We start from the raw sequence: 115343 nt of genomic DNA on the forward strand, positions 1-115343 counted from the left end.
GCCGTAAACAGCCATTTTGCTCTGGTCCCGGGCGTGGTTGATACTGTGAATATTGTTTCACGCTATGAGGATGACATGGTGTGTAACTACTGGTTTGGTAAAGCAGCGTTAGGTTACCGAAATGGATTGAAAATTCGCGTGTTTGGCGAAAAAGGAAGTGCTGAATGGCTGCAAATGGATCCGGAAATTTTGCGATTCAATAATGTGTATGGTGAAAATATACTCATTGACAGAACAGCCGCAAATAATTTAGTCGCATCAGAATCGCGTTATTGCCGATTCAAAGCTGGGCATCCTGCCGGTTTTATTGAAGCATTTGCCAACTATTATGCAGATATCGCGGCAAGTCTTAATAATGAGAAAACACCATTCACTATTGGTGCTGATGCGGCAATAAGAGGGTTACATTTTTTAACTCAGGCTCAACGCAGCGCTACTCATAATAGTAAAGTAGATGTCTGATTTTCCATTATGCATTGAATGAAAAAGGCACGTCATGAATTTTCTTGATTTGATTACAGAAAGAAACAATTACTTTATCGACACAGTTGAAAGAATGAAAAAAAATGGCAAGCCTCTGGTCTTGATTGGCGCAGGCTGCCTTGGGGAAATGACGTGGGATTTTTTACAGCGTCAGCATACTGATATTGATTTGGTCGGGTTAAATGAGAAATACATTACGCCAGATTTTTCATTTCATCATGCCCCTGTTATTTCTGTTGAGGAGCTAATAGAAAGGTCAGCACACTATAACTATATCATCGCACTCCAAATAGTTGATGATGAGATGCTTAAATTATTAAAGGGAACTGCGAAGGAGATACTGGTATTCGACCCCGCCTTTATTGGTGTGAATACCACAAAATACTATACGGCCGATTTTTGCTTGGCCCATGCACAGCCCTTGAGCACTCTGTATAATGAATTATCGGATGATAAATCCCGGGCGACAATGGTAGCATTTATCAATCAGCGTATCTGTGCAGAACGCAGCTACTGCCATACCGTTTATGAAGCGCAACATTATTTTCCTCAGGACGTGGTTCAATTAAAGGATAATGAGATTTTCATCGACTGCGGAGCCTACAATGGTGACAGTATTGAAGCCTTTATGGCTGAAATTACCCGACAGAATAGAATGTTACCCCAGCGTATTATCGCCTTTGAGCCTGATGATAAAAGTTTTTCTCAGCTAGTAGAAAATACACGCTTAATGGATTTTTGCGAGTGTATTAATAAAGGTGTTTGGGATAAAGAGTCTGTTCTGTACTTCCATTCAGGAAAAGAGCTCTCTTCACATATTAATAGTGATGCCAGCACAGGAAATTCTATTATCGTGGGTAGCATTGATGCGACTTTACAGGGCAATGCAGCTACTTTCATCAAGATGGATGTCGAAGGTTCTGAACTCAAAGCCCTGCATGGTGCCGCTGATACCATTAAATCGTATCAACCTGTTCTGGCAATCAGCGTCTACCATAAGCCAGAGGATCTGGTTACGATCCCGCAATTTATTAAATCTCTTTCACCAAACTACAGGTTTTATTTACGAGCCCATCATCCAGAGTTGTCCTTTGAATTAGTGCTTTATGCAATTCCTGTTGATCGTGTAGTCGTTTAACTTTTTAAAAAACCCGTTCTGAAGAGGGGGTATGATGGCTAACGCAAGCAGATGATTTCACCAACTCGCTGATCATCACAACATCATCATGGGTTAAATCAGGATAGATGGGCAAGCAAAGAACTTCATCTGCCACTGCGTTGGCAATCGGCAAATTTCTTGCTGTGGCACCCGAGCAATCACTATACATCGGCAAATTCGATATTAATGGATAAAAATAGCGTCTTGTGTGCACTCCCGCCTCTTTCAGTTTGTCGTATAATGCGTCTCGCGTCAGAGGATATTCAGTGCTAACAAAAATAGGGAAATAACTGTAATTATGGGTCGCAGAATCCCATGGTTCAGGATTCCTGATCCCTGAAACTCCATTTAAAAGCTCGCGATATAAGCTATCAATGGATTTACGTTTGGAAATCGCCTCATCAATATAATCCAACTGCAGTAAGCCAAACGCCGCCTGAAGTTCATTCATCTTTCCATTAATACCTGATGCGACAATTTTAGTTTCATTAGCGAAACCAAAATTCTTTAAATAATCAATGCGCTTTTTCATATTAATGTCGTTACAAACGATTGCACCGCCCTCGAATGTATTGAACACTTTAGTTGCATGAAAACTCAGTACAGAAAGATCGCCATGCCTTAAAATTGAACCGCCTTCATCTGTAACCCCAAAGGCGTGAGCAGCGTCATAAATACAGCGCAAACCATAATTATTGGCAATTTCGCCAATTAACGTGGTGTTACAGCTGCGGCCATAAACATGGACTGGCATGATTAAACTGGTTTTAGGTGTAATAGCCTGCTCAATTTTATGGGGGTCCATGCAGCAACTGTTTTTATCGATATCAACAAATACCGGTGTAAGATGATTCCAGATGACACTGTGTGCGGTGGCAACAAATGAGTAGGGCGTCGTGATCACTTCCCCCTGAATTCTTAGCGCTTGCATTGCTACAATAAGCGCTAATGTTGCATTGTTAAATAAGCAGACATAAGGCACGCCTAGATACTCAGCCAGAGCCGTTTCCAGTTTTTGGTGAAACGGGCCTCCATTGGTAAGGTTTTTGGACGCCCATATATCTTTCAAATACTCTAGATATTTATCTAAAGGTGGCATGAAGGGTTTTGTTACGGTTATTGCACTCATCTTTTCTGCGTCAGCTGTCTTCATTTGTTCCGCAATGCCTGTTATATGCTTTCAAAATGGATCAGTCGGAATTACCGCTATTAGCAATAGCCGTAACTCAGGACTTCATTGTTCACAATTCAGTAATAAATAATGATTAAGCAAGTCCCGTGCCATTAAATATGTTGTTTTATTTCAATGGGATGGGTAAGCGGTGGAAGGGCGTAGGAAGAGGAACTTCCGCTTATAGCGGAAAGGAAGTGGGCTTTACAGTCTCGGACTTCAATGAGGTGTTAAATGATATTTCTAAGGTAGTAAGTATTTTAGGGAGTATTCATTATTATTCAATAATGGGTAAATTTCCCATGTGACACTTATGGATACCCCAATGTAAAACCTGAAATTTGGTCATTTATCAATTGGGGTATCACTTAAGTGCCACTGAGGTGGGTATTTAATGTTTATATCACAGAGACTGATTTGACCATTAAATAGTCGTTGTAAAGGATGATTTGCCTTTCCAAGTCGCCCCATTTTCTGGTGAACCTAAGCGGTCAAATCACGGATATCCGTGGTTGGGCCGTTTTTCGTCACCGAGGCAATGCCTTTACGGGCCGAGGCTTCGGCGGTGTACATTTCGCTGACGCCGATAATCTGATGATTTTTCGCCTTGAGGACAAAATAGTGCTGACCGTCTTTTGCCGGTTTCACTTCGTACTGCTTCTCATCCGGGGAGTTAGACTGCACTGAGGCAATGCCATTCTCAGCAGAGGCTTTACTGGCGTACATTTCGCTGGTGAGAATAGTCTCGCCATTGCTCGCCTTTAAATTAAAGTGGAACTGTCCATTCTTGGCTTTCTTGAGTTCGTAGTGACCGGTAGCCATAAAAGTTTCTCCAGTGAGTGATTTCATCCAGAGATAAGTGTAGTTAATGGCTGATTTTTCACAGGCAGCACTCCGCCGCCGGATGTTTTTATAACCAAAACTGTGATCTGTTTAACAGACTCTCAGGTTCTTTACATTTATCAGCCGCCGGTAGCGGCACTCAAATGATCTGGCAGGGTTCGGCTTCCCAGCGATATCCCACGCCGTAAACCGCGCGAATAAAGGCTTTATCGCCGTCGATGGACTCCAGCTTGCGGCGCAGGTTCTTGATATGGCTGTCGATAGTTCTGTCGGTTACCACGCGGTAGTCATCGTATAAATTATTCAACAGCACTTCGCGGGTGAAGACGTAACCCGGTTTGACCGACAGGGTTTTCAGCAGGCGGAATTCTGCTGGAGTGAGATCCAACTCGTGGCCCTGATAGCTGGCCTGGAAGCAGGCTTCGTCAATATGCAGGCCGAAATCTTCGCTGACGCCCTCCACCGGGCGCACGCAGCGGCGCAAAATAACTTTGACCCGCGCCACTACTTCACGCGGGCTGTAAGGCTTGCAGATGTAGTCATCCGCGCCGATCTCCAGCCCCAGCAGGCGATCGATCTCTTCGGTTTTCGCCGTCACCATCATGATAGGAATGTCGGAGAACTGGCGAATGTCGCGGCAGATACTCAGGCCACTGATGCCAGGCAGCATTAAATCCAGCAGGATCATCGCCGGTGGGTTGGCTTTCACCAGCGGCACCACGTCGCTACCGTTGGACAACCACTGAGTGGCGTAACCTGCGGCTTCGAGGTAGTCCACCAGCAGCTGTCCTAGCTTTGGCTCATCTTCAACAATCAAAATTTTCAACGGCGCGTTGGCGGAGAGTGTGGAGTCGTTCATTCAGTTTCTCTGTCCGTGTGGGATCGAAAGCGGCAGGCAAATCGTCATACAGACGCCGCCGGAAGGTGAATGGCTAGCGCTAATCCGCCCGCCATGGGCTTCGACAATGTTCTGGCAAATCGCCAGTCCGAGGCCGGAGCCGCCGCTGGCGCGGTTGCGTGAACCTTCGGTACGGTAAAATCGCTCGAAGATGCGCTGAAGCTGCTCGTCACTGATGCCCGGCGCGCTGTCCTGGAAGCAAATATGCAGCGATTTGTCTTTTTTGCTGGCGATGATTTCCAGACCGCCACCGGGATCAGTATAGCGCAGGCTGTTTTCCAGCAAATTATTGAACAGTTGGGAAAGGCGCTGCGGATCGCCGAACAGCAGCACTTTTTCCGGCAGTTGGGTAGTCAGGGTCAACTGCTTTTGCTGGAAACGGTCACGGAAACCGGCCTCGGCCAGTTGGATCAGATGAACAATGTCGATCCCTTCTTTGCGATAGGCCAGCGCTCCCGCGTCTGATAGCGACAGCTGATGCAGATCATCCACCAGCTTGGTCAGAATCGACACCTCGGACTGGAGCGAGCCGAGTGAGTCGAGCGACATCTTGCGCACGCCGTCCTGCATCGCCTCCAGCTCGCCGCGCAGCACCGCCAGCGGAGTGCGCAGCTCGTGGGAGATATCGGCCATAAAGGCCCGGCGCATCTGCTCATTCTTCTCGAGGGTGGTCGCCAGCTGATTGAAGTCCTGCGCCAGCTTGCCCAGCTCATCCTGACTGTCCACTTTAACGCGGGTGCTGAAATTGCCCGCCGCCAGCTGGTGCGTACCCTTCACTAAACGTTTTACCGGCGCCAACATGCCGCGTGACAGCAGCCAAGTGACCGCCGCTGCCAGCAGGGCGGTGAAGCCGACGATGATCCAACTGGTGCGATTCTGCTGGCGATCAAAGTTGATGTCGGCATTGCGCGTCAGGCGTTCGGCGGGGGTCGACAGCACGGTGCCGATAGTCACGCCGTTCACCACCATCACGCGGCGCGGGCCGCGCATGTCCGGCGGGATCGGGTAGTCGGAGCCGCCAATGCGCTGGTCATGGCTGTCGAGGATCCAGAACTTGGTGCGCCAGCCCTGTGGCGGCAGGCTGCTGCCGTTACTCTGCTCAAACGAACGCATAATCTGGTAGATCAGCTTGTCGTTTTTTTGCAAAAACTCCCAGTTGCCGTGCTGCTTGTACTGGTCTTGCAGGGTGTCAGCCAACAGCTCGACGCGCTGCTCATTGCTCTGGCGGATATAGTCGATGAATCCACGTTCGAAGCTCATCCTCACGCCCCAGTTCATGGTGATTAACACCAAGCCGCAGGTGAAGAAGATGGCCATAAACAGCTTGGCGGTGATTCCTGGTCTCATGATTTTCTCATCGGATCGGGTGAGCCTGCTTGCGCGCGGCGACGGTCAATCAGGGCATTTTTTCGGTTATCGTTCGGCACGCGGGAGAAAATCCACGCCGGAATAGCGATAACCAAGGCCATGCATAAATAGCAATAAAGGAAGGCGGTGTGCATATTCTCGCTGCCCGCCTGCACCTGCTGATGGGCGAACAGGCCGAGGAAGATACCGGCGACGCTCACCCCGACGCTCATTGACAGCTGCATAATCATCGATAGCAGGCTGTTGCCGCTGCTGGCAAGGCGCGGCGGCAGGTCTTTCAGCGTCAACGTGTTCATCGACGAGAAGCGCAGCGAGTTCACCATCCCTTGGAAGAACAGCACGATAGGGATCATCCAGAACGCGCCGTAAATGGCAATCAGTGGGAAGATCAGGGTTATCAAGGCCAGCAGCAGCGTAGCGGTGACCAGCGCCCGGCGATACCCCAGTTTGTTCACCAGCCGCACCACCACGCGCTTCATGCCCATGCTGCCGAGCACCATCGGCACCATCATCAGACCGGCGTGGAAAGGCGTGAAGCCGAGGCCGAGCTGTAAAAAGACCGGCGTCATAAAGGGCAGCATGCCGCTGCCGATGCGGCCAAAAAAGCTGCCAATCAGGCCAATTTTAAAGGTGGCGGTGTGGAACAGGCGCAGGGAGAACAGGGCGGAGAGGTTGCCGCGCGCGTGCAGCCAGTAAATGCCGAGCGATGCCAAACCCACCGCCACCAGCAGCGCCAGTTGCCAGCCCGAAAGCCCCAGCCCGCGGCTACCGTCCAGCGCCAGCGTTAGCGTCGCCATGCCAATCGCCAGCATCACAAAGCCGCTGATGTCGAAGCGCCGGGTCTGCATCTGGTAATTGGGGATAATCATGATGGTGGCGATACAACCGGCGATGCCCACTGGCAGGTTAATCAGGAAGATCCAGTGCCAGCTGGCGTACTCCACCAAAAAGCCGCCGAGCGCCGGGCCAAGTAGCGGGCCGACCTGTCCGGGCAGCGTCACCATGGTCATCGCCGCCATATATTCACTGCGCGGCACGATTTTCAGCACCGTCAGCCGCCCGACCGGCACCATCATCGCGCCCCCCACGCCTTGCACCACGCGGGACATCACCAGCTCCTGTAAGCTGGAGGACTGCGCGCAGAGCAGCGAGCCGAGCGTAAATAAAACAATCGCCGAGAAGAACACCCATTTGACGCCGATACGGTCGGCCAGCCAGCCGCTGGCGGGCAGCATCACCGCTACGGTCAGCACGTAGGCCACCACCACGCTGTGCATATGCAGCGGGTTTTCACCCAGACTTACCGCCATCGACGGCAGGGCGGTATTGACGATGGTGGTGTCGAGCGCCTGCATAAAGAAGCCGAAGGCGACAATCCACAGCTGCCAGCGAACCGAGGGCGGCAAAGGTGCGGGTGGGGGTGTTTCTGTTATCTCTGTCGGTGAAGTCATAAATCCGTATCCGCCAATGGCGCAATTTTGGTTGTTGTTGAGTTAGGACTAAAGCGGCTGCGCAATCGGTCAAAGAACAGGTAAACCACCGGCGTGGTGTAAAGCGTCAGTAGCTGGCTCATCGCCAGACCGCCGACAATGGTGATACCGAGTGGCTGGCGGAGTTCTGCACCATCGCCCGAGGTGAGAACCAGCGGCAGCGCGCCAAACAGCGCCGCCAGCGTAGTCATCATGATTGGCCTAAAACGCAGCAGGCAGGCCTGAAAGATAGCTTCGCGGGCGGTGAGTTGGCCCCGCCTTTGTGCATCGAGCGCGAAATCCACCATCATAATCGCGTTTTTTTTCACGATACCAATCAATAACATAATGCCAATCAAAGCTATCAGACTAAAGGGCGCGCCAAACAGCTCCAGCGCCAGCAGCGCACCCACTCCGGCTGACGGCAGGGTAGACAATATAGTCAGCGGGTGAATGTAACTCTCATATAATATGCCCAACACAATATACACCGTCGCAATGGCGGCGATAATCAGCAAGAGCTGGGAACGCAGCGTTTCCTGAAACACTTGCGCCGTCCCGGCGAACTGGCCGTGAATGGTCGCAGGCACGCCGAGCTGGGTCATGGTGCGCTCAATGGCCGCCGAGGCGTCGGACAAACTGCCACCCTCCGGTAGGTTAAACGACACCGTCCCCGCCGCCGACATCCCCTGATGGTTGACCTGCAACGGCGCGCTGGCGGGCTGCCACTTGGCAAAATCAGACAGCGGGATCGATTTCCCCTCGCTGTTGATAATAAACATTTTGCTCAGCGAACTGACATCCTGGGTGTACTGGGGTGCGACTTCCATCACCACTTTGTACTGATTGAGCGGCTGGTAGATGGTGGAAATCTGCCGCTGGCCGAAGGCGTTATTGAGCAGAGCGTTGGCGGCCGAAATGGAGATCCCCAGCCGGGCCATGGTGGCGCGGTCATAGGTCAGCTGCATCTCGGCACCTTTATCCTGCTGGTCGGAACTGACGTCAGCCAGCTCCGGCAGATTGGTCAGCGCGTCGGTGACTTTCGGCACCCACTGGCGTAAATCCTGCAAATTGTCCGACAGCAGCGTGTATTGGTAGCTGGCGTTACCCTGCCGCCCGCCAACTCGCACGTCCTGCACCGCCGACAGGTACAGCCCCGCGCCCGGCTCTTGGGCGGCGGCCACGCGAATGCGGGCAATCACCTCTTGGGCATTGCTTTTACGCTCGGACAGCGGCTTGAGCGAAATAAACATCATACCGCTGTTAGTGCGCGACCCGCCGGTATAGCCGGTGACGTTGGCGACATCTTTGTCCTGACTGACGATGCGAATAAAGTCCGACATTTTGCCGCGCATCGCCTGAAACGAAATGCTCTGGTCGGCCTGAATAAAGCCCATCAGCCGCCCGGTATCCTGCTCGGGGAAGAAGGTTTTGGGAATCGAGATATAGAGCCAAACGTTGAGCGCGATGGTCGCCAGCAGCACCACGCCTACCCAGCGGGCGTGGTTGAGCACCCAGTTCAGCGAGCGCCCGTAGCCCTGCTGCATGCGCAGCAACAGGCTAGTCAGCCCGCGTTTCTTCGGCTGTTTTGGCAGGGAGGAGGCGCGTAGCGTCCAAGCGCACATCATCGGCGTTAAGGTCAGTGAGACGACCAGCGATATGCCGATAGCCACAGAAAGCGTCACGGCAAATTCGCGGAACAGGCGCCCCGGCAAGCCACTCATCAACAGCAGCGGGATAAACACCGCCACCAGCGACACGCTCATCGACAGCACAGTAAAGCCCACTTCCTTCACCCCTTGCAGGGCGGCGTTCATCGGTTTCATTCCCGCTTCGATATGGCGCGAAATATTCTCCAGCACCACGATAGCGTCATCCACCACAAAGCCGGTGGCGATGGTTAGCGCCATCAGCGACAGGTTATTGAGGCTAAAGCCGCACAGATACATGGCAGCGAAGGTGCCGATGAGTGAAACCGGCACCGCCACGGCGGGGATCAATGTGGCGCGGCCCGAGCGTAGGAACAGGAACACCACCAGAATCACCAGTCCGACGGCGATGGTCAGCGAGGTTTCGACCTCTTCCAGCGAGGCGCGAATGGTGGGCGAGCGATCCTGCGCCACCTGCATGTCGATAGAGGCGGGCATGGATTCGCGCAGGGCGGGAAGCTCGGCGCGGATCCTATCAATGGTGGCGATGATATTGGCGTCGGCGCTGCGGCGGATCACCAGCAAAATCGCCGGGCGCACGCTGCCGTCGGCCAGACTGGTTTGCCCGGCATTGCGCTGATCCTGCACGCCATCGGTGACAGTGGCGACGTCGCTCAGGCGCACGGTGTTGCCATTGCTGACGTGGATCACCAGCGGCGCATACTCTTTGGCGGTTTTTAGCGCGTCGTTGGTGCGGATTTGCCAGTGCGAGTTGCCATCTTCCAGCGCGCCCTGCGGCTTGCGCACGTTGGCGGCGGCGATGGTTTGACGCACGGCGTCAAGGGAGACGCCCTGATTGAACAGGGCTTCCGGGTTGAGGTCGACCCTCACCGCCGGTAAAGAACTGCCGCCGACCGTGACGTCGCCCACGCCGTCCATCTGCGAAATGGTCTGCGCCAACTGGGTGGAGGCGTAGTCGTAAAGCTGGCCCTGACTGAAGGTGTCGGAGGTCAGGGTGATGATCATGATGGGCGCATCGGACGGGTTGGCTTTGCGATAGGTCGGGCGGCTCGGCATGCCGGAAGGCAGCAGGCTCTGCGCGGCATTGATCGCCGCCTGCACGTCGCGCGCCGCGCCGTTGATGTCGCGGTCAAAGTCGAATTCGAGAGTGATGCGGGTGCTGCCGAGCGTGCTGGTGGAGGTCATTTCATTCACCCCGGCAATGGTGCCCAAGGTGCTCTCCAGCGGCGTGGCTACCGAGGCGGCCATGGTTTCCGGGTCAGCCCCCGGCAGTGACGCGGTGACCGAAATCACCGGGTAATCCACCTGCGGCAGCGGCGCGACCGGCAGCAGGCGGAAGCCCAAAATGCCCGCCAGCAGGATAGCCAGCGTCAGCAGGGTGGTGGCCACTGGCCGGTGGATGAACAGCGCGAAAACCTTCATCCGTCAGTCCGTGGGTGGCTGGTGCGAGGGCGAACGCGGCGCGCCAGTTTATCAAACAGCAGGTAAATCACCGGCGTGGTGAACAGGGTCAGCACCTGACTGACAATCAGCCCGCCGACCATGCAGATCCCCAGCGGGCGGCGCAGTTCGGCACCCACGCCGGTGCTGAGCATCAGCGGCAGCGCGCCGAGCAGCGCCGCCAGCGTGGTCATCAAAATCGGCCTAAAGCGCAGCAGGCAGGCTTGGTAAATGGCCTCGTACGGTGTCATGCCCTGATCGCGCTCGGCGGCCAGTGCGAAGTCGATCATCATGATGGCGTTCTTCTTCACGATACCAATCAGCAAAATAATGCCGATGATGGCAATCACGTCCAACTCGCTGCCCGCCAGCATCAGGGCCAGCAGCGCCCCGACCCCCGCCGTCGGCAGAGTCGAAAGGATGGTGACGGGGTGAATAAAGCTCTCATAAAGCACCCCGAGCACGATGTACATCGCCACTACTGCCGCCAAAATCAGCCACAGCGTGCTGCCGAGTGCGGCTTCAAACGCCAGCGTCGCCCCCTGGAACTGCACGCTGATATCCGCAGGCATCGCCAGATTTTGCTGGGTGTGTTTAATCGCCTCAACCGCCTCGCCGAGTGAGTAACCCGGCGCGACGTTAAACGACACGCTGGCCGACAGGAACTGGTCGAGGTGATTGACCGAAAGCGCGGTTTTTCGCTGCTCGAACTGAGCGATGGCGCTGAGCGGAATGCTGTTGCCGTTGCTGCCATTGAGGCGAATATCCTGCAACGCGCTAAAGCCCGGCGTTTGCGCCGTGTCGTGCACCAGCACCACGCGGTACTGGTTGGCTTGGGTATAAATAGTGGAAATCAACCGCTGGCCGAAGGCGTTATACAGCGCGTTATCGACGTCAGTCAGGCTGATGCCCAAACGGCTGGCGCTGTCGCGATCCACCTTGATATAGGCTTCTAGCCCCTGATCCTGCCAGTCGCTGCTGACATCCTGAAGCTGCGGCAGGGTGCGTAATTGCTCCAACAGTTGCGGCACCCAGCGGCCGAGCGAATCCGTGGTCAGGGTTTGTAAGGTGAACTGGTACTGCGTGCGGGCGACCTGCGTGTCGATGGTCAAATCCTGCACCGGCTGGAGATAAAGATCGACACCCGGCACCTTGGCGACCTCGTCGCGCAGGCGCGGAATAATGGTATCAACGCGATCGCTGCGATCGCTCAACGGCTTCAAAGCTATCTGCAAACGGCCGGTATTCAGCGTCGGGTTGGCGCCGTCCACGCCGATAAACGAGGTCAGGCTTTCGACATCCGGGTCTTGTAGCAAAATCGCCGCCACCTGCTGCTGGCGCTCTGCCATATTGCTAAAGGAAACCGACTGCGGCGCGACCAGCGTGCCTTGAATCAGGCCATTATCCTGCACCGGGAAGAACCCCTTGGGGATGAGTAAATAGAGCAGGGCGGTGAGCGCCAGCGTGCCCAGCGCCACTCCGAGCGTCAGCCACTGGTGGCGTAGCACCACGGTCAGCCCGCGACCGTAAGTAGCAATCACCCGGTCAAACATGCGTTCGGAAGCGCGGGAGAAACGGTTCTGTTTGCGCAGCGATTCGTGGCTGAGCATGCGGGCGCACATCATCGGCGTTAGGGTCAGCGACACCACCGCGGAGATCAGAATGGCTATCGCCAGCGTGACGGCGAACTCGCGGAACAGCCGTCCGACGATATCGCCCATAAACAGCAGCGGGATCAGCACCGCAATCAGCGAGAAGGTCAGGGAGATGATGGTGAAGCCGATTTCGCCAGCCCCTTTTAGCGCGGCATTGAGCGGCGTTTCGCCCTTTTCGATATAGCGCGAAATGTTTTCGATCACCACGATGGCGTCATCAACCACGAAACCGGTGGCGATGGTCAAGGCCATTAGAGTCAGGTTATTGACTGAAAAACCGAGGAAATACATTGCGGCAAAGGTGCCAATCAGCGACAGCGGCACGGCCACGCTGGGGATAAGCGTCGCCGCCATATTGCGCAAAAACAGGTACATCACCATCACCACCAGCGCGACGGAGAGCAGCAGTTCGAACTGCACGTCGCTCACCGAGTGGCGAATGGTCACGGTGCGGTCAGTCACCAGCTCGACCTTGACCGATTTCGGCAAGTTCTCTTGCAGAATCGGTAGGATGTTGCGAATGCTGTCCGCCGTGGTGATCACGTTGGCCCCCGGCTGGCGCTGAATATTGAGCACGATGGCGGGCTTTTTATCGGCCCAGGCCGCCAGTTTGTCGTTTTGCGCCCCTTGTTCAATCTCCGCGATGTCCTGCAATCTGACCGGCGCGCCGTTTTGGTAGCTGACCACCAGCGCGCGGTAGTCGGCGGCGCTTTTCATCTGATCATTGGCTGATAGCGTCACCGAGCGCTCCGGCCCGTCGAAGCTGCCTTTGGCCGAATTGACGTTGGCTGCCGCAATCGCCGTGCGCACCTCTTCGCTGGTTAAACCCAGTGCCGCCATGGCGGGCGCATTGAGTTTGACGCGCACCGCCGGGCGCTGACCGCCGGAAATACTCACCCGGCCGACGCCGCTGACCTGCGCCAGCTTTTGCAGCACGCGGGTTTCCACCAAGTCTTCTACTTCCGTCATGGCCATCGCGCTAGAGGTCACCGCCAGCGTCATGATGGGTGGGTCAGCCGGGTTAACTTTGCTATAAACCGGCGGGTTCGGCAGGTCGGTCGGCAGTAGGTTGGTGGCAGAGTTGATGGCTGCCTGCACTTCCTGTTCGGCGACGTCCAGCGACAGGTCGAGGCCAAACTGCAAGGTGATAACCGACGCGCCGCCGGAGCTTTGCGACTGCATCTGTTTCAGGCCGGACATCTGCCCAAACTGGCGCTCCAGCGGGGCGGTAATGGCGGACGTAGTGACATCGGGGCTGGCGCCGGGATAGAGCGTCACCACCTGAATGGTCGGGTAATCCACCTCCGGCAGCGCGGCGACCGGGAGGGCGCGATAGCCAATAATGCCCGCCAGCAGAATGGCGATCATCAGCAGCGTGGTGGCGACCGGGCGGAGGATAAACAGGCGGGAAGGGCCGCCCTGTGGTCTGTCTGGCATCACCTGCATTAGGAAGAAGACCTCTGGCGATGGTGTTTGCCCGCGTGTTTCTCAGCGTTTTTCTCCGCCTCGGCAGCCTGCGCGGCGGTTTGCGGCGCAATCACTTCCACGGTCGCGCCTTCCGTCAGACGGTCAATGCCGTCAGTGACCACGTTTTCCCCGGCACTCAGTCCGCCGGTTATCACCGTTTGTTGGCTGTCTTGTGTGCCGGTGGTAACAATGTGTTTGCTGACTTTCTTCTCATTGTCCACCACCCAGACGAAGTGGCCTTCGTTGCCCATCTGCACGGCGGCGGTCGGCACCACTACGGCGTTTTGCAGGGTGCCGATTTTCAACCGCGCGTTGACGAATTGGTTAGGAAACAGCGCGTTATCCTGATTGTCGAACCGCGCTTTCAGCTTGATGGTGCCGGTGGTCGGGTCGATTTGGTTATCCAGCGTCAGCAGCTGGCCCTGAGTTAAGAGGTGCTGATTGGTTCTGTCCCAAGCTTCCACCACCAGGGGGTGACCTGCGCGCTGCGCCTCAACAATGGTGCTGATGTTGGCTTCCGGCAGAGTGAAAACGGCGTCAATCGGCTGGGTTTGGGTGAGAATAACAATGCCGGTGGTATCGCCGCTGGAGATAATATTGCCGATATCCACCTGTTTAAGCCCGACGCGGCCATTGATTGGCGAGGTGATTTTGCTGTAGGTCAGTTGCAGCTTGGCGCTGTCCACCGCGCCTTTGTCCACGGCTACCGCGCCTTCGCTCTGGCGAACCAGCGACTGCTGGGTGTCCAGCTCCTGGCGCGAAACCAGATTGGTTTTCACCAGTTGCTGATAACGGGCCAAATCGCGGCGGGCGTTGTCCAGCGTGGCCTGATCTTTGTCGAGCTGGCCCTGTGCCTGCGTCAGTTGAACCTGAAACGGTCGCGGGTCGATTTCCGCTAGCAGGTCACCGGCTTTCACCTGCTGCCCTTCGGTAAAGTGCAGCGCCATCAGCTGGCCGTCCACCCGGCTGCGCACCGTCACGGTGTTGGACGCCGTTACCGTGCCTAGCCCACTGAGATATTGCGGTACCGATTTTTCCACCGCCAGCGCGGCCTGCACCGGCGGCATCGGCATATTGCGGCGACCCCCGCCGGAGCCTGAGGCGCGTTTCTGCTGGGTTGCGCCCGGCGTATTGTTGCCCGACGCTGAAGATTTATCGACATAGAAATACCATACCGCCAGCGCGGCAATGACCAATACCAGCAAAGTAATAAACAGTCTCAGAGGGCTTTTTCGCACAGTATGGGTCTTCCCTTGGTAGATAAATCTTATTAATTAAAGGGTAGCAATAATTTCCGCCGATCTACGGGCGTTTTTCGGTTCTTTTAGGGGTGATATTGTAGCCAGCAGGAGGCAGTGAAAAATGGAGGAAATAAGGAGAGATTTTCATAATTTGTGTAAATAAGGCCTTATTCTGCCTGACTTTTTTTGAACCAATGCTACTGTTATTGTTCACCTTAAAATAGTTAATAAGCGAAGCATTATTCACGTCAGAAAAAGGGAAACGTTATGAGTAAAAGAGAATTAGGTCGTTCAGGAATTCAGGTGCCGGTGCTCACTTTTGGTGGCAACGTATTTGGCTGGACGGCGGACGAATCCACATCTTTTAGCCTTCTCGACGCCTTACTTGACCATAAGCTTAATTTTATTGATACCGCCGATGTCTATTCCAGCTGGGTTGAAGGCCACAGCGGCGGCGAATCAGAAACTATTATCGGCAAATGGCTGAAAAAAACCGGCAAGCGCGACCAGATTATTTTGGCGACCAAGGTCGGCAAGCCGATGGGCGAGGGCAAAGTAGGCTTATCGCCGCGCTACATTAAACAGGCTGTTGAAGCTTCTTTGAAGCGCCTGCAAACCGACCATATTGACCTCTACCAGTCGCACGATGACGACGCCGACACGCCATTAGCCGAGTCGATGGCGGCCTTCGACGCCCTGATTAAAGAGGGTAAAGTGCGCGCCATTGGTGCTTCGAACTACAGCGCGCCGCGCCTGGCAGAAGCCTTAAAGGTGAGTAAAGAGAACGGCTTGGCGCGCTATGAAACCCTGCAACCGCTCTACAACCCTTATGACCGCAAAGTCTACGAAGAAGCGTTAGAGAAGGTGGTGACGGACAACGGCCTGGGCGTGATCAACTTCTATGGCCTTGCCGCTGGCTTCCTGACCGGGAAGTACCGCACCAAGGCAGATGCCAGCAAAAGTAAGCGCGGCGAGTCGGTGGTTGAGCGCTACCTGAATGAGCGCGGACTGAAGGTGCTGGCATCACTCGACAGCGTGGCGGAGAAACACGGCGTCAAGCCGGGGCAGGTGGCGCTGGCGTGGCAAATCGCCCGCCCAAGCATCACCTCGCCAATTGTCAGCGCGACCTCCCTCGAGCAGCTAGACGAGCTGGCAACGGCCGCCAACTTGAAACTCGATGATGCCGATATTGCGTTGATCAATGAAGGCAGCCGCTGGGAATAAGTCAGCCAGCGAGAAACAAAAAAACCGCCCTCGGGCGGTTTTTTATTGCGGCTAAATCTTAGCGGAACAGCGTTTGTGCCCAGCGCGCCAAACCGGCGGTGACAGAGCCAAAGTCGTTGCCACCGACCAGTGGAATGCCCGGCAGCTGTGCCTGCAACGCGGCGCGCAACAGCGGCGAACGGGCGCTGCCGCCAGTCAGGTAGATCACGTCCGGCTTGATGTCGCTGGTAGAGAGCGCCAGATTCACCTGCTCCTGAATACGCTCCAGCGGCTGGGCGATGGCCTCGCTCAACTGCTGCTGGCTGATGCTTTCCGCCAGACCGGCTTCGATAAACTCCAGTCCGGCGATCACGCTTTCACGCTCCGACAGCGCAATTTTGCTCTCTTCCGCGGCGCGGACCAGACGGTAGCTCAGGCGCTGCTGGTGGACTTTCAGCAGGCGCTTCACTTGGTCAGGCTGCGCGGCGTCGCGAATCAAATCGCGCAGCATGCGGCCATTGGCGACGCTGTAGAAATCAGCCTGCGCTGGCACGTCATTGGTCGCCACCGCGTTCCAATAAGGCAGCGCGGGAATGGCGATCCCCTTGGTCATTTCGCTGCCCATGCCCAGTTGCGGGGTCAGCTGTTTGAAGGCGGTCATGATATCGAGGTCGTTACCGCCAACGCGGCAGCCGCTGTGCCCCAGCAAACTCTGCTGGCGTTCGGCTTTATCACGCCACTGCGGGCCCATCAGCAACACCGAGCAGTCGGTAGTACCACCGCCGATATCCACCACCAGCACGGTTTTCTCTTCTGTCAGCGTGGCTTCGAAATCCAGCCCCGCCGCGACGGGTTCAAACTGGAAGGCGATATCACGGAAGCCCGCGCGTTCGGCAGCGCGTTGCAAAATGCCCTGCGCCTGACGGTTCGCCTCTTCGCCCCCCATCCCCTGAAAGTTGATCGGGCGACCAATCACCGTCTGCTCGATGCTCTGCTGCAAAGCAGATTCAGCCTGACGCTTGATGTGGAACATCATGGCGCAGACCAAGTCTTCGAACAGGGCAATTTGTTGCGGTTTCAAGCCATTAGCGCCCAAGAAGGATTTCGGCGAGCGCACGAAATAGACTTCTTCCGGGTCTTCCATATAAGTAGAAAGCGCGTGCAAACCGAAGTTAACGCTGTTGGCATTGACCGGAATATCTTCTTCCCGGTTAAAACTGATACTGCGGCGCAGCAGAGCTAAATTCTCATCGCTGCCCGTCGGAACCTGCCCATGACGGTTCAGCCATTCGCTGACCGCTTCACGCGTAGGCGCACAGAGCATGGAGGGTAAATAAGGATCGTTGTTTTCCAACGCCAATAAGTGGGCGTCATTGCCGCGCATCACTGCTACCGAGCAATTCGCTGTGCCGTAGTCAAATCCAATAAACATCACGGTTCCCCATGCCAAAGAAGGGGGGGGACTTTATGTGGTTTTGGTTTTAATTTCAAATTTAAGTGTGGGGTTGGAGCTTACAGTGGATGTTGCTTTGCTCCCTCCCCTTGCCTGAGGAGGAGTAACATCAGACTGGGAGTTTAAAAGCAAAAGACGCATTTGAAACTCCCGCTTTTTTCCTGTTACCTTTAATTTCCAAAAATAAATAGGCCCGCCCCGTGACTAAACCCCGCTACCTCCCTTATACGCCGCCTTACGACTGGGACTGGATGACCTCCTTCCTTGGCGCTCGCGCCTTAACGGGCGTTGAACAGATGCTGGATGGCTTCTACCAGCGCACGCTGCTAGTGCAGTCTGAAACCGGCACTATTGCGGGGTGGCTGCGTTTACGGCCATTGCCGGAAAGAAATTGCGTGGAGCTGAGCCTCTCGCCGTCGCTTGAACCTGTGGCAGAGCGCGTTGAGCGGCAGGTTAGCCTGCTGCTGGATTTAGACGCAGATCCGCACCTGATTGCCGCCGGGCTAGGGGAGTTGGCGCAAAACAACGTTGGGCTGCGGCTGCCGGGGTGTATCAATCGGTTTGAACTCACGGTGCGGGCGATCCTCGGCCAGCTGGTGAGTGTCAAAATGGCGGCGACGCTGGCGACGCGGCTGACGCAGAACTGGGGCGAAGCCATCGACACGCCTTTTGCCGGATTAACCCACCTGTTCCCGACGCCGGAACGCATTGCTCAACTGAGCGTGGATGACCTGCGCGGTATTGGCGTGCAGGCCAAACGGGCGGCCTGTTTGATTGGCGTGGCGCGGGCGGTGGCGGAGGGCAGCCTGCCGTTGGATAACATGCCGGATGTGCAACAGGGCGTGAAACAGCTGCTGGCGATGCCGGGGATTGGCGGCTGGACCGCCAGCTATATCGCCATGCGGGCCTGGTCAGCGCCGGACGTTTTTCTCGGCGGCGACTACCTGATCAAGCAGCGTTTTCCTGACACGACGCCGGGCAAAATCGCCCGCTACGCCCAGCGTTGGCAGCCGTGGCGCACTTACGCCACCTTGCATCTGTGGGCCAATAATGACTTTCTACCCGACGATGAGCCGCAGACGTAAACTGCCTGCTTAATGAATGCCAAAATAGCCGGTGTTGAGCAGCGTATTGAGCGACGTCAGCGGCGCGATAGTATCGCCTTCCACCAAATCAATGCCAATGCTGGTCAGCTTTTCCAAGGTTTCGTTTAAATCTGCCGGGCCAGCCAGCGTCTGCGCCGCCAGCCGATGAGTGTTGCCATGGAGAATCGTCACCAGCACTTCATCCATCTGGTTATAGTGTAGTTGGCTCATAAAGGTCGGGTCGATTTGCACGTAATCCACACTGCCTTCCGGCAAGGCATTAAATTCATTCAGATTTTTTCCAACGTTGCGCAGTACGATTTTACAACCACGCTGCCTCAGTTCGGCAACGTACCGCCGCAGATGCTCATATTTGAGCAACACGTCGGGTTCAATCATCAGATTCACCGAGCCCATCGGCATCAGGGTGTTATCCAGCAGGCGATTTAACTCTTGCCGCAAACTCTCTTGCAGCAGGCTTTCCGTGGCGAGCGGGATAGCCACGCAAATTCCCTTATTATTGATACCCTTAGCATGAACCTCGAGGACCTGACGCAGCATCCACAGGTCGATTTCGGGCATCATGTCGTAAAATCGTGCGGCTTCCAACAGCAATTCGGCGTGCTGAATGCCATTCACCGGCTGCACGAATTGCAGCGAAAGTTGATAGAAGCAGACGGAAAGCGGCGTTTTCGGTGGTGACGCGGCGCGGCAGTTGAGCGACAGCTGATTTTCATTCAGCACGCGGCGAATATCCTCGGGGCGGAACAGCACGGCGTGGGAGGCCAATAAGCGTTTTTGCTGCTCTTCATAGGCAAATACCTGCCCCCGGCCGCGATTTTTGGCGGTGTAGCAGGCAACATCGGCTTGGGCCATGTATTCGCTGCTGCTGAGGGAAGCGTCCGTGATGCGCGTAATGCCCGCGCTGGCGCCAATGCGGTAAATTTGATTTTCCCACATGAATTGGAATTCATTGATTTTATTGACTAATGACTTCACCACTTGCAAACCCTGCTCGTGCTGACAGTCTAACAGCAATAGGGCAAACTCATCGCCGCCGAGGCGAGCCAGCCGGTCGCTATTGCGAATATGATCCTGCATGAGATGGCTTAATTGGCGCAGCAACTCGTCTCCCGCCGCGTGCCCGGCGGTGTCATTGACCGCCTTGAAATGGTCGAGATCGATAAAGGCCAGACTGTGATGTTGCTGCTGCTCGGCAGTCAGTTTTAGCGCTTCTTTCAGGCTATCTTCAAAGCTGCCGCGATTGGCTAAATCGGTAAGCAAATCGTGGGAGGCGCTGTAGCTGAGTTGGCGCATCAGCTCACGCGATTTACTTACGTCCTGTAGCACCAAGACTAAGCCGATTGGCTCGGCATTTAGTTTACGCATTGGCGAAATCGCCAGCTGCACGTCGAACTGCCCGGTGTGATAGCCGTGCAAAATCAGCGATTGCTCGAGGGAGGAGTGCAGATACTGGCTGCTGTACATGGCCATTAGGTCGTTAATCAGCTCGCCGTCTGGCCCAATGGTCAAGTGCACCACATCGCTGACCGGCTTGCCCTGCGCCTTCTGCTGACTCCAGCCGGTCATCTTCTCCGCCACCGGATTCATAAAGGTGATGTTCATCTGCTGATCGGTGGAGATCACGGCATCATTGATGGCATTCAGCGTGATGTGCAGTAGCTCTTTCTCTTCGTGCAGAGCTTCGCTCAGCCGGTTATTGGTGATTTCGGTGTGTTTTAGCTCATTGATATCTTCAATCTGAGCGATGAGATAGACCGGATTTTGCTCATCATCGCGCACCAGTGAAACCGCCAGCAGTGCCCAAACAATCTCGCCATCACGGCGTAGATAGCGTTTTTCCATCTGGTAGTTCTGAATCTCGCCGTCGAGCAGTTGCTGGAGTAGCGTCAGGTCTTTGCTCAGGTCCTCGGCGTAAGTAATCTCCTGAAATGTCAGCGTTTTCAGGTAGCCCGCCTCATAACCCAGCAGATTGCACAGGGCTTTATTCACCTGTAGCCATTTGCCCTGTGGCGACACCAGCGCCATGCCGATGGCGGAATATTCCATCGCATTGCGAAAACGGTTTTCGCTCTGAGTAATGTGTGACTTCTCGACGCGCAGGGCGTGCATCGCCATCGCCATGGCATTGGCGGGTAGCAGAATCAGCAGCAGCGGCGTGAAAAGCAGGCCCGGCGGCACCACGGTAATGTGCGGAACGATGTCGATAATGCCGGTGGTTTGCAGCAGCGCAATCATCAGGGTCAGGCAGAGGAAAATGAAAAATGCCTCAACGCGCGGCAAGCGTATCGCCGCCCACAGCAGAGGAATGGTGATAAAGGCAAAGGGGTAAGGCAGCCATTTTAGCGCCAGAAAAGCCGCCACCATGTTGATAATTAGGGTCGCCATCAGCTCAAGCAGGCGGCCTGAGTTGTGGAAAAGTTGCTGTAGATAGCCTCTCTGGTAAATCAAACCCAGCGGAGTGAGTGCCAAAATGGCGACCGCCTCGGACATAAACCAGGTCGCGAACCTTTGCTCTGACGCCTGTGGCGCAAGGGTGTGCTGGACAAAGATCGTCATGATAATGGCGCTGAGCAGCGGACTGAACACCACGGCCACCAGCAGGAATTTTGCCCAATTCGCCAGACCAGAGAGCGGGTCCTTGGTGGGCAGAAAGCGTCGCAGCAGCAGCGCGCAGGTGCCCGCCTCTAACAAGTTAATAAATAGGTAGGGCAGGTAGCTCGTAGACCACGAGTACGCCAAAAAGTGGGAGGCGGCGATGCCCAAGCCCGCGGCGCAAAACAGCGGAAACCAGTCGCGGTAGCGATGGTGGAATAAAACCGGGATGAGCAGTGCCGTCGGCAACCATACCGACGCCAGACTGGAGGATTGCTGGATGACCTTCATGCAGGCGAGTGCCAGCAGGCAGATGCTCACGGCCAGAACCAACAGGATTTTCCAACTGATGGGTGACTGTGAATCCAGACGGGATATGTTCTTTTCCACGGCAAAACCCTTTCTTAAACCCGTCCGGCCACGAACGATAAGCTTGCTGAATTCTACAACAGTAATGAATTGATAACGAACCTTGAGTGAGAAGAAGATCAGGTTTTTATGGGTTTAATGAGCTGAAGGAGTCAGCTATGGCCTTATCAGGGAAAACGAAGAGTAAAACCTTTGCTGCGCCTTGAGAATAAGGCGCAGCAAAGGGGGAGTTAAAGCAGGAAAATTGTTGCCAATCCAAGGAAGATGAAGAAACCGCCCGTATCGGTGATAGCGGTGATCATCACGCTGGCGCCCACCGCCGGGTCGCGGCCAAGCCTTACCATGGTCAATGGAATAATCACCCCCATGCTGGCGGCAACTAATAGATTGAGCACCATCGCCAATGTCATGACCGCGCCCATCTCCCAGTCGCCATACAGCAGCCAGGTAATGATGCCCATCAGGCCACCCCACACCAGACCGTTGATCAGTGCGACGCCCAACTCCCTGAATATCAGGAATTTAAGATTGCCGAGCTGCACCTGATGCAGCGCCAGAGCACGCACAATCATCGTGATTGTCTGATTACCCGTATTACCGCCAATACCGGCAACAATCGGCATTAATGCCGCCAGCGCCACCAGTTGCGAAATCGTACCTTCAAACAGGCCGATCACCCGCGACGCGACAAACGCGGTGCAAAGATTAATGGCCAGCCACGCCCAGCGGTTTTTCACTGCCTTGCCTACAGGCGAGAACACGTCCTCTTCCGGGCTTAAGCCCCCCATGCGGCGCAGATTGGTGTCGGTATCGTTATTAACGAAATCGACAATTTCCTCGACCGTCAGGCGACCCATCAGTTTGCCCTTTTTGTCGATGACGGGCGCGGTGATTAAGTCATAACGTTCGAAGGCACTGGCCGCGTCTTCGGCTTTGTCTTCGGGTTCGAAGCAGGTTGGGTCATCGTTCATCACCTGGAAAACCTGGCGATGCGGCGAGTTAAGCAAAATGGTGGTGAGCGGCAGCTCGCCAAGTAGCATGTTGTTTCGGTCAGTGACGAACAGCTTGTCACTGGCTTCGGGAATGTCTTTACGGTAGCGCAAATAGCGCTGCACGGTGCCCAGCGTGACATCCGCGCGCACGGACAGCAGCTCGAAATCCATGATTCGCCCGACGGTATCCTTGCCGAACTTAACCACTTCGCGCACTTTTTCGCGCTGGCGCGGATCCAGCGAGGTCAGCACGCGGCCCATCAGGTCACGTGGCAGATATTCCGCCAGATAAACCTGATCATCCACGTCCAGCAGCGACATGGTTTTCAGCAGGTCTTTGTCGCTCATTTCCTCAATCAGACTGTCCCAGACGGTTTCTGAGACTTCTACTAAGGCTTTACCGCGATCTGCGGGATCGACTAAACGCCACAGCGCCAGACGTTCGCGCTCCGGCAAGGCTTCTAAAATATCGGCAAGGTCAGCCGGATGCAGCCCGTCAATCAGATTGCTGAGCTCGGCAGTCTGGTCCATTAGCAGGGACTGCGTGGCAGGGTCGATATCTTTGGATTCGCCGAGAATGCTGTCGGCAAGGTCGTCGCTGTCTAGCAGCAGGTTGAGGATGCGGGTACGTGTTTCCGCCAGCTTTTGTACGTGATAGCGATGCTTATTGGCAGACATGCTGCGTCCTTATCCTTTGAATTCCAGAACTAAAATATCAGGGTGCCGGTGTCGTCGATTGTTCTACCTGAGTCTGCTTTTGAGTTTGATGATGTGACCAGGCCCCGACGGCGGAGTAGACCAAGCGGCCGAATAAAATAATAAAGCTGATCGCTAATACGATCTTAGTCATCTTGATGTTGGCTTTTTTAGACATAGTAATTTCAGCTTATTAAACCGTAGCTCCACCAGGGTGAAATAATGATTTAAAACAGACTCATTCGCATAATCAATATATAGCACAACGCCTAACCCAGCCAGAAAAGTCTCATTCTGTAGGAGTGTTCCGTCAGGATATTCAGAATAATCTCGCACTATGGGCGCTGAATTGAATTGTGAATAAAAATATCCGGCAGGGAAACATACATGTATGAAATTTATAAGATATTTTTTCACTCTTGAGTGAATGCATTTGAGGCGATTTTTACGCTAATTAGCAAAGTCTAGGTTTATTGATCCCCATCAAATAGTTTAATATGAGCCAACTTAGAATCTGGTTTTATTTTAGTGATGCTGCGAAATCTGTTTTTACCGCTTTTTGTGGCCAGTCTTTTGACGTTTCCTTAAACCCGTTGTTTCTTTGGCGTTGTTGACCGTTCATCTGGCCTCTCAATGATTCCAGCACGCGACCTGCGTGGATCGCCTGCGGAAAAACATGGCATATCCTATGAGTAAATTTTTATCTTGGCGTGAATACAGCCGCCACTGGTGGGGCCTGCCACTGCTGTGCGCACTGGTGTTTATCAATATCTCGTCTTACTTCTCGCCCATTATTTTCTTGCCGGAAGGTCGTACTTATTTGATGTACATGCCGCTGGCGGTGTGTGTAGCGCTAATGATGGTCTTTGATTGGCGCGCCTTGCCGGGTATCGCGATAGGTATGTTCATCCGCTATGACCTGCGTATCGGCGCCGAAATGGCATCGCTACTGACGCTTATTTATCTGTTCTGCCTGAGCGTTTCTTGGGCCGGTTATCGCTGGCATGCCGGTAAACGCTGGTCTGCGACCTTTGGGTTACTGCGTCTGCCGCTCCCGCGCGTCTTCTGGCTGGTGATTTTCCTCTCCTGCCTCTACATCTTTATTTTGCAAATCGTAGTGGAGTTGGGACTGCTGCCGGGCTATCTGGGCATGGTGACCCGTGAATTTATGACGCTGCGGACCCTGATCAATCTTCAGGCGATGATGCTGGGTATCTTGCTGAGTGGGCATCTGTGGTACCTGACGTTTCGCGTTTTGCGTAAACCTCGCTATCTGCGCGTGCTGCGCCAAATCATGCTTAATCAGCGCTCGCCGGGCGTGAAGTCTGTCGAGATTGTACTGTGGTTTGCGTTGCTGAGCGTGATGGTGATTTTGCTGAGCATGGAGGGGATCAGTGAGCCGATTGCCAAAATTCTGCTCAGCGATTACACCTTAACCCTGCTGCTGCCGGTGCTGCTGTTTGGTGCGATGCGCTACGGCTATCACTTCATTACGCTCGTCTGGACGGGGGCGCTGATTGTGCTGTTTAGCAATTATCGCGGCTTCATCAACGAGAAGGACTTTGTCCATAATCTGGTATTTGTTTCAGCGCTGATGCTGGTGTTTACCCTCTGCCTGCTGCTGATGGCCTCTATCTCGTCAATGCAACGCCAGCTGATGAAAAAGACCCGACAGGCCGCCCTGCTGGACCCGGTTTTTGGTTTGCCGAACCTGCGGGCCTTCAATCGTGACTTATCGCGCTATCCGCGCTCTTTACTCTGCTTTGTTCGCGTGTCGGAAATGGACGTGCTCAGCCGCAACTACGGCATGCAGTTACGCATTCAGTTCAAACAGCAACTGGCCACTGGCCTGCGGCCTTTCTTGCAGGAAGGGGAGAGGGTGTATCACCTGCCGGGGTACGATTTGGTGTTGCGTCTCAACTGTGATGAAACGCTGGAGAAGTTGGACCGCTTGCAGCAATACGTCGATGATTTTCGCCTGATTTGGAACGGCCTGCCGCTGCATCCGAATATCGGTTTGTCCTACTGCACCGTCTTCCCGCCGGTTGAGCATCTGCACATGCTGCTGGGGGAATTGAGCGGTATTGCCGAGGTGTCGTTGACCACCGGCAAGCCGGAGTCCAACAAAAGCGACCACAGTCAGGTGCAGAAAGAGATCAAATCCAAAGTGGCGATGCTGCATAAAATCCAGCGCGCGCTGGATGAAGATCGCTTCGTGCTGATGGCGCAGCCTATCGCCGGTATTCGCGGCGACAGCTACCATGAAATCCTGCTGCGCATGCAGGATGACGAGGGCGGGTTGATGACGCCGGAAAAATTCCTGCCGGTGGTGCATGAATTTGGTCTGGCCTACCAGTTGGATATCTGGGTGCTGAAGCACACCCTCATGTTTATCAACGATAACCGTGAGAAGCTGCCGAGCGTGCGCTTCGCGGTGAACTTCTCGCCGTCGACCTTCTGTCGCCCCTCTTTTAGTAGCCAATTCAAGGCGTTGATGGCGCAGTATCAGGTCGAGCCGTTCCAAATCGTGCTGGAAGTGACGGAATCTCACCTACTGCATAATGTGAAATATGCTGATTTCTCCATGCGCGATTTACGCCACTACGGCTGCCGCATTGCGATTGATGATTTCGGCACGGGTTATGCCAGTTATGACCGCTTGAAGTTTATTCAGGCGGACATCCTGAAGATTGACGGCAGCTTCGTGCGCAACATGATGACGGACCCACTGGATGCCTATATCGTGCAGTCAATTTGTCAGGTTGCGCGGATGAAACACTTGGCGATAGTCGCTGAGTTTGTGGAAACCGAACAGCAGCGCGAAGCACTGCGGGCGCAGGGCGTGGACTATATGCAGGGATATTTGATTGGAATGCCTGAGCCACTCAGCCAGCTGGTTCAGGAGCCGATAAACTCGGCAATAAACTAAAAGCGTTACCGCGATCCTCCCCTTGTGAAAGGGCAGGATCGCGGCTAACCAAAGGCTGGCGGGTTATTTAGCAGGATCTTCCTGCTCGCCGTCCTCTTCTTCCAGAATCAGCTTCCAGCCCGTCACATCATCCCAGTAACTCTGTTCGCGTTCAAAATCCAGCTGCACCAGATTGTTCTGCGCCAAATAACCGGCGGGGAAGCGCAGCGTCCAATGATTATCATCCGTAAGCAGTCGCAGCGTCTCTGGCGTGGTGGTGGATTGACGCTGATTGTTCAGCAGTGCGCCGAGGCGCAAAAGCTGCACCAGCGGCAGGTAATGCTTTTTCTTGAACAGGTTAAGGCGTGGCAGCTCTTCCAGTTTCACCCCTTTACGGTGGAAACGCACCAGCGTAGCCAGTAGGGTTTGCTGCTCCTGATTGAAGCCCGGCAGGTTGGTATTCTGCAAGATATAGGCCGAATGGCGATGCATGCCGCTGTGGTTAATGCTTAACCCCACTTCATGCAGCATGGCAGCGAATTTCAGCAGAGATTCGAGCTGTGGTTGCACCAGTTTTGAGTTTTGCGCCAGCCACTGGGCATAGAGTAATTCGGTGGTTTCCAGCACGCGGCGCGCCTGCTCGCGGTCAATGTTGTAGTGCTCGGCCAGGCTTTTTGCAGTGCGAGTGCGGATATCCTGATGGCGGAAGCGACCTTCCATCTCATACAGCACGCCTTCGCGCAGCGCGCCGTCCGACAGTCGTAACTCTTTGATTGCCAACGCATCGAACACGCCGCACAAGATAGCCAGACCCGGCACAAATACCGACTGGCGATCTTCGGACAGGCCCGGCAGGCTCAGCGAGGAGAAGTTTTTGTAATTCATCACTTCTTCAGTGAGCATTTTCAGGCGTTCAGGGGTAATAAGGCCGTCTTTTTCGCCCATTTCCACCAGCACTTCATAAGTGGCTTTAATGGTGCCCGACGCGCCTAGCGCGTACTGCCAGCCTTGCAGACGATACTGCCAGGCCATGGTTTCCAGCTTTTGCGCGGCGGCCAGCTGGGCGCGTTTAAAGTTAGCGCGGCTGATTTCGCCCTCAGGGAAGAAGTATTGCCCAAAGCTGACGCAGCCCATGCGGCGGCTCTCTGCCAGCAGTGGCTCGAAATCTTCGCCGATCACCAGCTCCGTCGACCCGCCACCGATATCAATCACCAGCTTGCGGCCTTTTTCGGGCTGAGTGTGCTCGACGCCCATGAAAATCAGGCGCGCCTCCTCCTGCCCGGAAATGATTTCAATCGGATAGGGGATAACCTCGGCGGCGCGCTGGAGGAACTCTTCAGCATTCACCGCCTGACGCAGCGAGTGGGTGCCGACAATGGTCACGTTCTGTTCGGGAAAGCCTTGTAAACGTTCGGCAAACAGCGCCAGGCAGTCAAGACCGCGCTGGATAGCTTCTTCGCTCAATACGTTGTTGCTGTCCAGACCGTCAGCCAGATGCACACGCTGCTTCAGGCGGCCCAACACCTGTAGCGCGCCATTCACGACGCGCGCTATCACCATATGGAAGCTGTTTGACCCGAGGTCGATAGCCGCAATCTCTTGCGGTTTGGCGTTTATGGTGTTGTTCAGGGGCATAATATGTGGTGCTCCAAAGTGTCAGGCCTAATCGTGTTGCTGTTTATTATGTTCAAGCTCGAAGGCTTTGAGGTAGTCGTAGATAGCCAGCTGCGCGCGCACCTTACGACGATTTCCGCGTGGAACATAACGATTACTGAGATCTTTATCAATATATCTGGCTTTCACCGTGTCGCTGAACAGCAGGTCGAGGATGTCGAGCACGCGCTGTTTTAGCGTCGGATCCAGCAGGGCGACGGCCACTTCAATACGGTAATCGATGTTGCGCGTCATCCAGTCCGCAGAGGACAGGAAGACTTTGGTGTCGCCATTATTTTCAAACACATACACCCGGTCGTGCTCGAGATAACGGTCAACAATACTGGTGACCTGAATGTTTTCACTGACGCCCGGCAGTTCCGGTACCAGCGAGCACATGCCGCGGATCAACAGGCGGATTTTCACTCCAACGTTGGAAGCGGCGTAGAGGCGATCAATCAGGCCCTTATCCACCAGGTTGTTGATTTTCAGCGTGATCCCGCCGTTACCGCCAGCCTGCACGTTGGCAATCTCCTGATCGATCAGCTTATACAGCATATCGCGGGAGTTTTGTGGCGATACCATCAGGTGCTCGAAAGTCACCGGCCGGTATGGATTCTCAATAAAGTTAAACACCCGGCGCACTTCATTGGTGATGCGGCTGTCCGCCGTCAGCAAGGAGTAGTCGGTATAAAGGCGGGCCGTTTTCTCGTTAAAGTTGCCGGTCCCAATATGAGCATAGCGGACGATTTCATCGCCTTCCCGGCGTGAGATAAGAAATAGTTTGGCGTGAATTTTCAGGCCCGGCGCGGAGAAGATAACGTGCACCCCCGCTTCCGTCAGGCGCTTGGCCCAGTGGATGTTGGCTTCTTCGTCAAAGCGCGCCTGTAGCTCCACCACCACCGTGACTTTTTTGCCGTTATGCGCCGCGTGGATCATCGATTCGATAATGCGCGAGTCTTTGGCTACGCGGTAAATATTGATCTTGATTGACAGCACGTTGGGGTCGAAAGAGGCCTGACGCAGCAGCTCCAGCACGTGCTCAAAGGTGTAGTACGGGTAGTAAAGCAGCACGTCTTGTTGGCGAATCGCTTCAAAGCCGTTGCGGAATTTATCGAAGAACAGATGGCGCAGTCTCGGCAGCGGGCGGTTGACCAGGTTGGCTTTGCCGACATTTGGGAAGCCGATGAAGTCTTTAAAATTGTGGTAGCGGCCGCCGGGAATGACGGAATCATAATTAGAGATCCCCAGTTTACCGCGCAGCAGCTCGACCATGTCATCGGGCATATCGCGCTGATAAACAAAGCGCACCGGCTCGGCGGTCAGGCGCTGTTTCAGGCTCGAAGACATTAATTCCAGCAGGCTCGATTCCATCTCCGTCACCAAGTCGTACTCGGCATCACGGGTCATTTTCATCGAATAGGCGTTGAGCTGGTCGTAATCAAAGAAGCCTTTAAAGATGTCATCAAGGCAGTAGCGCAGGATGTTATCCAGCAAGATCATCGGCTTGCGGCGGCGCGGCGTTTCTGGCGGTAAGTTAACGAAACGCGGCACTTTGTCTGATGGAATTTCCAGCAGCGCGTAATGGATCTCTTCACCGCGAATAATTTCGACTGCCAGATAGGTGTAATCGTCTTTGAGGAACTGAACCAGATTGGTGTCGTGATTGATCAGAATAGGCGTGATGAACTGGCGCAGATGCTGTTTGAAATACTGACGCAGCCAATTTTGCTGATTTTCAGACACCTGGCGTTCGTTGATCAAGAAAATCTGGTTGCGCGCCATCTCTAGCAGCAGGTCGTTGTAAAGACTGTCAAACTCTTGGTCTATGCGCAGAACCTTGGCCTGAATCTTTTTCAGCAAATGGCGAGACGCGCCGATAAAACCTTGTTCTTCGCTGATTAAAATTCGGCGTTTTAAATCGGCAAAACGAACTTTATAGAATTCGTCCAGATTGTTGGAGTAGATGCCCAAAAAACGCATGCGTTCGATCAGAGGATTGCTTTTGTCTGCCGCTTCCTGCAAAACACGTTCATTGAAGGACAGCCAGCTCAGTTCTTTTTCTATATAAAGCTTTTCCTGACCCATTTTAACTCCATTCTTTATGGCCCAACATTCAGCGTTATCACGATGAATCACCAGGGAAAATCTCGCTATTTCCAGCTCACATCCTGTGGATGTTCGACATATCTCTAATGGAAAATATTGAGAGAGAGGGGCCTAGTGTCTACTACCAATATTGCGAAAGATTGACAGGAAAGTCCAATACAAAGCGGAGGTTAAATCAGAGGGTGGAAAGTGAGCATTAAATGGCGCAACGAGAGAGGAAAAAGCTTAGCGGTGAACAAGATATCTCATGAAGATACGCTTTAGAAAAGCAGCTTGTTCACCGCTAATAGGGCGGTTAAACCACGCCTGCGCCGATAGGATCAACGCGTTTGGATTCCGCCGGCTTGGTTTTGTACTTCGCCAAGAATTGCGGTTGGAAAATACACATACGGATGGCGCTGCGGTATTCCCCGTTAACGAAGAATTCCTGTTTCAGTTCGCCTTCTACTTCAAAGCCCAACTTGTTGTAGATATGAATCGCCTTTTTGTTCTCTTTATCGACGATTAAATACAGCTTGTAGAGGTTAAGAACGGAAAACGCATAGTCCATCGCTAACTTGACGGCATCACCGGCAAACCCTTTGCCTTGATGAGCGGGGTCGATAATGATTTGAAACTCAGCACGACGGTGTATGTGATTAATCTCGACTAACTCCACCAGACCAACAGGCCCGCTTTCATATTCAATGATAAAACGGCGTTCGCTTTGGTCATGAATATGTTTGTTGTAGAGGTCGGTCAGTTCGACAAAAGCTTCATAAGGCTCTTCGAACCAGTAACGCATGATGCTTGCGTTGTTATCGAGACGGTGAACGAACGCCAAATCGTCTTTTTCCAGTGGACGTAATCTGACGTGGGTCTTGCTAAACATAAAATTTCCCGAAATGTCGTTTATTCGGATACTTTTTAGAAACTAGGCTCTTTAAACAGTCCTGTTTTAAGAAAAGGTGAGCACACAAACGACTTTAAACGTGCACTCACGCAGTCATTATAGCGGTCAATATGTAAACGAACGTAAACAGATATAAAACAAAAAACCGGCACGTGGCCGGTTTATAGTGAAATCATCGCCTGCGGGCAGTTTAATCTGCGGCGTAACCCTGCTCTGGTAGCGGATTACCGTCGAGGTAGGCCACGCCATCTTTTAGCGATAAACGACCATCGACAAACCAACTTACCACCAGCGGATAGATGCTGTGTTCCTGCGTCTGCACGCGTTCAACCAGCTCATCTTCGCTGTCATCACTGAAAACCGGCACCTTGGCTTGCAGAATGACCGGACCGCCGTCGAGCTGTTCAGTCACGAAGTGCACGGAAGTACCGTGAACCTCATCTTGATTTTCAATTGCTTGACGATGAGTGTGCAGGCCGGGATATTTTGGCAGCAGGGAAGGGTGGATATTGAGCATCCGCCCAGCGAAACGCTGAACGAACTCAGCCGTGAGAATGCGCATGTAGCCCGCAAGCACGATCAAGTCGGGATTATAAGCCTCGATGGCATCGGCCAGCGCGACGTCAAACGCCGCGCGGTCGGCAAAGGATTTTACATCTAATGCATGGGCGGGAATACCGGCCGACTGCGCCCGTTCCAGCCCGAATGCCGAGGCTTTATTACTGAAGACGGCGCTGAGCGTCGCGTAAATACGTCCTTGCTGGCAGGCATCAATCAGCGCCTGAAGGTTACTCCCTTCGCCTGATACCAGCACCACGATCCTTTTCATCTCAACACCTGTCTGTAGTCGAATTTACTTGATGATAACGCGTTCTTCGGAATTAGAGGCTTTTACGCTACCAATTTTCCACGCTTTTTCGCCATTATCATTCAGTAAGGCCACGGCTTCATCGGCCAGCTCAGCAGGCAGAGCAACCAACATACCCACACCACAGTTGAAGGTGCGGTACATTTCGTGGCGGCTGACGTTACCGGCAGTTTGCAGCCAGTTGAACACGTCCGGCCACTGCCAGCTTGCTTCGTCAATCACCACTTGGGTGTTATCCGGCAGCACGCGTGGGATATTTTCCCAGAAGCCGCCACCGGTGAGATGCACGATGCCGTGAACTTCAACTTGCTCAATCAATTTCAGAATCGATTTCACATAGATTTTGGTCGGTGCCAGCAGATGATCTGCCAGAGACTTACCGGCCAAATCCGTGGTTTCTGGATTGGTTTTGCTCACTTCGAGGATTTTGCGCACCAGCGAATAGCCGTTGGAGTGCGGGCCGCTGGCTGCCAGAGCAATCACTGCATCGCCGTCAGCCACTTTGCTGCCATCGATGATTTCTGACTTTTCTACCACGCCCACGCAGAAGCCTGCTACGTCGTAATCTTCGCCGTGATACATGCCCGGCATCTCAGCGGTTTCGCCGCCAACTAATGCACAACCAGACTGCTTACAGCCTTCGGCAATCCCGGTGATCACGCTGGCGGCGGTGTCGACGTCCAACTTACCGGTGGCATAATAATCGAGGAAGAACAGGGGTTCAGCACCCTGAACAATCAAATCGTTGACGCACATGGCGACTAAATCAATGCCGATAGTGTCGTGGCGTTTCAAGTCCATTGCCAGACGCAGCTTGGTGCCAACGCCGTCGGTACCCGAAACCAGCACAGGTTCACGATATTTTTGCGGCAGCGCGCACAGGGCACCAAAACCACCCAATCCGCCCATCACTTCCGGACGACGAGTCTGTTTTACTACACCTTTGATGCGGTCTACTAATGCGTTACCTGCATCGATATCCACACCTGCGTCTTTATAGCTGAGAGAGGTCTTGTCGGTCACTGCGTAATCCCCAAGGCGGTTGGTAAAATAAAACGCGGCAATTCTAACAGCCAAGGCAAACGTTTGCGAGGGGCTTGTGAGGTTGAGAGTCATTCTGCTGTCTATACTGTTGATCGACATTCTATTGACCGCGATCAGGCTATTGGCAGTGGCGTTCAAAAAAAAAGGCGTTATAATCTCGCGATTTTTTTTTGCAGCACAACCACCTTAGGAGAAATAAAAATGAAGATCGTTGAGGTGAAACACCCGCTGGTGCGACATAAGCTGGGCCTGATGCGTGAGAATGACATCAGCACGAAACGTTTTCGCGAACTGGCTTCTGAGGTGGGGAGTCTGCTGACCTATGAAGCAACTTCTGATTTAGAAACTGAGAAAGTGACTATCGAAGGCTGGTGCGGCCCGGTAGAAATCGATCAGATCAAAGGTAAGAAAATCACTGTAGTGCCAATTCTGCGTGCCGGCCTGGGCATGATGGAAGGCGTACTGGAGCACGTTCCAAGCGCGCGTATCAGCGTGGTGGGCGTCTACCGTGACGAACAAACTATGCAACCTGTGCCTTATTTCCAGAAGCTGGTTTCTAATATTGAAGAGCGTCTGGCGCTGGTGGTTGACCCAATGCTGGCGACCGGCGGCTCGATGATTGCCACGATCGACTTGCTGAAAAAAGCCGGCTGCCAGAGCATTAAAGTGCTGGTACTGGTTGCTGCTCCAGAAGGGATTGCCGCGTTAGAGAAAGCGCACCCGGACATTGAGCTGTACACCGCCTCCATTGACCAGGGGTTAAATGAGCATGGTTACATCGTGCCGGGCCTCGGCGATGCGGGCGACAAGATATTTGGTACTAAATAAGCATTCGTTACAAAGCAGCCGACTGAGAAGTCGGCTTTTTTTTGATTTTTTATCAGGGTTTTACCTTTTCATCAGGCCGCCACGGCTGAAACATGACACCTATAATCGCCAACTCTTTGAGAGGATCTATTCATGACACGTCGCGTCATTGGGGTAAGTGAGCGCCCGCCGCTGTTGCAGACCATTCCCCTAAGTTTCCAGCATCTGTTCGCTATGTTCGGTGCCACGGTGCTGGTACCGATCCTGTTTAAAATTAATCCGGCCACGGTGCTGCTGTTCAACGGCATCGGCACTTTGCTGTATCTGTTTGTCTGTAAGGGCAAAATTCCCGCTTATCTCGGCTCCAGCTTTGCGTTTATTTCGCCGGTGCTGCTGTTATTACCGATGGGCTATGAGGCGGCGCTGGGTGGGTTTATCGTCTGCGGCCTGCTGTTCTGCTTAGTCGCGCTGATTGTGAAAAAGGCCGGGATTGGCTGGATAAACGTCATGTTCCCCCCTGCGGCGATGGGCGCAATCGTTGCCGTCATCGGGTTAGAGCTGGCGGGGGTTGCCGCCAATATGGCCGGATTGCTGCCTGCCGAGGGCGCGTCGGCTGATTCCACCACCATTACCATTTCCATGGTAACGCTGGCCGTGACGGTACTCGGTTCGGTGCTGTTCCGCGGCTTCTTGGCGATTATCCCGATCCTGATTGGCGTGCTGGTGGGCTATGCGCTGTCATTCTTTATGGGCGTGGTGGATGTGTCTACCATTGAATCTGCCCACTGGTTCGCGCTGCCAACCTTCTACACCCCGCGCTTTGAGTGGGTGGCGATCCTGACTATTCTACCCGCCGCGCTGGTGGTGATTGCCGAGCACGTCGGGCACCTGGTGGTGACGGCGAATATTGTCAAAAAGGATCTGCTGCGCGACCCGGGCCTGCATCGCTCGATGCTGGCAAATGGGTTATCCACCGTGCTGTCGGGCTTTTTTGGTTCTACGCCAAATACCACCTATGGCGAAAACATCGGCGTAATGGCGATCACCAAGGTCTACAGCACTTGGGTTATCGGCGGCGCGGCGATTCTGGCGATTATGTTGTCCTGCATCGGCAAGCTGGCGGCGGCGATTCAGGCCGTGCCGGTTCCAGTGATGGGCGGCGTTTCTCTTCTGCTATACGGCGTGATTGGTGCCTCGGGTATCCGCGTGCTGATTGAGTCCAAAGTGGACTATAACAAGGCACAGAACCTGATCCTCACCGCGGTTATTCTGATCATCGGCGTCAGCGGTGCGAAGATCCACATTGGCGCTGCGGAGCTGAAAGGCATGGCGCTGGCGACCATCGTCGGCATCTTCCTCAGCCTGCTGTTCAAAGTGATTGAACTGGTGCGCGGCGAAGAAGAGATCATTGATATCGAAGATGAACGCGAGGATCGCCCAGCGTAAATCTTCCCGCTAATCGCCGGTTGCGGGATCCTCCGCCCGGCGATTAGCTCGGTTAGCAAGCGGTTGTGCGGGGCAGAGTTCAACTCCGGCAGGATCCTATGCTAGAATTCTGCCGTTGCCCGCTTTCTGTTTATCGCGGCAACAACCCGAAAAATAACCATGAGATACGACTTTTTGTTGATAACAACATTTGCGGTTTATAAGCCGTATTGGTTGAGGTGCTTCTGAATACGCCGGCACAGCTTTCCCTGCCACTTTATCTTCCTGATGATGAAACCTTTGCCAGTTTTTATCCGGGGGAGAACCCCTCTCTGCTTTCTGCCATTCAAACGGCGCTGCATCAAGAGCACGGCACTTACATCTATTTCTGGTCGCGCGAGGGCGGTGGCCGCAGCCATTTGCTGCACGCAGCCTGTGCTGAACTCTCCCAGCGTGGCGAAGCGGTAGGCTATGTGCCTTTGGATAAACGCGCCTATTTCGTGCCGGAAGTGCTTGATGGCATGGAACATTTGGCGCTGGTTTGTATCGACAATATTGAAGGGATTGCGGGGGATGACGAGTGGGAAGCCGCCGTGTTCCATCTGTATAACCGTATTCTGGAAACCGGCCGCACCCGACTGTTTATTACCGGGGATCGCCCGCCGCGCCAGCTTAATCTCAGCTTGCCTGATCTCGCTTCGCGTTTGGATTGGGGGCAAATCTACAAGTTGCAGCCGCTGTCTGACGAAGAGAAGCTGCAGGCGCTGCAATTGCGCTCGAAACTGCGTGGGTTTGAACTGCCGGAGGATGTCGGTCGCTTCCTGCTGAAGAGGTTGGATCGCGAGATGCGCACGCTGTTTATGACGCTTGATCAGCTCGACAGAGCTTCCATCACGGCACAGCGCAAACTCACGATCCCCTTTGTGAAAGATATTCTTAACCTGTAATTCGGTTCGCCGATTTACAGGATCTCCAGCACCTGCTCAGGCGGGCGTCCCAGCCGCGCTTTGCCTTTCGACAGCACGATCGGGCGCTCAATCAAACGTGGATGATCGGCCAAGGCTTGCAACAGCTGCTGCTCATTCAGCGCCGGATCGGCCAGATTCTCCTCTTTATAAATCTCTTCCCCTTTACGCATTAAATCGCGCGCAGAATCAAATCCCAGCTTCTTCACTAGCTCTTTCAGCGTATCCACCGACGGCGGGATTTCGAGATATAGAATCACTTCCGGCTTAATGCCTTTATCTTCGAGTAACTTCAGTGTTTCTCGACTCTTACTACAGCGCGGATTGTGATAAATCGCGACATCATGTTGCATAAGGTTCTCCCTCTCTGTTTATTGCTCAGCGTCCAATCAGCCCTTTTGATATTGGCGGAAGCGCTTCTGTAGCTGGCGCAACTGATCAATACGGGCGTCATAGCGCGACTGTTCAAGACTGCCCAGCTTCTGCAATGCACTGGCGTTACTCAGAAGTTCGATGGCCTGATCAAGCTGGCCCATTAGCGCCATGCTCTCTGCTCTGGCCGCCAATTCCTGAGCGCGTAAGCCCTGCGCACCGCTGGCTTGTGACAGTAAATCCCAACCATTTGGATCGTTAGGGTAATTGAAAGTATAGCGGTTGAGGATGCGACTTGCGTTTGCGGGCTGGCCGCCTTCGAGATAAGCGTTGGCTAAGTTGAGCAGCAACACCGGATTCTTACTGGTTTCGGCATTGGCTTTTTCCAGCCGCGCAATGGCCTGTGGCGCGTGTTTCTGCTCGACATCGACGTCAGTGGCTAAATCGAGGAACCAGTCATTGCCCGGGTTTTTCTCCAGCAAAGATTCCAAAATACTGCGCGCCTGATCGTACTTTTTGGCTTTGTAGAACTGCAATGCCTGACCATATTTCGCCGCCATCTGGTCGCGGATATTGCCGTTGCTCAGTTGAGTTAAATATTCATCGGTCAGCGGGTTTCTTTCCGTGCCGTACATGCCGAGCATGCGCACCTTGGCCAGCAAATAGCTTTGCGAAGACTGAACGTTGGGGTGCGGCATCTGGTTGGCGCGGTTCCGGATATCCGCCAGACGGCTATCCGGCAAGGGGTGGGTCAGCAGCATTTCAGGCGGCTTGCTGGAGTAGCTCGACAGGTCCGCCAGCTTTTGCAAGAAGGCTGGCATGGCCTGCGGGTCGAAGCCAGCTCGTTGCAGCACCTGAATGCCGATACGGTCGGCTTCCTGCTCGTTACCCTGCGTGAAGCTGATCATACCCTGCTGAGTACCGGCCAAGGTGCCGGTCAGCGCGGCCATACCAGCCTGCGGACTGGCCATCGCCAGCAAAATAGAGCCGAGGGCGCCGACCCAAGTGAGCGGGGCGTTTTTGCGCTGATCTTCCATCGCGCGGGCCAGATGGCGCTGGGTCACGTGGGAGATTTCGTGCGCCATCACCGAGGCCAGCTGGCTTTCATTATCCGTATAGCGGAACAGGGCAGAGTGCAGCACCACGTTGCCGCCAAAGAAGGCAAAGGCATTTAATTCATCATTATTGACGATATAGAAGTGGAACGGCGTGCGCACCGAGTAGGCGCTGGCCACCAGCCGCTGCCCCAGCTCGTTAATGTAACGGTTGAGCAGCGGGTCATTAATCAGCGGGGTACTGGCGCGCATCTGGCGGACATAAAAATCGCCCATTTGCAGCTCCTGATTGATACTCAGGGTGCCGCCAGCCGTGGTGCCCATGTCGGGAAGCTGGTCAGTAATCGACGGTTTATTCGGATTGGAGGACGCAATCGGCGTGGTCCAATAGCTGCTGTCATCGGCCAGTGCCTGCGTCAGGCTGCCGACCGTTAAGCTTCCCACTAATAGGGCTGTGAGCGTTTTTTTAAACCGCATCGCCATAATTAAATCATTCCTAATGAATTCATCAACACTCTGACATAAACCGCTTTAAGAGTTATCCTTCCATGAACGCACTCCGGTACACTCCGGTAGTGACATATTCTTGGCTATTTATCTGATACTTAACAATAGCGATTTCTGGAATATTTGCAGTGTCTCCCCCTGCACTCACTGTGACAACACATTCAACTAAAAGTTAGTTGCAGGCCGGGAGCTGACCATGAGTGTACGGGCTTGTCACATCAGGATCTAACAGGAGCGATATCCTATGCTTGAGATGTTATTACAATGGTACCGCCGACGTTTCACCGATCCTCAAGCCATTGCTTTGCTGGCCATTTTGGTCGCCGGTTTTTGCATTCTCTACTTCTTACACGGCATCCTCGCCCCTCTGCTGGTGGCAATTGTCCTGGCCTACCTGCTGGAATGGCCGGTGGTGCGTTTGCAGCATTTCGGGCTCTCCAGAACGCTGGCGACCAGCGTGGTGCTGCTGATTTTCGCCGGTATTGTGATGCTGGGGGTGTTTGTTATCGCGCCCGTCACTTGGCAGCAGGGCATTAATTTGATGGCCGACCTGCCGAATATGCTCAACCGTTTCTATGATTTCGCCGCCACCTTGCCGAAACGCTACCCCGCGCTGGTAGATGCCGGGATCATCGACATGATGGCTGAAAACCTGCGCAGTAAGCTCTCCGGCGTGGGTGATAATCTGGTGAAGTTCTCTCTGGCGTCGCTGGTCGGGCTGCTGACGCTGGCTATCTACCTGATTTTAGTGCCGATGATGGTGTTCTTCTTGCTCAAAGATAAAGAGCAGATGCTGTGCGCGGTGCGCCGGGTGTTGCCGCGTGACAGTGGTTTAGCCGGGCAGGTGTGGCAGGAGATGAACCAGCAAATCACCAACTATATTCGTGGCAAAGTCCTGGAGATGATTATCGTCGGCGTGGCGACCTATCTGGTGTTCTTCGTCATGGGGATGCGTTATTCGCTGCTGCTGTCCGTGCTGGTGGGGCTGTCAGTGCTCATTCCTTATATCGGCGCGATGCTGGTGACTATTCCGGTAGTGGTGGTGGCGCTATTCCAGTGGGGGATGGGGGCTGACTTCTGGACGCTGTTTGTCGCCTATCTGGTGGTGCAGGGGCTGGATGGCAACGTGATTGTGCCGCTGCTGTTCTCTGAAGCCGTGAACTTGCACCCTCTGGTGATCATCCTGTCAGTAGTGATTTTTGGCGGGCTGTGGGGCTTCTGGGGGGTGTTCTTCGCTATCCCGCTCGCCACGCTGGTGAAAGCCGTGGTGCACGTCTGGCCTGACGAACTGCTTAACGAAACTACCTAAGCTGTAAATCGGCTGATTGAAGACATAAAAAAAGCGCGTCTGCGCTTTTTTTTATAAATCAGTATCAGTACAACGCTTATTGGCCGTTGATGTAGGCCAAAACGATGTCGTGGTGATCGCTGGTTTTGAAGTTGTCGAATACTTTCTCAACCTTGCCATTGCCATCCAGCAGGAAACTGATGCGATGGATACCGTCATAGGTTTTGCCCATAAAGGTCTTCTCGCCCCAGATGCCAAATGCCTGACAGACCTGATGATCTTCATCTGACAGCAGCGTGAAGTTCAGCAGCTCTTTTTCAGCAAATTTCGACAGTTTTTCTGGTTTATCAGTGCTGATCCCCAGCACTTCTACTCCGGCCTTTTTCAACTGATCCATGTTGTCACGCAGGCCACAGGCCTGAACGGTACAACCTGGGGTCATGGCCTTAGGGTAGAAATAAACCAGGACCTTCTGTCCCTGGAAGTCGGCCAGGTTAATTTGTTCGCCGTCTTGGTCAGGCAAACTAAATTGCGGCGCAGGATCACCGGCTTTCAGTGGGTTCATTACAAATCTCCGTCAATTGTCATCATGCTGAGTGTTGCTCACGACGTTAATACTGCCTTGCGCTTTCAGTTCTGTACATAGCTGATGAAAGGCTTGTTCAATTATTGTGGCGTCAGTGTTAGCTGGGCTGTGGGCGGTTATCTGTATAGACAACTGCGCCGGATTTTCACTGTCCGCAGGGCGGGTTTTAGACGCCAGCTCAGCAATGTTCATTTGATGAGTATCGAATAAATCGGTGAATCGCTCAATCAGGTGCGGGGAGTCTTTTACGTCGACTTTCACCCAAACGGTGGCAGGCATGGGTGGCCGGTCATGGGCGCTGGTGCGTTTCATCACAATCAGTAACTCAAGCTCTGCGCCTTTTTGCGGCAGCGTGGACTCAATGAGCGTGATGGCGTTCCAGCTACCTGAGAGGAACATGATAAACGTGAACTCGTCACCGAGCATTGCCAGACGGCTGTCTTCAATGTTGCAACCGCAACTGCTGACCTGACGGGTAATGGTGTTGACAATACCCGGACGGTCGGCACCCAGTGCGGTGATAACAAGATAGTGTTGTTGTTGCTGCGGCAAAATTGCTCTTCCTGTCATGCTTGGGAGTATTCCCAAGGTAAACATAAAAAAAACCGCCGGACAAGCGCTTACAACACGTTGATTGCTTGCTTTTGCAGTGGTGTCAAAAGTACCATGGATGACCTGTTTGTGGAGGGGAAGGTCAATGTTTACGGGAAGTATTGTTGCACTGGTTACGCCGATGGACGACAAAGGTGTTGTCGATCGCGCGAGTTTAAAAAAACTGATTGATTATCATGTGTCCAGTGGTACTGCGGCGATCGTTTCCGTAGGCACAACCGGTGAATCAGCCACCTTAACGCATGATGAGCACGGCGACGTGGTCATGCAGACGCTTGAGTTGGCTGACGGGCGCATTCCGGTTATCGCGGGGACGGGAGCTAATTCGACCGCGGAAGCGATTTCTCTCACCCAACGTTTCGAAGGCACTGGCGTAGTAGGCTGTCTCACCGTGACACCTTATTACAACCGCCCAACGCAGGAAGGCCTGTTCCAGCACTTTAAAGCCATTGCTGAACACACGGCGCTGCCGCAAATTCTCTACAACGTGCCTTCGCGAACTGGCTGCGACATGCTGCCAGCCACCGTGGCGCGTTTAGCAAAAATTAAGAATATTGTTGCTTTGAAAGAAGCGACAGGGAACTTAAGTCGTGTTAGCCAGATCCAAGTGCTGGTTGATGATGAAGACTTCATCTTGCTGAGCGGCGATGACGCCAGCGGGCTGGACTTCATGCAACTTGGCGGCAAAGGTGTTATTTCGGTCACTGCCAACGTGGCAGCGCGCGAAATGGCGCAACTTTGTGAGCTGGCGGCGCAGGGCAATTTTGCCGAAGCGCGCCGTTTAAATCAGCGCTTGATGCCGTTGCATCAGGATTTGTTTGTAGAAGCAAACCCAATTCCAGTGAAATGGGCCTGTAAGGCACTGGGGTTGATGGCAACCGATACTCTGCGTCTGCCTATGACGCCGTTAACAGATGCTGCCCGTCCGGTAGTGGAAAAAGCTCTTAAAAGCGCCGGTTTGCTGTAACTCTTAGGGAGATTTGATGGCCTGTTCATTAGTTCAAAAGACCAGATTGCAAAAGTCGATGGTAGCGAAAGTGGTGGGCGTGTCCCTCATTATGTTGCTGGCGGCATGTTCCAGCGATCAGCGCTACAAGCGTCAGGTAAGCGGCGATGAAGCTTATCTGGATGCCCCACCTGTCAGCGAATTAAAAACGCCAGCAGGGATGATTTTGCCACTGCAAAACGGCACTTACGAAATTCCTTCCGGCTCGCTGAAAGGCAACGTCGGTAAGCAATTGGATATCCGTCCACCGCAGCAACCACTGGCTCTGCTCAATGGTTCCCGCACTCAGTTCAGCGGCGACAGCGGCACGGTATTGCTGGAAAACACCCCGCAAAACCGCGACCTGTGGAACAACGTGGTGAAAGCCGTTCAGCAAAACAATTTCAAAATTGCTAACCGTGACGATGCTAACCAGACGCTGACCACGGATATGGTTGATTGGAACCGTGCTGATGAAGATTTCCAATATCAGGGCCGTTACCAAATCACCGTGCAGCAGCAGGGCTACCAGCTGGCGCTGATTGCCAAAACGCTTGAATTGAAACAGCAGGACAAGGCGGTGACCTCACCGGCTGAGATCCAGCGTTACAACAGCCAGATGCTGAACTCCATTACGGCTAGCCTCGATAAAGTCCAACAGGACGAGCAGGCGCGTCTCGAAAACCGTAAAGTGGGCGAGATTGACGTTCAGAGCGGCGCAGATGATACCGGCCTGGCCGTGTTGATTGTGCGTTCAAGCTACGGCGTGGTTTGGGATCGCTTGCCGAATGCCTTGGCGAAAGCCGGCATGAAAGTGACCGACAGCAGCCGCCCGCAGGGTACGCTTTCTGTGACTTACAAACCGTTGAATGACGACGCGTGGGACACTCTGGGTGCCAAAGACCCGGGCCTTGCTTCCGGCGACTACAAAATTCAGGTCGGCGACCTTGATAACCGTAGTAGCTTGCAGTTCCTTGATCCTAAAGGACATGCACTCAGCCAGTCGCAGAACGATGCGATGGTTGCGGTCATGCAGGCTGCGTTTAACCAGAGCAGCGCGGCGAAGTAAGAATGAACTAAAAGGGGCTTCGGCCCCTTTTTACATCCCTCTTTTCATCGGTTATTTTTAAAGAATCACCATTAATTGTTTACTACTGGAGTAAGTAAAGATGCAAAAGTTAGCTGAGTTGTATCGCGGAAAGGCGAAAACCGTCTATACCACCGAAAACCCAGACCTGCTGGTTTTGGAGTTCCGTAATGATACATCAGCACTCGATGGCGAGCGTATTGAGCAGTTCGACCGTAAAGGCATGGTTAACAACAAATTTAACCATTTCATCATGAGCAAGTTGGAAGAAGCTGGCATTCCTACCCAAATGGAACGTCTGCTGTCGGATACCGAAGTGCTGGTGAAGAAGCTGGATATGGTTCCGGTTGAATGCGTTATCCGTAACCGCGCTGCTGGGTCGCTGGTAAAACGTCTGGGCATTGAAGAAGGTCTGGAATTGAACCCACCGTTGTTCGATTTATTCCTGAAAAACGATGCAATGCATGACCCAATGGTCAACGAGTCTTACTGCAAAACCTTCGGTTGGGTTAACGAAGAGAACTTAGCGCGCATGAAAGAGCTGAGCTACAAAGCTAACGACGTGCTGAGCAAGCTGTTCGACGACGCGGGCCTGATTCTGGTCGACTTCAAATTAGAGTTCGGTCTGTTTAAAGGCGAAGTGGTGCTGGGTGATGAGTTCTCTCCAGACGGTAGCCGCCTGTGGGACAAGCAAACGCTGAACAAGATGGACAAAGATCGCTATCGCCAGAGTCTCGGCGGCCTGATCGAAGCCTATGAAGAAGTGGCTCACCGTATTGGTGTGAAACTGGACTGATCGGCAACGATTTTTTCAGGCTAGCGACGCAATCGTTTACGCGGTGGCGTTTGATGCAATCTAGCCTGAATGCGCAGCAAACGGGTGGCCTATCTGGGCTACCCGTTTTTCTTTTGGCCCCTGACTTATCTCAATTCCACTAAACCTATCTCAAATTCCATTCATTTCTGGAATAACTCCCGTAAAATTGCCCGCTTGGGGAAATGGTATTTCCCGCACTCATTATCTAGTCTTAAAAAAACAGCTGGGAGGTGGACTATGCGTTGGCAAGGGCGTCGCGAGAGCGACAATGTGGAAGACAGGCGCGGGCAGAGTTCGGGACCCGGTTTGGGCGGCGGCGGCATGCGCCTGCCAATCCGCGGTAAAAGCGGCATAGTGATTATTATTGTGGTGCTGGTGGCGGGTTATTACGGCGTGGATCTCACTCCGTTAATTGACGGCGGCCAGTCCGGCGGGGTGCAGCAAACCCAGTCTCAGTCCATCAGCCCGAAAGATGATGAACAGGCTAAGTTCACCTCAGTGGTGCTGGCTTCCACTGAAGATACCTGGAAAGAGATTTTCCAGCGTCAGGGCCAAACCTATGTCGACCCTAAACTGGTGATGTATCGCGGCCAAACCCGTACCGGCTGCGGCACCGGCCAGTCGGTCATGGGGCCATTCTACTGCCCGGCGGACAGCACGGTTTATATCGATCTGTCCTTCTATCAAGAATTGAAAAACAAGCTCGGCGCGGGCGGAGACTTTGCTCAGGCCTACGTGGTGGCGCACGAGGTGGGACACCACGTGCAGCACCTGATGGGCATCGAGCGCAAAGTTCGCCAGATGCAGCAAGGGGCGTCGCAAACCACAGTCAATCAGCTTTCAGTGAAAATGGAGCTACAGGCCGACTGCTTCGCCGGCGTCTGGGGCCACAGCGTGCAGCAACAAAACATGCTGGAAGAGGGCGATCTGAAAGAGGCGCTGGACGCCGCGCAGGCGATTGGCGATGACCGTCTGCAACAGCAGAGTCAGGGCCGCGTGGTACCAGACCGCTTTACCCACGGCACGTCGCAGCAGCGCTATACCTGGTTCAAACGCGGTTTCGACAGTGGTGATCCTAACCAGTGCAACACCTTTGCCAGCCGCTAATCGCCTGATATTTCAAGGCTGAATCGCTGGTTTGCATGGCAAAACTGTTCAATAATTGACGTCCGACTCTGAGAGGCTTTCGAGCCTCTCTTTCTTCTTTTGAACCGCTGGAATCGTTATGGCCTTTCTGGATCCAACCTTGCTCATTCTGCTGGTGTTCGCGGGTTTAGGCATCATCAGCAATAACAGCTCGGTCACTATTGCGATGTTCTTCCTGCTTACCGTGCGCATCACGCCGCTGAACCAATTTTTCCCCTGGATTGAGCGCTATGGCTTAACCATCGGCATTATCGTGCTGACCATCGGGGTGATGGCGCCTATCGCCAGTGGGAAAATCAGTGCCAGCACGGTGGTTCACTCCTTTATGCACTGGAAGTCCATTCTGGCGATTTTGGTCGGCGTATTGGTGTCATGGCTGGGGGGCCGGGGCCTGACGCTGATGGGCTCGCAGCCTCATCTGGTTGCAGGGCTGTTAGTGGGAACTGTGCTTGGCGTCGCCTTCTTTAAAGGCGTGCCGGTGGGGCCGCTGATTGCCGCCGGGCTGCTCTCACTGATGGTCGGGAAGACCTGACGTGATGTCGCCATGGCCGCAGAAAATCACCTTGCAGCAGCAAATGCAGCGGCAGGGTATTCGCCATCTGCTGGTGATCAGCGGAGAAGCCGGCTGGTGCGCCGAGCAGGCCGCCGACTTTATTGAAGGCCAGCCCGGCGACTGGCCGTGGATGTCAGATATTCCGCCTCTATGGGTTGCTGAACCCCTGCCGTTTTCTGCTGCGCATACCCTGCTTGGGCAGGAGAGGCTCCACGGCGTGTTTGACGCCCGGCTGGGGCTGAACGTAGAAGCGCTGGCCGCCTTTGCCGGGACTTTGCAGGCGGGAAGCTGGCTGCTGCTCTTAGTGCCTGAGTGGCAGCTGTGGGCTGAAAAGCCGGACACTGACAGCCTGCGCTGGAGCGAGCAGCCCCGGCCCATCGCCACGCCGAACTTTATCCAGCGTTTCCAGTCTTTGATTTTGCAGGACGTGGCTTGCACGCTGCACCGCCAGCATCAGCCTTGCCAGCTTACCGCTTTGCCAATGGCCGCCGACTGGGCGCCGCCGGACGGCCAGCCGACGCCGGAGCAGCAGCAGATTTTGCAGCAATTAAACGCGGCGCAGAGCGGTATTTATGTGCTGACGGCGCCGCGCGGTCGCGGGAAGTCGACGCTGGCCGGGATGTTAGTCGCCGACTGGCCCGGCGAGTGCTGGGTCACGGCTCCGGCCAAATCTGCCGCAGACAGGCTGGCCGAGGAGAGTGCGGGCAGGGTGCGTTTCTGGTCGCCAGATGCTTTGTTGGAGCAGCTCGAGCAGCATCCGGTGGAGAATGTTGACTGGCTGCTGATTGACGAAGCGGCGGCCATTCCTGCGCCGCAGCTTTCACGGCTGATTGCCGCTTTCCCACGCGTTTTACTCACCACCACGGTTCAAGGCTATGAGGGAACCGGGCGCGGTTTTATTCTCAAGTTCTGCGCCTCCCTGCCGCAGTGGCATGATTTACGCCTCGACGCGCCGATCCGCTGGTCGAAAGCGGACCCGCTGGAGCCTTTCCTTAATCAGCTTTTGCTGTTCAACGATGCGCCCGCCGAAGTGCCACTGGAAGTGCTCCCCAGTGAGCAATCACTTCAGCTAACAACCATTCAGCGCGGGGCGTGGCTAGCCGAGCCGGGCCTGCTGGCCGATTTCTACGGCTTGCTGACCAGCGCGCACTATCGCACTTCACCCCTGGATTTGCGTCGCCTGATGGACGCCCCCGGTCAGTCGTTTGCCGCCGCTATGGCGGGTGACCGCGTCGCTGGAGCCATCTGGCTGGTGGAAGAGGGCGGGCTTGCTCCAGCGCTGGCCCATGAGGTGTGGGCAGGCAGACGCCGCCCGCGCGGCAATTTGGTGGCACAATCACTGGCGGCCCACAGCGGGCAGATTGACGCCGCGGTGTTGCGCTCCCGCCGGGTTAGCCGCATTGCCGTGCAGCCAGATGTGCGGCGTCAGGGCATTGCGCGGTCTTTATTGGCGCAACAGGCTGAGATGGCCGCCAACGAGGGGTTGGATTTTCTGTCCGTCAGCTTCGGCTATACCGCCGAGCTTAGTGCTTTGTGGCAGCAGGCCGGTTATCGCCTGTTGCGCGTGGGAAGCCAGTTGGAGGCCAGCAGCGGCTGTTACGCCGCCATGGCCGCGCTGCCTCTCAGTGACGCGGGCTGGCGCATGGTTGCACAGGCCGAGCGGCAGCTGGCGCGCGACTGGCCTTGGCTGCGGCAGCTGATCGCCCTCGATCTGCATGTGGAACAGGACCAGAATCAGGCCCTCAATGAAACTGACTGGCGCGAACTGGCCGGTTTTGCTTTCACCCATCGCGCCGTGGAGAGCAGCTATGCCGCCTTGCAGCGACTGCTGCTGGCGAGTGAACTGCCGCTGGCCGCGCTGCGGGCTCATCTGCAAGATAAGTTATCCGCTACGCAATGTGTCGAACAGCTGAAATTGAGTGGTCGTAAAGCCCTGCTCCAGCGCTGGCGGCAAGAGGCAGCGCAGGCGCTAACGCAGCTCGACGCCGTGCGCTGCGAGACGTGGCGCAGCTTCGCCCAGACCCAAGATGACGGCGATAAATAGCCTGATTTCATTGCGATAAATGGAACGACTCGTTCAACAAAACCCAATTTACCCGGTTGTGAACCTAGGTATAGTGGCGGGAGAAACGCGCCGCTGTGCGCAGTAATGAGGATTGAAAGGAAAAGGTCATGGCGAGTCAAAATGTGATTGTCCAACAGCCGGAAGGTACCGCGAACAAACTGATCTTGCTGTTTCACGGCGTAGGGGATAACCCGGTGTCGATGGGCGAGGTGGGGAAGTTCTTCGCCAAGGCTTTCCCTCAGGCGCAGGTGGTCAGCGTGGGTAGCCCGGATCCCTGTGATTTTGGCCGGGGTTTCCAGTGGTTCTCCGTGCAAGGCGTGACCGAGAAAAACCGCCAGTCGCGCATTGACGAGGCGCTGCCGCTGTTTGTTCGCACCGTGCGTGAATGGCAGGCCAGCAGCGGCGTGGCGGCGCAAGACACGGTGATTATCGGTTTCTCGCAGGGCACCATTATGGCGCTGGAATCCACAAAAGTTGAGCAGGGATTGGCGGGGCAAATCATTGCTTACAGCGGGCGTTTCGCCAATTTACCCGAGCAGCCGATTGCGGCGGAGACCCGAGTGCATTTGATTCACGGCGAGCAGGACCCGATCATCAATCCGTATCAGTCGAAAACCGCCTTTGAGCGTTTGCAGACTCTGGGATGTGACGCGACCTTAGATTTGCTGCCGCACATGGCGCACGGGCTGGATGAAGAGATGATCGCGCTGGCACTGGGGTATTTGCGAGGTTAGGTGATTGTTTTGCGCCCTCTTCTTTCTAAGGAGAGGGCGCAAAACCAGAGTCAAATCAAAAACCTACTTCTTCTTCGGCCAATCGTCTTCTTCGTCCCACTGGGCATTGTTATCACGATGCGGTGGGATTTCAGGTTTATCATTGAGGTATTTTTTCACATCTACGCGGTTTAACTCTTTGATCCCGCTGATGATGATGCCCGCCAGTATGATCAAAATAATCCACCAGTAATCTTTAATCCACTCCATGGCTGACTCCTTATTGTTTTGGTATTGCGATAAAACGCGGGAAAATCGTTGCCAGATGATGCGTCACCCAGTCACAGCCCGCAACCTCTTGTCCTCGCCATGCTTCAATCAGCACCTCTGGCGTCAGCCGTGCTTCACACTGCGCTGCCAAAGGTCGATAACTCAAATGCCAGGGTTCGACGGCGACGCCGCCACGGTCGATATCATAAGGGCGATAAAAACCAAAGCTCGCCATATTCTCTGAAAGCCACTGATTCAGGTCGGCGAAATAGCCGCCCGTCTCATACTCCCACGGTTCCAGCTGCAGCTTGCTCCCTTCTGGCAGTAGGTCGGGATCGTAAATATCCAGATCACTGCCCCAGTGATGGCGGCTGGCACCCGGCAGGGCAGACCAGCGTAAAATCAGCTCGCAGCGTTCGGCATCACTCAGCGAAGCCACCTCAACCGGGCGGCTCTCCTTATCTAATACTGGGCGCTCGCCGCGAAATTTGCCATTCCAAATCGCTAATTGCCGCTCAAAATCACGAAAGGTGCTCGCCGGTTGCAAGTTAAAACCAGCCAGACGAGCCGCGTCTTGCATGCGGGTGAAAGCTTCTACGGCCTCGGGCTGTAGCCGATGTGGACCCTCACTGATGGGCGCAAGGTGGGCCGCCGATCGGCCGGTCAACATCAGATTATCTATCATACGACCAGTTGCTCCATGATCCGCTGGTACATGCGGCTCAACAGTTGCAGGTCGGCGGCATGGACACATTCATTGATTTTATGGATGGTGGCGTTCACCGGACCCAGCTCAACCACCTGCGCCCCCATCAGCGCGATGAAACGCCCGTCGGACGTGCCGCCGGTGGTTTGCAGCTCTGGGGTGATTTCGCTGTAATGGCGAACCGCGTTCACTACGGCGTCAACCAATTCGCCACGGGAAGTGAGGAACGGCTGGCCGGAAACCACCCAGTTTAGCGTGTATTGCAGATTGTGCCTGTCAAGCAGCTCTGCCACGCGCTGCTTGATGATGGCGTCGGTCAGTTCGGTGCTAAAGCGGAAGTTGAACTGCACGTACAGCTCGCCGGGGATGACGTTGTTGCTGCCGGTTCCGGCATTGATATTGGCGATCTGCATGCTGGTCGGCGGGAAGAATTCATTGCCCTGATCCCACTCGGTGGCGACCAGTTCATTCAGCGCGGGCATGGCGCGGTGCACTGGGTTATCTGCCAGATGCGGGTAAGCCACGTGGCCCTGTACGCCGTGAACGTGCAGGTTGGCGGTCATGGAACCGCGACGGCCATTTTTGACAATATCGCCTACGCGGGTGGTGCTGGACGGTTCGCCCACCAGACAGAAATCTAAACGCTCGCGGCGCTCCATCAGCGCATTAACCACTTTTACCGTGCCATTGACCGCGCTGGCCTCTTCGTCGGAGGTGATCAGAAAGGCCAGACGACCTTTGTGGTTCGGATTGCTGGCGACGAAACGCTCGGCGGCAACCACCATGGCGGCCAGCGAGCCTTTCATATCTGCCGCGCCGCGGCCATAGAGCATGCCGTCGCGCAGGGCTGGCTCAAATGGGCCTGTGACCCACAGGCTCGGGTCGCCGGTCGGCACCACGTCAGTGTGGCCCGCGAAAGCCAAGGTTTTACCTTCGCCACGGGTGGCCCAGAAATTCAGGGTGTCGCCAAAGTTCATCGGCTCAATTTTAAAGCCGATGGCTTTGAGGCGCGCAATCATAATTTCCTGACAGCCCGCGTCGTCCGGGCTGAGAGAGGGGCGGCGAATTAACTGTTGTGCTAAATCGAGAACGGGGCAGCTCATGTTATTTCACCTGTGCAATAAATTGCTGATAGCTTTCTGGCTTGAAGCCAAGCAAGGATTCGCCGCTGGCGGCCAATAAAAATGGGCGCTTAATCATGGCGGGATGCTCCAGCATCAAGGCTTTGGCGGCATCCTGATTGTCACAGGCGGCGCGGGTGGCTTCATCCAGCTTGCGCCAGGTGGTTCCCTTGATATTGAGCAGCGCTTCCCAACTCTGTTTGTCAATCAACTGCTGTAACAGCTCGGCATCAAGCCCGTCTACGCGATAATCATGAAAGCGATAATCGCTGCCGTTATCTTCTAACCAGCGACGCGCTTTTTTAACGGTGTCGCAATTTTTAATACCGTAGAGGATGAAAGGAGTCTTTGAGGATGTTTCTGCCATGGGAAAACGTTACCTGTTATTAGCTGAAAGTGTCTGTCAACCAGCCTCGGGCTGATGTAATAAGATGAGGCACATAATGCGTGAAAATCCCTTAGGGATCTACCTGAGGCACGGACTGAAAGATTAAATTCAAAGAGTGTAAGAATTATTAAAAATATTAATGAATATTTACAGTGACTATTATTCGATTCGATCCAAGTCATCACTATAAAAGGTGATGGCTTTCTTATAGCGAATAATCTCTTCGCTGGAATTACTGCTGATCAGCAGCATTAATAATTGCGCCACGGCCTCTTTGGCATGGCCGAGATTATATAAGGTCATGGCGCGGAACATCCTGATTTCGCTGGCGTTCGGAAACTTCTTCAGCCCGATGTCAAACGTTTCCAGAGACTCGTGATAGCGGCCCAAAGCGCGGTAAGTGCTGCCTAAACCGAGGTAGGCGTCGCGTAAATCCTGACCACTCAGCTGGTGATTAATGGCGGCCTGATAAAACGGAATGGCCTGCTGCTCGAGTCCAAGACAGTCATAAAGCGACGCCACGGTATAAAGCAGTTGCGGGTTTTGTGGCAAAGAGGCGAGCAACCCCAGTGCGTTTTGCAGTGCATCCTCATAGCGCCCCTGAGCGCTTAAATTCTTAATAGTTTGCAGCATTACTCTGACCTTATGGGTTCTTTTTGTTGGATATTGAACAGTTGCGACATGCTTGTCAGCGACTTAAGCCAAATAAAATAACCTTTCGGCACGCGAAGGGCAAATAACTGAGGGATTTTTAGCCGTATTGCTAAGCGTATGATTAGTTTGATTACCGGTTTTACTACTGTGATCCTGATTAAAATATCGTTAATTAGAATTTGTGAGGTTAATTTTTGGCCGTATAATCCCTTTCGTCAATTCAAGGGGAGTACCATGGTCGAGCAAGAGTTAGTTAACTGGAAAGACTTTATCGACGCCATGCTGCGCGGTTAATCGCCAGTCTGAGATAAGATAAAGTAAAAAATAAGAGTGTAATGAAGTCCTTCTTAACGTTTTAAATGCTTTAAATTAAAAGCACCAACGGGACCAGAATTAGTACCTAATTAGAAAACATCTATTAGAGTACTCTAAATAAAAAGGCGCTAATTTGATTAGCGCCTTTTTCTATGGGGTATTTTCACCGTGGTTATTTATGCGGATCGCCATGCGGGCCGGAATGAGGCTCTGGCGCGGCTTCAACAATATCGCCAATCAGCGGCGCGACGGTTGGCTTCGCCGGGAAGCGGCGGCGCACTAGCATAAAGAACAGAGGCACGAAGAAGATAGCCAGCACGGTGGCTGAAATCATCCCGCCAATTACGCCGGTGCCCACCGCGTGCTGGCTGGCAGAGCCTGCGCCTTGGCTGGTCGCCATTGGCAGCACGCCGAAGACGAAGGCCAGCGAGGTCATCAGAATCGGGCGCAAACGCATGCGGGAGGCTTCAAGCGTCGCTTCCAACAGCGCCTTGCCTTTGAGGTTCAGGTCGTTGGCAAATTCGACAATCAGAATGGCGTTCTTCGCCGAAAGCCCGATGATGGTCAACATCCCCACCTGGAAATAGACGTCGTTTTCCAACCCGCGTAGCCAGGTGGCAATCACCGCACCAATTACGCCCAGTGGCACAACCAGCATCACCGAGAACGGAATGGACCAGCTTTCATACAGCGCCGCCAGGCACAGGAAGACTACCAATAGTGAAATGGCATACAGCGCCGGGGCCTGTGCCCCTGACAGACGCTCCTGATAAGAAAGGCCGGTCCACTCAAGGCCAAAGCCGCTTGGCAGTTTGGCGACCAGTTTCTCCATGGTGTCCATAGCCGCGCCGCTGCTGACGCCCTGCGCCGCTTCACCCACAATTTCTACTGCGGAATAGCCGTTATAGCGTTCGAGACGCGGCGAACCGGTTTCCCAATGGGAAGTGGCAAAGGCGGAGAACGGCACCATGCCGCCGCTGCTGTTGCGCACATACCATTTATTCACGTCGTCCGGCAGCATGCGGTAAGGCGCGTCGGCCTGCACGTATACCTTCTTCACGCGGCCGCGATCGACGAAGTCATTGACGTAGGTCGAGCCCCACGCGGTGCTCAGCGTGCTGTTGATATCGGCAATCGCCACGCCCAGCGCCTGTGCTTTGGCTTGGTCAATTTCGATTTGCAGCTGAGGGCTGTCATCCAAACCGTTGTGACGCACGCGGCTCAGACTTGGGTCTTTGCTGGTCATATCCAATAGCTGGTCGCGCGCATTCATTAATGCGTCGTGGCCTAAGCCGGCGTGATCCTGCAATTCCATATCGAAGCCTGCCGAGGTGCCTAAGCCGTTGATTGACGGCGGGGCGCTGGCAATAACGCGGGCTTCTTTAATGTGGCGGAACTCTTTGGTGGCGCGCTCGATGATGTCCTGCGCCGAGTTGCCACTGGCAGTTCGGTCATCCCAGTCGGTTAAACGCACGAACATACGGGCGACGTTCTGCCCGTTACCGCCGGGGCCTGCGCCCAAGGTTGCGAACACCGACACCACGTCTTTAGTCTCTTTGGTCAGCAGGTAGTGCTCAATTTTCTCCACCACTTTCTGCGTCTGTTGCAGGGTCGAACCGGGCGGCAGCTGGACCTGAATGGTGAATACCCCTTGGTCTTCCTGCGGCAGGAAGGAGGTTGGCAATTTGACGAACAGGAACGCCAGCAGGCCGACAATCAGCAGGTAGCCCAGCATGAAGCGCACGCTGTGTTTCAGTACGCTGCCGACGCCATTTTCATAGCGATTGGCGTTGCGATCGAACATCCGGTTGAACCAGCCGAAGAAGCCGGTTTTGCCATGATGATGCCCTTTGGCAATAGGTTTCAGGATGGTAGAACACAGGGCAGGGGTGAGGGTCAGCGCAACAAACACCGACAGCACCATGGCGGCGACAATGGTGATGGAGAACTGGCGGTAAATCGCGCCGGTGGTGCCGCCAAAGAAGGCCATTGGGATAAACACCGCTGACAGCACCATGGTGATGCCAACCAGCGCACTTTGAATCTGACCCATGGATTTTCGCGTGGCTTCTCTGGGGCTTAGCCCCTCCTCACTCATCACGCGCTCGACGTTTTCCACCACCACGATGGCGTCGTCCACCAATAGGCCGATGGCCAGCACCATGGCGAACATGGTGAGGGTGTTGATGGTGTATCCAAACTGATGCAGCACAACGAAGGTGCCTAGCAGTACCACCGGCACGGCGATGGTTGGGATAAGCGTAGCGCGGAAGTTCTGCAAAAACAGATACATGACTAAGAATACCAGCACGATCGCTTCGAACAGCGTTTTCACCACGTCGGTGATCGCGGCTTTAACGAACGGCGTGGTTTCATAGGCGATGCGGGTTTCGAGGCCGTGCGGGAAGTACTTTTCCAGCTCAGTAAGGCGGGCGCGAACCAGCGTGTCGGTTTGCAGTTCGTTGGCACCGGAGGCCAGCTGAACACCCATACCGGAAGCCGCCTGACCGTTATAGCGGCTCAGAATGCTGTAATCTTCCGCGCCTAAACCGATGGTGGAAACATCGCCGAGCTTCACCTGCGAGCCGTCTGCATTGACTCGCAGCGTGATGTCGCGGAACTGCTGCGGCGTTTGCAGCTGTGACTGGGCGTTGACCGTGGCGTTCAGCGCCTGGAAATCAACCGACGGCGCGCCGCCGAGCTGGCCTACCGCCACTTGGCTGTTCTGCGCTTTGATCGCATTCACCACGTCGGTGGTGGTCAGTGAATAGTTATTGAGTTTATTCGGGTTGAGCCAGATACGCATGGCGTACTGTGAACCGTAGGCGGTGATGCTGCCCACGCCATCAATACGGCTCAGCGGGTCCTGAATGTTGGACGCCACGTAGTCGGCGATATCCTGTTTATCCATGCTGCCGTCGGTGGAGACGAAAGCCACGGTCATCAGGTTGGTATCACCGGTTTTAGAGACGGTAACCCCTTGCGTTTGCACATCCTGCGGCAAGCGCTTCAGGGCCTGTTGCAGCTGGTTTTGCACCTGCTGCAAAGCCTCGTTGGGGTCCGTACCGGCAACGAAACTGAGGGTGATTTGCGATTTACCGTTGCTGCTACTTTGCGACGACATGTACATCAGGTTGTCCAACCCGGTCATGTTCTGCTCGATAATCTGCGTAACGGTATTTTCTAATGTTTGTGCTGACGCGCCCGGATAGGTCGCGGTAATACGCACGTTTGGCGGTGCTAAGTCTGGATATTGCTCAATGGGTAAAGAGTGAATGGCCAGTGCGCCGGATAAAGAGATAATGATCGCTAAAACCCAAGCAAAAATTGGGCGATCGATAAAAAAGTTGGCCATGCGTCAAAAACCTCATTATCACCAGAACAGCGTGAAGAACATCAGCAAATAAACAGAATGTCGGTCACCTGGGGTGAAGTTATATTCTGACAAATAGTGCAGCGCTAAAGATCCCAGCGCGTCGATGCTGTGCATCGAAATTATTATCCATTCCCAATAAGGATGCCGCAATGCGACGTGTAAGCACTTTACCCGCAACTCGCTAAGAAAACGTGGAGAAATAAAGGAGATAATGTAAAAAATAATAGCCCTGACACATTATCAAACCGGTAATTTTCCTACGTTCAGACTACTATTTGATGACAGAAACAAGATGTGCACTATTTGCGATTCGGACGAATGCGCGCTGGAGATAGTCAGAATAAAGTGCCGTTAAACGTGAATGCAAACAAAAAACGAAGCAGATCAGGAGTTATTCATGGAATTGAATTCAGTCTTTGCTCGCCGATTATATCTCTGTTGGTTGTTGAAAAATGAACCACGCCTAAACGTACCCAAATTAATGGCGCATACCGGCTGGCCGCGCCGGACATTACAGGATGTTTTGAAAGCACTGCCGGGCATGGGCATCGAACTCGAATTTGTACAGCAGGGGATCAGAAATAACGACGGCTATTACCAGATAAAAGAGTGGGGGCCGATTGATGCCGCGTGGATTGACCGTCACCCGGATCTGCTGCTCGAAGCCATCGCCAGAGGATAAACGCCAGTGCGCGGCATATATTTCCTTTGTCATCCCCTCCCTAAGACGCCTATGATGGCTGGCTTCTCTCACTGACTTTTATTGGGCGGGGACGCGGTATGTCATCAAAGATTGAAAATGTGCAAAAGCAGTTACTTTCTGATAACTGGTACGTTTTACACAAATACACCTACGACCTCATTAAGAACAACGGTGAGCGCCAACCTCAGGTTCGTGAAGTTTATGACCGGGGCAACGGGGCCACCATTCTGCTCTACAATCGCCACAAAAAAACCGTCCTGCTAATTAACCAATTTCGCATGCCGACTTACGTCAATGGCAATGCCACGGGCATGTTGCTGGAAACCTGCGCAGGCCTGCTGGACGACGACTCGCCGGAAGATTGCGTGCGCAAAGAGGCGATTGAAGAGACGGGCTATGTGGTGGGGCCGGTGCAAAAGCTGTTCGAAGCCTACATGTCGCCGGGCAGCGTGACGGAAGTCGTACACTTCTTTGCCGCCGAATATGATGACTCGCAGCGCGCCTATTCCGGCGGCGGCGTGGACGATGAAGATATTGAAGTGGTAGAGCTGCCCTTTACTCAGGCGCTGGAGATGATCAAAGACGGGCGCATCAAGGACGGCAAAACCATTATGCTGCTGCAATATGCCCAGACGCAGGGTTGGATGGCGTAATCTTATCCGCTGAATCACCACGCAAAAGGCTGAGAAAAGCCCTTTGCGTGGTCAGCGTGAGGTCTGAAAGTAGCAAAGCTACTGCGGCAAGTGCAGCTTCACGTTACCTGTATGGCCATCAATGGCGCTCCACGGCAATATCGACCAGTCTGGTCCTTCGCAAGAACGCATCACGCGGGCAAAGGATGGACCAAAATAGATCCCCTTAGCTGTCAAATACCACGCAGGGAAATGCCAAACCTGTGCATCCGAATAGTCGCAATCATCATCGCTATCCTCGGTGGGCTTAACCATCTCTGTGGGATGAGCAAGGGCCATCTCTTTTACCAACCAAGGTGCAAATTTTTTCTCGCGATAGGCCGAAAAGGTGTCGAAGTCCACGTCGCTGGCACCCGGCGCGGCGCGGTCTTCTGCTTCGCTATAGTGGAAAGGTTTACCTTCACCTACCCACAGCACGTCTTCCAACGTCAGCGGCTCGGCGGTTTTCGCATTGAGGTTAATGGGGGACTCGCCGAAATCAGGGTGCGCGCCGCCACAGTCATAGTTGGTAAACAGACTAACGCTTACCACGTCTGCTGACATATAGGTCGGCGTCACCGTCTGGCTATAATCACCCTCGCCAAAGCGCGTGGCGCCCAGCATGCAGGCGTGCCAACTGATCACTTCTTGCCACAGGCGGGCGCGAAGCCGGGTATTGATGGCTTCCATCTGCTTTTGCGGGTAGCCAGAAACCACTTCGAACAGGCTGATATTTGACTGCGGCTCGCTCCACCACTGCAGGGTGAATCCCATGAAATCCTGCTGCTTGCCCTCCACCAGATTGATGCCAGAAAGGCGCAAATACTCATAAGGGTCACTGTGCAGCAGAGAACCCGGATAGCTGTCATCACTCTTATCTGGCAGGGCTGCGGGCTTGAAGCTTACAGGCAGCGATTTGCCTTTCGGATCGGTCCAGGTACCTTGCCAGTTGCCCTGTGGATCATGCTCCAAAGTGAGGGAAGGGTGTGGAGTATCATCAAAATCGTCAGCGCCTTCAGTCAGGCTCAACTCATTATTTTTCAGCGTGCCGCTCAAAGGCAGGTCCAGCCGATATTTCTGATAGAAATAGCGCCCGGTTACCTCTTGCGGCTTATTCAGGTCTAACTCGACGACTATGTTGGCCTTACCTAACGTGCCGGTGAATACTGAAAGAGGTTCTTCAGCAAAGGCCGACATCGAGAAAAGCGCCACCCAAACTATCCAAAACTTCATCCGTTTCTCCTGAAAAGACGATGATGCTTTTTGCATCTTTTTTATCTATTTTTCGGCCCCAGACAACCGCGCTACAGAATATCAGTCTGATGAGACAGTGAAAGTTTTGTCGCAAAATTAATTTTAATGGCTCGGCATCCTCTTAAGCTATTATCAGGTCGATGAATTCAAAAAAGAGCAGAAAGTGATGAACGCCAACTGGATAACCGCTCCCCTTTTTGTGCTGGCAGGCCTCTTCGCCTCTAGCGCTTTTGCCGATCCTCTACAAACTATCTACAACGACTGGCAGCTCAGTTGCGACAACCTCAACCACTGTTCCGCCAGAAATTCCCAGGACGGGCAGGAACTGATTCTCAATATTTCTCGCGATGCCGGGCCAGAAGGGCGGGCCGCGATTAAAATTGATTACCAGCGCAGTGGCGATGATTTAGGCAGCGAGCAGCCTATCGCCAATCGTTTACAGCTTGATGGCAGAACTTTACCCTTTAATCACCGCGAATGGGATGTCAGTAAAAACAGCCTGACGACCAGCAATCGTCTGGTGGTGAATGAGTTTATCGCCGCGATCCGCGAAGGCAATACCATTCAGTTAACCGGCAAGCTGGATCCACAGCAGGCCGTTAAACCTGCTATCTCTTTGAAAGGCTTGAAGGCCGCGCTGCTGGCAATTGACGCCCAGCAGGGACGCGTCGGCACGAAAACCGCCTGGGCAAACCGAGGTAATAAACCAGCCAACACGGTTCCGCCAGCACCAGCGGCCCCTTTGCAGCCGCGCTTTAGTGAACCTCATCCTTTAACTGACACCGAAATCTCGGCCATTACCCAGAATGCCGCCGCCACTATTGATAACAACGATTGCAGCCTTGAGCCGTCCGAGCGGGAAGTCCACCTTTTTGCCTTGAGTAATGATAAGGCGCTGATGACGGTCAACTGCGATATGGGGGCCTATAACCTGTTTGTCCTTGGTTTTAGCGTGTCGCGTCAGGCTCCTTATAAAACGGAAGATTTGGCTCTCAATATGCCGTTCAAACTGGGGGATGAAGAGGAGTCGCCGGAGCTTATCAACGCCGACTTTGACCCCAAAACCGGCGAGCTGTCTACCTTTGACAAAGGCCGAGGCATTGGCGATTGCGGCGTAGCTTCTCGCTGGGTTTTCGACGGTAAAGCTTTCCAGCTGACCTCGTTCTCTTCCGAGCCAAGCTGTGATGGTTACAGCAGTGGCGGCGAGTGGCCGGTATTGTGGGTGACGCAAAAACGCTGACTGCCAACGGGTTAACGTTTCTCCGCAGACAAAAAAGGCATCCCGAGGGATGCCTTTTGCTTTTGGCTGTTTAGCTCATTACTTGAGTAATGACTGAGCCTGAGCCACCACGTTATCCACGGTAAAGCCGAACTCTTTGAACAGCAGGTCAGCCGGAGCAGACTCGCCGAAGCTGTGCATGCCCACTACCGCGCCGTTTAGCCCGACGTATTTGTACCAGTAGTCGGCAATCCCAGCTTCTATCGCGACGCGCGCGGTGACGGCTTTTGGCAGCACGGATTCACGGTAAGCCGCGTCCTGTTTGTCGAAGGCGTCGGTCGATGGCATAGAAACCACGCGTACTTTAGTGCCAGATGCTGCCAGCTTATCAGCCGCTTCCACGGTGATGCCCACTTCTGAACCCGTGGCGATCAGGATAATGTCCGGCGTACCTTCACTGTCTTTCAGCACATAGCCACCACGAGCAATATTGGCGACTTGCTCCTTGGTACGCGGCTGCTGGGTCAGGTTTTGGCGAGAGAAAATCAGCGCCGCCGGGCCATCGTTGCGCTCAATGGCATATTTCCAGGCTACGGCAGACTCCACCTGATCCGCCGGACGCCAGGTGCTCATGTTTGGCGTAACGCGCAGGCTGGCCATTTGCTCGACCGGCTGGTGGGTTGGGCCATCTTCGCCCAGACCGATGGAGTCATGGGTATAGACGAAGATATTGCGGATCTTCATCAATGCCGCCATACGCACCGCGTTACGGGCGTATTCAACGAACATCAGGAAGGTGGCAGAGTACGGCAGGAAGCCACCGTGCAGCGCGATACCGTTACTGATGGCGGTCATACCGAATTCGCGCACGCCGTAGTGAATGTAATTACCGGCAAGGTCATCGCCCAGCGATTTCGAGCCAGACCACATGGTCAGGTTGCTTGGCGCGAGGTCAGCGGAGCCGCCGAGGAACTCTGGCAGCACTTTGCCGAAAGCTTCCAGCGTGTTCTGTGAGGCCTTACGGCTGGCGATGTTGGCAGGTTTGGCCTGCAACTCTTCGATAAATTTCTGCGACTCAGTGGCCCAATTGGCTGGCAGTTCGCCTTGCACGCGGCGTTTAAACTCTTTTGCCAATTCAGGATGCGCTTGGGCGTAGGCGTCAAACTTGGCGTTCCACGCGGCTTCTTTGGCTTTACCGGCTTCTTTCGCGTCCCAACCGGCATAAATATCCTGTGGGATCTCAAACGGCGCGTGGGTCCAGCCGATGTTTTTACGTGTTGCCGCCACTTCATCGTTACCCAGAGCCGCGCCGTGCGCCTCGTGAGTCCCGGCTTTGTTCGGCGAGCCGAAGGCAATCACGGTTTTACAGAGCAGCAGTGAGGGCTTGTCGGTGACTTTGTGAGCTTCATCAATGGCTTTCTTGATGGCTTCGGAGTCATGGCCGTCAACACCGCGGATCACGTGCCAGCCGTAGGCTTCAAAACGCTTAGCGGTGTCATCGGTAAACCAGCCTTCGACGTGACCGTCAATGGAAATGCCGTTGTCATCATAAAACGCGGTTAGTTTGCCGAGCTTCATGGTACCGGCCAGTGATGAGGCTTCGTGCGAGATACCTTCCATCATGCAGCCGTCGCCCAAGAAGGCGTAGGTGTGGTGGTCAACGATGTCGTGACCCGGCTTGTTGAACTGCGCCGCCAACGTGCGCTCGGCAATCGCAAAACCTACGGCGTTGGCAATGCCCTGACCCAGCGGGCCGGTGGTGGTTTCCACGCCCGGCGTGTAGCCATATTCTGGGTGGCCCGGCGTTTTGGAGTGCAGTTGGCGGAAGTTAGCCAATTCGCTGATTGGCAGGTCGTAGCCAGTAAGATGCAGCAGGCTGTAAATCAGCATTGAGCCGTGGCCGTTAGACAGTACAAAACGGTCGCGATCGGCCCAGTTTGGGTTGGTCGGGTTATGATTCATATAGTCACGCCATAGGACTTCGGCAATATCTGCCATGCCCATCGGGGCGCCCGGGTGACCAGAATTGGCTTTCTGTACGGCGTCCATACTCAATGCGCGGATAGCGTTCGCAAGCTCTTTACGAGAAGGCATTATTCGACTCCAGTTAATTAAAGTTCAGCGGCCAGCATGTCTTCCAGCTTCTGCTGGTCAACGGCGAAAGTACGGATACCTTCGGACAGTTTTTCAACCGCCATTGGATCCTGATTGTGCAACCAGCGGAACTCGCTCTCAGTCAGTGGCTCAGGCTGAGGGGAACCTTTCGTTGAAGGTTCAAGTTTGCGTTCTACCGGCGCGGTGCTGGCTTTCAGCTCTTCTAACAAATTCGGGGAGATAGTCAGGCGGTCACAACCGGCCAGGGCCAGAATTTGTTCCACTTTGCGGAAGCTGGCCCCCATGATCACGGTCTGATATTTATGGGATTTGTAGTATTCGTAGATATCACGGACGGATTTCACACCCGGATCTTTTTCGACATCATAGGTCGCATTTGGCTCTTTGGCTTTATACCAATCATAGATACGGCCGACGAATGGGGAGATCAGGTATACGCCAGCTTCGGCACAAGCGCGGGCCTGAGCGAAGGAGAACAACAGAGTCAGGTTACAGTTGATACCTTCGCGTTCTAACTCTTCGGCGGCTTTGATGCCTTCCCAAGTTGACGCCAGCTTTATGAGAATGCGTGATTTATCAACGCCTTTCTCTTCATACATCGCAATCAGCTTACGCGCTTTGGCCAGACACTGTTCACGGTCGAAAGAGAGGCGAGCATCGACCTCTGTCGAAATGCGACCCGGTACGCTTTTCAGGATTTCTAACCCGATGTTAACGGCGAGCCTGTCGCTGGCATTGACGATTTGAGTCTCTTTGCTGCCACCTTTTTTGCGAGCGTAATCCAGCGCGTCTTTGATAAGCCCTTGATACTGCGGTAAATCGGCGGCTTTGAGGATTAAGGATGGGTTGGTGGTGGCATCCTGCGGTTCGAAATGACGGATAGATTCAATGTCGCCACTGTCGGCGACCACCGTGGTCAATTTTTTCAGTGCGTCTAACTGGTTCATCTCTACTCCTTTAAATGCTTTTCGTCTTGCAAGCATTGTTATCAAAAATCTTGCGCGCCGTTGCGCAACTCGTGGCGCAACTTTTTACGTGGGGCTCATACCCTGCATCAATTTGTTAACAATTTGAATGTGCTTTTTCTGATTGTTGTGATGGGCCAGAGCAATGGAAAACACAAAAGCTAACGCAAGGCTGAACGTTCAACCTGAGTTGCGCAAGGGGGAACTTTAAGCGTAGTTCATTTTTGCGAGATGTCTTCCGTGAACGAAAAGTAAGCGATGTAACGGCTCGATTTTGGTCGTGCTTCATAGTTTGTCGTGGCAAGTTACCTATACTAGATTTCGTGAAAGGCCGAACTCAAAGCCTTCCCGATCTCTACAGATGACCCTACAAAAACGACGAATAACTACCTCACCTACAACAAGAAAAGAGGCCCCGACGATGGATGAACAGCTGAAACAAAGTGCGCTCGATTTTCATGAGTTTCCTGTACCGGGAAAGATTCAGGTTTCTCCGACCAAACCCCTCGCCACTCAGCGTGATTTAGCGCTGGCTTACTCTCCGGGCGTGGCGGCTCCTTGCCTTGAAATTCAAAAAGATCCGCTGGCGGCCTACAAATACACCGCCAGAGGCAATTTGGTAGCCGTGATTTCAAACGGCACGGCGGTACTTGGGTTGGGTAACATCGGGGCACTGGCGGGCAAACCGGTGATGGAAGGTAAAGGCGTATTGTTTAAGAAATTCGCCGGCATTGATGTGTTTGATATCGAAGTCGACGAGTTAGATCCGGACAAACTGATAGACGTGATCGCCGCCCTGGAGCCGACCTTTGGCGGCATCAATCTGGAAGATATCAAAGCGCCGGAATGCTTTTACATTGAGCAAAAGCTGCGTGAACGCATGAAAATTCCTGTGTTCCATGATGACCAGCACGGCACCGCCATTATCTGTACCGCCGCCGTGCTCAACGGTCTGCGAGTGGTGGGTAAAAACATTTCTGATGTCCGTCTGGTGGTATCAGGGGCCGGTGCCTCAGCTATTGCCTGCCTGAACCTGTTGGTCGCACTGGGCCTGAAGCGCCATAACATCACCGCCTGTGATTCGCGCGGGGTTATCTACAAAGGCCGCGAAGAGAACATGGCGGAAACCAAAGCCGCCTATGCGATAGATGACAACGGGCAGCGCACGCTGGCCGATGCTATCCCTAATGCAGACATTTTCCTCGGTTGTTCTGGCCCCGGCGTGTTGACGCAGGATATGGTCAAAACCATGAGTAAAGATCCGCTGATTTTAGCTTTGGCGAACCCCGAGCCGGAGATCCTGCCGCCGCTGGCCAAGGCCGTGCGCCCTGATGCCATTATCTGTACCGGTCGCTCTGATTTCCCTAATCAGGTCAATAACGTGCTGTGCTTCCCGTTTATCTTCCGTGGCGCGCTGGACGTCGGCGCAACCACCATAAATGAAGAGATGAAACTGGCCTGTGTCCATGCCATTGCCGATCTGGCGATGGCCGAGCAGAGCGACGTTGTGGCCTCGGCCTACGGCGAAGAAGAGCTCTCTTTTGGCCCGGATTACATCATTCCTAAGCCCTTCGATCCGCGCCTGATTGTCAAAATCGCTCCCGCTGTGGCGAAAGCGGCGATGGAGTCCGGCGTGGCGACCCGGCCGATTGAGGATTTCGACGCCTATGTCGAGAAACTCTCTGAGTTCGTCTACAAAACCAACCTGTTTATGAAGCCGATTTTCTCCCAAGCCAAAACCGACGCTAAACGCGTGGTGATGGCAGAGGGGGAGGAGGAGCGCGTGCTGCATGCGACTCAAGAACTGGTAACGCTGGGGCTGGCGAAACCCATTCTGGTTGGCCGGCCAAGCGTCATCGACATGCGGCTTAAAAAGCTCGGATTGCAAATTGAGGCAGGCAAGGATTTCGATGTCGTAAACAATGAGTCCGACCCGCGTTTCAACGAATACTGGAGCGAGTACTACCAGTTGATGAAGCGTCGCGGTGTGTCTCAGGAGCAGGCGCGTCGCGAAGTGATCGGCAATCCAACCCTGATCGCCGCCATTATGCTGCTGCGCGGCGAAGCCGACGCGATGATTTGCGGCACCATTGGCACCTATCACGAGCATTATGACGTGGTGGAGAAGGTGTTTGGTTTCCGCGAAGGGGCGAGCGTAGCCGGGGCGATGAACGCGCTGCTGCTACCGAGCGGCAACACCTTTATTGCCGACACCTATGTCAATGACGATCCAACCCCTGAGCAGCTTGCTGAAATCACCCTGATGGCGGCGGAAACCGTGCGGCGTTTTGGTATCGAACCTAAAGTCGCACTGCTTTCTCACTCAAGTTTCGGCACCTCGGATGGCGCGTCGGCGGTGAAGATGCGCAAAACGCTGGCGTTAATTAACCAGCGGGCGCCTGAGCTGGAAATTGATGGCGAAATGCATGGCGATGCTGCCTTGGTGGAGAGCATTCGTCAGGACATCATGCCGGACAGCCCGTTAAAAGGCGCGGCGAATATCCTCATTATGCCCAACATGGAAGCAGCGCGTATCAGCTATAACTTGCTGCGCGTCTCTAGCTCGGAAGGTGTAACCGTGGGGCCGGTGCTAATGGGCGTTTCTAAGCCAGTGCATATTCTCACCCCGATTGCCTCGGTGCGGCGCATCGTCAATATGGTGGCTTTAGCCGTAGTGGAGGCACAAACCGAGCCGCTGTGATGGGGCTGGGTAAGCTGAAAAGAGATAAAAGAAGAGGGGAGACGAGGCGCTGAGTCAGCGCCTCTGTTTAACGCTTAGGTTGTGCCGACGCTTAAAACTCAACTTCACCAATGCGCTCAAGGGCATCGACAATCAAGTCCCAGAAACGCTGGTTGTCCAATTTAACCGCCACCTGTGTATGGCAGTCAGGTGGAGGAGGAGAGCGGAAGTCAGCCACGGTCATGCCCAGCGTGAGGGTGCCGGTAAGCTCGATATCAACCGGCGCTTTGCGCACCGTCATCACTTTCGGGTCGATGACATAAGCCACGGCGCATGGATCATGAACCGGCGGCGCGTCGAAACCCTGACGGTCTTTGTAACTCTGGCTGAAGAAATCGAGCAGTTCGGTCACGAATTTGGCCGGGCGAGTGCCTACGGCAGCAATGCGGTTGTAAACCTCCGGGGTTGCCAGTGCCTGATGGGTGAGGTCAAGCCCGACCATGGTCAGTGGCCACTTTTCGTTAAAAACGATATGCGCGGCTTCGGGGTCGATTTTGATATTAAACTCCGCCACCGCGCTCCAGTTACCCTCGTGGTAACCGCCGCCCATCAGCACCACTTCTTTAACGCGCTCAGCAATGCGCGGCTCTTTGCGCACGGCTAAGGCGATATTGGTTAATCCGCCTGTTGGTACCAAAGTAATGGTTTTTGGCGGATGGGACATGACAAGGTCGATGATCAGATCAATGGCGTGGATCGGCTCAATCTTAATGGCGGGTTCTGGCAGCACAGGGCCATCAAGTCCAGAGTCACCGTGGATTTCCTCTGCCACCTCAACCTGACGCACCAGTGGGCGAGTGGCCCCTGCGGCGAAGGGGACGCCGGTGATGTTCGCCACCCGAGCTACCGCCAACGCGTTACGAGTGACTTTCTCCAGCGTCTGGTTGCCGACAACGGTGGTGACGGCGAGCAGTTCAATCTCAGGGTTGCCGTGTGCTAAAAGCATGGCGATTGCATCGTCATGCCCCGGGTCGCAATCAAGAATGATTTTTTTAGCCATTATTATCTTCTCTTTGTAGGGGGACCTTCATACAGGTAAGTGGATAAAAATTAAGACATTGTTTTTATTATGGCCGGATTATTTTTTGGCTTGTTGCAGCCACTTATCCAGCTCATTGGCGAACTGTTGGCGGTCACGCTGGTTGAGTGCCGGTGGCCCGCCGGTCTGCACGCCGCTGGCGCGCATGGTGTCCATGAAATCGCGCATGTTCAAACGCTCTTTAATGGTTTCAGTGGTGTAGCGCTCGCCGCGCGGGTTAAGCGCCACGCCGCCTTTTTCGATTACTTCGGCAGCCAGCGGGATATCAGCCGTGATGACCAAATCCCCCGGCTCGGTGCGTTTGACGATTTCGTTATCCGCCACGTCGAAGCCCGCCTCAACGCGCAGGGTGCGGATAAACTTCGACGGCGGGGTGCGGATAATCTGGTTGGCGACCAGCGTCACCATCATGCCGGTACGTTCGGCGGCGCGAAACAGCACCTCTTTGATGACGTTCGGGCAGGCGTCGGCATCGACCCAAATTTGCATTAATTGGACTCCTTGTCGGCCAGCCAGTCGCGAACCGGCAGGAAGTCGCGGTACAGCGCGGCTTCCGGGCTGTCGGTTTCTGGCTGGAAGTTATATTCCCAACGCACCAGAGGGGGCATAGACATCAAGATAGATTCCGTTCTGCCGCCGGTTTGCAGGCCGAATAGCGTGCCGCGATCCCAAACCAGATTGAATTCGACGTAACGGCCACGGCGGTAGAGCTGGAACTGGCGCTCGCGCTCGCCCCACGCCATGGATTTGCGCTTCTCAACGATAGGCAGATAGGCCTCGTTAAAGCCATTCCCCACCGCCTGCATGAAGGCAAAGCAGTGGTTGAAATCAGGGGTGTTCAAGTCATCGAAGAACAGGCCGCCGATACCTCGGGCCTCCTTGCGGTGCTTGATAAAGAAGTAGTCGTCACACCACTTTTTATATTTCGGATAGACGTCGCCGCCGAAGGGCTGGCAAAGCTGCTGCGCGGTTAAATGCCAATGACGAGCATCTTCTTCAAAACCGTAGAAAGGCGTCAGGTCGAAGCCGCCGCCAAACCACCAAACCGGTGCTTCACCCGGCTTTTCCGCGATAAAGAAACGCACGTTGGCATGGCTGGTAGGAATGTAAGGGCTGAGTGGGTGGATCACTAAAGAGACGCCCATGGCCTGAAAGCTGCGCCCTGCTAACTCGGGTCGATGCGCCGTGGCTGAGGCCGGTAAGGTGGCGCCATGCACGTGGGAGAAGTTGACGCCCGCTTGTTCAAAAACCGCGCCTTGGGTTAATACGCGGCTGCGTCCGCCACCGCCTTCTTCGCGCACCCACTCATCTTCTGCAAACTGCGCCTTGCCATCGGCGGCGGCTAACTGTTGGCAGATAGTTTCCTGTAGGGAGAGCAGGAAGGCTTTTACTTGGGCGATGTCGGGGATCGGTTGACTCATGAGTTAACTCACAGACGTTGGCTTAAAAGACATTCAGCGCCCGAATAGGCGCTGAATCAAAAATGGGCCTCAGTATATACCCAAAATCGCCTGATATGCAGGAAGGCTGCAATAGGCAGAGCGCATTACTGGCGCGAAGCCTTAGCGCGGCTTGCGTTCAGTGGCGTCGAAATAGCTAAAGAAATTAACGATGCCCTGAGAAATCGCCTGAGCAATCTCTTTGCGGAAGGCCGTCGTGCTGAGCAACTGCTCTTCGTGGTGATTGGTGATAAACGAGGTTTCCACCAGAATCGACGGAATTGATGGCGACTTCAGTACCGCAAAGGCCGCCTGCTCGGTCTGCTGGCTGTGCAGATGGTGAATAGGGCGAATTCTCTCCAGCACGTGGTGGCCGAGGGTCAGGCTGTTTTTGATGGTGTCGGTCTGCACTAAGTCGAATAACACTTGTTGCAGATAGTTGGTGTCTTCCTTCGCCACTTTGGCACCGGCTACTAAGTCGGCGTCATTCTCTTTTTTCGACATATAGCGCGCCATCGCGCTGCTGGCACCGCGATTGGACAAGGCAAACACCGAGGCGCCCGAGGCGCTAGGGCTGGTGTAGCCATCGGCGTGAATCGACACAAACAGGTCGGCCTGATGCTGGTGGGCGATTTCAACGCGCTGATAAAGCGGAATAAAGTGGTCGGAATCGCGGGTAAGCTTCACCTCGATGTTGCTATGGGAGCCAAGGATCTCGCGCACATAGTTGGCGATTTCCAGCACCACGTGTTTCTCTTCCGAGCCTTCATGGCCTACTGCGCCGGAGTCGATGCCGCCGTGGCCGGGATCAATCATCACCAGTTTTTTAGCATTCGCCGGTTTCGGGGCTGGTGCAGTTTTGGTGATATGCCGTTGTTGTTGCGCCGCAACGGCGGAGCGAGTGCCCAGTACGCCAAAAGCCAGCCCGAGGCCGGAGAGCAACAGTTGGCGGCGGGTTGCAGAAGCAGGTAAAGGTTGGAAATGGAGAAACTTATTTAAAGGGTTAAGCATGGCGCATACCGTCAACATCAAACAGAATGGTTATGTTATAGAGTATCCTTCCCGCGGGTTCGATCTGAGAACTATTACTTTTTATGAATTTTGTGTCGTAAATGAATAAATTAGAAGCGAATGTGAGTAACTGTCTATTTTGATATTGCGTATCAAGCAGATCACGCGATAATTAACCAATACCTATTAACTCTTTAACAAACAGCGGCGAACAGTGATGGACATTCGCATATACCGGCAAGATGATTTCGACGAAGTGCTGACCTTATGGGAGCGCTGCGATCTGCTGCGCCCGTGGAATGATCCTGAAATGGACATTGAGCGTAAACAGAACCACAGTCCTGAACTGTTTCTGGTCGCCGAAGTTGGCGGTGAAGTCGTGGGTTCCGTGATGGGCGGCTATGATGGTCATCGCGGGTCAGCATATTACCTTGGCGTGCATCCTGATTATCGCGGGCGAGGCATTGCTAATGCACTAATTAATCGTCTGGAAAAGAAGTTAATTGCCCGAGGCTGCCCGAAAATTAATTTAATGGTGCGTGCCGAAAATGACGCGGTAGTGAGCATGTATGAAAAGCTGGATTATGAAATTCAGGATGCGCTGACTCTCGGCAAACGGCTGATTGAAGACCAAGAATATTAAAGCTCACTGCTTATTGAGCCGATAAAAAGCCCCGATGCACTGCTCGGGGCTTTTTTATTTACAGGCAATAACTGCTGACAAGGGGGCGGAAACTTACTTGATGATTTTGATCGATTTCACATCAATCTCAACTGAGTTCCAGTCTTTATCGACTTCACCTTCGATCCGCACTTTATCTTTTGGCGACACGTTCTGTCCCTGCCAGCGGTCGTGGTCGATATCCACATTAATGGTGCCGCTGTTATCGCGGAAAATATATTTGTCGCTGCCAACGCGCTGATCGATATAGCCTTCCAGCATCACCCACTGGTCATCATTCATGGTTTGCGCGTCTTTCACCGTGCTGAGCGCGGTGGTATTGCCAGTAAAACCACCTTTATTGCTCGGCTGGGTTTGGGCCTGTGGCGCGTTCGGGTCTTGGAAGCCGCCAGTCTGCTGAGCCAACGCCGGAAGGGTGCAAAGTGCAATGAGGGTTGCCAGAGTGATCTTCTTCATCATAATAGGTCGTCCTTAATTAACTGGGTCTGGTGAGTGTAGCAATTCATCCTTTAATTGGATGTCTTGCCGCGTTGAGAAACATTAAAGCAGACTGTTCTTAACGGTTTCTTAAGCTGGGTTAGTTACTTTTCAGTCACGACAATTCGAAGGAAATATTTCTGAGGCTATGAACCCAGACGATTACAACAATCACGGCATGCTGCGTTTACCGCTGTGGTTTTGGACCATTTTGATTTTGCAGGCGCGCACGTGGTTGCTGTTTGTGATGGCAGGGGCGTCAAGCCAACAGGGCACGGATTTACTCAAGCTGTTCTATCCTGATACGCAAAGTTTTTGGCACGGAATGCTACTCGGCCTGCCTCCGGCGCTGGTCTTTATGTTAAGTGGGCGTCGCCATCTGTGGCCGCGATTGTGGCAAAGTGGCTACTGGCTGTTGCTGGCGGGAATGTTTATCACCTTTGTGCTGCAAGGGTTGGGGCTGTGGCAGGGGGCTGACACGCCGTCGCTGGTTGATTTGGCTCTCGCGCTGCTCGACGCCGCCGCGCTGGCCTATTGGCTATTGAGCCGCCGCCTGCGGGCCTGTTTTGACGCATCTCAGCAGGTAACATAAAGCTTGTTGCCTCGTGGCTGAACTTTTTGAGCCAATTAGCACTCGAACTGCCGCTGACCGATAAACTCCATTTTGTTATGAATGGGCTAGACGGAGTCCCGGCAGACTTAAATGGACATGAAAGGAGTGAACCGAATGACGACTATGTCGCACAGGGCAAAACAACAGCCAAGCGTGAAGCATCCGCTGAAGGCTCTCAGCCCACTTTTACTGGCATTACCCCTGTTATTAACAGGCTGTTCGACGGTTTCTAACATGTCCTGGTCGAGCATGAACCCGATGAACTGGTTTAGCAGCAGCCTGAAAGTCACCGATCAGGGCGTGGGCAAAGTCACCGCCAGCACTCCTCTGACCGAAGACGCGATTAAAGATGCCTTAGACGGCGACTATCGCCTGCGCAGCGGCATGTCGATGAATGACGGCAAAATGCTGGCGTTCTATCAGGCGATGGACGGCAAAGAGGTCAAAATTACCCTCAGCGGCGAGCCGAAGGGCCGCGTGCAGCGCATTGATGTCACTGACCCTAAAGTGGAAAGCGAGTGGGGCGTCAAAGTGGGAACGCCATTTAGCGACCTCTACACTAAAGCTTTCGAAAGCTGTGTGAAAGGCACCGGCGACGACGCGCAGAGCGTGGTGTGTAAAGCGCCGCAGAGCCAGCGCGTCAGCTACGTCTTTAGCGGCATATGGCACGGGCCGGAAGAGCTAATGCCGTCTGATGACGCGCTGAAAGACTGGAAAGTCAGCAAAATTGTTTGGCGAGCTAACTAAGCGCCATTCTCTCAACAAGTCTTTAAAACAAGCCTTTAAAATTAGTGCTGAAAAACTCTGCAATGCCTTGCGTCCGCGCAAGGCATTTTTATTGACTTCGGTTATGATAGCCGCCGTCAAATTTACGAGGATAAAAAACGTGACTCAGGTACAGAGTGGCATTCTGCTCGAACATTGCCGTTTCGGCATTTTCATTGAAGCGAAAGTTCAAGGCGAGCTGGATAGTCTGCGGCAGGGTTGCCGTGTGTTTGCTGCCGCATTAAGTGAAATGCAGCAGAAATTCCCCCAAGAAAAACTCGGCGCGGTGCTGGCTTTCGGCCATGACGTCTGGCGCGATCTTTCAGGCGGCCAGGGCGCTGATGAATTAAAACCTTTCGAGCCGCTAGGCAAAGGTCTGGCTCCGGCCACCCAGCGCGACGTGCTACTGCATATCCAATCTTTGCGCCATGACGTTAACTTCGCCGTGGCACAGGCGGCGCTGGCGGCCTTTGGCAAATCGATTCTGGTGGAAGAAGAGACTCACGGCTTCCGTGGTATCGAAGATCGCGATTTAAGCGGCTTTGTCGATGGCACCGAAAACCCGAAAGACGCAGCACGTGCGCAGGTCGCTATCATTCCAGAAGGGCATCAGGACGCGGGCGGCAGCTACGTGATGGTCCAGCGCTGGAAGCACAATTTAACCCAGTGGAATCGCTTCTCCGTCAGCCAGCAAGAAGAGGTCATCGGCCGCACTAAGCTGACTGACGAAGAGCTGGACTCAGAAACGCGCCCGGACACTTCGCACGTCAGCCGCGTGGATCTGAAAGAAGAGGGCAAAGGCCTGAAAATTCTGCGGCAGAGCCTGCCTTACGGCACCGCCAGCGGCGAACACGGCCTTTATTTCATCTCTTATTGCTCGCGCCTGTGGAACATTGAGAAGCAGCTATTGAGCATGTTTGGTGACTTAGACGGCAAGCGCGACGCCATGCTGCGCTTCACCCGCCCGGTGACCGGAAGCTACTATTTCGCGCCGTCCCTGACTCGCCTGCTGGCGCTCTAATTTCCCCCTTGGCGCGCCTGTGTCGGGCGCGCCACGTCTCGCCTCACTACTGTTAATCCCCACCTAGGCCAGCCTTTTTCGGCTTATAGCTTTTCATGCTTGAAAATCACTAAACGGTATATAAAACCGTTACAGCCTGACCCTGAGTTATAAATACACTGTGGACTACTAAAGTGGCTAAGTTTTGCCATGTCGGATGTCCATACACTCAAGGCGGCGCATGAAAATGAACGGATTTAGACGCGGATTACTCAAGAGTTCTCTTGCCGCCATGCTGCTGGCCAGCGGCGCGGCCTCTGCCACGGAATTACTCAATAGCTCCTATGATGTGGCGCGCGAACTGTTCGCTGCGCTCAATCCGCCATTTCAAAAGCAGTGGGCAGAGCAAAACGGTGGCGACAAGCTGGAAATTAAACAGTCTCACGCTGGCTCCTCCAAGCAGGCTTTGGCCATTCTGCAAGGCCTGAAGGCCGATGTCGTCACTTACAATCAGGTGACTGACGTACAAATTCTGCATGACCGCGGTGACCTGATCCCCGCCAACTGGCAAAGCCGCTTGCCTAACAACAGTTCGCCGTTCTATTCGACCATGGCGTTCTTGGTGCGCAAGGGCAACCCGAAAAACATTCACAGCTGGGACGACTTAACCCGTGCCGACGTCAAACTGATCTTCCCGAATCCGAAAACGTCAGGCAACGGCCGCTATACCTATCTGGCGGCGTGGGGCGCGTTCAATCTGGAAGACGGTAAAAACCAGGAACAGACCCGCGCGAAAATGACCCAGTTCCTGAAAAACGTTCAGGTGTTTGATACCGGCGGCCGTGGCGCCACCACCACCTTCGTCGAGCGCGGGCTGGGCGATGTGCTGATCAGCTTCGAGTCCGAAGTGAACAATATTCGCAAGCAATACGGCGACGACAACTATGAAGTGATTGTCCCGCCGGTAGATATCCTGGCGGAGTTCCCGGTGGCATGGGTCGACAAAAACGTCGAGAAAAACGGCACTGAGAAAGCGGCCAAAGATTACCTGAATTACCTCTGGAGCCCGCAGGCGCAGAAAATCATCACCAGCTTCAACTACCGCGTATATGACAAAACGGCCATGGCGGCGGCGAAAGGGCAGTTCCCTGATACCAAGCTATTCAAAGTTGAAGATCAGTTCGGCAGCTGGCCGCAGGTGATGAAAACGCATTTCGATACCGGCGGCGAGCTGGATAAATTGTTAGAGCAGGGTCACAAGTAATGTTGTTGTCGAGCAAACGCGTACTTCCCGGATTCACCCTCAGCCTCGGCAGCAGCTTGCTGTTCGTGTGTCTGGTGCTGTTATTGCCGCTGAGCGCATTGGTGATGCAGTTGTCACAAATGACGCTGGCGCAGTATTGGTCGGTCATTACCAATGATCAGGTGATCGCGGCTTATAAGGTCACCCTGCTGTCGGCGGGCGTGGCCAGTATTTTTAACTGCTTCTTCGGCATGCTGATGGCGTGGATCCTCACGCGCTATGAGTTTCCGGGCAAGAGCTTGCTCGACGGCTTAATGGATTTGCCCTTTGCATTGCCAACGGCGGTGGCGGGCCTGACGCTGGCCGGGCTGTTTTCGGTCAACGGCTTTTATGGTCAGTGGCTGGCGCATTTTGATATCAAAGTGGCCTACACCTGGCTGGGTATTGCAGTCGCCATGGCCTTCACCAGCATTCCGTTTGTGGTGCGCACGGTGCAGCCGGTGCTGGAAGAGTTAGGGCCGGAGTATGAAGAAGCTGCCGAAACCTTGGGTGCTTCGCGCTGGCAGAGCTTCCGCCGCGTGGTGTTGCCAGAGGTGATGCCGTCGCTGATGGCGGGCACCGCGCTGTCATTCACCCGCAGCCTTGGCGAGTTCGGCGCGGTGATTTTCATCGCCGGTAACATCGCGTGGAAAACGGAAGTGACCTCGCTGATGATTTTCATTCGCTTGCAGGAGTTTGACTACCCGGCGGCCAGCGCGATTGCTTCGGTGATTTTGGCGGCGTCCCTGCTGTTGCTGTTTGCGATTAACACTTTACAAAGCCGTTATGGCCGTCGTCTTGGAGGTCATTAATGTCTGATATTCCGGCTTACTCAGGGGAAGCGCGTCGGCCAATCGACTGGACCAAATGGCTGTTGATTGGCACCGGTATGCTGATTTGCCTGCTGCTGCTGGTCATCCCGATGATCAGTATTTTCGTGCTGGCGTTTTCGGACGGCATTGCGGCGGTTTGGAAGAACCTGTCTGACTCCGACATGCTGCACTCTATCTGGCTGACGGTGTTAATGGCGCTGATCACCGTGCCGGTGAATCTGGTGTTCGGTACGCTGCTGGCGTGGCTGGTGGCGCGATTTAATTTCCCAGGGCGTCAGCTGCTGCTGACCCTGATCGACATTCCTTTTGCCGTGTCGCCGGTGGTCGCTGGCCTGCTGTATCTGCTGTTTTACGGCACCAATGGCCCGCTGGGGCCGTGGCTGGATGCCCATAATCTGCAATTTATGTTCGCCTGGCCGGGCATGGTGATGGTGACTATTTTCGTCACCTGTCCGTTTGTTATTCGCGAGCTGGTGCCGGTGATGCTCAGTCAGGGCAGCCATGAAGATGAAGCCGCCGTGCTGCTCGGCGCGTCGGGCTGGCAGATGTTCCGCCGCGTGACCTTACCCAATATTCGCTGGGCGCTGCTGTACGGCGTGGTGTTGACCAACGCCCGCGCCATTGGTGAGTTCGGCGCCGTGTCGGTGGTTTCCGGTTCTATCCGTGGCGAAACCTACACGTTGCCATTACAAGTTGAATTACTGCATCAGGACTACAACACCGCAGGCGCATTTACCGCCGCCGCGTTGTTAACCCTGATGGCGATAGTCACCCTATTTCTGAAAAGCGGCCTGCAATGGCGTTTGAAACGTCACAACGACCGTCTTGAGCGGGAGGATAGCAATGAGCATTGAAATTAACGGTATCAACAAATACTTCGGCCGCACCAAGGTGCTGAACGATATCTCGCTCGATATTCCTTCCGGCCAAATGGTGGCGCTGCTCGGGCCGTCCGGCTCCGGCAAAACCACGCTGCTGCGCATTATCGCCGGTCTGGAAAACCAGAGCGCCGGTAAGCTGAGTTTCCACGGCAAAGACGTCAGTCAGGTTCACGCCCGCGATCGTCAGGTCGGTTTTGTGTTCCAGCACTACGCATTGTTCCGCCACATGACTGTGTTCGACAACATCGCCTTTGGCCTGACCGTTCTGCCGCGCCGCGAGCGCCCGAATACGGAAGCGATTAAAAAGAAAGTCACTCAGCTGCTGGAAATGGTGCAGCTAAGCCACTTGGCGAATCGCTATCCGTCCCAGCTGTCCGGCGGGCAGAAGCAGCGCGTGGCGCTGGCCCGCGCTCTGGCGGTCGAGCCGCAAATCTTGCTGTTGGATGAGCCTTTCGGCGCGCTGGACGCTCAGGTACGTAAAGAGCTGCGCCGCTGGCTGCGTCAGCTGCACGAAGAGTTGAAATTCACCAGCGTGTTTGTCACCCACGACCAGGAAGAGGCAATGGAAGTCGCGGATCGCGTGGTGGTGATGAGCCAAGGCAATATCGAACAAGTGGGCACGCCGCCGGAAATCTGGCGTGACCCGGCAACGCGCTTCGTGCTGGAGTTTATGGGCGAAGTGAATAAAATCAGCGGCGACATTCGCGGCTCCCAGCTCTACGTCGGCCCATATCACTGGCCGCTGGAAAACCCGCCGTTGCATCAGGGCGCGGTTGATCTATTCCTGCGCCCGTGGGAAATGGAAATCACCGCGCAGCCAACCCAGCGCTGCCCGCTACCGGTGAAAGTGTTGGAAGTCAGCCCGCGAGGTCATTTCTGGCAGTTAATCGTCCATGCCGAAGGTTGGCACGACGAGCCACTGTCAGTGGTACTGTCTGATTTTGCAGGACAATCTACCCCGCAGCGCGGCGACAAGTTCTACGTAGGGGGCTTGAATGGCCGCCTGTACGCCGGGGACGAAGCACTGCAACCCGTTGCATTGGCGAAAAGTGCCTGATACTTTTTAGCCAATTCAGGTTAAATTTCTAAAAAAAGGGCGGTCTGCGAGCTGCCCTTTTTATCGTCTAATTCTTATTTATTCGTTTTTACATGGTGTTTATAACCCATAGCGATAAGGCAAGCACAGTGAGCACGCTCGAACAGTACATCGGCAATACGCCTCTGGTGAAATTACAGCGACTGACCCAGGATCTGGACAGTGAGATTTGGGTCAAACTGGAAGGCAATAACCCCGCTGGCTCGGTTAAAGATCGCGCCGCGCTTTTTATGATCGAGCAGGCTGAAAAGCGCGGGGAGATCCGCCCTGGCGATACGCTGATTGAAGCCACCAGTGGTAACACCGGTATCGCCCTGGCGATGATTGCCGCGCTCAAGGGTTATAAACTCAAGCTATTAATGCCGGAAAATATGAGCCTGGAGCGTCAGGCCTCTATGCGCGCCTATGGGGCAGAATTGCTGCTGATTAGCCGTGCGCAGGGGATGGAAGGCGCGCGAGACTTGGCGTTGGAGATGCAGAGACAGGGGCAGGGCAAGGTGCTGGATCAGTTTAATAATGCTGATAATCCGCTGGCACATTTCACGACCACCGGCCCGGAAATTTGGCAGCAAACGGCGGGACGCATAACCCATTTTGTTTCCAGTATGGGCACCACCGGCACCATTACCGGCGTCAGCCGCTTCCTGCGCACTCAGAGCAGTGAGGTGAAAATCATTGGTTTGCAGCCCGAAGAGGGCAGCAGCATTCCGGGCATTCGCCGCTGGCCGCAGGCTTATATGCCGGGTATCTTCAAGGCAGAACTGGTGGATGAAACCATTGATATGGCGCAGCAAGAAGCGGAAGACACCATGCGCGAGCTGGCTCGCCAAGAAGGGATTTTCTGCGGCGTCAGTTCCGGCGGTGCGGTAGCCGGTGCTCTGCGCGTTGCTCGTGCCAACCCCGGCAGCCTGGTGGTGGCAATCATTTGCGACCGTGGCGATCGCTATCTTTCGACCGGGGTGTTCGATCTCTAAGCCCAAATTTGACTTACAAGTGTAAAATTAGAGTAAAAGCGGCTGCGCGTGGTCGGGTTAGGGATAAAAATAACCAGAACTCAGTTAGGTGGAAATGATGATGAAAATTTTATTGGTCGATGACGATCTCGAACTGGGTACCATGCTCAGCGAATATTTGATTGCTGAAGGTTTCAACGCATCGCTGGTGCTGACCGGCAAGGCGGGCATTGACGGCGCGATGTCCGGCGATTATTCCGCGATGATCCTCGATATTATGCTGCCTGATATGAGCGGCATCGACGTGCTGCGCCAAGTGCGTAAAAACAGCCGTCTGCCGATCATCATGCTGACCGCCAAAGGCGACAACATCGATCGCGTTATCGGGCTGGAGATGGGCGCTGACGACTATATGCCGAAGCCCTGCTATCCGCGCGAGCTGGTGGCGCGCCTGCGTGCCGTGCTGCGTCGTGTTGAAGAGCAGCAGGAAGCCCCTTCTGACTCGTCCGTCATCCATTATGGTGACCTGACATTGAATCCCGCGACGCGCAGCAGCCAGTGGCGTGGTGCGCTGTTTGACTTGACCGCCTCTGAATTCAATCTGCTGGAGCTGTTGCTGCGCGCGCCAGAGCGCGTGGTGTCCAAGGATGAGCTGTCCGAGAAAGGCTTGGGGCGTCCGCGCGAGGCCTACGACCGCAGCATTGATGTGCATATCAGCAACATTCGCCAGAAACTGGCGTCCCTTGCTGGCGGTGATATCCTGACTATTGAGACGGTAAGAAGTATTGGCTATCGCATCAGGTAAACGCCTTCGCGGAAGGCTATTTTGGAAAATCCTGTTTGGATTTTGGTTCACCTTCATCGCCATCACTCAGGTTCTCTGGGTGACTTTTGCTTTCTATAACCACCACGAGCCGCCGGAAAGCGGCATCGCGCGACGGTTTGTGAAGCTGCAAATCACCTCAGCCGTCTCCACATTGCGCTCAGGCGGCATGCCCGCCCTCGACGCCATGATGGCCGACTGGCCGGATGATGACCGCCAGTTCTTCTCCGTCACCCCCTCGATGGTGCCCGCCGAAGGCGAAACGCTGCAGTCGCTGGCGCCGGGTAACGCGCCGAAAGAGATTGTCGAGTTCGTGCAGGGGCCGAAAGGGCAGGGCTATCGGCTGCGTTATAACGTTGAAGGGCTGATGAGCGAATACCGGCCGAAGCATCGCGAGCATATGCTACACATCCCGACGCCGCTGCTATGGATAGGCGGCCTCGGCGGCCTGCTGTTCAGCGCGGTGCTGGCGTGGAACCTAACTCGGCCAATGCTGCAAATGCGTCAGGCCTTTGGCCGCGTGGCTCAGGGGGACCTGTCGGTGCGCCTGTTTGCCAAAATGGGCAAACGCCACGACGAGCTGTCCGACGTGGCGCGGGACTTCGACTCCATGGCCGAACGCCTACAGGTGCTGGTTAAAGCGCGCGAGGAGCTGCTCCACGACGTTTCCCATGAACTACGCTCACCCTTGGCCCGATTACAGCTAGCGATTGGCCTGGCGCGGCAGAACCCCCTTAACGTCGAAACCTCATTACAGCGTATCGAACATGAGGCGGGGCGGCTGGATAAGATGATTGGCGAACTGCTGGCGCTCTCACGAACTGAAAACGACCAGATGCCGCACGAAGAGTATTTTGATCTGTATGGGCTGGTGGAGGCGGTGGTCAACGATGCGCGCTACGAAGCACAGCTTCCCGGCGTAGAGATTGAGCTGAGGCCAGACACTCCTGATCAGAATGACTACACGGTGAAGGGCAATGCCGAGCTGATGCGACGGGCAATTGATAACGTGGTGCGCAACGCGCTGCGTTTTTCCGCTCGTGAGCAAAAAGTGGTGGTGTCGCTGATTCAGTCGGAAGGTTGGTTGACGATTGAAGTGGAAGATCAGGGGCCGGGCGTCGAGGAAGACAAGCTCTCTAGCATCTTCGACCCCTTTGTCCGTGTGATGTCGCCGCTATCGGGCAAAGGCTACGGGCTTGGCTTAGCTATTACGCGCAAAGTGATGGTGGCGCACGATGGCAAAGTCGAGGCGCGCAACGCCACGCCGCACGGCCTGATCATCAGCCTGCAAGTGCCGCACTGGAAGATTTAAACCGGCAGGCAATCTAGCCAATCAGCACGTTTTCAAGAATACCAGGCAATAAAAAAGGCGCTTAGATTAAGCGCCTTTTCACATCATTGAGAGACTTACTTTTTGATACGGATGATTGGCGTTTCGCCAACGGTCACAGTACCAGTCAGTTTAATCAGCTCTTTGATCTCATCCATGTTAGAGATAACAACCGGAGTCAGGGTAGACTTGGCTTTCTCTTCCAGCAGAGGCAGATCAAACTCGATAATCAAATCACCTTTCTTAACGCGTTGACCTTCTTCAGCGATGCGTTTGAAGCCTTCGCCTTTCAGTTCAACGGTATCAATACCGAAGTGGACAAACAGCTCAATGCCGCTGTCGGATTCGATAGAGAAAGCATGGTTAGTTTCGAAGATTTTACCGATAGTACCGTCAACCGGTGCAACCATTTTGTTGCCAGCTGGTTTGATGGCAATACCGTCGCCGACGATTTTCTCAGCGAAAACAACGTCTGGCACATCTTCAATGTTGACAATTTCACCAGAGATCGGCGCTACGATTTCAATAGTGCCAACTTCTTTTTTATCATCAGAAACTAGTGATTTCAGTTTATCGAACAAACCCATGATCTTCTCCTAAGCATTAATTTGGGCAGCTTTCCAGCATCGCGCAATTAGCAGAGTGTTTTTTCTTCAATGAACTTGTTAACCAGGTTCATTAACTCTTGCGCCGTAGGTTGGGCCAGGGCCTGGTCTGCCAGCGCTTTCACATCTTCGAAGTTCGTATTACGAATAATTTTCTTGATGCGCGGGATAGAGATAGCACTCATGCTGAACTCATCTAAACCCATGCCCAATAGAAGAAGTGTAGCACGTTCGTCACCTGCTAGCTCGCCACACATGCCTGTCCATTTGCCAGCAGCATGAGATGCGTCAATGACTTGCTTAATTAAAGCCAGTACAGAAGGTGACATTGGGTTGTAAAGATGAGAAATCAGCTCATTACCGCGATCTACTGCCAGAGTATACTGGGTAAGATCGTTAGTACCAATACTGAAGAAATCGACTTCTTTTGCCAGATGATGAGCAATCACTGCCGCCGCTGGTGTTTCCACCATCACGCCAACTTCAATGCTTTCATCAAAGGCTTTGCCTTCTTCGCGCAGTTGCGCTTTCAGCAAGTCCAGCTCTGCTTTCAGTTCACGCACTTCCTCAACGGAAATGATCATTGGGAACATGATACGCAGTTTACCGAACGCGGAAGCACGCAGAATGGCACGCAGCTGGTCGTGAAGAATTTCTTTACGGTCCAAACAGATGCGGATTGCGCGCCAGCCCAGGAATGGGTTCTCTTCTTTCGGCAAGTTCATGTATGGCAGGTCTTTGTCACCGCCAATGTCCATGGTACGCACGATAACTGCCTGTGAGCCCATCGCTTCAGCAACTGCTTTATATGCCTGGAATTGCTCTTCTTCGGTAGGCAGGCTTTCACGGTCCATGAACAGGAATTCGGTACGATACAGGCCAACACCTTCAGCGCCATTGCGCTCTGCACCGGCGACGTCGCGCACGGTACCGATATTGGCACAAACTTCCACCTGATGACCGTCCAGCGTAATTGCCGGCAAGTCTTTCAGCTTGGTCAGTTCGTCTTTTTCTGAGATGTACTGGTTCTGAACGGCTTTCAGCTCGTCAATAATATCTGCCGTCGGGTTGACGTAGATTTTATTGTTTACGGCATCAAGGATCAGATAGTCATCATTTTTCACCTGCTTGGTCACATCGCTGGTGCCGACGATTGCCGGTAATTCCAGAGAACGTGCCATGATGGAGGTGTGGGAAGTACGGCCACCCAGATCAGTGATGAAGCCCAGCACCTTGTTCAGGTTCAGCTGTGCAGTCTCTGATGGCGTCAGATCGGTCGCGACCAGAATAACTTCATCCTGAATGGAGCTCAGATCGACAATCGCCAGTCCCAAAATGTTGCGCAGAAGGCGTTTACCGATGTCACGCACGTCAGCCGCGCGCTCTTTCAGGTATTCATCATCCAGCTCTTCCAAAGCCTTGGCTTGCCCTTCAATAACAGAAAAGGCAGCGGCGTCAGCGGAAGCGTGCTCATCTTTGATAAGGGCTATGATTTCCTGCTCAAGCTCTTCGTCTTCCAACAACATAATGTGGCCTTCGAAGATGGCTTCTTTCTCTTCACCGAAGGTCTCGCCTGCTTTGGTCTTGATCGTCTCTAACTGTGCTGAAGCTTTAGCACGGCCTGACAGGAAACGTTTTACTTCCTGATCAACTTCTTCAGGAGAGATTTTTTTCCGGTTGATGACAATCTCATCTTCTTTCAACAGAAGCGCTTTGCCGAAAGCGATACCGGGAGATACTAAAATGCCTGAAATCATAACCCTACCTTTCTCTTGACTGGTTTAAACTATTAAGACCGGGCTTGTTACTCGAGCTCTGCCATCAGTTTTACCAAGTGTTCAACGGCTTTCTGCTCGTCTTCACCTTCTGCAGAGAGGGTTACCACTGTGCCCTGAGTCAGACCCAGAGTTTGCAGTTTGAAAAGGCTCTTTGCGCTAGCGCTTTTACCGTTAGAAGTCACGGTGATGTCAGCAGTAAAACCTTTAGCTTCTTTCACGAACTGTGCGGCAGGGCGGGTGTGCAGACCGTTAGGTGCGGTAATAGTAACTTCTTGCTGGAACATTGTTGTTTCCCCAACTTATTAAAGTAATGTTGTGGAGCTAAAGTCTAGCTCAATAGGCCGACTTTAGCCTGATAAGATTCGCGCCTGACTATGGTTCAGGGGCAAGGTGTGATGCAACAGGAAAAGGCGAAAATAAGCACATTGTGACAAAAAGAATGTCGGGCGCTTCCCAATTCCTAGCAACTTCCCATTATGCCGTGTTTCACCATCTTGTAACAAATCAGTAAATCGATTCAGCTGGAGACATTCAGGAAGCTGATTAATTTCGCGCATCGAAATAATTGAAGGGTTAAATACTAAACCTGGCTGATAAAATCAATCATAGACTGCTATAAACTTTGATGTAGGCCACAAAAAAGCACCCATTTGGGTGCTTTTTTAATCGATTTAAATAATGTGGCATTATTGTTGCAATTCTTTTTCCGTAAACAAATCTGCAAACAATGCGGTACTCAAATAGCGCTCGCCGGAAGATGGCAGGATGACGACGATAGTCTTATCGGCGAACTCTGGCTCTTCAGAAAGTTTCACCGCTGCGGCGACGGCCGCGCCGGAGGAGATACCCGCCAGAATACCTTCTTCTTCCATCAAACGACGCGCCATGCTGATGGATTCGTCATTGGTGATCAGAGACACGCGGTCGATTAGGTCTAAATCAAGGTTGCCCGGAATGAACCCTGCGCCAATGCCCTGAATCTTGTGTGGGCCGGGCTTCACTTCTTCGCCATTCAGCGTCTGAGTGATGACAGGAGAGTCGGTTGGCTCAACGGCAATCAGTTTTACGCTGCTTTTCTTGCCTTTCAGATAGCGACCTACGCCGGTGATAGTACCGCCGGTACCCACGCCTGCGATGAACACGTCAACCGCGCCGTCGGTATCTTCCCAAATCTCAGGGCCGGTAGTTTGTTCGTGAATTGCTGGGTTAGCCGGGTTGCTGAACTGCTGCAGAATCAAGTAGCGGTTTGGATCGCTGGCCTGAATCTCTTCAGCTTTAGCAATCGCGCCTTTCATACCCTTAGCGCCTTCGGTCAGCACCAGATTGGCCCCTAGCGCCTTAAGCAGCTTACGGCGCTCAACGCTCATGGTTTCAGGCATGGTCAGGGTTAATTTATAGCCACGAGCAGCCGCAACGTAAGCCAGCGCGATGCCGGTGTTGCCGCTGGTGGGTTCTACCAGCTCGATATCTTTGTTCAGAATGCCGCGTTTTTCAGCATCCCAAATCATGTTCGCGCCGATACGACATTTGACGCTGAAGCTCGGGTTACGTGACTCGACCTTAGCCAGAATACGCCCATTGCCAATACGGTTCAGGCGAACCAGCGGCGTGTGGCCGATTGTTAATGAATTGTCTTCATAGATCTTGCTCATAACCCGTCCTTTAACTGGTTGGAATTCCGCAGTGTGTGGTTTCAACACTATGAAAATAGTGGGAATCACGAAAGCATACGCGATCGGTTTTCCCAGTGAAGTAAGGAATTGGTATATCTATATGTTATTAAGAAATATGTTTCCGACACAAGGATCAAGATGAAAAAACGGCCACTGGGTTGCAGTGGCCGTTGAGAAAATGGGGGCTTAGCGGCGGCGAGTTTGACTTATGTCCTGCCCGTCGACCACGTGTAGATCGCGGTAGCGATCGACCCACATTGCCGTTGCGCCACAAACGGCGACCGGCAGGATGACCAGATTCAGCACCGGGATCATGGTGAACAGGCTGACCAGCGCGCCGAACTGTAAATTGTCGACTTTATGGCGACCGAGCGAGCGACGCATATCAAGGAAGCTGACTTTGTGGTTATCGAAAGGGTAGTCGCAATATTGAATAGAGAGCATCCACGCGCTGAACAGGAACCACAGCACGGGCGCGAAGGTTTGACCGATGCCGGGAATAAAATAGAGCACCAGCAGCACAATGGCGCGCGGGATGTAATAAGCCAATTTCTGCCATTCGCGCTTCATGATGCGCGGCAGATCTTTCATTATTCCCCAAATACCGGTGTCGGGCTGGACCTTACCCGTCAGTCGGGCTTCAAGCTGTTCCGCCAGCAGGCCGCTGAACGGCGCGGCTATCAGGTTAGCGATGGTACTAAATAAGTAGCTGAACACCAGCAGCACGGAGAGCACGGCTATCGGCCAAAGCAGGTAATCCAGCCAGCTCAGCCAGGCTGGTATCTTGCTCATCATGGCCGGGATCCAGTCACCCAATTTGGCGAATAACCACCAAAATGCGCCACCCATCAGAATAATGTTCACCAACAGTGGCAAAACCACAAAGCGACGAATACCAGGCAAGGAAATCAGTGACCACCCCTTGCTGAAATAGTGAACTCCGTTTACCGCGTTAGCGCCTTGCGAAGATGTCATAAAAGAAATTTTCTCTCTGAGTTGAAGGACGTGAACTATCATATCGATATGATTTTCCACTGGCTAGCAGCGTATTGGCTGAAAAAGCGACAAAAAAAGGTGCCCTAATCATGTTTATTACTAGAAAGTAGTGTCCAGACTTGCACTTATCAACTCAGGCAAATAGAGTTAGAAATGTGAATGTTTGCCGTGGTGGCAATGAATTAGAACAACCTAGAGATAGCAATGATGCAGGATTTGCGTCTGATATTAATCGTTGTTGGCGCGATCGCCATAATAGCGTTGTTATTGCACGGTTTGTGGACCAGCCGTAAAGAACGCTCTTCGCTTTTTCGCGATCGTCCAACTAAACGTGTGAAAAAAGAACGAGAGCAATCTCCGGCCGACGATTTCGTCGACGGGGTGGGTGAAGTGCGCGTGCGTCCATCCTATCCTCAGGATGAACCTTCTTTTGGCGAGTATGATGAACCTGAGCAAGTTGCTCCTGTTCGCACTCAGCCACAGCGCCCACCGCAGGCTCCTCCCGTCCAACAGCCTACTGCGCCGCGTCAGCCGGCTCCTCAGCCCGTTGCGGCTCAGGATGATCCGTTGTTGAGTGGTTACTCAGCGGCTGATCCTGCTGATGCTCCGCGTCGTGAAACCAGTTTTGCGCCGCAGCATGCCGCTCCTCAGCGTGAGGCTGCACCTCAGCCAGCGCGCGAAATCGAGAAGCCACAGGCTCCGGTTCCACCGGAAGAGATCCATCCTGATGCTGCACCAGCGGCCAAAGCTGAGCCGCACAATGATTCACCTTTCTCTCTGGCAGAAGAAGCGCCGGTGAAAGAGAAGCTGAAAGAGACCGTTCTGGTGCTGCATGTTGCCGCACATCAGGGTGGCGTAATTGGCGGTGAAGTGTTGCTCAATAGCGTATTGCAGGCTGGCTTCCAGTTTGGCGCGATGAACATTTTCCACCGCCATGTTAGCCCGGCGGGCAGTGGCCCCGTGCTGTTTAGTTTGGCGAATATGGTGAAACCTGGCTCCTTTGACCCAGATACCATGTCAGACTTCTCAACTCCTGGGATCACGCTGTTCATGATGGTGCCTTGCTATGGCGATGCGCATCAGAACTTCAAACTGTTGTTACAGTCGGCTCAGCGTATTGCTGACGACGTGGGTGGCATGGTTCTCGATGATGAGCGACGCATGATCACACCACAAAAACTGGAAACCTATAAAGCGCGTATTCGCGAGGTTCTTGACGCGACGGCCAAATAAAGCGCCGGGCGTATCCAGATATTCAGTCCTTCCAATGACCCCCGCTTGTCGGGGGTTTTTTATCTTCATGGTGACTCATGGCCACAATCGAAAATCAAATCAATCAATTACGCACCCAGTTACGCCATCATGAATACCAGTATCACGTGCTGGACGCCCCTGAAATACCCGATGCCGAATATGACCGCCTGATGCGCGAACTGCGCGCATTAGAAGAGGCCAATCCGCAGCTGATCACCGCCGATTCCCCGACTCAGCGCGTCGGCGCGGCACCCATTTCAGCTTTCGAGCAGGTCAAGCATCAGGTGCCGATGCTGTCGCTGGATAACGTGTTTGATGAAGAGAGCTATCTGGCTTTCTATAAACGCGTTCAGGACCGTCTGAAAACCACCGAGCCGTTGACCTTCTGCTGCGAGCTAAAGCTCGATGGTCTGGCGGTCAGCCTGCTGTATGAAAACGGTGAGCTAGTGCAGGCCGCCACCCGCGGCGACGGCACCACCGGCGAGAACATTACCGCCAACGTGCGCACCATCCGCGCCATTCCTCTGCGCTTGCAGGGAGAGAATATCCCCGCCCGGCTCGAAGTGCGAGGCGAAGTCTTTATGCCCCAGCCCGGTTTTGAAGCCTTAAATGAAGAGGCGCGCCGGACAGGCGGGAAAGTGTTCGCTAACCCGCGTAACGCCGCCGCTGGTTCTTTGCGCCAGCTTGATCCGCGCATCACGGCAAAGCGCCCGCTGACCTTCTTCTGCTACGGCGTGGGCCTGCTGGAAGGCGGCGGGCTGCCGCGCAGCCATATCGCCCGATTGCAGCAGTTCAAAGCCTGGGGCCTGCCGGTTAGCGATCGCACCCAGCTGTGTACCGGTCGAGATGAGGTTCTGGCCTTCTATCGCCAAGTAGAGGCAGACCGCGCTACGCTCGGTTTTGATATCGACGGCGTGGTGGTCAAGATTGATTCCTTAGATATCCAAGAGACTCTGGGCTTTGTGGCGCGCGCGCCGCGCTGGGCCACCGCTTTTAAATTCCCGGCCCAAGAGCAGATCACTTTGGTGAAGGATGTTGAGTTTCAAGTCGGGCGCACCGGGGCGATTACCCCCGTTGCGCGCCTTGAGCCGGTTCAGGTTGCTGGGGTGATGGTGAGTAACGCCACGCTGCACAATGCGGATGAAATCGAGCGTCTGGGCCTGCGCATTGGCGACACGGTGATCATTCGCCGCGCCGGTGACGTTATCCCGCAGGTCGTCGGCGTGGTGCTGGCCGAGCGCCCTGAAAACGCCCGCGAAGTGGTCTTCCCAACCCACTGCCCGGTGTGTAATTCCGACGTCGAACGCGTGGAAGGCGAGGCCGTGGCGCGCTGTACCGGCGGACTGATTTGCGGGGCGCAGCGTAAAGAAGCCTTGAAGCATTTCGTCTCGCGCCGCGCCTTGGACGTCGACGGCATGGGCGACAAGATAATCGACCAACTGGTGGAAAAAGAGTATGTCAAAAACCCGGCAGACCTGTTCCGCCTGAGCGCGGGCAAGCTCACCGGTTTGGACCGAATGGGGCCGAAATCAGCGCAAAACGTGGTGAACGCGCTGGAAAAAGCCAAAGAAACTACGCTGGCTCGCTTCCTCTATGCGCTGGGTATTCGCGAGGTGGGCGAGGCGACGGCGGCGAATCTGGCGGCGCACTATGGCTCTATCGAGGCACTGCGCGCGGCCGACGTGGAATCGCTGAAAGGCGTGCAGGACGTCGGCGACGTGGTGGCCAAGCACGTGGTCAACTTCCTCTCCGAAGAGCACAACCAGCAGGTGATTGAGGAGCTACTCAGCCCGGAAATCAACATTCACTGGCCTGCTCCGGTAGTGGTGATTGCCGAAGAGATTGATAGCCCGTTCGCCGGGAAAACCGTGGTGCTGACCGGCTCGCTGTCGATTCTCTCCCGAGACGAAGCCAAAGATCGCCTCACCGCGCTGGGCGCTAAAGTGTCTGGCAGCGTGTCGAAGAAGACCGATTTAGTGATTGCGGGCGAAGCGGCTGGCTCGAAACTAGCCAAGGCGCAGGAGCTGGGCATCGAGGTTATCGACGAAGCGGAAATGATCCGCCTGCTGGGTGATTAATGGCCATGGAAAAGGAAGATTTAATCGAAATCGCCAACATGAAAATGCCCTTCGGCAAGTACGCCGGGCGCGTGCTGATTGATTTACCCGAAGAGTATTTGCTGTGGTTTGCGCGCAAAGATGAATTCCCGGCGGGCAAGCTTGGTGAGCTGATGCAGCTTACGCTGGCGATCAAAAGTGAAGGCTTGCAGAGCCTGATTAACCCACTGCGCCGAGGCGGGCCGGGGCTTTCCGGCACTGACGAGTGAAATAAAAGAAGGCGCTGATTTCAGCGCCTTCTGCTTTCTATTCCAAGCTAAATCAACTCAGTTCATTCTTGCCTGAACCTGTGCTTCTGGCTCTGACTGCTGCTTCGCCAGCTGTTTACGCTGGTAGCGTTTCGCCAGCACGGCGCAGGTCATCAGCTGCACCTGATGGAAAATCATTAGCGGCAGCACCATCATGCCAATTGCGCTGACCGGGAACAGAATATTCGCCATCGGAATGCCGTTCGCCAGACTCTTCTTCGAACCACAAAATACGATGGTTATCTCGTCAGCCTTGCTAAAGCCCATCCAGCGCGCCATATAGGTATTGATAACCAGAATAAAGGCCAGCAATACCAGGCTGAAGACCACGATAAACAGCAGCGAACCCAGCCCCACCTGATGCCAAATCCCCTGAGTTACCGCCTCGCTAAACGCGGTGTAGACCACCAGCAGGATTGAAGTCTGGTCCGTCTTACCAATCATTTTACGGTGACGCTCGACAAAGCCGCCAATCAGCGGGCGCAGCAGGTGCCCGGCCACAAACGGCACCAGCAGTTGCAGCATAATGTGCCACACCTGCTGCAAGCTGTCGCCGCTAGTGCCCTGCACGTGCATCAACAGACCAACCAGCAGCGGCGAGACAAAAATACCCAACAGGCTGGATGCAGATGCGCTACACACCGCCGCCGCCACGTTGCCCCCGGCCATGGAAGTAAAGGCAATCGCCGACTGCACGGTGGCGGGCAGAATGCACAGATAGACAAAGCCGCTATAAATTTGAGGGCTGACATCAATCGGGTGCCACCATTGGAACAGCAGCCCCAGCGTCGGGAAAATGATAAAGGTGCTGCACATCACCCACAGGTGCAGCCGCCAGTTATTACTGCCGGCGAAGATGGCTTCGCGCGACAGCTTCGCGCCGTGCATAAAGAACAGCAGGCCGATGGCGAAGATAGTCAGGTTATTGAAGAAGGCGACAAACACGCCGCTGGCGGGCAGGAAGGTCGCCAGCAGCACGGTGCCAATCAGAGTTTGAGTAAAACGATCGGGTAAAAAGCGCATGAGTTTCTCTGCATGAAAAGGAATAAAGCCATGCCGCTATTTTGAATCGCTGATATACAATTAAAAAATTGATTTATTTAATGCATTGATGAAATTTATTCATGAACTACTCTCTCAAGCAGTTGCGGGTGTTTGTCGCCGTGGCGCGCTACCAAAGTTTCAGCCGGGCAGGGGACGCCATTGGGCTGAGTCAGTCTGCCATAAGCCACAGTATGAAAGAGCTGGAGGCCGAGGTGGGCGTGCGTTTGCTGGACAGAACCACGCGCGAGGTGATTCTCACCAATGCCGGCCAGCGGCTGGCAAGTCGCGTTGAGCCACTGCTCGATGAGCTACAGGCGATGCTGCTCGATACCCGTAGCTTTGGCACGCAGCACAATGGTCGCGTGCGCATTGCCGCCAGCCAGACTATTTCCGCCCAGCTTATGCCCAGCTGCATCGCCCGTAGCCAAAAGAATTATCCCGACATCACCATCTTGTTGCGCGATCAGGCGCAGCGGCTGGTGCTGAATAGCGTGCGCAATGCCGAAGTGGATTTTGGCATTGTGATCGAACCGGGGATTAGCCCAGACCTTGAGGGCGAGATTATTTTGCACGAGCCGTTCTTATTGCTGTGCCATCAAGACCATGCTTTCGCTCAGCAAAGCGCGGTGAAGTGGCAGCAGCTCGGGGAGCAGCCGCTGGTTCTGCAAGATTATGAGTCGGGAAGCCGCATATTGATCGACAACGCGCTGGCGAAGCAGGGGATTGCCGCCAATGTGGTGCAGGAGGTGGGGCATCCGGCGACGCTCTATCCGATGGTCGAAGCCGGGCTGGGCGTCAGCGTGCTTCCCGCGCTGGCACTGCCTTTGCCGCAGGGCAGCCAACTGGTGGTAAGAACGCTGGAGCCGGAAATAAACCGCGCCTTGATGCTGGTGCGGCGTAAAAATCGTTCGCTGTCACCCGCCGCGCAAGCCATTTGGCAAGAGGTGAAATGGCAGGCGGCGCAATTGACCAAAAAACGCAGCCTGCGGGGTTTGCTATAAAGCCAAAGGGTTAGACGTAAATATCGACCTGACCCGCAGCCTTTTTATCGTCATCTTTTTTAGGATTGGCTTTTTCAGCGTCGAGCATGGCTTTCTCAGTTTGTTGTTCAGCTTTCTGCGCCTGTTGGTGCTGAATTTGTTGGATCTGCTGCTGCAACATGATGATTTGTTGGCGAATCGATGCGATTTGCTTCTGCACTTCTTCCTGAGACTGGTCGCTTTTTTTCGACAGATTTTTTAGCTGCTGCGTAAGTTTATCAATCTGCTTATTCAATTGGGCAATTTGCCCACCGCCGCCGCCAGATGCCGATCCCATAGAGATATTGGTTGTGGTACTGATCGTACTCATTACTGCCTCGCTTATTTATTGCCTGTTATTGCATACGCGGGTACTTAACAGGTATCGGCAAGGCAGCGGGGATCTTTAAGATTGCGGTAATTGCAGGCGCAGCTTGGGCCAGCGCGCTAGCCAGCCTTTGCTCTGCACGCGATCCAGCAGCACTAAGGTATTCCCATGGCGCGGATTGGGCGTGATGCTGAACTCAAACAGCTCGGCGGTGCCGACCGGCGCGACCAGCTCCACCTGATTCAGATCATTTAGCTTTGCGCCAATCACCGTCTCCGTCTCGACCCAATAACTCATGGCTTCGCTGCTGGACGAGTAGGGGGCATGGTCATGCAGAAGGTGCATCCGCGCCTGATTCTTCACCGACCAAGGCAGATCCGCGATGGCGCAGAGTTGCTGTTCATACTTTTTTTCGACGTCGGCCGACGTATCTTGAGAATTGAAGTAAATCACATCGATATCGTTGAGCTGCGTGCTTTGGCTGAAGTCGTGCAGCCGGTCCCACACCATATTGCGCACAAAGCCAGCGGCCAGACACCAATCAGCCAGCGCCAGCTGTTTAGCCGCGCGCAGGGCCAGCATGCGCATCTCATCCTGTTCAATCCACTGGATAATGTGTTGCTGTCGCTGTTGTTCAGTCATTATCTTTTACCGTATCGAAATGATGGACAGTATAGATAAATGTGGCGAAAGGAGAGGTAAGGTTTTTGGTGGGGAAGGATGGAAAAATGTCGACCAGCAGCTGGTTCGCCTCCATCACGGTTAAATCATGGTGCTATAGAAACGAAAAAAGCGCCTAAAGGCGCTTTTCTCTGAATTGGTGGGCCGTGCTGGATTCGAACCAGCGACCAATTGATTAAAAGTCAACTGCTCTACCAACTGAGCTAACGGCCCGCAGAAGTGGTGGGCGATGACGGGCTCGAACCGCCGACCCCCTCCGTGTAAAGGAGATGCTCTACCAACTGAGCTAATCGCCCACTTCTGGGTACTCCACAATGTAAGAAGAAGCTTGTTGAGAAATGGTGGGCGATGACGGGCTCGAACCGCCGACCCCCTCCGTGTAAAGGAGATGCTCTACCAACTGAGCTAATCGCCCATTTCTCATTTCTTCTTACTTATCACAACGCGGTCACTCTAATGAGTGGTGGGCGATGACGGGCTCGAACCGCCGACCCCCTCCGTGTAAAGGAGATGCTCTACCAACTGAGCTAATCGCCCCCGTCGTGATGGAGTCGCATTATAGGGATACTTAAACTTACGTCAACGGTTTTTAAAAACAAAAAACATCGTTCGCCCGAAAAGTAGACAAGATGACGGATTTCTCGCCCGCGTAGTTGATTCTTTACGCATTCATGGTGTGAATAGCCCTTGTGAACTCCCTATCGGCGTTGAGGATTCAGGGCAGAGTGGTAGAATGACGCCCACTTTTTGTTAATTGATAGCAACGTTTTTTGGCGTTGCGCTATTAAGGCTGCATTCCAGATGAAAATCAAAACCCGTTTTGCTCCGAGCCCAACCGGCTATTTGCACGTCGGTGGCGCCCGTACCGCGCTTTACTCCTGGCTTTTTGCCCGTAATTTGGGCGGTGAGTTTGTGTTGCGTATAGAAGACACCGATCTTGAGCGCTCCACTCAGGCTGCCATTGACGCGATTATGGACGGCATGAACTGGTTGAATCTGCAATGGGATGAAGGTCCATACTTCCAGACCAAACGCTTTGACCGTTATAACGCGGTGATTGACCAGATGTTGGACAATGGCACGGCATACAAGTGCTATTGCTCCAAAGAGCGTCTGGAAGCCCTGCGCGAAGAGCAAATGGCAAATAATGAGAAGCCTCGTTATGACGGCCGTTGCCGCGACAGCCATGAGCATCACAGTGCCGATGAGCCTTGTGTGGTGCGTTTCCGCAACCCGCAGGAAGGTTCTGTTATCTTTGATGACCAGATCCGTGGCCCGATCGAATTTAGCAATGACGAGCTGGATGACTTAATCATTCGCCGCACCGATGGTTCACCAACCTATAACTTCTGCGTGGTGGTGGATGACTGGGATATGGAAATCACTCACGTCATCCGTGGCGAAGACCATATCAACAACACCCCGCGCCAGATTAACATTCTGAAAGCGCTGGGCGCGCCAGTGCCGGTTTACGCACACGTGTCCATGATTTTGGGTGACGACGGCAAAAAGCTTTCTAAACGCCACGGCGCGGTCGGCGTAATGCAGTATCGCGATGACGGCTACCTGCCAGAAGCGCTGCTCAACTATTTGGTGCGTCTGGGCTGGTCCCACGGCGACCAAGAGATCTTCAGCATTGATGAAATGAAAGCGCTGTTCTCTCTGGAGAATGTCAGCAAATCTGCCAGCGCCTTCAACACTGAAAAGCTGCAATGGCTGAACCATCATTACATCACCACCATGGATCCACATTATGTGGCGACTCACCTGCTGTGGCACGTTGAGCAACTGGGTATCGAAACGCGCAATGGTCCGCAGCTGTTCGAAATCGTCCAATTATTGGGTGAGCGTTGTAAGACTCTGAAAGAAATGGCTGAATCCTGCCGTTACTTCTATGAAGATTTCAGCGAGTTTGATGCTGACGCGGCGAAAAAACACCTGCGCCCGGTTGCTCGTCAGCCATTAGAAGCCGTGCGTGCCAAGCTGGCTGCGATCACTGACTGGACTGCCGAGAACGTTCACAACGCGATTCAGGGTACTGCTGATGAGCTGGGCGTCGGTATGGGTAAAGTCGGTATGCCATTACGCGTTGCTGTGACGGGTGCCGGTATGTCTCCGGGTATGGACGTCACGGTTCACGCGATTGGTCAACGCCGCACTCTGGCGCGTATCGATCAGGCTCTGGCCTTTATTGCTGAGCGCGAAGCTCAACAGTAATCGTCAGCGTTGAGATAAAGAAAAAGCCAGCGGGTTTCCCTCGCTGGCTTTTTTATGCGACTAGCAAATCAGAACGAATTAACGTTGTTCCGCGATAGATTCTGCATTCGGGCGGTAAGCCAGGAAGTACATCAAACCTACGAAACCAGCACCGCCCACTGCGTTACCCAAGAATACGGCAACGAAGTTTGGCAGGTACTGTGACCAGCTCAGCGCACCGGCAAAGATAGCCGCCGGGATGATGAACATGTTGGCAACCACGTGCTGGAAGCCGATAGCCACGAACGCCATGACCGGGAACCACATGCCAATCACTTTCCCGCCAACTTCTTTACTGGCGAATGCCAGCCAGATAGCCAGACAAACCAGCCAGTTACAGCCGATGCCTGAAATAAATGCCTGAGTGAAGTCTGCATTAACTTTTGCAGTAGCGGTAGCCACGGTTTTAGCCAAGAACGCGCCTTCGGTAAGGCCAAGTACGTGACCAAAGAAGTAAGCAACGGCCAGACTGCCCAGCAGGTTTGCCAGCGTCACCCAGAACCAGTTACGCAAAACGGCGTACAGGCTGATTTGACGAGCGAACCAGGCGATTGGCAGCGTCATCATGTTGCCGGTTAGCAGCTCACCGCCTGCCAGCACCGTCAAAATGATCCCCACTGGGAAAACAGCCGCGCCCAGCAAGTTACTGAAAGAACCCCAGGATGCAGGCAACGTCCCTATTACATGCAAATCCAGTAGAAAACCTGTTGCGATGAAAGCACCGGCCAGGAATCCTAAAATTAACAAATTCAACACGGTTGCACGGCTTTTATTTGTTCCCGCCGTTACAGCGATTGATGCAATTTCTTTTGGTGAATACAAGGACATAAGAAGACTCGACGATAGTTGGTTATGATTATTGCGCGGGCAGTCTAGACGCAGATTTATCTGAAAACAAGACGATTATCATAGCCTGCTAACAAACCATTAATCATTGAGTCACACATGTTAATAAAATGCTTAATAAGATCATAAGGCTGGATAAATAAAGCCAAAATAGGGCGAAGCAATTTAGACGTATTTAGCTACAAAATTGTATCTGGACGGCGGAAAAACTTGATAGTTATGGCCGGGTTGGCGGCTTTTTCAGCGCTTGATTCCATATTCAGATTTAGCCGTTGACAGGGTTGGCTCGGTTTCATATGATGCGCCCCGTTCACTCGTTTTTACGAGTCGGAAATGGGGGTATAGCTCAGCTGGGAGAGCGCTTGCATGGCATGCAAGAGGTCAGCGGTTCGATCCCGCTTATCTCCACCAACTTCCTTCTCAGGGTAAGTTGGTACTTGATTCCTCTGAGCGGAATTGAGTAGAAGACTTAAAACGTGAACAACCTCGTGTGGGGGTATAGCTCAGCTGGGAGAGCGCTTGCATGGCATGCAAGAGGTCAGCGGTTCGATCCCGCTTATCTCCACCAAAATTTAAGAAACCGGCCTCTGGCCGGTTTTTTGCTTTCTGCCATTTGGCATTCCCTGTCCCGACTTCAATCCAGCTCTTCCAGCTAGTTCCTTCGTCAAATAGCAGACACAAAAAAAGGCGCCGAAGCGCCTTTAGAAACTGTTTAGCAGGTTTGTCGCTTACGCCAGTACCAGACCGGCGATAGATGCAGACAGCACGCTCACCAGCGTTGAGCCGTACAGCAGTTTCAGGCCAAAGCGTGAAACCACATTACCTTGCTTCTCGTTCAGGCCTTTGATTGCACCCGCAACGATACCAATTGAAGAGAAGTTGGCGAAAGAAACCAGGAACACAGACAGGATGCCTACGCCGCGTGGGGAGAGCTCGCCTGCGACTTTCTGCAGGTCCAGCATGGCCACGAATTCGTTAGAAACCAGCTTGGTTGCCATGATACTGCCCACTTGCAGCGCTTCGTGGCTCGGTACGCCCATGATCCATGCGAATGGGTAGAAGACATAACCCAGCACGCCTTGGAAGGTGATACCGAAAACAACGTCGAACAGCGCGTTCAAGCAGGAAATCAGAGCGATGAAGCCAATCAACATAGCTGCAACGATGATCGCCACTTTGAAGCCCGCCAGGATGTATTCACCCAGCATTTCAAAGAAGCTCTGACCCTGATGGGTGTTGCCGATTTGCAGGTCTTCTTCTGAATCAACTTTATATGGGTTGATCAGTGACAGTACGATAAAGGTACTGAACATGTTGAGAACCAGCGCAGCAACCACATAACGCGGCTCAAGCATGGTCATGTAAGCACCCACGATTGACATAGAAACCGTCGACATCGCGGTAGCAGCCATGGTGTACATACGTTTTTCTGACATTTTGCCCAGAATGTCTTTATACGCGATAAAGTTTTCAGACTGACCAAGGATCAGGGAGCTAACGGCGTTGAAGGATTCCAGTTTCCCCATACCGTTGACTTTTGACAATACCGTACCGATCGCGCGAATAATAATTGGCAGGATACGGATGTATTGCAAAATACCAATCAGTGCAGAAATGAACACGATTGGGCACAAGACTTTCAGGAAGAAGAACGCTAATCCTTTATCGCTCATGCCTCCAAATACGAAGCCGGTCCCTTCTGCGGCAAAGGCTAACAATTTCTCAAACAGATCAGAGAAGCCTTTTACGAAACCTAATCCAAACTCTGAGTTGAGGAAGAAATAGGCTAATAAAACTTCAAGGACCAACAGCTGTGCGATGAAACGTAAACGGATATTTTTACGATCACGACTTACCAGCAAGGCCAGTACAGCGACAACGGCCAACGCTAATACAAAGTGCAGTATTCGGGACATGGGTGCTCCAAATTAGAGGCAGGCTATATTTCGACGGACATTCTATGTAACGCGTACATTTAAAACGTGAAGTGGCTTGCAAATATAGAAATTGCGGACACTGATTGCAACATTTCTGAACAGACCACACAAAAAATCAAGATGTTAATAAAATCAGTCATAAGTTGAATTGTTGTGCTAGCTTTATTATTAGCCGTAATAGTTTTCTAAATATGGTCGACCGTCTCTATTTCGCCCCTGAGTCTCTGGTGCCTATCGGAGAAATCAGCTGGATCAATCTAAATGCACTTGATAATCATTATCAATTAGATATGATTGATGTAAGCGCAACAATAGTAAGGTTAATACGACTATGTTTAACAGCCGTGCCGAATCCTCCGGCCGCGCCTCCCGCAAATTAAAGCTTTCCCTAATGGGGCCAGCGTTTATCGCCGCGATTGGCTATATCGATCCGGGTAACTTCGCCACCAATATTCAGGCCGGTGCTTCCTATGGCTATCAACTGCTGTGGGTGGTGGTGTGGGCCAATATTATGGCGATGCTTATCCAGCTGCTCTCCGCCAAACTGGGTATCGCCACCGGCAAAAATCTGGCCGAGCATATCCGCGATCGCTTCCCGCGTCCGGCGGTCTGGGCCTATTGGGTTCAGGCTGAAATTATTGCCATGGCGACCGATCTGGCCGAGTTTATCGGCGCGGCCATTGGTTTTAAATTGCTGCTCGGCGTCTCACTGCTGCAAGGCGCGGTGCTGACCGGGATCGCCACCTTTATTATCCTCGCCTTGCAAAAGCGCGGGCAGAAACCACTCGAACTGGTGATTGCCGGCCTACTGCTGTTCGTGGCGGCGGCCTATATCGTCGAACTGTTCTTCTCTCAGCCAAGCATGGCGGCGCTGGGCAAGGGGATGTTGATCCCTAACTTACCGTCGAGCGACGCCGTGTATCTGGCTGCTGGCGTGCTGGGCGCGACCATTATGCCGCACGTGATTTACCTGCACTCGTCCTTAACCCAGCGCGCGGGCGACGCGTCAAAGGCGCAGCGCTATTCAGCGACCAAGTTGGATGTCGGCATTGCCATGACCATCGCCGGTTTTGTGAATCTGGCGATGATGGCCACCGCCGCGGCGGCTTTCCACTTTAGCGGGCATCAGGGCATTAGCGAGTTGGATCAGGCTTATCTCACGCTAGAACCCTTGCTGGGGCAGGCGGCGGCCATCACCTTTGGCCTGAGTCTGGTTGCGGCTGGCCTCTCCTCTACCGTGGTCGGAACCTTGGCCGGGCAGGTGGTGATGCAAGGCTTTGTGAAATTCTATATTCCGCTGTGGGTGCGCCGCACGGTGACCATGGCGCCATCTTTTATTGTCATCATGATGGGGCTGGACGCCACGCGGATTCTGGTGATGAGTCAGGTACTGCTGAGTTTCGGCATTGCGCTGGCGCTGCTGCCTCTGCTGGCATTTACCGGCAACCGCGAGCTGATGGGCGAAATGGTCAATTCGAAAGGGATACAGTGGGCGGGGCGAGTGATCGTGCTGCTGGTGGTCAGCCTTAACCTCTATTTGCTGATTGGCATGCTTAAGTAAAACGGGAATAGATAAAAGGATAAAAAACGGGACAGCCTAAACTGTCCCGTTTTCGTTGGTCGCGAGAAAATTAGTGATGATGCCCGCCATGCCCACCGTGATCGCCATGCCCATGTTTTCCATGATGCCCGCGATCGTGACCATAAGCGTGACCGTGAGGCGGGCGGTGCCGCGACTGATGGTTGTTCCACCAGCCGCGATCTCGCCAGCGTCCGCCGTCCCAGTAGTAGCCGCGATGGCTGCGCTCGCCGTAATAACGCCCGCGGTGGCTGTTCCACCAACGGCTATCACGCCAATCATAACCATCCCAGTAGTAACCGCGACGGTCGCGGTCACCGATATTGATTGAAAGGCCAGGGGTATTCAGGCTAAAGCTGCTGGCCTGCGCGGCGGGGGCCGCGGCAGGCAGCAGGGCAAACAATAAACTTCCGAATAATAAAGGCTTAATCATGTCGCCTCCTCTCTCTTATAATTTCTGCTAACAGTTATAAGAGGAAGGCAACACCTATTCTATTGCTTACAATCCTGTTTTGATTGTTTTACGCCGCTTAACACAAAGCTAACGTTTTCTCCTTTATTCGCCTTGTGGGAAAGCGTTTACACCAAAATCCCTTCGATTTCAGCCAGCTCCTGCTCACTAAACTGGCGGTTGCCGAGCATGCCGATGGCATCATCAATCTGGCTGGTTTTACTGGCACCAATCAGCACCGAGGTCACTCTGTCGCCGCGCAGCACCCAGGCTAACGCCATTTGCGACAGCTTCTGGCTGCGCGCTTCGGCAATGGCATTCAGCTTACGCACTTTTTCCAGCTTCTCGGCGGTGAGTTGGTCGGTGGTGAGGAACTGGCTGCTGCTCGCCGCGCGCGAATCCTGCGGAATGCCCGCCAGATAGCGATCGGTCAGCACGCCACCGGCCAGAGGGGAGAAGGCAATCGACCCAACCCCGTTTTGCGCCAGCGTGTCGAGCAAATCAGCCTCTACCCAGCGTTCGAACATCGAGTATTTCGGCTGATGGATCAGGCACGGCGTGCCGAGGCGTTGCAGAATGGCGAAAGCCTGTTTGGCGCGCTCGGCCGGATAGTTGGACAAACCGACGTACAGCGCTTTCCCCTGGCGGACGATGAGATCCAGCGCCGCCATGGTTTCTTCCAATGGCGTGTCGGGATCCGGGCGGTGGTGGTAGAAAATATCCACATACTCCAGACCCATGCGTTTTAGGCTCTGATTGAGGCTGGCGACCAGATATTTCTTCGACCCCCAATCGCCATAAGGGCCGTCCCACATGGTGTAACCGGCCTTGGAGGAGATAATCAGCTCATCGCGATAGGGCAGTAAATCTTCCTGCAAAATGCGGCCAAAGTGCGTTTCAGCCGAGCCGGGCGGCGGGCCGTAGTTGTTGGCTAAATCAAAATGGGTGATGCCATTATCGAAGGCGTGACGAATCAAATGGCGCGCGTTATCAAAGTGCGCGTTGTCGCCAAAGTTGTGCCACAGGCCAAGGGAGATGGCGGGCAGCTTCAGCCCGCTGTGGCCGCAGCGTCGGTACTGCATCTGTTCATATCGCGTAGGTTTCGCCTGATAAGCCATAGAGTTAACCTTATTATTTTTAGTCGTAGGAAAGATAAAAAGCCGTTTTAGTGTATGCGTTTCCACAGATTTTTCCAGCGGGCGGGTTAACAACCTTGGGATGTGACTCTTCGGCCTATCAGTCATTGTGATGAATAACGGAACCTGCGCTTAAATCGGGCGGGGGTGTAAGGCAAAATTTCCAACCCTAATTTTTGGCGCACGTTTCCTAATCGGCGATCTGCGTCAATACTTTCTAGAGTTATCAACTATAGAAGCTAAAAATATTAGGGGATCATGATGAGTAATGCTTATACCGTAGGTGACTATCTCCTCGACCGACTATCACTTAGCAATATTGCCCACCTGTTTGGCGTGCCAGGCGACTACAACCTGCAATTCCTCGACCACGTGATTAGCCACCAGCAAATAACCTGGGTGGGCTGTACCAATGAATTGAATGCCGCCTATGGTGCCGACGGCTATGCGCGACGCAAGGGGGCGGCGGCTCTGCTGACCACCTTCGGCGTGGGAGAACTCAGCGCGCTCAATGGGGTAGCGGGAAGCTATGCCGAATATTTGCCGGTGATTCATATTGTCGGCGCGCCTCCGCTTTCCTCGCAGAAAAAAGGCGAGTTGCTGCATCACTCCATGGGCGATGGCAACTTTGCTCGCTTTGCCGAGATGTCGCGGCAGGTCAGCGTGGCGCAGGGATTGCTAACCCCGGAAAACGCGCTGGCGGAAATTGACCGCGTGGTGGCCGAGGCGATTTACCACTCGCGGCCCGGCTACCTTCTCCTACCAAGCGACGTCGCCAAGCTCCCTGTCACCAGCCGTGCCACCAAACAGCCTCTTCTCCAACCCGCCTTTTCCCAAGATTCCCTTAGCGCCTTCACTGATACCGCCCGCGAGCTGCTGCGCGACAAGCACCGGGTGACGGTATTGGGGGATTTTCTGGCCGACCGTTTTAAAGCCAAACAGGCACTTCAGCAGTGGGTTGATGATGTTCCGTTGGCACACTCGACGCTGTTGATGGGCAAGGGGCTGTTCAACGAGCAGAATCCGCATTTTGCCGGCACTTACTCCGGCGCGGCGAGCTGTCCGGTGGTGAAGAAGGTGGTGGAGCAGGCCGAGGTGGTCATTAATGTCGGGGTGCGTTTTGGCGATACCATTACCGCCGGATTCACCCAAAAGCTGCCTGAAGAGGGTTGTATCGAACTCGAACCTTTCAGCGCGCGCATTGGTAAACAGGTGTTCCATCAGCTCCCTATGGTGAAAGCCGTGGAAGCCCTGCACCGGCTGACGGCTGAACTTCGCGACCAATGGGAAAAGCCTGACTTTAGCCGCACGCCGCTGCCATCGTCGGATAACAGCGAGCTGGATCAGCAGGTCTTCTGGCAATTAATGCAGGAATTCTTGCAACCCAACGATCTGCTGGTGGTGGAGCAGGGGACCTCCAGCTTCGGCGCGGCGGCGCTCACGTTGCCCGAGGGTTGTGATGTTATCGTCCAGCCACTTTGGGGTTCGATTGGCTTTACCCTGCCAGCCGCCTTTGGCGCGCAAACTGCCGAGCCTGAGCGTCGGGTGGTGCTGATTATTGGCGACGGCTCGGCGCAGCTCACCCTGCAAGGGCTGGGCGCGGCGATCCGCTATGGTTTGAAAACCACTATTTTCCTGCTCAACAACGACGGCTACACGGTGGAAAGAGCGATTCACGGCGAGACGCAGCGCTACAACGATATTGCGCGCTGGAACTGGACCCTGTTCCCCGCGGCCTTTGGCGGGCCGGACGTGCTCAGCCAGCGAGTCGAAAGCCGCGACCAGCTGAGTCAGGTGATGTCCATCCTGCGCGATAAACCGCAAATGGCCTGGGTGGAAGTGGTGGTGCCGAAAATGGATATCCCCGAGCTATTGGACGCTGTCAGTAAGTCTATCTCGAAGAGAAACTCGGGGGATTAACCCGGCTGACTGCTCAGGGTTCATCGGCCAGCAAAGGATCGATTAGCTGGTCGATGAACCAACTTCCCGCCGGGCCGGGCTGATTGTTTTTACTCCACACCGCGTCCACTGAAATCAGCTTCGGCCAACCTCGCATCGGTAACGTCACCAGCTTGTTATGCCCAAACTGGCGCACCAGCCAGTGCGGCAGTACCGACCAGCCAAAGCCCTGCTCGGCCATTTCCAGCAGCATCAAATAGCTCGGTGCGGACCAGGTTTGCCCCTGCGCCCGCGTCTCAGTGCGGCGATAGGGCTGGAGGCTTAACTGGCGGAAAGTGTGCAACTGCTCAGGCTGAATGTTGGAAAGCTGGGCCAGCGGATGGTCGCGACTGACAAAAATGTTCATGTCAGTTTGCTCCGGTAGGCGCGCCACGCCGATGTCCGGCGGGTAGGTGTCCTGCACTTCCAGCATGCCAATGTGCGCCCGCCCAGCTTGTAGCAGATCAATCACATCCTGATCCTCAGCAATCAGGCATTCAAACTCAATATCGGGATAGCGCCGCTCAAAGCGTTTAAGCAGATTCTCATGGTGAGTCGGCTGGTAAGTGTCTGACAGAACGAAGGTCAGCCGAGTTTCCACCTGCGTGGAGAGGCGAATTGCCAGCTCATCAAGGCGCTCACTGGCGGCCAAAATCGCCTGAACGTGATTGAGCACCCTTTTGCCCTGTGGCGTTAACACCGGCTGGCGGCTGTTGCGGTCAAACAGCGTCAGGCCCAAATCCACTTCAAGATTGGCGATGGCGGTGCTGACCGTGGACTGGCTTTTGCGCAGTTTGCGTGCGGCGGCCGAGAAAGAGCCGGTATCCGCAGCTTCCACAAAGGCGACTAAGGCTTCTGGCGAGTAACGCATGGCAATCTCCAGGTTGGCGGTTAAGGGTTTGTCCATCTATTTTATCGATATTAACTATCTTTAACCTATCTTATTTAGCGATGATAATGCCGACCTGTGACCCAAGTCACTCACCCTATTGAGGAATAACGGCAGGTCTTTATGTCAAAGTTAAAAACAAATACTCAACTCGCGAGTAAAAAATCTTTAGGCGAGCGCATCCTGCATGCGGTCGGTTTTGAAGCCTTAGCGGTAATGATTTCCGCGCCGATTGCAGCATGGCTGTTGAACAAGTCGATGTTTGAAATGGGCACCCTGGCGATTTTGCTCTCTACCACGGCGATGCTGTGGAACATCGTTTACAACTCGATTTTCGATCGTCTCTGGCCAGTCAGCCGCGTGGCGCGAACCCTGAAAGTACGCGTCTGCCACGCACTGGGCTTCGAGGGCGGATTTATATTGATGGGGCTGCCGATTGCCGCAGGCTGGTTGGGCATTTCACTGCTTAACGCCTTTATGCTGGAAATTGGCTTCTTCCTGTTCTTCCTGCCATACACCATGTTCTACAACTGGCTGTATGACACCTTGCGCCAGCGCATTGTCGAGCACCGCGCTGCGCGTCTGGCCGATGAGTCGGCTCAGAAAGCCTGTTCAGCAAAACAGTAATTTTCTGCTCGCCGGGCGCGTCACTGTTTGTCAGCAGGGGCGCGCTCGGTTATGTTTTACCCTCACGCAAAATAGAGTCGGCAGGGTGACAGCAGATGAAAACCTTAGGATTAATTGGCGGCATGAGTTGGGAATCCACCGTGCCGTACTACCGCACTATCAATGAACACGTCAAACGGCAGCTGGGTGGATTGCATTCCGCCCGGCTCTTCCTGCACAGCGTCGACTTCTACGATATTGAAAAATTACAGGCCCAGGGGGATTGGCAGCAGGCTGGTCAAGTTCTCGGTGATGCCGCACAGGCGCTGGCGCGCGCCGGGGCAGAGGTGATTGTGGTCTGTACCAACACCATGCATAAAGTGGCGGATGACATTGAGCGCATCGGCGGGCTGCCGCTGCTGCACATTGCCGACGCGACGGCGGAAAAGATTAAAGCTCAGGGGTTGAAGCGCATTGGCCTGCTCGGCACCAAATTCACCATGGAGCAGGATTTCTATCGCGGCCGCCTGCAGGATAAACACCACATTGAGGTGCTGACCCCGAACGAGGCTGACCGCAATATTGTGCATCGCATCATCTATGAAGAGCTTTGTCTGGGGGAAATCAGCGACGCCTCTCGCGAAGAGTATCGCCGCATCATGGGCGAGCTAGAGCAGCAGGGGGCGGAGGGAATTATTCTCGGTTGTACGGAAATTACGCTGCTGGTCGGCCAGCAGGATGCCGGCGTGCCGGTGTTTGACACCACCGCCATCCATGCACTGGCGGCGGCGGAGTTCGCCCTTTCTGACCGTTAATCTTTTACTCGGCTTCTTTATTCTCTTGGCGGGCAGGCAGATATTTGCTGACCAGCATCACCGGTTTGCCTGCCAGCAGCAGCCAAGCTGGCAGCATCACAATGCACAGCAGCGGCAGCAGTTTCAAGCCCGGCACCACGGCGGCGGCCATAAACAGGCTTAGCCAGCCGTCGCGGGTGACCACCAGTACCATGCCCATCACGGCGCAAGACACGGTGACGGCAGCAGGCACGTCTGGCGCGTATTGATGCAGCATCAGCCCAAGGGAAACGCCGACAAACACCGCTGGGAAGATGCGCCCGCCCCTAAAGCCACAGGCGGCGGCCACCACCAGCGCGGCGAGCTTGGTCAGGGTTATCGCCAGCATCGAGCTAATTTCAAATAGCTGGTCAGATTCCGCCAGCTGTTTCATCTCATCCAGCCCTTTAAACAGGGTGATTTCCCCGCCAATCAGTGCCAGCAGTCCTAACACAAAGCCGCCAACCCCCAGCATAAGAATGGGATTTTTGATGCTGTGGAACAGGCGGTGGACGTGCGGGAACAGCCAGACGGCAACCATGCCAATCGCAATCGCAATCAGCACCACCACCGAGCCGCTGAACACATCCACCAGGCGCGAAGCGTCATAAGGGTCGATATTCAAAGAGAAATCAGGCTCGAAGAACTGATCGGTGGTCAGCGCCCCCGCGCCTGCGGCGACCAGCGGCGCAAAAAGCCGGTCCCATAGCGGAATATCTTTATCTCCGCCGAGCATTTGCGAAAAAATCAGCGCGGCGGCGATAGGCGTGCCGAACAGCGCGCCGATGGTGCCCGCGGCGGCTAAAATCACCCAGTCCATGGTCGGGACTTTTGGCAGCAAAAAGCGGCCCACGGCGGCGGCGAGGGCAATGTTAATCACGGTAATGGGGTATTCCGGCCCGAGGCTCACCCCTCCGGCCAGGCCCAGCATCAAGGCTAATGCCAAACCGGGAAGGGCATTGAGCGCGACGGGCGGGCCTATCAGCGATTCGGTGGCGGGGTCTGGCCCAGCGTGGCCCGGCATATACTTAATTAGCGCGCCGACGCCCAAACCGGTTAGCGTCAACATGAATAAGGTCCAACTGGCCGAGCTGGTATCAATATGCAGAGCAGAAGGAATGTGCTGCCAGAGCAGGGTTTGCAGCGCGCCTGCCAGCATCATGATAGCGACCAGAATCAGGCTGGATAAGATGCCAATGAGCAACGCGGGCAGAGTAAAAACCAACATCGTTTTCGCACGGGGATGCAGCATGCACATATCCTTTTATGATGAACTGCACTCGCTCGAGGCTTCAGCACAGGCTTTGTATCGTAATGATGGCTAAGAAATTGGGCATTAGCGACATTATTTTGGATGCCGCGCCGCATAAATACGCGTTGCCTCAAATGGGCGTTGCAGGCTATAGCAATTACCGCTATTTTGCCCACAATTATTCTGTAAACTTTTATAGTCCTGCAAGCGGGTTTTAACCAGCCTCAACGATTGATAATAACGGTCTTTATCGTTTTTACTCGGCCTCCAGACCAGACAGGATTAAGAATCTACTTTTTCGGAGAAGAAAATGACCAAATACTCCTTGGTGGGGGACGTCGGCGGTACTAACTGTCGTCTTGCACTGTGCGCGCTCGACAGCGGAGAGATCTCGGCTTCCAAAACCTTTTCTGGCTTGGATTACCCAAGTTTAGAAGACGTGGTGCGCGTTTACCTTGAGCAGCAAGAGCACGAAGTTAAAGACGCCTGTATCGCCATTGCCTGCCCGATCACCGGCGACTGGGTAGCGATGACCAACCATACGTGGGCATTTTCAATTGCTGAGATGAAAGCCAATCTGAAGTTGGATCATCTGGAAGTGATCAATGACTTCACCGCCGTCTCCATGGCTATCCCGATGTTGCAGGAGCAAGACCTGTTGCAGTTCGGCGGCAAAAAACCGTTAGACGGCAAGCCGGCAGTGATTTTCGGCGCGGGCACCGGCTTGGGCGTCGCCCACCTGATCCACGCTGACAAACGCTGGCTGAGCCTGCCGGGCGAGGGCGGGCATGTTGATTTCGCGCCAAACAGCGAAGAGGAGGACATCATCCTCGAGCAGCTGCGTGCTGAGATGGGCCACGTCTCCGCGGAGCGTATTCTGTCTGGTCCGGGACTGGTGAATTTGTACCGCGCGATTGTCAAAGCCGACGGCCGCGTGCCGGAGAATTTCGCCCCGAAAGATGTCACCGAGCTGGCGCTGAGTGATGAAAACCTCGACTGCCGCCGCGCACTCTCCCTATTTTGCGTAATTATGGGGCGCTTTGGCGGCAATCTGGCGCTGAACATGGGTACCTTCGGCGGCGTGTATATCGCCGGTGGCATCGTGCCGCGCTTCCTCGAGTTCTTTAAGGCCTCGGGTTTCCGTGCCGCCTTTGAAGATAAAGGCCGTTTTAAAGACTACCTGCACGACATTCCGGTCTACCTGATCACTCACGATCAGCCGGGGCTGCTGGGATCGGGGGCTTATCTGCGCCAGTCGATGGGCATGACGCTGTAATCTTGCCTCTCTTTTCTCCCCCGGCTGCGGGGGAGAATATTCTCGCTAAAACCGCATTAAACTTCTGAATTCCTTCACTTTACTGCGACTCACCGGCACTTCGAAATCCAAATCGCTTAAGCGCAAAATATAGGTGTTGTTAAACCACGGCACGATTTCGCGGATTTTCGACAAATTCACACAGTACGAGCGATGGCAGCGGAAGAAATGCTCTTCCGGCAGGCGATTGCACAGCTCGGTGATATTCATCGGCATGGTGAATTCTTCTTTGCGGGTATAGACCTGTGTCACTTTCTCCTGCGCCGCGGCGTAATAGATGTCATTGATATCAGTAACAATAATCCGCTCATCTTTAATCAAATTGATGCTGTGGCTGGCGCGGTTGCTGCTGGGTGCAGGCTGGGTTAGCGCCTGTTTGTCGCGTTTAAAATGCATCTCCAGCTTTTGCAGCATGGTGACAATGCGCGACTCGTGATAAGGCTTGAGAATGTAGTCGAAAGCCTCGATTTCATAAGCCTCGGCGGCATGCTCTTTATAGGCAGTGATAAAGATAATGTAGGGCTTGTGCGCGAACTTGCTAATGTTCTGCGCCAGCAATACGCCGTCGAGCGACGGAATGTTGATATCGAGGAAAATTGCATCCACTTCATGGGATTGCAGATACTTCAGCACGTCCAGTCCGTCGTCAAAGCTGGCTTCGATTTTGATTTCGCTATGCGCATTTATCAGATAACTCAGCTCCTCCTGTGCGAGGACTTCGTCTTCAACGATGATGGCTTTCATTGGCATTTTCCGAGGTGATCAAAAATGAAATTTCCGTGCCTGGCTCAAGGCGGCGGATAGTTAACCCATGGCCATACAGCAGTGAAACGCGATGGTGCACGTTGAGCAGGCCGATTTTATTGCCGGGCATTTCATTTCTCGCCACCCGGTCAATGGTTTCCTGATTTATGCCGTGTCCGGTGTCTTTAATCGACACTCTCACGTTACTGCCCTGACGCTTCACCGCAATCACCACCACCCCTTTACCGCTGCACGGCTGAATGCCGTGGACGATGGCGTTTTCAACCAGAGGTTGAATCAACAGGCTGGGGATCTGCACCGAGATATCGTCATCAATATCATAGATAACCGTCAGCTTGCTGCCAAAGCGCGCCTGCTCAATGGCGATGTAATCCTGCACCTGATGCAGCTCTTTACGCAGGTCAATCAGCTCGTCATTCAGCTCCAGATTGTAACGCAGATAGCGCGACAGATTGATGATTAGCTGGCGCGCAGTGTCAGGCCGGGCGCGGATAGACGATGAAATAGCATTCAGCGCGTTAAACAGAAAGTGTGGGTTGATTTTACTTTGCAGGGCGCGCATTTCGGCTTTATTGGCCATTTCGCGCAGTTGCTCTGCTCGCGACACTTCCATCTGGGTGGAGATAATTTGCGACAGGCCGACCGCCATCACTTTCAGCGAATAGGTGATGCGGTGGGCGTGGCAGTAATAGATTTTCAGCGAGCCGGTTACTACGCCGCTCTCCCATAAAGGGATAATGATCAGCGAGTGGATCTCCGGCGTGCGGTCCACTTCATCATTGTTTTTAATGGTGATTTGGCCCGACTCCAGCGTCGCTTTGGTGATATCACTGATTATCTCGTGGCCGATGTTGTACTGCTCGGCGCCCACGCCAACGTAGGCCAAGATGTTTTTGGTATCGGTAATGGCCACGGCGTCAGCGTTGATATCTTCGCGGATAATACTGCAAATCTTTTCCAGCGAACGGGCGTTAATATTCGGCCCTTCAATGTGGCGGAAATAGGGCAGGGTTTTATTGGCGATGTCCAAGGCGAGTCGCGCCTGGCGGGCGGCAATCACCTCTTTTTCGTCGGCCACGCTTTGCACCAGCAGGATAATCAGGCCAATTGAGCTGGCCCCGAGGATCAGCGGCGCGGCGATGCTCATGACGATATCCACCCCCAGCGAAAACGGCTTCGCCATCAGCAAAATCAGCACCATAGTCAGGGCTTCGCACAGCATTCCGGCGGCAATCCCCACTTTCCAATGGTTAGCTTTCTTCACTTTCAGGTTGATATAGCCCGAGGTAAACCCGGCCACGATGCTGGTTATCAGACAGGGCAGCGAGGTGACGCCGTGAATGTCGATGAGATAACGGTGCGAGCCGGAAATCAGGCCAGTAATAATCCCCACCCAAGGGCCAAACAGTATTCCGCCGGACATAATGGCGATGGTGCGCACATTGATTAGCGAGCCTTCGACGTTAATCCCCGATAGGGTGCCGAAAATGGCAAACAGCGAAAAAATCGCGGTAGCGGCGGCGAGTTCCAGCGCCGTGTGGTTATGGCTCTCTTTCTGTAGCAGCTTGCGAAACAGGCGGGTACGAGTGAGGAAGAATAGGCAGATTAACATCAGCGCTGCGCGGTCAAAGACCGCCAGCAACATTTCAAACACTTGCGGCACGGCAGGCTCCCTGTTTTCGGCTTAGGCCCATTATAACAGGGAATTGTCTTAGGGAATGAAATGCACTAAAGCCATAAAACGCATGAATAACCAATGATTCAATTGTAAGCTGACGCGGTACCTACCCAGAGGAAAATAATGATGAAAACTCTGACGCCTTTGCAGCTCACCACTCCACGGCTGGTGATGCAACCTATTGAAAATGAAGACTGGTGGTTGTTCCAGAAGCTGTACCAAACGCCAGAGGTGATGCACTTTATTGGTGATATCGACTCGCCCGCGCAAATTCGCAATCGCTTCGAACAGCGCCTTGGGCACTGGGATCGCTATGCTGATTTTTGGCTCTGTCTGGTGATCCGCGAACGCGAAACCGGCGCGGCGGTGGGCCTGACCGGCTTCTTCCCCGACTGGCGGCCTTATCAGCAGGGTGAGGTGGGTTTTATCATTTCTCCCGAGCATCAGGGGAAAGGGTATGCCGTTGAATCACTGAAAGCCGTGCTGGATTTTGCTTTTGATACCTGCGGTTTTCATCGCCTGCAGGCCAACGTGCTGGAGGGCAATTTCCCCTCGCGCAGGGTGCTGGAGAAGTGTGGATTCCAGCTCGAAGGCTGCCTGCGCGACAGCTACCGCATTGGCGAGGTGTGGCATAACGACTGGCTGCTGGGGATCCTTGCCGATGATCCGCGAGGTTAATCTCTCGTTGGTTAAAAATAGGTCGTCTGGGGTATCGACAGTTTTTTCTGCCTGAGATATGTTCTTGGAAGGCCGCATCGCGGCCAGCGTCGCTCGGACGGTCCGGGCGCTCACGTATCCTTGAGGAATTTATGGCTGACTCCAGTTCTCCACGTCGTTTTACGCGTATCGATCGTCTTCCCCCTTATGTTTTTAACATTACCGCTGAATTGAAAATGGCTGCGCGACGTCGCGGCGAAGACATTATTGATTTCAGTATGGGGAACCCTGATGGCGCAACCCCGCCGCACATTGTTGAGAAAATGGTGCAGGTGGCTCAGCGCGAAGACACCCACGGTTATTCCACGTCACGCGGTATTCCACGCCTGCGCCGTGCGATTTCCCGCTGGTATGCCGATCGCTATCAGGTTGAAATCGATCCAGAAAGCGAAGCCATTGTCACCATTGGTTCGAAAGAGGGGCTGGCGCACCTGATGCTGGCAACCTTGGATCACGGTGATACTGTGTTGGTGCCAAACCCAAGTTATCCGATTCATATCTACGGCGCGGTGATTGCCGGTGCGCAGGTGCGCTCGGTGCCATTAACCGACGGCGTGGATTTCTTTGCTGAACTGGAACGCGCAATTCGCGAAACCATTCCGCGTCCAAAAATGATGATCCTTGGCTTCCCGTCTAACCCAACGGCGCAGTGCGTTGAGCTGGATTTCTTCGAGCGCGTGGTCGCACTGGCTAAGCAGTACAATGTGCTGGTTATCCATGATTTGGCCTATGCCGATATTGTGTATGACGGCTGGAAAGCGCCTTCTATCATGCAGGTGCCGGGCGCGAAGGACATCGCGGTCGAGTTCTTCACGCTGTCGAAAAGCTATAATATGGCGGGCTGGCGAATCGGCTTTATGGTCGGTAATCCAGAGCTGGTCAGCGCGCTGGCGCGTATCAAAAGCTACCATGACTACGGCACCTTTACCCCGTTGCAGGTGGCAGCCATCGCCGCGCTGGAAGGGGATCAGCAGTGCGTCAAAGATATCGCAGAGCAGTATCGCCAGCGCCGCAACGTGCTGGTTCGCGGTCTGCACGAGGCGGGCTGGATGGTCGATAACCCGAAAGCCTCAATGTACGTTTGGGCCAAGATACCACCGGCTTACGAGCACTTAGGTTCGTTGGAATTCGCCAAGCGCCTGCTGGCCGACGCCAAGGTTTGCGTCTCGCCGGGCATTGGTTTCGGTGATTACGGTGATACCCACGTGCGTTTCGCCCTGATTGAAAACCAGGACCGTATCCGCCAGGCAGTGCGCGGCATTAAAGCCATGTTCCGCGCAGATGGCGTGCTCCCGGCTAAAGCTTAAGCCTCATCAAACCCAGCAATTAGCCCCAAAACAACAACAAAAAACCCGGCATTGGCCGGGTTTTTTTATGGCATACATTCATGCCTTGCTCATGCTTATCGAGCAAACAGGCTGATTATTTACGGCCTGTCAGTTTCGCCAGCAGGAAACCTACACCGGCGGCAATAAGCAGGGCCGGTACTGGGTTGTCTGAGGTTTGGCGCTTCACGGTATCCACGGCGTCGTTCACCGCATAGGATGCCTGAGAAAGATTTTTGCGGACTACGCCTTCTGCTTGCAGACCATGATCTTCCGTTGCGCGACCAAACTGTTCCTGACCTTTGCCAACCAGCTCTTCAGCTTTATCTTTCGCTTTATCAAACATAAGCAGTTCCTTTTGTCTGGAGGGCGAGCAACATGCCAGCCCAACGCACTTCAATGAATAAAAGTGTCATACCTCATTAACTGTAGACCATGAATTGAAGGCAGCAGGGGCCGATTTGCTGAGAGTTATCTTAAATCTTAGGGGAAAGCAGCAAAATTGAAGCGTTTCACTAGTCTTAATCAGGTGGTCTTAGATTTCACTCATTGAGTGATAAGAGGGGAAAAATGACACAGGACGCGCTAAAAAAAAGTCGTATAGAGATTGTGAAACAGTTTTATAGCAAGCTGGATCAGGCAGATGCGACACTGTTGGATCTGTTTACCGAGGACACTGAGGTGTTTTTCCCAAAATTTGGTACAGCAAAGGGAAAGTCATCGCTGGGCGAACTGGGCAAATGCTTCGCGTTGGAAATCGATAAAATTCAGCACATGCAGGATAAATTTCGCTTTATCACCGATGGCGATACGCTGGTGGTTGAGGGACAAATGCGCGGCGTGATGCAAAGCGGCGAACGCTGGCCCACGGCCGAGGCGGGAAGTCACCACTTCTGCGCGGTATTTGAATTTAATGAGCTGTTGATTCAGCGCCTGAGTATTTATCTCGATCCGGATTTCAATCTGGAAGATAAAAAACGGGTCAATAATTACCAGCAGTCTGAATAACATTTCGAACCAATACTGAGCAAAAAAATGAAAGGAAACCCGCCTCAATCGTTGGGTTTCCTTTCGCCAACTACTGCCAAAACCCGGCGTCATCACGCTACAGGGGATCCGATTTTCTGGGATAACGTGAATCAATTTCTCCAGATTAAGAGGCAATAGGGACAATCAGGTTCTTATACTTTTCGAGCACCGGTGCCTTGGCGTCCTGCGGATTTTGTAGCTGCCACAGGTTGCGGCTGATACCGTCATTCACCAGATAAATCACGCCGGTTTCAATCGCCGACATCAGGCAAAGCATCACAGGTTCATTGGTGGTGTAGCCTAATTCTCCTTCCAGTAATCGTTGATAATCGACAAATCGGAAGACACCGGCCTGCACCTCATAAGACAAAATGGTTTTGCTGGTATTTACCGATGACAGAACTTCCCCGGTATTGACGTCGACGGCGCGCAGGTTCACGGCTATCTGGTCTAACTGGTACTGCGTGCTGGCCCCGATACCGAAATATCTGGCACCAACCCCGCCGGATTTCACATTACTTTCGTAGCCAATGATTGATCCTTCAATCAAAATATTCGCCGCCACCAGTGAGGAGAGGGCGCGGGCATTATTCTCTGCCACGCTGCCGTTTTCCTGCGCGGCGCGGATAATTTTGCGTTCATTCAACAAGTTCTGTAGCCCCTGGCGTTCAAGGGGGATAAACCATTTTGAATCCTTAAGTGCCGACACCAGCATGGCGGTGGCACTTTGCGGCACGGCGGTGGAGAAGTTACTCGCCGGATAGGGTTTAAACTGTCCCGTTTCATCCTGAATGTTGTAAACCGAGACAAAAATCTTGCCGCGCGCCGGTGGCAAGTTAGTCAGGTCCTGATAGCTCTGGGCTCGCGGCAGCAAGGTGGGTTTTGCTGCTTGATCTGGTGGTGCAGTCAAACACCCTGTGAGGGCAAAAATCATCAGAAATAGAAACAAACTGCGCATAGTGGCCTTCCCGCTGCTGTGATTGGCGATGTTTAGGTGAATTTTTTGGTTTTAATTAGAGCCACTGATGCCCTGAACCTGAATGGTCGAAATCTTTCCTGTTTTACGATCGGTGACGTTCATCACCAGCTGACCGTCGGTGTTTTGCACATCGACAATAAAATCTTGAGTCACCATTCGCCCCGGCTTGCCCTGATTCACATTGCCCATCAGGGTTCCCAGCAGCTGCGACTGTAAGGCAGAGGTGAAGTTGTCCAGCGCCGACGGGTTATAAGCATCGAAGTTATAGCCGTTGGGATCTTTGTATGAGTTCTGCGCATTGGCCGAATTCAGCAAAAAAGCACCATTGTTCGGGTTGCCGCCAAAGTTGGGATTCACAAACTGATGCACCATATTTCCCGCCCATGAGAGAGGGGAGAAAAGGAACAGCGATAAAAGCGCGACAGATATTTTCACGGTAAGCTCCTAGAATTCATCGCCGGTGAGATCACCGGTGCCCAATAAGGCTTTGTCGATTTGGCGGCGTGACAGGGCTTCATGCACACTGGCCACGGCGGTATCGACCTCTTTGCTAAAATTGTGGCGGTTGGGAAACAGCAATATTTGATACAGCGTGTCTTGCCCAACCTTGATGCTTATCCAGCTTCCCCAGCGGGCGCTTGGCCGTTCGCTGATGGTGATTGTCTCGGCATAATTAATATCCCAGCGATCAGCAAAACCGCGGTAGAAGTCGTGACCCACGGAGGTCACCGTGTGGTCAGTTACCAAGCCAGGGTCTTTAATTTCTGCCGCATTGGCAGTCTGGCCTAACACTAATGTCAGGCCGAAAAGCAGACAGATGACGGATTTCATCATGTCAGCGCTTTAAATTGTCGTTAGCCCAAGAGACGGCCTGAGTCCGGTTTTTGACGGAAAGCTTGCGGAACAAATTGTATAAATGCGTTTTGACCGTGTTCTCACTAATAAAGAGCAGCCGGGCAATTTCAGTATTCGAAGCGCCCACGCGCAGCTTATTCAAGATCTCTTGTTCCCTATGGGTCAGGCCGGTTTCACTATGATCGAGATAGCGATATTGCCCTGATTGACTAATGAGGTAGCTGGCAAAACCTTGCGTGAAATAACATTCTCCATTGAGTACGTTATTAATACCTTCAACCAGTTTATTTTCCTCGGTAGAGTTATAGAATACGGCGCTAATGCGCGGCCAGGCTTCTATTTCTCTAAACTGATAATCACTCGGAGTATTAAATAATAAAAGCTTCACATTATCGTCATAGCGACGAATGACGGATTGCCATAAGACAACCTGTCGCTGGTCTGCTTCCATCATGTCAAACAATATGAGTGCCTGGTTTAATGAATCATCTTCTAGTGTCTTATTAATGTTATGCAGTTTAGTGTTTACACTTAACTGATGTTTTAACTGCTGCAATAAAGCACTGGCCTGAAGTGACGGCTTAGTAATTAACAATAAAAGATTGTTATTTAATATTGCTTCATTAGTCATAATGAAACCCCACCTAATTTTTTTGACAGCCTACAGATGCCTTATAAATGAAGGCATTAAATAGGTTGCTTTGCTGCTGGATGTAGCATGTGCAAGCCCGTGGCGTATTAACCAAAAAAGTAAATAAATCGGAAAAGTTGAATAACCACTACACACGCAAGTTTGTCATTATTAGAAATAGGATTTTTCCTACATCATCAATCTATCCATTGGACACTCTAAATCAAGGCTTATTTGTGTTTCAAAATGTAACTGAAAATGTGCAAATTTTACTTCGCACTGTTGTGATTAGAAGCAGCCAATCTGTTAAACGCCCTTAACCTATCCTCCTGCACGTTTACCTCAAACTGGCAACTAACTACTGCTAATTCATTCGCCTAGCGGGCAGTTTGATGTACTACTTAAGCTAATGAGGTGAGTTTTTCTTCTGCTTTATCTCAAATATTGGTCTTGGTTTAGTATTTCCATAACTGGTTTGACCTCGCGATCTGACGCTACTTCGCAGTCTTCACCCTCTAAAAAAAGGTGACAGGATACGCAATATCACCTGTAACCCTCATAGACAGAGAGAAATTTTTCGTCTTCGCAGGCTAAGTATTTGATCCAGGCAATGACAGATTTAATAAATTGTATGACAAATTAGGTTGAGCGGATTCTAGGTTGGTTACGCACCTTGATTAAATATTTTCGAAACTCCAGACTGATGGAATTACGGGTTTTTTTACTCTTTTCCTCATGCTTTCTGATGAGTCTTAAATTAAAAATACGACTTACAGGTGAGTTTTTTATTTTTACGACTATCCATACTCAATTCGTCCAGTAAACAATTCTGGCTTTCTCGATGTATTTGTCGATTGTCATTTTCATAATGCAGAAGAAAGTCAATCAGGGCTGAAATATGAAAAAAATGATTTTTACCGTTGCGCTGCTTTCATTACCTCTTATTATCATGGCGCAACCGAACGATCTCGCCCACAGTGAATTGGGCTTTAGCGCCAACACCAGTGATATTTACTATTACAGTAATTCGTTTGATAACGCCGTAGTGGGGGGCTATTCATCCTCGGGCAATGCCGCTTTTATTTTGCAAAAAGGCAATGGCAATACGGCTATTACCCAACAAAATGGGAACAGCAATAGGGCGAATATTACGCAATTTAACAATGATAATAATGCGATTGTTAATCAGCGAGGGAATGGCAACGCGGCCGATATTATGCAAAGCGGCAGTGATAATACCGCCGTGATTGCCCAGCTTGGAAATAGCAGTTCTGCATCTATTGAACAAAAAGATTTTGGCAATACCGCCGTTATTCTCCAGCGAGGTAGCCGGAGCGTGACGCAAATTAGCCAAAGTGGTACGGACCGGTCAGCCGGTGTCGTACAAAATTCGTCAGGAATGGCGATCAGAGTCACACAGCGTTAATCACTTTGTCTCAAATGAAGATCATCCAACTTTAACCAATGGGGTAGCATCATGAATCTTTTGAAAATTGTGGCAGTATCTGCGTTAGTGATCAGTGGCAGTGCATTGGCAACAACGCCTCCAACCTCTTCTCTGCCAGTATTCCAGACCACCAACTGGAACGCTGAAATTCAAATTTATCAGGCTGGTACGGCTAACCGTGCTCAGGCTAACCAAAGCGGCGTCTCTAAATCGCTGACGTCGATTGACCAGCGCGGCTCACAAAACAAAGTTGGCAGCAACCAAACGGGCAACAACAGTCTGGTAAAAGTCTCCCAGGCCGGTGACTGGAACAACGCCAACGTGTTGCAGGCCGCCAGCAGCAGCATTACCCAAATCAGCCAAAACGGTACGGGTAACTACGCGCAGTCGAATCAATACGCCAACGGCAGTCTGGCGAATATCCAACAGTACGGTACCGGCAATCAGGCTTACGCTAGCCAGCACTGATTCCCCTGACGTTATTGTCATGCAGTTTGTTCGTCGCAAAACAGGGCCTATGCCCTGTTTTGCTTTATATAAGGAGGAACGATGCAGCTATTGTTGATTGCCGCCGTCATGTCGAACCAACTGTGGTTCGACACCCAAACTGAGGCCGATGTCTATATTGTCCGGCCCATGGCGACCCTGAGCCAAAACTGCACCTGTCAGGTTTCCATTGC

At 53.6% G+C, this 115343-nt stretch carries 103 protein-coding genes, 6 tRNA genes and 1 pseudogene (1 of these 110 running past the window's edge); 51 read left to right on the top strand and 59 right to left on the bottom strand.

Going from position 1 to position 115343, the window contains the following annotated elements:
- Nucleotides 1-462: Gfo/Idh/MocA family oxidoreductase (locus ACT3RR_RS04335; RefSeq protein ID WP_496199832.1), on the top strand; the 462-nt coding region annotated here is incomplete at its 5' end.
- Between the two features lie 34 nt (nucleotides 463-496).
- Nucleotides 497-1621 carry an FkbM family methyltransferase gene (locus ACT3RR_RS04340; RefSeq protein WP_496199833.1) on the top strand — a complete coding sequence of 375 codons (1125 nt, stop codon included), beginning with the start codon at nucleotides 497-499 and terminating at the stop codon, nucleotides 1619-1621.
- 4 nt (nucleotides 1622-1625) lie between these two features.
- On the opposite strand, the gene ACT3RR_RS04345 is transcribed toward ACT3RR_RS04340, so the two are convergent.
- The 8 genes from ACT3RR_RS04345 to ACT3RR_RS04380 all read right to left on the bottom strand — a co-directional run bounded on the left by ACT3RR_RS04345 (nucleotide 1626) and on the right by ACT3RR_RS04380 (nucleotide 14861).
- Nucleotides 1626-2771, bottom strand: a complete 1146-nt coding sequence (locus ACT3RR_RS04345) for a DegT/DnrJ/EryC1/StrS family aminotransferase (protein WP_485903771.1) — start codon at nucleotides 2769-2771, stop codon at nucleotides 1626-1628.
- Between the two features lie 525 nt (nucleotides 2772-3296).
- Nucleotides 3297-3635 carry a YegP family protein gene (locus tag ACT3RR_RS04350; RefSeq protein ID WP_353502920.1) on the bottom strand — a complete coding sequence of 113 codons (339 nt, stop codon included), beginning with the start codon at nucleotides 3633-3635 and terminating at the stop codon, nucleotides 3297-3299.
- Between the two features lie 160 nt (nucleotides 3636-3795).
- Nucleotides 3796-4515 (bottom strand): envelope stress response regulator BaeR, encoded by a 720-nt coding sequence (gene baeR / locus ACT3RR_RS04355; protein WP_034792146.1) that lies wholly within the window; start codon nucleotides 4513-4515, stop codon nucleotides 3796-3798.
- Nucleotides 4516-5901 (bottom strand): two-component system sensor histidine kinase BaeS, encoded by a 1386-nt coding sequence (gene baeS / locus ACT3RR_RS04360; RefSeq protein WP_496199834.1) that lies wholly within the window; start codon nucleotides 5899-5901, stop codon nucleotides 4516-4518. It lies immediately after the preceding gene.
- Nucleotides 5898-7373, bottom strand: coding sequence for a multidrug transporter subunit MdtD (gene mdtD, locus ACT3RR_RS04365; protein ID WP_485903718.1), 1476 nt, complete (start codon nucleotides 7371-7373; stop codon nucleotides 5898-5900). The genes baeS and mdtD overlap by 4 nt, the downstream gene beginning before the upstream one ends.
- A complete protein-coding gene (gene mdtC / locus ACT3RR_RS04370; protein ID WP_353502917.1) occupies nucleotides 7370-10483 on the bottom strand; it encodes a multidrug efflux RND transporter permease subunit MdtC in 3114 nt (1037 codons plus the stop codon). The genes mdtD and mdtC overlap by 4 nt, the downstream gene beginning before the upstream one ends.
- The gene (locus ACT3RR_RS04375; RefSeq protein WP_353502916.1) at nucleotides 10480-13602 is read right to left on the bottom strand and encodes an MdtB/MuxB family multidrug efflux RND transporter permease subunit; all 3123 of its coding nucleotides are present in this window, start codon (nucleotides 13600-13602) and stop codon (nucleotides 10480-10482) included. The genes mdtC and ACT3RR_RS04375 overlap by 4 nt, the downstream gene beginning before the upstream one ends.
- Nucleotides 13602-14861, bottom strand: coding sequence for an MdtA/MuxA family multidrug efflux RND transporter periplasmic adaptor subunit (locus ACT3RR_RS04380; protein WP_496199835.1), 1260 nt, complete (start codon nucleotides 14859-14861; stop codon nucleotides 13602-13604). The genes ACT3RR_RS04375 and ACT3RR_RS04380 overlap by 1 nt, the downstream gene beginning before the upstream one ends.
- A gap of 270 nt (nucleotides 14862-15131) precedes the next feature.
- Here ACT3RR_RS04380 and ACT3RR_RS04385 point away from each other — a divergent pair, with 270 nt between their 5' ends.
- Nucleotides 15132-16088, top strand: a complete 957-nt coding sequence (locus tag ACT3RR_RS04385; protein ID WP_496199836.1) for an aldo/keto reductase — start codon at nucleotides 15132-15134, stop codon at nucleotides 16086-16088.
- A 58-nt stretch (nucleotides 16089-16146) separates the two neighbouring features.
- Here the strand turns inward: ACT3RR_RS04385 and yegD are convergent, their stop codons facing one another.
- On the bottom strand, nucleotides 16147-17499 hold the full coding sequence (gene yegD, locus ACT3RR_RS04390) for a molecular chaperone (protein WP_496199837.1): 1353 nt from the start codon (nucleotides 17497-17499) through the stop codon (nucleotides 16147-16149).
- A 221-nt stretch (nucleotides 17500-17720) separates the two neighbouring features.
- Between yegD and alkA the strand changes: the two genes are divergently transcribed.
- Nucleotides 17721-18605: a DNA-3-methyladenine glycosylase 2 gene (gene alkA, locus ACT3RR_RS04395; RefSeq protein WP_496199838.1), complete on the top strand. Its 885-nt coding sequence runs from the start codon at nucleotides 17721-17723 to the stop codon at nucleotides 18603-18605.
- Between the two features lie 9 nt (nucleotides 18606-18614).
- Here the strand turns inward: alkA and ACT3RR_RS04400 are convergent, their stop codons facing one another.
- A complete protein-coding gene (locus ACT3RR_RS04400; protein ID WP_496199839.1) occupies nucleotides 18615-21611 on the bottom strand; it encodes a PAS domain S-box protein in 2997 nt (998 codons plus the stop codon).
- 209 nt (nucleotides 21612-21820) lie between these two features.
- On the bottom strand, nucleotides 21821-23260 hold the full coding sequence (gene mgtE, locus ACT3RR_RS04405) for a magnesium transporter (protein WP_353502910.1): 1440 nt from the start codon (nucleotides 23258-23260) through the stop codon (nucleotides 21821-21823).
- Between the two features lie 706 nt (nucleotides 23261-23966).
- On the opposite strand from mgtE, the gene ACT3RR_RS04410 reads away from it, so the two are divergent.
- Nucleotides 23967-26207, top strand: a complete 2241-nt coding sequence (locus ACT3RR_RS04410) for a sensor domain-containing phosphodiesterase (protein WP_353502908.1) — start codon at nucleotides 23967-23969, stop codon at nucleotides 26205-26207.
- A gap of 63 nt (nucleotides 26208-26270) precedes the next feature.
- On the opposite strand, the gene ppx is transcribed toward ACT3RR_RS04410, so the two are convergent.
- From ppx to purM, 5 genes are all read right to left on the bottom strand, one after another.
- A complete protein-coding gene (gene ppx, locus ACT3RR_RS04415) occupies nucleotides 26271-27821 on the bottom strand; it encodes an exopolyphosphatase (protein ID WP_396130993.1) in 1551 nt (516 codons plus the stop codon).
- Nucleotides 27822-27848: 27 nt separating this feature from the next.
- Entirely contained in the window at nucleotides 27849-29927 is a 2079-nt protein-coding gene (ppk1, locus tag ACT3RR_RS04420) for a polyphosphate kinase 1 (protein ID WP_353502906.1), read from the bottom strand.
- A 316-nt stretch (nucleotides 29928-30243) separates the two neighbouring features.
- The gene (gene speG / locus ACT3RR_RS04425; protein WP_353502905.1) at nucleotides 30244-30819 is read right to left on the bottom strand and encodes a spermidine N1-acetyltransferase; all 576 of its coding nucleotides are present in this window, start codon (nucleotides 30817-30819) and stop codon (nucleotides 30244-30246) included.
- Between the two features lie 211 nt (nucleotides 30820-31030).
- Nucleotides 31031-31669: a phosphoribosylglycinamide formyltransferase gene (gene purN, locus ACT3RR_RS04430; protein ID WP_496199840.1), complete on the bottom strand. Its 639-nt coding sequence runs from the start codon at nucleotides 31667-31669 to the stop codon at nucleotides 31031-31033.
- Nucleotides 31670-31693: 24 nt separating this feature from the next.
- Complete coding sequence (gene purM / locus ACT3RR_RS04435; RefSeq protein WP_185689523.1) at nucleotides 31694-32731, bottom strand: phosphoribosylformylglycinamidine cyclo-ligase; 1038 nt, start codon at nucleotides 32729-32731, stop codon at nucleotides 31694-31696.
- A gap of 222 nt (nucleotides 32732-32953) precedes the next feature.
- Here purM and upp point away from each other — a divergent pair, with 222 nt between their 5' ends.
- The 3 genes from upp (at nucleotide 32954) to hda (ending at nucleotide 35931) form a co-directional block, all read left to right on the top strand.
- Nucleotides 32954-33580 carry a uracil phosphoribosyltransferase gene (gene upp / locus ACT3RR_RS04440; RefSeq protein WP_353502903.1) on the top strand — a complete coding sequence of 209 codons (627 nt, stop codon included), beginning with the start codon at nucleotides 32954-32956 and terminating at the stop codon, nucleotides 33578-33580.
- Between the two features lie 132 nt (nucleotides 33581-33712).
- Nucleotides 33713-35005 carry a uracil permease gene (gene uraA, locus ACT3RR_RS04445; protein ID WP_396130990.1) on the top strand — a complete coding sequence of 431 codons (1293 nt, stop codon included), beginning with the start codon at nucleotides 33713-33715 and terminating at the stop codon, nucleotides 35003-35005.
- 218 nt (nucleotides 35006-35223) lie between these two features.
- Nucleotides 35224-35931 carry a DnaA inactivator Hda gene (hda, locus tag ACT3RR_RS04450; protein ID WP_185689525.1) on the top strand — a complete coding sequence of 236 codons (708 nt, stop codon included), beginning with the start codon at nucleotides 35224-35226 and terminating at the stop codon, nucleotides 35929-35931.
- A 14-nt stretch (nucleotides 35932-35945) separates the two neighbouring features.
- Here hda and arsC read toward each other — a convergent pair whose 3' ends face one another.
- The gene (arsC, locus tag ACT3RR_RS04455) at nucleotides 35946-36302 is read right to left on the bottom strand and encodes an arsenate reductase (glutaredoxin) (RefSeq protein WP_485903735.1); all 357 of its coding nucleotides are present in this window, start codon (nucleotides 36300-36302) and stop codon (nucleotides 35946-35948) included.
- A 36-nt stretch (nucleotides 36303-36338) separates the two neighbouring features.
- Nucleotides 36339-37859, bottom strand: coding sequence for a beta-barrel assembly-enhancing protease (locus ACT3RR_RS04460; protein WP_496199841.1), 1521 nt, complete (start codon nucleotides 37857-37859; stop codon nucleotides 36339-36341).
- 268 nt (nucleotides 37860-38127) lie between these two features.
- Here ACT3RR_RS04460 and ACT3RR_RS04465 point away from each other — a divergent pair, with 268 nt between their 5' ends.
- The gene (locus ACT3RR_RS04465) at nucleotides 38128-39192 is read left to right on the top strand and encodes an AI-2E family transporter (protein ID WP_353502900.1); all 1065 of its coding nucleotides are present in this window, start codon (nucleotides 38128-38130) and stop codon (nucleotides 39190-39192) included.
- Nucleotides 39193-39268: 76 nt separating this feature from the next.
- Here the strand turns inward: ACT3RR_RS04465 and bcp are convergent, their stop codons facing one another.
- Both bcp and ACT3RR_RS04475 read right to left on the bottom strand, forming a co-directional pair.
- Entirely contained in the window at nucleotides 39269-39736 is a 468-nt protein-coding gene (gene bcp, locus ACT3RR_RS04470) for a thioredoxin-dependent thiol peroxidase (RefSeq protein ID WP_034792107.1), read from the bottom strand.
- 12 nt (nucleotides 39737-39748) lie between these two features.
- Complete coding sequence (locus ACT3RR_RS04475; RefSeq protein ID WP_353502899.1) at nucleotides 39749-40327, bottom strand: glycine cleavage system transcriptional repressor; 579 nt, start codon at nucleotides 40325-40327, stop codon at nucleotides 39749-39751.
- A 127-nt stretch (nucleotides 40328-40454) separates the two neighbouring features.
- Between ACT3RR_RS04475 and dapA the strand changes: the two genes are divergently transcribed.
- The 7 genes from dapA to ypfH all read left to right on the top strand — a co-directional run bounded on the left by dapA (nucleotide 40455) and on the right by ypfH (nucleotide 47756).
- Nucleotides 40455-41336 carry a 4-hydroxy-tetrahydrodipicolinate synthase gene (dapA, locus tag ACT3RR_RS04480; protein ID WP_034792103.1) on the top strand — a complete coding sequence of 294 codons (882 nt, stop codon included), beginning with the start codon at nucleotides 40455-40457 and terminating at the stop codon, nucleotides 41334-41336.
- A gap of 16 nt (nucleotides 41337-41352) precedes the next feature.
- Nucleotides 41353-42423, top strand: a complete 1071-nt coding sequence (gene bamC / locus ACT3RR_RS04485; RefSeq protein ID WP_353502898.1) for an outer membrane protein assembly factor BamC — start codon at nucleotides 41353-41355, stop codon at nucleotides 42421-42423.
- Between the two features lie 100 nt (nucleotides 42424-42523).
- Nucleotides 42524-43237: a phosphoribosylaminoimidazolesuccinocarboxamide synthase gene (gene purC, locus ACT3RR_RS04490; RefSeq protein ID WP_100937345.1), complete on the top strand. Its 714-nt coding sequence runs from the start codon at nucleotides 42524-42526 to the stop codon at nucleotides 43235-43237.
- A 258-nt stretch (nucleotides 43238-43495) separates the two neighbouring features.
- Nucleotides 43496-44365 carry a KPN_02809 family neutral zinc metallopeptidase gene (gene ypfJ, locus ACT3RR_RS04495; protein WP_496199842.1) on the top strand — a complete coding sequence of 290 codons (870 nt, stop codon included), beginning with the start codon at nucleotides 43496-43498 and terminating at the stop codon, nucleotides 44363-44365.
- Nucleotides 44366-44483: 118 nt separating this feature from the next.
- Nucleotides 44484-44936 (top strand): DUF441 domain-containing protein, encoded by a 453-nt coding sequence (locus ACT3RR_RS04500; RefSeq protein WP_034792096.1) that lies wholly within the window; start codon nucleotides 44484-44486, stop codon nucleotides 44934-44936.
- Nucleotides 44937-44940: 4 nt separating this feature from the next.
- Nucleotides 44941-47001 (top strand): tRNA(Met) cytidine acetyltransferase TmcA, encoded by a 2061-nt coding sequence (locus ACT3RR_RS04505; RefSeq protein WP_496200054.1) that lies wholly within the window; start codon nucleotides 44941-44943, stop codon nucleotides 46999-47001.
- 128 nt (nucleotides 47002-47129) lie between these two features.
- Nucleotides 47130-47756 (top strand): esterase, encoded by a 627-nt coding sequence (gene ypfH / locus ACT3RR_RS04510; RefSeq protein WP_485903743.1) that lies wholly within the window; start codon nucleotides 47130-47132, stop codon nucleotides 47754-47756.
- A gap of 63 nt (nucleotides 47757-47819) precedes the next feature.
- Here the strand turns inward: ypfH and ACT3RR_RS04515 are convergent, their stop codons facing one another.
- From ACT3RR_RS04515 to ACT3RR_RS04535, 5 genes are all read right to left on the bottom strand, one after another.
- Nucleotides 47820-48005, bottom strand: a complete 186-nt coding sequence (locus ACT3RR_RS04515) for a hypothetical protein (protein ID WP_396130985.1) — start codon at nucleotides 48003-48005, stop codon at nucleotides 47820-47822.
- A gap of 10 nt (nucleotides 48006-48015) precedes the next feature.
- Nucleotides 48016-48690: a M15 family metallopeptidase gene (locus ACT3RR_RS04520; protein ID WP_353502894.1), complete on the bottom strand. Its 675-nt coding sequence runs from the start codon at nucleotides 48688-48690 to the stop codon at nucleotides 48016-48018.
- Nucleotides 48687-49814, bottom strand: a complete 1128-nt coding sequence (gene dapE, locus ACT3RR_RS04525) for a succinyl-diaminopimelate desuccinylase (RefSeq protein ID WP_496199843.1) — start codon at nucleotides 49812-49814, stop codon at nucleotides 48687-48689. Before dapE ends, ACT3RR_RS04520 begins: the two co-directional genes overlap by 4 nt.
- Nucleotide 49815: 1 nt before the next feature.
- Nucleotides 49816-50199 (bottom strand): ArsC family reductase, encoded by a 384-nt coding sequence (locus tag ACT3RR_RS04530; RefSeq protein ID WP_496199844.1) that lies wholly within the window; start codon nucleotides 50197-50199, stop codon nucleotides 49816-49818.
- A 180-nt stretch (nucleotides 50200-50379) separates the two neighbouring features.
- Complete coding sequence (locus ACT3RR_RS04535) at nucleotides 50380-50853, bottom strand: tetratricopeptide repeat protein (RefSeq protein WP_353502891.1); 474 nt, start codon at nucleotides 50851-50853, stop codon at nucleotides 50380-50382.
- Between the two features lie 255 nt (nucleotides 50854-51108).
- Here ACT3RR_RS04535 and ypfM point away from each other — a divergent pair, with 255 nt between their 5' ends.
- Nucleotides 51109-51168 (top strand): protein YpfM, encoded by a 60-nt coding sequence (gene ypfM / locus ACT3RR_RS04540; protein ID WP_139802851.1) that lies wholly within the window; start codon nucleotides 51109-51111, stop codon nucleotides 51166-51168.
- 193 nt (nucleotides 51169-51361) lie between these two features.
- On the opposite strand, the gene acrD is transcribed toward ypfM, so the two are convergent.
- A complete protein-coding gene (acrD, locus tag ACT3RR_RS04545; RefSeq protein WP_353502889.1) occupies nucleotides 51362-54544 on the bottom strand; it encodes a multidrug efflux RND transporter permease AcrD in 3183 nt (1060 codons plus the stop codon).
- A gap of 418 nt (nucleotides 54545-54962) precedes the next feature.
- Here acrD and ACT3RR_RS04550 point away from each other — a divergent pair, with 418 nt between their 5' ends.
- Together ACT3RR_RS04550 and nudK are read left to right on the top strand one after the other, a co-directional pair.
- Entirely contained in the window at nucleotides 54963-55247 is a 285-nt protein-coding gene (locus tag ACT3RR_RS04550; protein ID WP_353502888.1) for a winged helix-turn-helix domain-containing protein, read from the top strand.
- Between the two features lie 98 nt (nucleotides 55248-55345).
- Nucleotides 55346-55921 carry a GDP-mannose pyrophosphatase NudK gene (gene nudK / locus ACT3RR_RS04555; protein ID WP_353502887.1) on the top strand — a complete coding sequence of 192 codons (576 nt, stop codon included), beginning with the start codon at nucleotides 55346-55348 and terminating at the stop codon, nucleotides 55919-55921.
- A 78-nt stretch (nucleotides 55922-55999) separates the two neighbouring features.
- On the opposite strand, the gene ACT3RR_RS04560 is transcribed toward nudK, so the two are convergent.
- Nucleotides 56000-57172 (bottom strand): hypothetical protein, encoded by a 1173-nt coding sequence (locus tag ACT3RR_RS04560; RefSeq protein WP_353502886.1) that lies wholly within the window; start codon nucleotides 57170-57172, stop codon nucleotides 56000-56002.
- A 187-nt stretch (nucleotides 57173-57359) separates the two neighbouring features.
- Between ACT3RR_RS04560 and ACT3RR_RS04565 the strand changes: the two genes are divergently transcribed.
- The gene (locus ACT3RR_RS04565; RefSeq protein WP_353504007.1) at nucleotides 57360-58433 is read left to right on the top strand and encodes a DUF1176 domain-containing protein; all 1074 of its coding nucleotides are present in this window, start codon (nucleotides 57360-57362) and stop codon (nucleotides 58431-58433) included.
- Nucleotides 58434-58511: 78 nt separating this feature from the next.
- Here ACT3RR_RS04565 and tkt read toward each other — a convergent pair whose 3' ends face one another.
- Both tkt and tal read right to left on the bottom strand, forming a co-directional pair.
- Nucleotides 58512-60506, bottom strand: a complete 1995-nt coding sequence (tkt, locus tag ACT3RR_RS04570) for a transketolase (protein WP_353502885.1) — start codon at nucleotides 60504-60506, stop codon at nucleotides 58512-58514.
- A 17-nt stretch (nucleotides 60507-60523) separates the two neighbouring features.
- Nucleotides 60524-61474 carry a transaldolase gene (gene tal, locus ACT3RR_RS04575; RefSeq protein WP_353502884.1) on the bottom strand — a complete coding sequence of 317 codons (951 nt, stop codon included), beginning with the start codon at nucleotides 61472-61474 and terminating at the stop codon, nucleotides 60524-60526.
- A 439-nt stretch (nucleotides 61475-61913) separates the two neighbouring features.
- On the opposite strand from tal, the gene maeB reads away from it, so the two are divergent.
- Nucleotides 61914-64193 (top strand): NADP-dependent oxaloacetate-decarboxylating malate dehydrogenase, encoded by a 2280-nt coding sequence (maeB, locus tag ACT3RR_RS04580; protein WP_353502883.1) that lies wholly within the window; start codon nucleotides 61914-61916, stop codon nucleotides 64191-64193.
- Between the two features lie 91 nt (nucleotides 64194-64284).
- Here the strand turns inward: maeB and uriH are convergent, their stop codons facing one another.
- The 4 genes from uriH to amiA form a co-directional block, all read right to left on the bottom strand.
- The gene (gene uriH / locus ACT3RR_RS04585; RefSeq protein ID WP_353502882.1) at nucleotides 64285-65232 is read right to left on the bottom strand and encodes a uridine-preferring nucleoside hydrolase UriH; all 948 of its coding nucleotides are present in this window, start codon (nucleotides 65230-65232) and stop codon (nucleotides 64285-64287) included.
- A 78-nt stretch (nucleotides 65233-65310) separates the two neighbouring features.
- A complete protein-coding gene (locus ACT3RR_RS04590) occupies nucleotides 65311-65760 on the bottom strand; it encodes a YaiI/YqxD family protein (protein WP_034792058.1) in 450 nt (149 codons plus the stop codon).
- Nucleotides 65760-66692, bottom strand: a complete 933-nt coding sequence (gene hemF / locus ACT3RR_RS04595; protein WP_353502881.1) for an oxygen-dependent coproporphyrinogen oxidase — start codon at nucleotides 66690-66692, stop codon at nucleotides 65760-65762. Before hemF ends, ACT3RR_RS04590 begins: the two co-directional genes overlap by 1 nt.
- Before the next feature lie 141 nt (nucleotides 66693-66833).
- Entirely contained in the window at nucleotides 66834-67721 is an 888-nt protein-coding gene (gene amiA, locus ACT3RR_RS04600) for an N-acetylmuramoyl-L-alanine amidase AmiA (protein ID WP_496199845.1), read from the bottom strand.
- Between the two features lie 217 nt (nucleotides 67722-67938).
- On the opposite strand from amiA, the gene ACT3RR_RS04605 reads away from it, so the two are divergent.
- Nucleotides 67939-68364: a GNAT family acetyltransferase gene (locus tag ACT3RR_RS04605; RefSeq protein WP_034792052.1), complete on the top strand. Its 426-nt coding sequence runs from the start codon at nucleotides 67939-67941 to the stop codon at nucleotides 68362-68364.
- Nucleotides 68365-68457: 93 nt separating this feature from the next.
- Here the strand turns inward: ACT3RR_RS04605 and ACT3RR_RS04610 are convergent, their stop codons facing one another.
- Nucleotides 68458-68859, bottom strand: a complete 402-nt coding sequence (locus tag ACT3RR_RS04610) for a YgiW/YdeI family stress tolerance OB fold protein (protein WP_496200055.1) — start codon at nucleotides 68857-68859, stop codon at nucleotides 68458-68460.
- A gap of 169 nt (nucleotides 68860-69028) precedes the next feature.
- Here ACT3RR_RS04610 and ACT3RR_RS04615 point away from each other — a divergent pair, with 169 nt between their 5' ends.
- From ACT3RR_RS04615 to ACT3RR_RS04660, 10 genes are all read left to right on the top strand, one after another.
- Nucleotides 69029-69472: a DUF2919 domain-containing protein gene (locus tag ACT3RR_RS04615; protein ID WP_353502878.1), complete on the top strand. Its 444-nt coding sequence runs from the start codon at nucleotides 69029-69031 to the stop codon at nucleotides 69470-69472.
- Nucleotides 69473-69616: 144 nt separating this feature from the next.
- Nucleotides 69617-70240 (top strand): RpoE-regulated lipoprotein, encoded by a 624-nt coding sequence (locus tag ACT3RR_RS04620; protein ID WP_353504005.1) that lies wholly within the window; start codon nucleotides 69617-69619, stop codon nucleotides 70238-70240.
- Between the two features lie 139 nt (nucleotides 70241-70379).
- On the top strand, nucleotides 70380-71279 hold the full coding sequence (locus ACT3RR_RS04625; protein ID WP_353502877.1) for a Dyp-type peroxidase: 900 nt from the start codon (nucleotides 70380-70382) through the stop codon (nucleotides 71277-71279).
- Nucleotides 71280-71505: 226 nt separating this feature from the next.
- Complete coding sequence (locus ACT3RR_RS04630; protein WP_353502876.1) at nucleotides 71506-72522, top strand: sulfate ABC transporter substrate-binding protein; 1017 nt, start codon at nucleotides 71506-71508, stop codon at nucleotides 72520-72522.
- On the top strand, nucleotides 72522-73352 hold the full coding sequence (gene cysT / locus ACT3RR_RS04635; protein ID WP_034792042.1) for a sulfate/thiosulfate ABC transporter permease CysT: 831 nt from the start codon (nucleotides 72522-72524) through the stop codon (nucleotides 73350-73352). Before ACT3RR_RS04630 ends, cysT begins: the two co-directional genes overlap by 1 nt.
- Complete coding sequence (cysW, locus tag ACT3RR_RS04640; protein WP_486031168.1) at nucleotides 73352-74227, top strand: sulfate/thiosulfate ABC transporter permease CysW; 876 nt, start codon at nucleotides 73352-73354, stop codon at nucleotides 74225-74227. The genes cysT and cysW overlap by 1 nt, the downstream gene beginning before the upstream one ends.
- Entirely contained in the window at nucleotides 74217-75311 is a 1095-nt protein-coding gene (gene cysA / locus ACT3RR_RS04645) for a sulfate/thiosulfate ABC transporter ATP-binding protein CysA (protein ID WP_034792038.1), read from the top strand. Before cysW ends, cysA begins: the two co-directional genes overlap by 11 nt.
- A gap of 128 nt (nucleotides 75312-75439) precedes the next feature.
- On the top strand, nucleotides 75440-76324 hold the full coding sequence (gene cysM / locus ACT3RR_RS04650) for a cysteine synthase CysM (protein WP_441655940.1): 885 nt from the start codon (nucleotides 75440-75442) through the stop codon (nucleotides 76322-76324).
- Nucleotides 76325-76424: 100 nt separating this feature from the next.
- Nucleotides 76425-77108 (top strand): response regulator transcription factor, encoded by a 684-nt coding sequence (locus tag ACT3RR_RS04655; protein ID WP_353504004.1) that lies wholly within the window; start codon nucleotides 76425-76427, stop codon nucleotides 77106-77108.
- A complete protein-coding gene (locus tag ACT3RR_RS04660) occupies nucleotides 77089-78438 on the top strand; it encodes a HAMP domain-containing sensor histidine kinase (RefSeq protein WP_353502873.1) in 1350 nt (449 codons plus the stop codon). The genes ACT3RR_RS04655 and ACT3RR_RS04660 overlap by 20 nt, the downstream gene beginning before the upstream one ends.
- 95 nt (nucleotides 78439-78533) lie before the next feature.
- Here ACT3RR_RS04660 and crr read toward each other — a convergent pair whose 3' ends face one another.
- From crr to cysZ, 5 genes are all read right to left on the bottom strand, one after another.
- Nucleotides 78534-79043, bottom strand: coding sequence for a PTS glucose transporter subunit IIA (gene crr / locus ACT3RR_RS04665; RefSeq protein ID WP_353502872.1), 510 nt, complete (start codon nucleotides 79041-79043; stop codon nucleotides 78534-78536).
- 47 nt (nucleotides 79044-79090) lie between these two features.
- Complete coding sequence (gene ptsI / locus ACT3RR_RS04670; RefSeq protein ID WP_353502871.1) at nucleotides 79091-80818, bottom strand: phosphoenolpyruvate-protein phosphotransferase PtsI; 1728 nt, start codon at nucleotides 80816-80818, stop codon at nucleotides 79091-79093.
- Between the two features lie 47 nt (nucleotides 80819-80865).
- On the bottom strand, nucleotides 80866-81123 hold the full coding sequence (ptsH, locus tag ACT3RR_RS04675; RefSeq protein ID WP_353502870.1) for a phosphocarrier protein Hpr: 258 nt from the start codon (nucleotides 81121-81123) through the stop codon (nucleotides 80866-80868).
- 402 nt (nucleotides 81124-81525) lie between these two features.
- The gene (gene cysK / locus ACT3RR_RS04680; protein WP_353502869.1) at nucleotides 81526-82491 is read right to left on the bottom strand and encodes a cysteine synthase A; all 966 of its coding nucleotides are present in this window, start codon (nucleotides 82489-82491) and stop codon (nucleotides 81526-81528) included.
- A 207-nt stretch (nucleotides 82492-82698) separates the two neighbouring features.
- Nucleotides 82699-83487 carry a sulfate transporter CysZ gene (gene cysZ, locus ACT3RR_RS04685; protein WP_353502868.1) on the bottom strand — a complete coding sequence of 263 codons (789 nt, stop codon included), beginning with the start codon at nucleotides 83485-83487 and terminating at the stop codon, nucleotides 82699-82701.
- Nucleotides 83488-83712: 225 nt separating this feature from the next.
- Between cysZ and zipA the strand changes: the two genes are divergently transcribed.
- The 3 genes from zipA (at nucleotide 83713) to ACT3RR_RS04700 (ending at nucleotide 87088) form a co-directional block, all read left to right on the top strand.
- On the top strand, nucleotides 83713-84741 hold the full coding sequence (gene zipA, locus ACT3RR_RS04690) for a cell division protein ZipA (RefSeq protein ID WP_353502867.1): 1029 nt from the start codon (nucleotides 83713-83715) through the stop codon (nucleotides 84739-84741).
- A gap of 77 nt (nucleotides 84742-84818) precedes the next feature.
- Nucleotides 84819-86840, top strand: a complete 2022-nt coding sequence (gene ligA, locus ACT3RR_RS04695) for an NAD-dependent DNA ligase LigA (protein ID WP_496199846.1) — start codon at nucleotides 84819-84821, stop codon at nucleotides 86838-86840.
- A 5-nt stretch (nucleotides 86841-86845) separates the two neighbouring features.
- Nucleotides 86846-87088 carry a DUF3820 family protein gene (locus ACT3RR_RS04700; RefSeq protein ID WP_034792015.1) on the top strand — a complete coding sequence of 81 codons (243 nt, stop codon included), beginning with the start codon at nucleotides 86846-86848 and terminating at the stop codon, nucleotides 87086-87088.
- A 57-nt stretch (nucleotides 87089-87145) separates the two neighbouring features.
- On the opposite strand, the gene ACT3RR_RS04705 is transcribed toward ACT3RR_RS04700, so the two are convergent.
- A complete protein-coding gene (locus ACT3RR_RS04705; protein ID WP_496199847.1) occupies nucleotides 87146-88150 on the bottom strand; it encodes a bile acid:sodium symporter family protein in 1005 nt (334 codons plus the stop codon).
- A 101-nt stretch (nucleotides 88151-88251) separates the two neighbouring features.
- Between ACT3RR_RS04705 and ACT3RR_RS04710 the strand changes: the two genes are divergently transcribed.
- Nucleotides 88252-89172 carry a LysR family transcriptional regulator gene (locus tag ACT3RR_RS04710; RefSeq protein WP_496199848.1) on the top strand — a complete coding sequence of 307 codons (921 nt, stop codon included), beginning with the start codon at nucleotides 88252-88254 and terminating at the stop codon, nucleotides 89170-89172.
- 10 nt (nucleotides 89173-89182) lie between these two features.
- On the opposite strand, the gene ACT3RR_RS04715 is transcribed toward ACT3RR_RS04710, so the two are convergent.
- From ACT3RR_RS04715 to ACT3RR_RS04740, 6 genes are all read right to left on the bottom strand, one after another.
- Nucleotides 89183-89521: a FlxA-like family protein gene (locus ACT3RR_RS04715; protein ID WP_496199849.1), complete on the bottom strand. Its 339-nt coding sequence runs from the start codon at nucleotides 89519-89521 to the stop codon at nucleotides 89183-89185.
- 75 nt (nucleotides 89522-89596) lie between these two features.
- Nucleotides 89597-90160 carry a nucleotidyltransferase family protein gene (locus tag ACT3RR_RS04720; RefSeq protein ID WP_496199850.1) on the bottom strand — a complete coding sequence of 188 codons (564 nt, stop codon included), beginning with the start codon at nucleotides 90158-90160 and terminating at the stop codon, nucleotides 89597-89599.
- A gap of 176 nt (nucleotides 90161-90336) precedes the next feature.
- Nucleotides 90337-90412: transfer RNA gene (locus ACT3RR_RS04725), tRNA-Lys, on the bottom strand.
- A 7-nt stretch (nucleotides 90413-90419) separates the two neighbouring features.
- Nucleotides 90420-90495: transfer RNA gene (locus ACT3RR_RS04730), tRNA-Val, on the bottom strand.
- 43 nt (nucleotides 90496-90538) lie between these two features.
- Nucleotides 90539-90614 (bottom strand) — tRNA-Val (locus ACT3RR_RS04735).
- A 46-nt stretch (nucleotides 90615-90660) separates the two neighbouring features.
- Nucleotides 90661-90736 (bottom strand) — tRNA-Val (locus ACT3RR_RS04740).
- A 264-nt stretch (nucleotides 90737-91000) separates the two neighbouring features.
- On the opposite strand from ACT3RR_RS04740, the gene gltX reads away from it, so the two are divergent.
- On the top strand, nucleotides 91001-92416 hold the full coding sequence (gene gltX / locus ACT3RR_RS04745) for a glutamate--tRNA ligase (protein ID WP_496199851.1): 1416 nt from the start codon (nucleotides 91001-91003) through the stop codon (nucleotides 92414-92416).
- Between the two features lie 78 nt (nucleotides 92417-92494).
- Here gltX and ACT3RR_RS04750 read toward each other — a convergent pair whose 3' ends face one another.
- Nucleotides 92495-93283 carry a formate/nitrite transporter family protein gene (locus ACT3RR_RS04750; RefSeq protein ID WP_353502858.1) on the bottom strand — a complete coding sequence of 263 codons (789 nt, stop codon included), beginning with the start codon at nucleotides 93281-93283 and terminating at the stop codon, nucleotides 92495-92497.
- Nucleotides 93284-93636: 353 nt separating this feature from the next.
- Here ACT3RR_RS04750 and ACT3RR_RS04755 point away from each other — a divergent pair.
- A tRNA-Ala gene (locus tag ACT3RR_RS04755) sits at nucleotides 93637-93712 on the top strand.
- Nucleotides 93713-93793: 81 nt separating this feature from the next.
- A tRNA-Ala gene (locus tag ACT3RR_RS04760) sits at nucleotides 93794-93869 on the top strand.
- 160 nt (nucleotides 93870-94029) lie between these two features.
- On the opposite strand, the gene ACT3RR_RS04765 is transcribed toward ACT3RR_RS04760, so the two are convergent.
- Nucleotides 94030-95217: a NupC/NupG family nucleoside CNT transporter gene (locus ACT3RR_RS04765; RefSeq protein WP_353502857.1), complete on the bottom strand. Its 1188-nt coding sequence runs from the start codon at nucleotides 95215-95217 to the stop codon at nucleotides 94030-94032.
- Between the two features lie 343 nt (nucleotides 95218-95560).
- Between ACT3RR_RS04765 and ACT3RR_RS04770 the strand changes: the two are divergent.
- Nucleotides 95561-96799 (top strand): annotated as a pseudogene (locus ACT3RR_RS04770) (Nramp family divalent metal transporter); the annotation flags it as partial.
- Between the two features lie 70 nt (nucleotides 96800-96869).
- Here ACT3RR_RS04770 and ACT3RR_RS04775 read toward each other — a convergent pair.
- Nucleotides 96870-97250 (bottom strand): DUF2502 domain-containing protein, encoded by a 381-nt coding sequence (locus ACT3RR_RS04775; RefSeq protein ID WP_485904149.1) that lies wholly within the window; start codon nucleotides 97248-97250, stop codon nucleotides 96870-96872.
- A gap of 146 nt (nucleotides 97251-97396) precedes the next feature.
- Nucleotides 97397-98386 carry an L-glyceraldehyde 3-phosphate reductase gene (gene mgrA / locus ACT3RR_RS04780; RefSeq protein ID WP_496199852.1) on the bottom strand — a complete coding sequence of 330 codons (990 nt, stop codon included), beginning with the start codon at nucleotides 98384-98386 and terminating at the stop codon, nucleotides 97397-97399.
- Nucleotides 98387-98665: 279 nt separating this feature from the next.
- On the opposite strand from mgrA, the gene ACT3RR_RS04785 reads away from it, so the two are divergent.
- Complete coding sequence (locus ACT3RR_RS04785; RefSeq protein WP_496200056.1) at nucleotides 98666-100324, top strand: alpha-keto acid decarboxylase family protein; 1659 nt, start codon at nucleotides 98666-98668, stop codon at nucleotides 100322-100324.
- 13 nt (nucleotides 100325-100337) lie between these two features.
- Here the strand turns inward: ACT3RR_RS04785 and ACT3RR_RS04790 are convergent, their stop codons facing one another.
- The gene (locus ACT3RR_RS04790; protein WP_496200057.1) at nucleotides 100338-101213 is read right to left on the bottom strand and encodes a LysR family transcriptional regulator; all 876 of its coding nucleotides are present in this window, start codon (nucleotides 101211-101213) and stop codon (nucleotides 100338-100340) included.
- 141 nt (nucleotides 101214-101354) lie between these two features.
- Between ACT3RR_RS04790 and ACT3RR_RS04795 the strand changes: the two genes are divergently transcribed.
- Nucleotides 101355-101858, top strand: a complete 504-nt coding sequence (locus ACT3RR_RS04795) for a multidrug/biocide efflux PACE transporter (protein ID WP_496199853.1) — start codon at nucleotides 101355-101357, stop codon at nucleotides 101856-101858.
- A 95-nt stretch (nucleotides 101859-101953) separates the two neighbouring features.
- Nucleotides 101954-102652, top strand: a complete 699-nt coding sequence (locus tag ACT3RR_RS04800; RefSeq protein WP_496199854.1) for an aspartate/glutamate racemase family protein — start codon at nucleotides 101954-101956, stop codon at nucleotides 102650-102652.
- 4 nt (nucleotides 102653-102656) lie between these two features.
- On the opposite strand, the gene ACT3RR_RS04805 is transcribed toward ACT3RR_RS04800, so the two are convergent.
- Entirely contained in the window at nucleotides 102657-103922 is a 1266-nt protein-coding gene (locus ACT3RR_RS04805; RefSeq protein ID WP_496199855.1) for an ion channel protein, read from the bottom strand.
- 62 nt (nucleotides 103923-103984) lie between these two features.
- Between ACT3RR_RS04805 and ACT3RR_RS04810 the strand changes: the two genes are divergently transcribed.
- Complete coding sequence (locus tag ACT3RR_RS04810) at nucleotides 103985-104140, top strand: hypothetical protein (protein ID WP_353502852.1); 156 nt, start codon at nucleotides 103985-103987, stop codon at nucleotides 104138-104140.
- Nucleotides 104141-104232: 92 nt separating this feature from the next.
- On the top strand, nucleotides 104233-105198 hold the full coding sequence (gene glk / locus ACT3RR_RS04815; RefSeq protein WP_353502851.1) for a glucokinase: 966 nt from the start codon (nucleotides 104233-104235) through the stop codon (nucleotides 105196-105198).
- Between the two features lie 45 nt (nucleotides 105199-105243).
- On the opposite strand, the gene ACT3RR_RS04820 is transcribed toward glk, so the two are convergent.
- The gene (locus ACT3RR_RS04820) at nucleotides 105244-105981 is read right to left on the bottom strand and encodes a LytR/AlgR family response regulator transcription factor (protein WP_496199856.1); all 738 of its coding nucleotides are present in this window, start codon (nucleotides 105979-105981) and stop codon (nucleotides 105244-105246) included.
- A complete protein-coding gene (locus ACT3RR_RS04825; RefSeq protein WP_353502849.1) occupies nucleotides 105962-107665 on the bottom strand; it encodes a LytS/YhcK type 5TM receptor domain-containing protein in 1704 nt (567 codons plus the stop codon). The genes ACT3RR_RS04820 and ACT3RR_RS04825 overlap by 20 nt, the downstream gene beginning before the upstream one ends.
- A gap of 138 nt (nucleotides 107666-107803) precedes the next feature.
- Between ACT3RR_RS04825 and ACT3RR_RS04830 the strand changes: the two genes are divergently transcribed.
- Both ACT3RR_RS04830 and alaC read left to right on the top strand, forming a co-directional pair.
- A complete protein-coding gene (locus ACT3RR_RS04830) occupies nucleotides 107804-108358 on the top strand; it encodes a GNAT family N-acetyltransferase (RefSeq protein WP_496199857.1) in 555 nt (184 codons plus the stop codon).
- 131 nt (nucleotides 108359-108489) lie between these two features.
- The gene (gene alaC, locus ACT3RR_RS04835) at nucleotides 108490-109704 is read left to right on the top strand and encodes an alanine transaminase (RefSeq protein ID WP_353502847.1); all 1215 of its coding nucleotides are present in this window, start codon (nucleotides 108490-108492) and stop codon (nucleotides 109702-109704) included.
- A 115-nt stretch (nucleotides 109705-109819) separates the two neighbouring features.
- On the opposite strand, the gene ACT3RR_RS04840 is transcribed toward alaC, so the two are convergent.
- The gene (locus tag ACT3RR_RS04840; protein WP_353502844.1) at nucleotides 109820-110068 is read right to left on the bottom strand and encodes a CsbD family protein; all 249 of its coding nucleotides are present in this window, start codon (nucleotides 110066-110068) and stop codon (nucleotides 109820-109822) included.
- A 224-nt stretch (nucleotides 110069-110292) separates the two neighbouring features.
- On the opposite strand from ACT3RR_RS04840, the gene ACT3RR_RS04845 reads away from it, so the two are divergent.
- Nucleotides 110293-110730, top strand: coding sequence for a nuclear transport factor 2 family protein (locus ACT3RR_RS04845; RefSeq protein ID WP_486034043.1), 438 nt, complete (start codon nucleotides 110293-110295; stop codon nucleotides 110728-110730).
- A 145-nt stretch (nucleotides 110731-110875) separates the two neighbouring features.
- Here the strand turns inward: ACT3RR_RS04845 and csgG are convergent, their stop codons facing one another.
- Genes csgG through csgD form a run of 4 tightly spaced genes read right to left on the bottom strand, consistent with a single transcriptional unit; the run spans nucleotide 110876 to nucleotide 113216 of the window.
- Nucleotides 110876-111709 (bottom strand): curli production assembly/transport protein CsgG, encoded by an 834-nt coding sequence (gene csgG / locus ACT3RR_RS04850; protein WP_353502842.1) that lies wholly within the window; start codon nucleotides 111707-111709, stop codon nucleotides 110876-110878.
- Between the two features lie 51 nt (nucleotides 111710-111760).
- Complete coding sequence (csgF, locus tag ACT3RR_RS04855) at nucleotides 111761-112165, bottom strand: curli production assembly/transport protein CsgF (RefSeq protein ID WP_396130946.1); 405 nt, start codon at nucleotides 112163-112165, stop codon at nucleotides 111761-111763.
- A gap of 9 nt (nucleotides 112166-112174) precedes the next feature.
- A complete protein-coding gene (gene csgE / locus ACT3RR_RS04860) occupies nucleotides 112175-112561 on the bottom strand; it encodes a curli production assembly/transport protein CsgE (RefSeq protein ID WP_496200058.1) in 387 nt (128 codons plus the stop codon).
- A gap of 4 nt (nucleotides 112562-112565) precedes the next feature.
- Complete coding sequence (gene csgD / locus ACT3RR_RS04865; RefSeq protein ID WP_353502840.1) at nucleotides 112566-113216, bottom strand: biofilm master transcriptional regulator CsgD; 651 nt, start codon at nucleotides 113214-113216, stop codon at nucleotides 112566-112568.
- Between the two features lie 898 nt (nucleotides 113217-114114).
- On the opposite strand from csgD, the gene ACT3RR_RS04870 reads away from it, so the two are divergent.
- The 3 genes from ACT3RR_RS04870 to csgC all read left to right on the top strand — a co-directional run.
- The gene (locus ACT3RR_RS04870; protein ID WP_496199858.1) at nucleotides 114115-114642 is read left to right on the top strand and encodes a curlin; all 528 of its coding nucleotides are present in this window, start codon (nucleotides 114115-114117) and stop codon (nucleotides 114640-114642) included.
- Nucleotides 114643-114693: 51 nt separating this feature from the next.
- The gene (locus ACT3RR_RS04875) at nucleotides 114694-115131 is read left to right on the top strand and encodes a curlin (RefSeq protein WP_353502838.1); all 438 of its coding nucleotides are present in this window, start codon (nucleotides 114694-114696) and stop codon (nucleotides 115129-115131) included.
- Nucleotides 115132-115212: 81 nt separating this feature from the next.
- Nucleotides 115213-115343, top strand: the 5' end (the start) of a protein-coding gene (gene csgC, locus ACT3RR_RS04880) for a curli assembly chaperone CsgC (RefSeq protein ID WP_496199859.1). It continues 199 nt past the right edge of the window; 131 of the gene's 330 nt are visible here — the first part of the coding sequence; it begins with the start codon at nucleotides 115213-115215; the stop codon falls past the right edge of the window.

The organism is Ewingella sp. AOP8-B2-18, from assembly GCF_052376015.1.
Taxonomy (GTDB): domain Bacteria; phylum Pseudomonadota; class Gammaproteobacteria; order Enterobacterales; family Enterobacteriaceae; genus Ewingella; species Ewingella allii.

Coding starts and splice junctions, on each gene's coding strand:
- ACT3RR_RS04775 (WP_485904149.1), bottom strand. CDS start 97,250: ATGATTAAGCCTTTATTATTCGGAAGTTTATTGTTTGCCCTGCTGCCT.
- baeS (WP_496199834.1), bottom strand. CDS start 5,901: ATGAGACCAGGAATCACCGCCAAGCTGTTTATGGCCATCTTCTTCACC.
- ppk1 (WP_353502906.1), bottom strand. CDS start 29,927: ATGGGTCAGGAAAAGCTTTATATAGAAAAAGAACTGAGCTGGCTGTCC.
- ACT3RR_RS04785 (WP_496200056.1), top strand. CDS start 98,666: ATGAGTAATGCTTATACCGTAGGTGACTATCTCCTCGACCGACTATCA.
- ACT3RR_RS04630 (WP_353502876.1), top strand. CDS start 71,506: ATGAACGGATTTAGACGCGGATTACTCAAGAGTTCTCTTGCCGCCATG.
- hemF (WP_353502881.1), bottom strand. CDS start 66,692: ATGAGTCAACCGATCCCCGACATCGCCCAAGTAAAAGCCTTCCTGCTC.
- ACT3RR_RS04840 (WP_353502844.1), bottom strand. CDS start 110,068: ATGTTTGATAAAGCGAAAGATAAAGCTGAAGAGCTGGTTGGCAAAGGT.
- ACT3RR_RS04805 (WP_496199855.1), bottom strand. CDS start 103,922: ATGCTGCATCCCCGTGCGAAAACGATGTTGGTTTTTACTCTGCCCGCG.
- ACT3RR_RS04565 (WP_353504007.1), top strand. CDS start 57,360: ATGAACGCCAACTGGATAACCGCTCCCCTTTTTGTGCTGGCAGGCCTC.
- cysT (WP_034792042.1), top strand. CDS start 72,522: ATGTTGTTGTCGAGCAAACGCGTACTTCCCGGATTCACCCTCAGCCTC.
- ACT3RR_RS04590 (WP_034792058.1), bottom strand. CDS start 65,760: ATGCAAATTTGGGTCGATGCCGACGCCTGCCCGAACGTCATCAAAGAG.
- dapA (WP_034792103.1), top strand. CDS start 40,455: ATGTTTACGGGAAGTATTGTTGCACTGGTTACGCCGATGGACGACAAA.
- bcp (WP_034792107.1), bottom strand. CDS start 39,736: ATGAACCCACTGAAAGCCGGTGATCCTGCGCCGCAATTTAGTTTGCCT.
- ACT3RR_RS04460 (WP_496199841.1), bottom strand. CDS start 37,859: ATGGCGATGCGGTTTAAAAAAACGCTCACAGCCCTATTAGTGGGAAGC.
- csgD (WP_353502840.1), bottom strand. CDS start 113,216: ATGACTAATGAAGCAATATTAAATAACAATCTTTTATTGTTAATTACT.
- purN (WP_496199840.1), bottom strand. CDS start 31,669: ATGAAAAGGATCGTGGTGCTGGTATCAGGCGAAGGGAGTAACCTTCAG.
- cysZ (WP_353502868.1), bottom strand. CDS start 83,487: ATGACATCTTCGCAAGGCGCTAACGCGGTAAACGGAGTTCACTATTTC.
- cysW (WP_486031168.1), top strand. CDS start 73,352: ATGTCTGATATTCCGGCTTACTCAGGGGAAGCGCGTCGGCCAATCGAC.
- ACT3RR_RS04810 (WP_353502852.1), top strand. CDS start 103,985: ATGATGGCTAAGAAATTGGGCATTAGCGACATTATTTTGGATGCCGCG.
- ACT3RR_RS04715 (WP_496199849.1), bottom strand. CDS start 89,521: ATGAGTACGATCAGTACCACAACCAATATCTCTATGGGATCGGCATCT.
- alaC (WP_353502847.1), top strand. CDS start 108,490: ATGGCTGACTCCAGTTCTCCACGTCGTTTTACGCGTATCGATCGTCTT.
- baeR (WP_034792146.1), bottom strand. CDS start 4,515: ATGAACGACTCCACACTCTCCGCCAACGCGCCGTTGAAAATTTTGATT.
- ACT3RR_RS04465 (WP_353502900.1), top strand. CDS start 38,128: ATGCTTGAGATGTTATTACAATGGTACCGCCGACGTTTCACCGATCCT.
- ACT3RR_RS04765 (WP_353502857.1), bottom strand. CDS start 95,217: ATGTCCCGAATACTGCACTTTGTATTAGCGTTGGCCGTTGTCGCTGTA.
- mdtC (WP_353502917.1), bottom strand. CDS start 10,483: ATGAAGGTTTTCGCGCTGTTCATCCACCGGCCAGTGGCCACCACCCTG.
- ligA (WP_496199846.1), top strand. CDS start 84,819: ATGGCCACAATCGAAAATCAAATCAATCAATTACGCACCCAGTTACGC.
- nudK (WP_353502887.1), top strand. CDS start 55,346: ATGTCATCAAAGATTGAAAATGTGCAAAAGCAGTTACTTTCTGATAAC.
- bamC (WP_353502898.1), top strand. CDS start 41,353: ATGGCCTGTTCATTAGTTCAAAAGACCAGATTGCAAAAGTCGATGGTA.
- ACT3RR_RS04515 (WP_396130985.1), bottom strand. CDS start 48,005: ATGGAGTGGATTAAAGATTACTGGTGGATTATTTTGATCATACTGGCG.
- ppx (WP_396130993.1), bottom strand. CDS start 27,821: ATGCCCCTGAACAACACCATAAACGCCAAACCGCAAGAGATTGCGGCT.
- uriH (WP_353502882.1), bottom strand. CDS start 65,232: ATGGCTAAAAAAATCATTCTTGATTGCGACCCGGGGCATGACGATGCA.
- mgtE (WP_353502910.1), bottom strand. CDS start 23,260: ATGTCTGCCAATAAGCATCGCTATCACGTACAAAAGCTGGCGGAAACA.
- ACT3RR_RS04820 (WP_496199856.1), bottom strand. CDS start 105,981: ATGAAAGCCATCATCGTTGAAGACGAAGTCCTCGCACAGGAGGAGCTG.
- ACT3RR_RS04340 (WP_496199833.1), top strand. CDS start 497: ATGAATTTTCTTGATTTGATTACAGAAAGAAACAATTACTTTATCGAC.
- dapE (WP_496199843.1), bottom strand. CDS start 49,814: ATGAGCTGCCCCGTTCTCGATTTAGCACAACAGTTAATTCGCCGCCCC.
- ACT3RR_RS04530 (WP_496199844.1), bottom strand. CDS start 50,199: ATGGCAGAAACATCCTCAAAGACTCCTTTCATCCTCTACGGTATTAAA.
- tal (WP_353502884.1), bottom strand. CDS start 61,474: ATGAACCAGTTAGACGCACTGAAAAAATTGACCACGGTGGTCGCCGAC.
- amiA (WP_496199845.1), bottom strand. CDS start 67,721: ATGCTTAACCCTTTAAATAAGTTTCTCCATTTCCAACCTTTACCTGCT.
- ACT3RR_RS04870 (WP_496199858.1), top strand. CDS start 114,115: ATGAAAAAAATGATTTTTACCGTTGCGCTGCTTTCATTACCTCTTATT.
- ACT3RR_RS04795 (WP_496199853.1), top strand. CDS start 101,355: ATGTCAAAGTTAAAAACAAATACTCAACTCGCGAGTAAAAAATCTTTA.
- purC (WP_100937345.1), top strand. CDS start 42,524: ATGCAAAAGTTAGCTGAGTTGTATCGCGGAAAGGCGAAAACCGTCTAT.
- ptsH (WP_353502870.1), bottom strand. CDS start 81,123: ATGTTCCAGCAAGAAGTTACTATTACCGCACCTAACGGTCTGCACACC.
- crr (WP_353502872.1), bottom strand. CDS start 79,043: ATGGGTTTGTTCGATAAACTGAAATCACTAGTTTCTGATGATAAAAAA.
- ypfJ (WP_496199842.1), top strand. CDS start 43,496: ATGCGTTGGCAAGGGCGTCGCGAGAGCGACAATGTGGAAGACAGGCGC.
- ACT3RR_RS04875 (WP_353502838.1), top strand. CDS start 114,694: ATGAATCTTTTGAAAATTGTGGCAGTATCTGCGTTAGTGATCAGTGGC.
- ACT3RR_RS04700 (WP_034792015.1), top strand. CDS start 86,846: ATGGAAAAGGAAGATTTAATCGAAATCGCCAACATGAAAATGCCCTTC.
- ACT3RR_RS04350 (WP_353502920.1), bottom strand. CDS start 3,635: ATGGCTACCGGTCACTACGAACTCAAGAAAGCCAAGAATGGACAGTTC.
- ACT3RR_RS04375 (WP_353502916.1), bottom strand. CDS start 13,602: ATGCAGGTGATGCCAGACAGACCACAGGGCGGCCCTTCCCGCCTGTTT.
- csgE (WP_496200058.1), bottom strand. CDS start 112,561: ATGAAATCCGTCATCTGTCTGCTTTTCGGCCTGACATTAGTGTTAGGC.
- glk (WP_353502851.1), top strand. CDS start 104,233: ATGACCAAATACTCCTTGGTGGGGGACGTCGGCGGTACTAACTGTCGT.
- ACT3RR_RS04520 (WP_353502894.1), bottom strand. CDS start 48,690: ATGATAGATAATCTGATGTTGACCGGCCGATCGGCGGCCCACCTTGCG.
- speG (WP_353502905.1), bottom strand. CDS start 30,819: ATGTTTAGCAAGACCCACGTCAGATTACGTCCACTGGAAAAAGACGAT.
- ACT3RR_RS04535 (WP_353502891.1), bottom strand. CDS start 50,853: ATGCTGCAAACTATTAAGAATTTAAGCGCTCAGGGGCGCTATGAGGAT.
- ACT3RR_RS04790 (WP_496200057.1), bottom strand. CDS start 101,213: ATGCGTTACTCGCCAGAAGCCTTAGTCGCCTTTGTGGAAGCTGCGGAT.
- ACT3RR_RS04620 (WP_353504005.1), top strand. CDS start 69,617: ATGTCGCACAGGGCAAAACAACAGCCAAGCGTGAAGCATCCGCTGAAG.
- yegD (WP_496199837.1), bottom strand. CDS start 17,499: ATGTTTATTGGATTTGACTACGGCACAGCGAATTGCTCGGTAGCAGTG.
- ACT3RR_RS04750 (WP_353502858.1), bottom strand. CDS start 93,283: ATGTCCTTGTATTCACCAAAAGAAATTGCATCAATCGCTGTAACGGCG.
- uraA (WP_396130990.1), top strand. CDS start 33,713: ATGACACGTCGCGTCATTGGGGTAAGTGAGCGCCCGCCGCTGTTGCAG.
- cysK (WP_353502869.1), bottom strand. CDS start 82,491: ATGAGCAAGATCTATGAAGACAATTCATTAACAATCGGCCACACGCCG.
- ACT3RR_RS04550 (WP_353502888.1), top strand. CDS start 54,963: ATGGAATTGAATTCAGTCTTTGCTCGCCGATTATATCTCTGTTGGTTG.
- ACT3RR_RS04845 (WP_486034043.1), top strand. CDS start 110,293: ATGACACAGGACGCGCTAAAAAAAAGTCGTATAGAGATTGTGAAACAG.
- ACT3RR_RS04615 (WP_353502878.1), top strand. CDS start 69,029: ATGAACCCAGACGATTACAACAATCACGGCATGCTGCGTTTACCGCTG.
- ACT3RR_RS04710 (WP_496199848.1), top strand. CDS start 88,252: ATGAACTACTCTCTCAAGCAGTTGCGGGTGTTTGTCGCCGTGGCGCGC.
- mdtD (WP_485903718.1), bottom strand. CDS start 7,373: ATGACTTCACCGACAGAGATAACAGAAACACCCCCACCCGCACCTTTG.
- ACT3RR_RS04505 (WP_496200054.1), top strand. CDS start 44,941: ATGTCGCCATGGCCGCAGAAAATCACCTTGCAGCAGCAAATGCAGCGG.
- ACT3RR_RS04475 (WP_353502899.1), bottom strand. CDS start 40,327: ATGACAGGAAGAGCAATTTTGCCGCAGCAACAACAACACTATCTTGTT.
- ACT3RR_RS04560 (WP_353502886.1), bottom strand. CDS start 57,172: ATGAAGTTTTGGATAGTTTGGGTGGCGCTTTTCTCGATGTCGGCCTTT.
- csgG (WP_353502842.1), bottom strand. CDS start 111,709: ATGCGCAGTTTGTTTCTATTTCTGATGATTTTTGCCCTCACAGGGTGT.
- acrD (WP_353502889.1), bottom strand. CDS start 54,544: ATGGCCAACTTTTTTATCGATCGCCCAATTTTTGCTTGGGTTTTAGCG.
- ACT3RR_RS04605 (WP_034792052.1), top strand. CDS start 67,939: ATGGACATTCGCATATACCGGCAAGATGATTTCGACGAAGTGCTGACC.
- gltX (WP_496199851.1), top strand. CDS start 91,001: ATGAAAATCAAAACCCGTTTTGCTCCGAGCCCAACCGGCTATTTGCAC.
- arsC (WP_485903735.1), bottom strand. CDS start 36,302: ATGCAACATGATGTCGCGATTTATCACAATCCGCGCTGTAGTAAGAGT.
- tkt (WP_353502885.1), bottom strand. CDS start 60,506: ATGCCTTCTCGTAAAGAGCTTGCGAACGCTATCCGCGCATTGAGTATG.
- ACT3RR_RS04345 (WP_485903771.1), bottom strand. CDS start 2,771: ATGAGTGCAATAACCGTAACAAAACCCTTCATGCCACCTTTAGATAAA.
- maeB (WP_353502883.1), top strand. CDS start 61,914: ATGGATGAACAGCTGAAACAAAGTGCGCTCGATTTTCATGAGTTTCCT.
- upp (WP_353502903.1), top strand. CDS start 32,954: ATGAAGATCGTTGAGGTGAAACACCCGCTGGTGCGACATAAGCTGGGC.
- ACT3RR_RS04385 (WP_496199836.1), top strand. CDS start 15,132: ATGAGTAAAAGAGAATTAGGTCGTTCAGGAATTCAGGTGCCGGTGCTC.
- ACT3RR_RS04830 (WP_496199857.1), top strand. CDS start 107,804: ATGATGAAAACTCTGACGCCTTTGCAGCTCACCACTCCACGGCTGGTG.
- zipA (WP_353502867.1), top strand. CDS start 83,713: ATGATGCAGGATTTGCGTCTGATATTAATCGTTGTTGGCGCGATCGCC.
- ACT3RR_RS04800 (WP_496199854.1), top strand. CDS start 101,954: ATGAAAACCTTAGGATTAATTGGCGGCATGAGTTGGGAATCCACCGTG.
- ACT3RR_RS04720 (WP_496199850.1), bottom strand. CDS start 90,160: ATGACTGAACAACAGCGACAGCAACACATTATCCAGTGGATTGAACAG.
- ypfH (WP_485903743.1), top strand. CDS start 47,130: ATGGCGAGTCAAAATGTGATTGTCCAACAGCCGGAAGGTACCGCGAAC.
- cysA (WP_034792038.1), top strand. CDS start 74,217: ATGAGCATTGAAATTAACGGTATCAACAAATACTTCGGCCGCACCAAG.
- mgrA (WP_496199852.1), bottom strand. CDS start 98,386: ATGGCTTATCAGGCGAAACCTACGCGATATGAACAGATGCAGTACCGA.
- ACT3RR_RS04410 (WP_353502908.1), top strand. CDS start 23,967: ATGAGTAAATTTTTATCTTGGCGTGAATACAGCCGCCACTGGTGGGGC.
- ptsI (WP_353502871.1), bottom strand. CDS start 80,818: ATGATTTCAGGCATTTTAGTATCTCCCGGTATCGCTTTCGGCAAAGCG.
- ACT3RR_RS04655 (WP_353504004.1), top strand. CDS start 76,425: ATGAAAATTTTATTGGTCGATGACGATCTCGAACTGGGTACCATGCTC.
- ACT3RR_RS04705 (WP_496199847.1), bottom strand. CDS start 88,150: ATGCGCTTTTTACCCGATCGTTTTACTCAAACTCTGATTGGCACCGTG.
- ACT3RR_RS04610 (WP_496200055.1), bottom strand. CDS start 68,859: ATGAAGAAGATCACTCTGGCAACCCTCATTGCACTTTGCACCCTTCCG.
- ACT3RR_RS04500 (WP_034792096.1), top strand. CDS start 44,484: ATGGCCTTTCTGGATCCAACCTTGCTCATTCTGCTGGTGTTCGCGGGT.